Origin of the sequence: Flavobacterium quisquiliarum (assembly GCF_019308285.1) — a bacterium.
Taxonomy (GTDB): domain Bacteria; phylum Bacteroidota; class Bacteroidia; order Flavobacteriales; family Flavobacteriaceae; genus Flavobacterium; species Flavobacterium quisquiliarum.
The window spans coordinates 57,672-173,014 of the sequence record NZ_WWEM01000035.1; the positions used below are offsets into that span (position 1 = coordinate 57,672).

Sequence of the window (115,343 nt, forward strand, 5' to 3'; positions counted from 1 at the left end):
AAACCTCTATTTTTAGTGTTCCTGTACCAACGATTACTTACAATTTCAAATTTTAGAAATGGCAAAAACTTCTTTACATAAATGGTTTATTATCGTACTGACGGCGTTTATTTCTAGCTGTACAACTCCTTATAACTATACAACAAATTCTTTTGAAAATACTATTGTAATCGAGGCTACAATTACCAATCAATTAAAAAAACAAGAAATAAAATTGTCTCGTACGTATAAATTTGAAGACGAAGGTCCAGTGTCTGAAACAGGAGCAACAGTATCTGTAACTGATGATTTAGGAACTGTTTATGGCTTCGACGAAGAAAATGGTTTGTATGTTTCGGCAACACCTTTTAAAGCTGAGTCAGGAAGAACTTATCAGCTTCACGTAAAAACCAAAGATGGAAAATCGTATAGTTCTACCGCCGAAAAACTTACGACTGAAACAAATCTTAGTGAAATTGTAGCAAATGTTACATCGAAAGAAGGTGTGCGTGGTGTTGAGATTAGAGCAAAAAGTTTTGATCCGACAAACTCTTCCAAATACTATAGATATGAGTATGACGAAACCTATAAAGTAATCGCACCAAAATGGACACCATATGAAGCTATTGCTGTTCCAAAAAATACTGGAATCGCACCAGGTGATCTTATCATTCAGGAGCGAACAAAAGAGGCCAGAATTTGCTATTCTACTAAAAAATCGGATGCTATTATTTTAACCAGCACAAATGATTTGTCCGAAGATCGTGTAGATTTTCAAGTGCGCTTTATACCAAGTACAGATTATGCTATTGCCAACAGATATAGCATTCTTGTGAAACAGTTTGTTCAAAATCAAAGTGCTTTCGCTTTTTACCAGACATTGAGTAAAATATCAGGTTCTGAAAGCCTTTTGTCACAAACCCAACCCGGATTTTTAGCAGGAAATATTAAATCGGATGTGGATTCATCTGAAAAAGTAATTGGCTTTTTTGATGTTTCTTCTTATAGTGAAAAAAGAATATTCTTCAATTTTTCAGATGTATTCCCAAATGAAAAGACACCAGAATATCCCTATAATTGCCCGATGACTTTAACAGAAGCACAAGCAAAAGAACACATGCTTTTATACTGTTTTGAAACGGACAGAAATCCTCAATGTTTTGGTTTTACAGCCTATGGAGCCATTAGTATGAAGAAAAGCGTATATTTTGGAGGATATAATTTTCTTGGGCGCGTACCTGATAATGGAACAATTACGCTAGAAATATATGACACTGAGTGTGGAGATTGCACATCATTTTCGTCAAACATGAGACCCTTATTTTGGGTAGATTAAACTGAGTTTACTCTTTTAAGAATTAAAAACAATGAGCAATTGTTAATGAAAAAATTATCTACATATAAAGCACTTACACTAGTATTAACCGCAATAGTAACCAGTTGCACAACTCCATATAATTATACAACAAATGGTTTTGAAAATGCTATCGTAATCGAAGCTACTATTACAAATCAATTAAAAAAACAAGAAATTAAGTTGTCTCGTACATACAAATTTGAAGATGAAGGGCCTGTTTTTGAAACTGGCGCAACGGTAAGCGTAACCGACGATCAAGGTAACGTTTATGGATTTGATGAAGAAGCTGGAAGTTACATTTCTGCAACTGAATTCAAGGCTTCACCTGGTAGAACATATCAGCTTCATGTAAAAACTAAAGATGGAAAATCATATAGTTCTACTTCAGAAAAACTAACAACGGAAACCAATATCGAAGATGCCTACGCAAACGTAACAACAAAAGAAGGTGTTTTAGGAGTAGAGATTAGAGCCAAAAGTTACGATTCTTCGAACAGCTCCAAATATTACCGTTATGAATATGACGAGACGTATAAAGTAATAGCGCCAAAATGGTCTCCCTTTGAGGCTATTGCCGTCCCTTTTACTGGTAATACCAATAGTCCGGCCCCTGGTAATCTTGTTATTCAAATGAGAACCAAAGAAGCCAAAACCTGTTATTCCAACAAAAAATCGGATGCTATTATTTTAACCAGTACAAATGATTTATCTGAAGATCGTGTTGATTTTGCTGTACGTTTTATTCCAAGTACAGATTATATCATTGCCAATAGATATTCTATTCTTGTAAAACAGTACGTTCAAAATCTTAGCGCTTATACTTTTTACCAAACATTAAGCAAAATATCTGGCTCAGAAAGTCTTTTATCTCAAACCCAGCCTGGTTTTTTGGCAGGAAATATTAAATCAGATACAGATACAAACGAAAAAGTAATTGGCTTTTTTGATGTTTCTGCTTATAGCGATAAAAGAATTTTCTTGAATTTCTTGGATGTATTTCCAAGTGAACCAACACCAGCTTATCCTTATGATTGCCCACTTGCACTAACAACACCTGCACAAGAAAAAGAACATATTTTTTCTTATTGTTTTGATGTGAACAGCAGTTGTAACGGAAATCTTGTTTACAGTAATATCAGTCAAGGCAATAGTGTCTATTTTTCAGGTTATAATAATCTTGGCATTATACCTTTTCCTTTACAAATACCAACACCTCTTTCAATAGAAATTTATGATATCCAATGCGGAGACTGCACATCATTTTCATCAAACATAAAACCATTATTTTGGATAGACTAAGACTCTCTTTAATCGTAATAACTGCACTATCTCTTCAACAAAATAGTACAGCTCAAAGCAAAAGCTCAGAAGTTGAGTTAATGGCTGTTGACACAAAAATAAATGAATCAATTTTTGTTACTCCAAACACAAATTCTTATTTGACTGGAGAAACACTTCGTTATAATTTATTCTGTCTTAACAAACAAAACAATGCTGCTTCAATCTATAGCAAAATTGCCTATGTTGAGCTGGTTGACAGTAGTAAAAAAAGTGTTTTCAAACATAAATTGTTTTTAGAAAAAGGTACCGCAAATGGCGATTTCTTTATTCCAACAACATTAGAAACTGGGAATTACAAACTTGTCGGCTACACCAATTGGATGCTGAATAAATCAGATTCAAATTATTTTAACATTGACATTTATATTGTTAATCCATATCAAACCAATAAAAATCCGAAGCCCGAAAAGTCTTCTTTTAATCAAGATATAACAGCTTCGTCTAATGTTACAGCTTCTGGGTTAGTGTTGTCTTTAGGAAAAAAAACATACACCAACAGAGAACTTATTGATTTAAAGATTAAAACAGATTCTGAAGATTTTTCTAAAGGAAGTTATACTGTTTCGGTTAGAAAAACTGATGCTTTAGTTGCTAAAAACAAACTAAACTATACAGAATATGCAGCTGCAAATCCGAATCAAAACAGCGGTACTATTTCACCAGAAAATTTAGCAATCCCTGAATTGCGAGGCGAAATCATTTCAGGAAAAATAACTGCAAAAACAGCGGGAAATAGTCTTGCTAATAAAAATATTGCATTGTCAATTCCTGAAAAGAATTTTGAATTTAAAGTTTCAAAAACCGATCAGAATGGGCAATTTACCTTTATTTTAGACAGATCTTGCCCAAATTCGAATATTATTATACAGCTTATTGATGCTGACAAAGACAATTATGGTATTGAAATAGACAAGCAGAAAGCATTGAATTTTGAGTCTTTAAAATTCAACTCTTTAGAATTAAGTGCCAATTTTGAAAAAAACCTAAAAGAGAGAGCCATTTCTAGTCAAATTGAAAATGCCTACTACAACATAACCAAAGACAGTATCGCATTAACAAAAGACCTGAAAAAGTTTTATGATCCATTATCTAAAGAATATATTTTAGACGATTTTAACCGTTTCCCGACCCTAAAGGAAGTCGCTGTCGAAATTGTAAAAGAAATGTATTTTACGCAGACAAAAGGCAAATACGAACTCTTTCTTCATGACTATGATGTAAATTACGAATTGTCGACTCCTGCATTAGTACTTGTAGATGGTTTAATAATACAAGACATTAATGAACTTTTTGAGTATAAAATGAATAATGTTTATAAAATCAACATCATTAATGGAGGCTATTATTATGGAACAAAACTGTTTAATGGTTTAATTTCATTTACAACCAAAAACTTTGATTATGTAAGCAAACTAAATGGAAGCTTTATCATTAAACCTGAAATTTTAAGACCTTTAGCAAAAAAGAACTACTATCAGCCTGATTACAGTGACAAAATAAAAAATGCTAGAATTCCCGATTACAGACATCAGTTATTATGGCTTCCTGATTTAAAATTAAAAGGTACCGAAGAAAACATATCATTCACAACCTCTGACGTAAACGGTCAATTCGAAGTTATTGTAGAAGGATTTTCTTCTTCTGGAAAACCGGTTTATGCCAAAGAAATTATTGAAGTGAAAGATTCACAATTCAATTAATATTTAGAAAGCATTCTTTATTTAAAAAAAACTCTTCCTTCAAAAAAACTGAACGAAGAGTTTTTTTATTTTATGACGCAACCTTTTTATTTTTTTTATACTATCAATTATAACTGACAATTAATTGATTATGAAAAAGGTAATTTCGACATTCATTATCCTTTTATTTATATTTTCTTGTTGTAGTGATTCTGACCATCAACAAAACTCAGAACATGATACTCCAGATCAATATTGGAACACAGATGACAATTGTGATGATGCATTTTATGGAACATGCTGTGTAGTAAACGGGAGTATGTATGTTAAACCAAACAGTCTTTACACCTACATTTACAACGGTAATAAAAAAACATCAGAAATTCAATGGGAAGTGGTTAGCGGTTCTATAACTCTCATAAAAGGCCAGGGAACACATCGAGCTGTGTTTCTCATTGGCAAAGATTTCACAACTGGAGCAGTTCAAGCTTCTAACAATAAAGGATTGAAGTGTGGAAATAGGTTAAACATTACAAAACTTGAAAAATAAAATTTGAATCTAGATCAATTAATAAAAGGCTGCATTAAACAGAATAGGCAGGCACAAGAACAATTATACCAAGTGTATAAGAATGTTCTGTTTGCGCAGTCCCTAAAATATTGTCAAAATCGCGATGAAGCCGAGGATAATCTACACGACGCCTTTATTGAAATCTTTACCAATATCAAAAATTATAAAGGAAAAGGAAGTTTTGAAGGATGGATGAAGCGGATCACGATTAACAAAGCCATTAACAGATACAAAAAGTCATATTTTTTAACTCCAATTATAGAAGATCATCAACAGGAGGAAATTGTAACCGATAAAGAAATTGATCTTCCTCTGGATGTTATCCTTTCATTTATTCAGGATTTACCCAATCAATATCGACTCGTTTTTAATTTATATGAATTAGACGATTATTCACATCAGGAAATTGCTTCACTTTTAGGAATAAGCGAAAGTACCTCAAAATCTAATCTTCATAGGGCAAAACACCTTTTGAAAGAAAAAATAAAATCTAAAAGTACATTTTACAATCAGACGAAAAATGGAAAATAAAAGCGAAATAGGAAAAGCAATTAAAGACAAACTTACTCACTTGGACGAAGCTCCAAGAGATTTTGTATGGTCTAAAATTGAGAAGGATTTAAATAAAAAAAGACGCAGAAGGTTTTTAATTTGGTTTATTCCAAGCGTATTATTAATTGGACTTTTGTCTACAGTAGCTATTGTAAACGACAAAGATCAAAATGAAATAAATGAAACAGCAAAAGCGCCTACACATTTACTTCAAGATAAAGATAAAACCAAAAAACAAAACGTTGAACAGCCCAAAAAGACTGAAATAAAAAAATCTAATAGTAATGACACCATATTAATTAGAAAAAGTAAAGATGTTAAACTCATTAAACAATCGAGTAAACTGGTTTCGTCTACAAATGAATATGAAGAATATGAGGTTACCAAAAAATATAAAATTACGATAAGAAAGGAAAAAGTTCACATAAAAGAAACTCCCAAAACAAATCCAACCAAGACAAATAAAACAAGCAAACCATTAGCTGTCAAAAAAACATCTTATGGCAAAACTACATCGGCAAAGCCAAAATCAAAACCAAAACCAGTAAAAGGAAAAAAGAGTCTGTCACAGACTTCAAAAAAGAAAACAGAGACAAACTTGCCTAAAAAAACCGCTGCAACCACAACACCAGAAACAATAGAACCTAAAGTTGCTGAAACTACTATTCCAGTAAAAACAGAAGAAAAGAAAGACAGTATCGCTTCCGTTGACAGTATTCCAGTCAAAAAAAGAAGAACACCTAAAATTCAGGAAACCGTTCCTGAAAAAATAGTGGTTAACAATCCGCCAGAACGCAGGGTACATGTTTATTATGGACCAGCTATTTTTAGTTCGTTAAACAATCAATCCCTAATTGATCCTAGTTTATCTAAACAGCCAACAAGCAAACCTGTAAGTGCCTTTTATGGTGTTTACATTAAAATCATGTACAGAAAAACGGGATTTAGAGTTGGTTTTTCACATTTAAACTTAAAAACATCTACACTATTGGATCAGAATGAACTGATACCATCATACAGTAATATTGAATTAAAATCAGATCTTTCACCAGCAATAATCGAAAGTACTTTCGCTAATTCAAATAACACAGAATTGACGCAGACACTTTCTTATTATGAGCTTCCAATCGAATTTAATTATGCGATAAAAAAAGACAAAAGCCGATTCAATATTGAAGCTTTTGGAGGTTTAAGCACAATGCTGTTACAAACTAATAATTTGGAAATGAGATCAGATGAAATTGCATCACGTAGCATTGGTACTTCTAGAAATATTTCAAAAATCAATATTGCCTCAAATGTTGGACTAGGCTTTAGTTATGAGTTGACCAAAAAAATACAGATTGAAATAAATCCGTTATTCAAATATTATATGAATACATTTAAAGATGATAATGATGCTAAACCTTACAGTTTATCGCTTCAATCTGGTTTCTCTTATAAATTTTAAAAATATTTTTAAATAGTTGTAACTTTTTTGATACTCTTTACGTATAACCATTTGTACACTTTAAAAAAATAGGGAGACAACAACATGAGACAACTTAAAATCACCAAGCAGGTAACTAATCGTGAAACTGCATCGTTAGATAAATATCTACAAGAAATTGGAAAAGTTGACCTAATTACCGCTGATGAAGAGGTAGAATTAGCACAAAGAATAAAGGCTGGTGATCAAAGAGCTTTAGAAAAACTAACAAAAGCCAACCTACGTTTCGTAGTATCTGTGGCTAAACAATATCAAAACCAAGGATTAACTCTTCCGGATTTAATTAATGAAGGAAACTTAGGTTTAATTAAAGCGGCTCAACGTTTTGATGAAACTCGTGGTTTTAAATTCATTTCTTACGCTGTATGGTGGATTCGTCAATCGATTCTTCAAGCTTTAGCTGAACAATCTCGTATTGTACGTTTACCATTAAATAAAATTGGTTCTATCAACAAAATCAATAAAATGTACGCTTTATTAGAGCAATCTAACGAGCGTCCGCCTTCTGCTGAGGAAATTGCAAAAGAACTTGATATGACTGTTAACGACGTAAAAGAGTCTATGAAAAACTCTGGACGTCACCTATCTATGGATGCACCTCTTGTTGAAGGTGAAGATTCTAACCTTTACGACGTATTGCGTTCTGGTGAATCTCCAAATCCAGATAGAGAATTAATTCACGAATCTCTTCGTACTGAAATCGAACGTTCTTTAGAAACACTAACTCCAAGAGAGGCTGATGTTGTACGTTTGTATTTTGGTCTTGGCGATCAGCACCCAATGACTCTTGAAGAAATTGGAGAAACTTTCGACCTAACTCGTGAGCGTGTTCGTCAGATTAAAGAAAAAGCAATCCGTAGATTGAAACACACTTCTAGAAGTAAAATCCTTAAAACTTACTTAGGATAACAATATTAAATTTCAATATCTGAAATTCCAAATTCCAAACAACAATTGGAATTTGGATATTTTAAAATTGGGATTTTACCCCAAACAACAGTTTGATTGACTGTTCGTTTTTTGATTGATGATTGAAACTCCGGCTGATTACCGGAGTTTTTTATTTTTATTATTTAGCTGAAAAAGTTTTCTACCGCAAAGAGCGCAAAGAATTACGCAAAGTACGCTAAGATTATAAAAAACTTAGATTGAATGCAAAGCTTACAAAGCTTCGCGAACTTTACAACAAACACTTACATTTAGGATAAAAAAAACTTGCGACCTTTGCGTAATTCTTTGCGCACTTTGCGGTTAAATTACCACGACAGCATAAAAAAAATTATCTTTGTAAAAAAAACAACACACAACACTACAATGAAAAATACACTTATTGCTCCTTCTGTTCTTGCTGCTGATTTTGCTAATTTACAGCGTGATGTCGAAATGATTAATATCAGTCAAGCGGATTGGTTTCATATCGATATTATGGATGGAGTTTTTGTTCCTAATATCTCTTTTGGAATGCCGGTTTTAGAAGCGATTTCCAAACATGCAAAAAAATATATCGATGTTCATTTAATGATTATTGATCCTGACCGTTACATCAAAACTTTTGCTGATTTAGGCGCTAATGGACTCACTGTACATTATGAAGCCTGCACGCACTTACATAGAACACTTCAAGCCATCAAAGCGGAAGGAATGAAAGCTGGAGTAGCAATGAATCCACATACCAATGTTGATTTATTAGAAGACGTTATTAATGATATTGATGTTGTTTGTATTATGAGTGTAAATCCCGGATTTGGAGGTCAGTCATTTATCGAAAACACTTATGACAAAGTCAAAAAGCTAAAAGCTTTAATCACACGCAAAAATGCTTCAACACTTATTGAAATTGACGGTGGCGTTACCAGTAAAAACGCCAAACAATTAGTAGAAGCCGGCGCCGATGTTTTAGTTGCCGGAAGCTTTGTTTTTAAAGCCGAAAATCAAATCGAAACAATTGCTGAATTAAAAAGCCTTACTACTTTTTAAGTTTTTCAGATTTGGAAAGAAATCAATTCCGGTCATTTTCTCCAAAGTCTCAATCGGAACTACGAAATCATAAATTGATTTGTCGCTTTTTTCGTTTGGAACTAAAAAAGCAATGGTTTTGTGTTCATTTCCAGATTTAGCTACAATAATTTTATAAAAATATTTAGGAACAGCCACTTTTTCTGTTCCTATTTTTTTGTCTGAATCTTTCGGAATTCCGCCAGTAACAACATAAATATCATTGTATTTTTCAGCCCAGTAGCGAGTCTTCTGCTCTAGCCTATTCCAGATTCCTGAGTTAAATTCCTTTTTCTGTGGCGAAATATTCGAAGTATAAAAAGTATCATTATAAGCATTCTTGCTGAATTCCATATCTCCAGCTGGACAAAGATGTCCTTTATCATAACCTGAATTTTTGTAATTTCTCCAATCAGCAGAACCAGTTGTTACTTTTGGATCTTCAATAAAATAAGGTCTTTTAAAATCATTATTTTTTAAATATGCTGCCTTCAATTCATAAGCAACCCATTCCGCCTGTTCGAATTTTTCATTATAAGAAAGCGTATAATATTGATGTTTTACAATTTGTTTTGTAGTTGAAGTTGGAAGATATACAGCCGTATACAAAGAGTCAGTAGAAGTTGAATTTCCTTTAAAAGAAATTGCTTCAGAATTACTTACACTTTCTTTCCCAACCACTTCTTTTTTACAAGAAACCAATATAACACACAGAGAAATTAAACTCAAAAAGACTTTCATAAAAATATTTTTAGAAGCTAAACTTACAAAAAAAAAACGCTCCATAAATTCAAAATTTATAGAGCGTTTTTAAACAAATTAAATTCTTTTTAGAACTTAAGACTTCACAAGTTTATCCTTTTTCATTTTAGGAGAAACGTTATTATTTTTAACCAAACCTTTTGGCTGTAAATCATCCAAAACATTTAAAGCCTCTTCTACATAAACATCTTTAGATAAAGCTTGGTGCCATGCATCTCTTTTTTCTTTTAATGAAGCATCAGCTTTTGTTTCAACTTCTTCATAAGGAAGCGATTTGAAAACTAAATCATTTTTATAATCCGAGATTGGTTTGTATTTTTTACCTTCATTTTCAACCTGTTCTTGAGTTGCTTTAAAACTCTGAATATTCAAGCTGTAAGTGTTCTCTTTGTTCTTAACATCAATCCATTTTGCATTATCATCAATTAATTTGAATTGAGCATTTTGAGCAATTCTATTTTTACTATTATTAATTGCTCTAGCAAAATTTTCGTTAGAAGTCCAAGTACTATAATCTGCTGGATCAATTTTATCCCAAGGCATTGCATTGTCAATATCTCTTTCGCCCATTTTCAAATAAGCGTAACGATCCGGCATCACAACATCGCTATGAACACCTTCTAATTGAGTAGAACCACCATTGATTCTATAGAATTTTTGTCCTGTGATTTTCAAAGCTCCCAGATCTCCATAATTGGCGTTACGAACAAATTGATTCAAATCTAATACGTTTTGAACTGTTCCTTTACCGTAAGTTTGTTTACTTCCGATAATTACTCCACGTTTGTAATCCTGAATTGCAGCAGCCAAAATCTCAGATGCCGAAGCAGAAAAACTGTTTACCATAATAACCAATGGACCATCCCACTCGATTTTTTTATCTTTATCGTATAAAACTTCCTTCTTTTTACCAGCAGATTTAACCTGAACAATTGGTCCTTCTTCGATAAATAAACCAGCAATATCAACTACTGTAGAAAGAGATCCTCCACCATCATCACGAACATCTAAAACAATTCCGTTGATGTTTTCTTTTTTCAATCTCTCTACTTCAAGAGCGATGTCTTTTCCAGCATCACGTCCATCTTTGTTTTCAAAATCGATATAAAACTTAGGAAGATAAATTACTCCATATTTTAAACCATTTTTCTCAACAATACTAGATTTTGCGTATGTTTCTTCAATCTCAACCACATCTCTGATAATCGAAATCACTTTGATACTTCCATCAACTTTTTTAACTGTAAGTTTAACCTCAGTTCCTTTATGTCCTTTTATTTTCTTAACAACATCGTCTAGACGCATTCCCACAACATCAACAGGCTCTTCGTTTCCTTGAGCAACTTTCAAGATTAAATCACCTGCTTCTAATTGTTTTCCTTTCCATGCTGGACCTCCAGAAATCAACTCATCAATTTGAGTAAAATCATTTTTCTTAGTTAACCGAGCTCCAATACCTTCCAATTTACCACTGATATTTACATCAAAACGGTCTTTTTCTTCAGGAGCAAAATAACTTGTATGCGGATCAAAACGTGCCATGATAGAATTCAAGTAAACCGAAAACCAGTAATCTCTATTTAAATCTTTGATTACACTAAAATTATCATCTAAAGATTTTAAAGAACTCTCACGTGTTTCTTTTTCTAGAACATCAAAAGATTTTTCTTTATATGCAGCATCTTTTTTCTTCTTTTCTTCCTCAATTTTTTGTTTTGTTACCAAAGAAGAAAGAGTAGATAATTTAATCTGTTTTCTCCATCTTTCATTAAGTTCCGTTAAGTTTTTAGCATACGGAATATTCTCGTAATCAGCATTAAAAGTTTCATCTACGTTATAATTAAATGGCTGTGCTAAAATTGTTTTATAACGTTTTTTGCTTTCTTCCATACGTTTCATCAACCTTGTATAAGTCAAGTTGAAAAAAGTAATATCTTTATTCAAAAACTGATCGTCAAGCATTAATTCATACTGCTTAAATTCATCAATATCTGACTGAAGAAAAAATCTTTTAGAAGGATCTAATGCATCAATATAATCCTTAAAAATACCTTTTGAGAATTCATCATTTATTTCTGCTGGGCTGTAATGTCCTTTTTCAATAACAAATGCTAGTAATTCTAAAAGTGTTTTATCTCTGTTCGGATCTGGGTCGATTGTTCTATCGGCATTCATTTTAAATGCAAATAATGTAAGCGATAAGCACAATACGGCTATGAGTATCTTATAATTTCTTTTCATAAACTTTATAATAGCATTCATCAAATTTTTTAATCTAAGTTACGTTAAAAACTATGCCACGAGAGCTAACGTCACGATAATTTTTTGTTAAAGATATAAAAATGTTCAATTCGCAAAAAAGTTCTTTACCTTAGTTGACAAATTTTGTAATATTTGTGACTTATCTCAAGAAATACGCCACTAAATTTGTTTTTAAAATCTTACAATTGTTAAAATTACACATAAAATCCACAAAATGAAAATCCAAAAACCTTTAATATTGGTAACAAACGATGATGGTATTTTAGCCCCAGGAATACGAGCTCTAATCAGCGTTATGGAAACAATTGGAGACGTAATCGTTGTTGCTCCAGACAAACCTCAAAGTGCAATGGGCCACGCCATAACCATAAACAATACTTTGTTTCTAGATAAAATTTCTAAAGATGATGACGCGATTGCAGAATACAGTTGCTCTGGAACTCCCGTTGACTGCGTAAAACTGGCAGTAAACGAGATTCTGAAACGCAAACCTGATTTATGCGTTTCTGGTATCAATCACGGATCTAACTCCTCAATAAACGTAATTTATTCTGGAACAATGAGCGCAGCAGTTGAAGCTGGAATCGAAGGCATTCAGTCTATTGGTTTTTCGCTTTTAGACTTTGACTGGAATGCCGATTTTGAACCAATAAAATCTTTCGTTAAAAGAATAACTTTAGAAACTTTACAAAACAAATTGCCCCCCGGAGTTGTTTTAAATGTAAACTTTCCAAAACTGAAAGAATCTGAAATTAAAGGCATTAAAGTTTGTCGTCAAGCGAAAGCCTATTACGCGCAAAAATTTGATAAAAGACAAACTCCTTTTGGGAAAGATTATTACTGGCTTGCCGGAAAATTTATCAATGAAGATCAAGGCGAAGATACCGATGAATGGGCTCTTGCAAATGGCTATGTTTCTGTTGTTCCCGTACAATTTGATCTTACCGCACATCATTCTATTCAACAACTTAATACTTGGAAATTAAATGGCTAAAGAATTACTAATTGGTTTTTTAATCGGAATTTTTACTGCGCTTTTAGGCAGTTATTTGTTTATTGCTTTTTTTACAAATTTTGATATCTCATCTGGTCTTTATGTTATGAGAGAACAAGGTTATCTCGGAAAAATTATCACCATAGGCACGCTTTTAGACCTAGCTGTTTTTGGTATTCTTTTAAAAAGAAATAAAGAAATCATGGCTCGAGGCGTAATTTTAGCAGTGATTGTATTAGCGATTTCTACATTAGTTTTATAAATCTTATCTTTGCTTAGTGACAACTTTAGCACTATTTTCAAAAAAATCAACATGAAATATTACATAATTGCAGGTGAAGCCTCGGGAGATTTACACGGATCTAACTTAATGAAAGCATTATATGTCGAAGATCCTCAGGCAGAAATCCGATTTTGGGGAGGCGATTTAATGCAAAAAGCAGGCGGAACTCTAGTAAAACATTACCGTGATCTTGCTTTTATGGGCTTTATTGAAGTTATTTTTAATTTAAAAACTATTTTAAACAATATTAAAATCTGTAAAAAAGACATTCTGGAGTTTCAACCAGATGTCATTATTTTTATTGATTATCCAGGTTTTAATATGCGAATAGCTAAATGGGCTAAAGAATTAGGTTATAAAACTCATTATTATATTTCTCCGCAGATTTGGGCTTGGAAAGAAAACCGTATCAAAGCCATCAAACAAGATGTTGACAAGATGTATGTTATTCTTCCTTTTGAAAAAAGTTTCTACGAAGACAAACATCATTATCCCGTAGATTTTGTTGGACATCCATTAATTGATGCTATTCAAAATCAGCCTCCGTTTGATGAAGGTTTATTTAGAAAAGAAAATAATTTAGGCGAAAAACCAATTATTGCCGTTTTACCAGGAAGCCGTAAACAAGAAATTACCAAAATGCTAAGTGTAATGCTTAGCGTAGTGGATGATTTTCAGGATTACGAATTTGTAATTGCGGGGGCGCCAAGTCAGGAATACGAATTTTATCAGCAATTTCTAAAAAATAAAAACATTGCATTTGTTTCGAACAAAACGTACGATTTGCTTCGTTCTTCAAAAGCTGCTCTGGTAACTTCTGGCACTGCTACTTTAGAAACTGCTCTTTTCAAAGTTCCTGAAGTTGTTTGTTATAAAGGAAGTGAAGTTTCGTATCAAATTGCAAAACGCATTATCACTTTAAAATACATTTCGCTGGTGAATTTAATTATGGATCAGGAAGTGGTAACGGAATTAATTCAAGGCGACTGCAATAAAAAACGAATCAAAGAAGAACTGCAGAAATTATTAGACCCTGAATACCGCACTAGATTACTTCATAATTATGATATTTTAGAGCAAAAATTAGGTGGAGTTGGCGCGAGTAAAAACACAGCCAAACTTATAGTTGCCGATTTAAAAAACGCTTAAATAATTTATTTTGAAAAGAGTACTAATTTTTCTGCTTTTAGCTGTTGCTTTTACCTCGTGTAAATCAACTTCAAATGCCGTAAGCAAAAACGAATCCAAAAAAGAAAGCAGAAATCTAGTCAATAATTTAGTCGAAAAAGCAACAGACAATATTGGAGTTCGCTACAAAGCTGGTGGAACTACAAAAAGTGGTTTCGACTGCTCTGGTTTAGTTTATACCACTTTTCAAAGCGAAAATATAACATTACCAAGAGCTTCTTATGAACAGGCTAAAATAGGAAAAGTGATCCCCCTGAATGACGCGAAAAAAGGAGATTTAATCTTTTTTAAAACCAATAAAAGCAGACAAATTAATCATGTTGGACTAATCACAGAAGTCAATTCTGACGAAGTAAAATTTGTGCATTCTTCTACTTCAAAAGGCGTAATAATTTCCTCTACTAAAGAACCTTATTACAAAAACTCTTTTGAACAAGTCAACAGAATTCTAAATTAAATAATTCTTTTAAAAATTTATTATTTTTCTTACAATTATTTAATACTTTTAAGCCATGAAAGTATTAGATTTTCCATTGGTTAAAATTACTATTGCCTTTATATTAGGAGTTATTGCATCTTATTATATGCATTTCTCCATTTGGTTGACAATATATTTGCTGTGTTTGTTTTTCGTATTATTTTGTACGAATTATATCTTGAATTTAAAAAGCTCCAAAAAGTCTATGTTCTTTGGACTTTCTGTTTATGCATTATCTTTTATTCTTGGCGCTCTGACCCTTTTAAGCCATACAGAAAATCTTCAAAAAGACAACTACTCTAATTATAAAAGTGCTTTTGAAAAACCCGAAACTATCGTTTTATTGCTTCGTGAAAAATTAAAAAGCAACGATTATAGCGATCGTTATATTGCTCATATCGAAAGCATTTCAAACAAAAAATACAAAGGAAAAATAATAATCAATGTTCAAAAAGACAGTAGTAAAAGTGCGCTTATAATTGGAAATCGAATTAAAATCAAAATTACTTTACAGCGCAATAAATCGAATAAAAATCCGAATCAATTTGATTACAGCCGTTATTTAGCCAACAAACAGATTTTTGCACAAATCTATTGTCAGAAAAGCCAAATTTCGGTCAGTCAAACCATTGAAAAAGACATTTGGTATTACTGCGCCAAACTGCATTCTCGAATAATTTCGAATCTCGAGAAATCACATTTCAGCAAGTCAGAAATGAATGTTGCCCTTGCTTTAATTTTGGGACAACAGCAGGAAATTTCACAGGATATTATTCAGGATTACCAATATTCTGGAGCCACTCACATCTTATCTGTTTCTGGTTTACATGTGGGTTTTATAATGCTTTTTATCACTTTCGTTTTAAAACCAATTCCAAACACCAAAAGAGGATCATTTGTTAAACTTATCTCAATTCTTATTGCTCTAGCTGGATTTGCCATTATTTCGGGACTTTCTCCTTCTGTTCTAAGATCCGTTGTTATGTTTTCTTTTTTAGCAATTGGAAATCATCTGCGTAGAAACGGCAATATTTATCATACATTATTAGTTTCAATTCTGCTCATACTGCTTTTCGAACCTTATTTTTTATTTGATGTTGGTTTTCAATTAAGTTATTTGGCCTTGTTTTTTATTTTATGGCTTCAACCCGTATTTAAGAATATCTACAAACCAAAGAACAAATTATTCATTTACATTTGGGAAGCTCTAACGGTTTCTTTTGCTGCTCAAATAGGTACTCTACCTTTATGTTTATATTATTTTCATCAATTTCCAGGCTTGTTCTTTGTTACCAATATAATAATACTGCCTGTTTTATCTTTTATAATGATTGCGGGAATCATTATAATGATCATCGCTATTTTTACCAGCCCGCCATTATTTATAACTTTAATTTTTGAAAAGAGTATCTATCTTTTGAATTTAATGATACATGCGGTAGCTTCAATCGAATCCTTTGTTATTCGAGATATCAGCTTTAACTCTTATTATCTATTTACATTTTACCTCCTTATCATTTTTTCGATTGTATGGATTAAAAAGCCGAATTTCAGCAAACTTGTCTTCGTATTCTGTTCTATAATTTTAGTACAACTTTCATTTATTCTAACCAAACTCAAAAGTGAAAATGAAGAGGAGTTAATTGTTTACAACGAAAAAAATAATACGCTCATTTCTGAACGCACTGGAAAAACCATCACTTTATACACGAAAAACAAGCTTTTAGAGAAAAATAGAAATATAAATTCTTATCTCGTAGGAAATTCAATTTCCCTAAATAAAATTAAAAACATTCAAAATGTACTCTATTTTAAGGACAAAAAAATTCTAATAATTGACAGTACGGGAATCTGCCCTATAAATTCAAAACCAGAAATATTGATTCTCACACAAACGCCTAAGATAAATCTGGACAGATTATTGAAAGAAATAAATCCAAAAATTATAATTGCAGACGGATCAAACAACAATTCAATTCAAAAATTTTGGAAAAACAGTTGCATCAAAAAAAATATCCCTTTTCATTCTACAAACGAAAAGGGATATTATAAATTATGATTTTCTATTCTGGATTTAAAATCAAATTAGATTCAGAAATCCAAGCCCTTACACCTGAAGACACATAAGATATGAGTCCAAGTTTATTGAAATTTGTTTTTCCTTTTCTAACAGATACCGACGTAAAGCATACCTGAGGTATTTCTTCAATACCAAAAGCGTTTTTCAATCTTAAATTTTGCTCTTTTGCATCGTTTTCAATTGAAGCATCAGAGAGATCTAATTTTACCAAAATAACATTCTTTTTAGACCATTCTTCAAATTCTCGCGTAGAAAAAATTTCATTTTGAAGTTTTGGATTCGCACCTTGGCCAGTGAAAAAAATTAGCAAAGGTTTTCTTTTTTCTGCACTAACAGCGACAGCATCATTAATATCTGTTCTCCAGATAGCTTCTTGGGCATTCACAAAAAAAGAGCCCAAAAAGAGTAGTAGGATAAGTAGTTTTCGAAGCATAAAATTTGGTTTTGGCTATGTTAATAAAAACTAAAATAACATAAAAATTAAACCAAACGAATTATTTAACAAATTAATAATGGTCTTCTAAACATTAAAATCAAATTGATAATAAACGATGCTTTTTTTATTAAATCAAAAAAAAATAACATTAAAAAAAATGAAATTCTAGGCAGGAAATTTTCATCAAAAAAAAATCCCTTTCTGTAAAACAAAAAGGGATCAAAAAAAAAATTAAAATAAAAGTTGAAAGTAATCTTCCTATTCTACTGGATGCAAAATCGAATTGGACTCTGCAATCCACGCTTTAGCTCCGCCAGGTTTATAAGCTATTTTTCCTAAAGCACTGAATGTAGTTTTGTTTTTTCTGACTGATGCCATTGCGAAACACACTTCTGGAAGATCTTGAACACCAAACGCATTTTTTAACTTCACATTTTGCTCACGATCACTATCAGATGCATTCATATCTGATAAATCTAGTTTTACTAAAACCACATTATCACGCGACCAAACGGCAAAATCGGGGGTTTTAAAAATTTCATTTTGGAGATTTTCTGGTACACCTGAGGCAGTGAATAAAATCAACATTGGTTTCTTCTGGTCATTACTAATTGCAATTGCATCTGTCATGTTAGTTCTCCATGCCAAATTTTGTGACTGCATTACAAATGACCCAAAAAAAACTAGTAGGATAAGTAGTTTTTTAGTCATATTAATTGGTTTTGGTTAGATTAGCATGACGAAATTAACATAATATTTTAATTTTCCAATTTTTATTAGGTATAAAAATACATTATATGTTTTTTTAGTTGTAATAAAATATAAAATACGTAAAAACACTTATAACGATTGAAAACTTTTTCTTACTAAACAAAAAAAGCCCCTCACAAAATGTGAGGGGCTTTCTATTTATTTTACTGTTTTAATTATGATTTTTTCGGATGTACAATTCCTTCTGCAACTGTAAGCCAAGCAGACGGTCCGCCCGCAACATAACCTGTTTTTCCTAAACCTTTAAAATTTACTCTTCCGTCTTTAGATTCTGCACTTGTAAAGAAAACTGTTGGAAAACCTTGAATTCCAAAAGCCTGCTGTAACTCAAGATTTTGATTCTTAAGTTCAGGAGTCTGCGGCACAGCTCTTGGGTAATCCAATTCAACCAAAACTACATTAGTAGAAGCCCATTTTTTAAATTCTTCAGTTTTTAAAACTTCATTCTGTAAACGAATACACCAACCACACCAATCACTGCCAGTAAAAAACATCAACATAGGTTTTTGTTCTTTATTACTCACCGTAATTGCTTCTCGAACATCTGTATACCATTTTAATTCCTGTGCCTGAAGGTTCGAAGCACCAATTAAAAACAACGCAATAAGTATTATTTTTTTCATAATGGGGAAATTTTGACAAATTTACACAAAAACAGATTGCAAAAACATTGCTATTTTACTTCTTGCATTAATTTTTTAATTAATGGCGAGATCGCAATTAAAATAATACCCGCTACAAGTGAATAAATAGCCAATTGATAATAACCTTCCGTGTAAGATTGTAATTTAGATAATAATGTATCCCCCGTGTTTGATCTCGAAATTTCTGCTCCTAATTTTCCAGCTGCAAGTTGCCCAAATGCACTTGCCAAAAACCACAATCCCATCATCATTCCAAATAATCGCTTTGGAGATAACTTTGTAATAATAGACATTCCGATTGGCCCCAAACAAAGCTCACCAATAGTCGTTACCAAATAAGCAAATGTAAACACATTCAAAGAAGCAATACCTTGAGCATTCGCAAAAAATCTAGTCAAGTAAAAAATATAAAATGAAGTCGCAAGGAACAAAAATCCAATTCCGAATTTAATTAAGGTATTAGGTTCAATTTTTCTTTTTCCCATCCAAATCCACAGCAATCCAATTAACGGACTCAATACTACTACAAAGAATGTATTTGAACTATTGTTTATGATGTTCGGATCAATATTAAAAAATAATAATTTATTATCTAAATTGTCTTTTGCAAAAAGAGATAAAGATCCACCGCTCTGTTCATAAATCGCATTAAACAGAAGATAGAAAAACACAAAGAGAAATGCTGCGAAAAGTTTTTTCTGCAACTTAACATCTCCAAGTTTTATTAACTCATAAGTAAAATACAGAACAGCAATAATACCAATTGTATACATAAAATAATCAGTATAATCAGTATTTTTTACCATTATAAAAATAAATGGAATACTTAAAAGCGACAGTGCATAAACTGTAATTTCGCGAATTTTTCTTGTAGATGGTTTTAAATCTAATAACGGAGAATCTCCTATTGGCCCCAAATATTTTTTAGTAAACAAGAATGTGATCAATCCTAAAAACATTACCAATGCTGCCGATAAAAAGCACAGTTGCCATGAATAATATTTTCCCAAATAAACACATAAAGCACCTCCAAAAAGACCTCCAACATTTATTCCTGCGTAAAACATTCCGTAACCCGCATCTCTTCTTCCATCATCTTCTTTATACAGCTCTCCAACCATTGAAGAAACGTTTGGCTTAAAAAAACCTGTTCCAATAATAGAAAAAGCAATTCCGTAGTAAAACATTTCCTGAGGAGAAAAAGCAATCAAAAGATTTCCAAGAATCATTACGATAGCTCCGAAAAATAATGATTTTTTAAATCCTAAAACTTTATCAGCAAAAATACCGCCGACAAAAGTAAAAGCATATACAAAAGCCTGAATAGCTCCGTATTGTAAATTAGCATGTTCATCTTTTAGAAAAAGCTGATCTACCATAAAAATAGTCAATACACCGCGCATTCCGTAGAAACAGAAACGTTCCCACATTTCAACAAAAAACAAGTACCACAATTGCTTTGGGTACTTGCCTTCAAAATTTTGAATTTCTTCTAGAGTAATTTTCTTTTCCATTTTATCTAACGCCATGCATCATTTTTTTCAAGAATGGAGTCAAAGCAAATAATACAATTGCCGCGATACCAGTAAGTACCACAAATACCATAAAGAACTCGTATAAATTATGAATTTCGAATCCAGCAAAAAAGTGATTTGCTGCACTGATTTGATGCTTTTCTAAAAGAGCTAACTGCTCTGCAGTTGGCGTTACCGTTTTATCTAAAATAGCCTGAAGATCAATTCCCAATTCTTTTGCTTTTGCAAATTTATCTCCTGTTGCAGGTAAAATAGAACCTAAAGTTCCTCCTAATGCATAACCTGAAGCATTAGACAAGAAGAATACTCCATAAAGCAAAGAAGCAAAACGTTTTGGCGATAATTTACCTACCAATGATAATCCGATTGGAGATAAACACAATTCCGCACAAGTATTTAAGAAATATAATAAAATCAACCATTTAACCAATAACAATCCAGAAGTCCCAATGTAAGAAACCTGAGTTGCAATCATGAAGAAACTTACAGAAATTACCACTAGACCAACAGCCAATTTCACAGGAGAAATTGGTTCTTTGCCTTTTGCTCTTAAAGCATCCCATAATATACTGAATGGAACCGCTAATAAAACAACAAATAATCCGTTAAAAATCTGAACCATCGATGCCGGCATTTGAAAACCAAAAAAGTTTCTATCCGTTTGATTATCCGCAATAAAAGTCAAAGAAGAGCCTGCCTGCTCAAATGCTGCCCAAAAGAAAATAATAAAAAACGAAACAATATAGATTACAAAAATTCTATCTCTTTCGATTTTTGTTAATGACGAATCTGAAATAATTAATCCAGCCAAAGCTAATCCACTTGAATAGATCAAAGTATAAATTAAATTTTGACCAACTACATAGTGAAAAAAGAATCCTAAAGCGATAAATGCAAGTCCTGCAATTGTTAAAGCCTTAGTAGAAAAATTTGCCTGCTGTGCTTCTCCTTCTTCAAAATCAGAAGCATCATTTTTAGAAGGAAGTCCTCCTAATGGTTTTCCTTCTGGAGAAACTACATATTTATTTTTTAAGAAGTAAAAAAGAATTGTTCCCAACAACATTGCAACAGAAGCCGCCATGAATCCCCATCTAAAAGCGTGGATATCTCTAATTCCACCCGCATCTTTAACATCTCCTAATAAAGGACAGATTGACTGACCTAGAAAAGCTCCAATGTTAATTCCCATATAGAAAATAGTAAATGCACTATCTAATTTTGTTTTTTCTTGTTTTGGATACAAACTTCCAACCATACTAGAAATATTTGGTTTGAAGAATCCGTTACCAAAAACGATAACACCTAATGCCGAATACATAATGGTTTTTGCTAAGCCTAAATTAGACTCAAAAATACTTCCACTTGTAAACAAAAGCATTTGTCCTATAGCCATTAATAATCCACCTAATAAGATACAATTTCTGTTTCCTAAAAAACGATCGGCTACGAAACCACCCAACATTGGCGTTAGATAACAAAGCCCAAGAAAACCTCCGTAAATTAATGAAGCTTCCTCTTCTTTCATTAATAATGAATTTACAAGAAATAAAGTCAATAAAGCTCGCATTCCATAAAAATTGAACCGCTCCCACATCTCCGTTCCAAACAATACCCAAAGTCCTTTTGGATGCGCAGTTTTTACTTGATTTTCCCCCATAGTATTCGCTTATTTAATTAAGTTTAAAAGATTTAGATTATAGATTTTCTTTGATGAAATTGGTCATTTTGTTATACAGCTGAATTCTAGTCGCTCCACCATAAATACCATGATTTTTATCTGGATAAATTTGAGAATCAAATTGTTTGTTTGCCTGAATTAAAGCCTCCATCATTTGCATTGAATTCTGAACATGAACATTATCATCACCAGAACCATGGATCAACAAAAATTTACCTTTTAATTTGTCAACGTGATTAATTGGCGAGTTTTGATCGTATCCGCTTGCATTTTCCTGTGGCGTCTGCATATATCTTTCTGTGTAAACACTATCATAAAATCTCCAGTTTGTTACAGGAGCAACAGCGATTGCCATTTTGAAAACATCATTTCCTTGGAAAATACAGTTAGAAGCCATAAATCCACCATAACTCCATCCGAAAATTCCAATTCTAGAAGAATCAACATAAGGATAAGAACCAATTACTTTAGCCGCATCGATTTGATCTTCTACTTCGTATTTTCCTAATTCTTTTTGAGTCACTTTTTTGAAATCAGCCCCTTTGTATCCAGTTCCTCTTCCGTCAACACAAGCTACAATATAACCTTGCTGCGTAAGCGATAAGAACCAATAATCATCAGAGTTATTCCAATCGTTATTTACCTGCTGTGATCCAGGACCAGAATATTGGTACATGAAAACTGGATATTTTTTTGAAGGATCAAAATCTTTTGGTTTTAAGATCCATGCGTTTAATTCATTCCCTTTAGATGTTTTTAAAACAAAGAACTCTTTTGCAGGCAAGTTATATCCTTTCAATTTATCAGCAAGTGCTTGATTGTTTTCTATAACTTGAATTTCTTTTCCTGTTTTTGACTCATTTAGAGTATAAGTCGTAGGCACTAAATTACTTGAGAAAGTAGTAATAAAATATTGGAAGTTTGGGCTGAAAGTCGCCGCGCTTGTTCCAACTTTTGTAGTTAAACGAGTTTTGTTTTTTCCATCTAAACCAACTCTGTAAATATCTCTGTTGATAGAACCATTTTCTGTAGATTGATAGAAAATAGTTTTTGTTTTTTCGTCGAAACCATAGTATGAAACCACTTCCCAGTTTCCTTTTGTCACTTGATTTTTAAGCTTTCCTGTTTTATCATAAACATAAATATGATTAAAACCGTCTTTTTCGCTTGTCCAGATAAAACTGTTATCTTTTAAGAATGTTAAATTATCTGTTACGTCAACGTAAGCTTTGTCTTTTTCATTCAACACCACTTTTGCAGTAGCGGTCGTTCCGTCAACAAATAACAAATCAAGATTATCTTGGTGACGGTTTAATACTTGTGCCGAAAGCACATTAGCATCGTTTGTCCATTGCATTCTCGCAATGTAGAAATCATTATATTTTCCTAAATCTACTTTTTTAGTTGCTCCAGCAGCTACATCATAAATATGTAATGAAACTTCTGAATTCTTTTCTCCAGCTTTTGGATATTTAAACGTTTCAATTGTTGGATATAAGTCTTTATGAAACATTGACATTGAAAATTCAGGAACCTGACTTTCGTCAAAACGAATATAAGCTACTTTTTTACTGTCTTTGCTCCAATCGAAAGCACGAACAAAAGCAAATTCTTCTTCATAAACCCAGTCCGTAATACCATTGATTACAGCGTTCTTTTTTCCATCACTTGTAATTGGAGTAGATTTTTTTGAAGCGACATCGTATACATATAAGTTATTTTCTCTAGCATAAGCGATTTTTGTTCCATCAGGAGAAAAAGTTGGTTCTTGAATCTGAAAATCAAAAAGTTTTGTCAACGATTTTGAAGCGATATCGTATAAATAATAATCCGCAGTAAATGAGTGACGGAAAATCTGGTTGCTATTGCAGGCAATCAAGATTTTTTTCTCAGAAGCATCAAAAGTATAGCTATCAATTCCTTCTGAAAGCGCTGCATGATTTTTAGTATCAATTAAATTAGAAACCTTTTTTAAAGTTGCAAAATCATATAAATCGATCTGCATGCTTCTGCTGGCTCTGTCTACATTTAATACAGTATATTGATCTGTATTTTTTAGAGATTGCAGCTCATCCATTCCTTTTGCCCGGAATGCCCCTCCATAAATGTTTTCGATAGTGATTTTTTGTTGGCCAAAAACGGTTGCAACTAGAAATAAAAGTATTACAGTAATTTTACTTGTACTCATTACAATTAATTTAAATATAAAAAAGAGCCCAATTTTAGTAAAAAAAATAAACATAATACACATTTTAAGTGTTAAATGTTAAAAAAAATAACGATTGCGTAGAGTCCAATTTTAAAATACATTTTAAACAAAACTCTTAAAATGGTATATTTGCCGCAACATTATTATTTAATATACTGAGAATGAACAACGCTGTTGCTGGATTTTCTAAATTATCCAAAAAAGAAAAAATCAACTGGATTGCAAATGAATATTTTTCGAACCCTGATGAGGCTCAAAATATTATAAGAAATTACTGGAATTCAGACGAAAAGCTTCAGCAACTTCATGATGAATTTATCGAAAACACCATTACAAACCTTTATATCCCACTTGGAGTTGCTCCTAACTTTTTAATCAACGGAAAATACAAAACCATTCCGATGGCTATTGAAGAGAGTTCTGTCGTCGCAGCAGCTTCTAAAGCAGCGAAGTATTGGTCTACAAGAGGAGGTTTTAAAACAACAATCATTAATACAGAAAAAATTGGACAAGTTCATTTTATCTATAATGGTGATGCTGAAAAACTAAAAATCTTTTTTGATGAAGTAAAATCTAAATTCTTTTCAGAAACTCAAAACATTACTAAAAACATGCAGCAACGTGGCGGCGGTATTTTGGATATTAAGTTAAAAGACAAAAGAAGTTTATTAGAAAACTATTATCAGCTTCATGCTACTTTTGAAACTAAAGACAGCATGGGAGCAAATTTCATAAATTCTTGTTTGGAACAATTTGCTTCCACCTTAAAAGAAGAAGCTCAAAACTCTGATTTATTGAAAAATAACGAAAAGCTGGAGGTTATCATGAGCATTTTGTCTAATTATGTTCCAAACTGCCTTGTCAGAGCTGAAGTTTCTTGTCCGATTGAAGATTTAGCTGAAAAACATATTACCAATCCACAGGAATTTGCAGAACGTTTTGTGCAGGCTGTCCAGATTGCAGAGGTTGAACCTTTTAGAGCGGTTACCCATAATAAAGGTATTATGAACGGTGTTGATGCCGTTGTCTTAGCAACAGGAAACGATTTCAGGGCCATAGAAGCCGGCGTTCATGCGTATGCTTCAAAAAACGGCCAATATGCAAGTTTGTCTCATGCTAAAATCGAAAACGGAATTTTTACTTTTTGGCTTGAAATTCCATTAGCTTTAGGAACTGTTGGTGGCTTAACTTCTTTACATCCTTTAGTAAAACTGTGTTTAGATATTTTAGAAAAACCATCTGCACCAGAATTAATGGAAATTGTTGCCGTTGCTGGTTTAGCACAGAATTTTGCTGCTTTGCGTTCTTTAACGACTACAGGAATCCAAGAAGGACACATGAAAATGCACCTGAACAATATCATCAATCAATTTGAAGCTACCGAAGAAGAGCGTCATTTAATTAAAATGCATTTTAAGAAAACAGCCGTTTCTCACAGCGCTGTGGTCGATTTTATTGAAAACTTAAGGAAATAACCGAATTCAAAAATTCTAATATTTTAAATCTCAAAATTGGTGTTTGGGTTTTAAAATATTGAAATTTATATAATAAAGACAAAGTATGTCAAAAACATTTTACAGTAACGGAAAACTTTTTATCGCTGGAGAATATCTGGTTTTAGACGGAGCAGATGCTTTTGCGCTGCCAACAAAATTCGGTCAAGATCTAGTAATTGAAAATGGCAGTAACAATGAAATCGAATGGAAAAGTTACGACTATGACAAACATTTATGGTTTGAAGAAACCATTTCATTCGATGAATTTGTAAATAAACCACTAATAAAAATTGAAACCGTAAAATCTACCCTGATTGACATTCTTCATGAAGCTTACACTTTAAATCCAAAATTTATAGATAATTCTAACGGATTTAAAATAAACACGCATTTGTCTTTTCCAAGAAATTGGGGATTAGGAACTTCTTCAACTCTTATAAACAATATAGCACAGTGGGCAGATGTTAACGCTTTTACCTTATTAAACAATAGTTTTGGAGGAAGCGGTTACGATATTGCCTGTGCACAAAATAATACACCGATCTTATATCAAATTAAAAACAACGTTGTAAAATCGGTTGAATTTAATCCCGATTACAAGGAACATATTTACTTTGTTTATTTGAATAAAAAACAGAATAGCAAATCAGCTATTTATGCTTACAACAATAATAAGAATAATCATTTAGCACAGAGCGTTGCTGAAAACAACAAAATCACCAATGCCATCCTTAATGCCAAAACATTAAAAGAATTCGCGTCGGCTGTACAGAAGCATGAAATTCACTTGAGCAACATTTTAGAAATGCAGACTATAAAAGAAGCTGTATTTCCAGATTTCAACGGTGTAATTAAAAGTCTCGGGGCCTGGGGAGGCGATTTTGTAATGGTGGTTTCTCAAGAAAATCCTAAAAAATATTTTGCCCAAAAAGGTTATGAAATAATGTTGACTTACGGGGAAATGATTTTATAATGCGTAAGCAATTCAAACAAAAAGATCAATAGTTTACTTTCTTGTTATTATTCTTATCCGATTTCGTTTCTAGTCGGCGAACAGATTTGCTGTCTTGTTCGTTAGACTCGATAAGTCTATTATGCAGACGTTCAGCCATTTTCTCGATGCTGTTTGTAATCGAATCATAAACCACTTCCATTCTGCGGTGTTTTTCTTCTTTTACAGCGCGTAAGACATCCTCAACAAAGAACTTATCATATTTCTCTGCTACAGAATCGTGTGTATTTGTCAATCGGATGACATAATCGTTACTTAGGATGGTAACTTTAAAATGCTGTTCTTCGTTACTCAAATAATACTTCCCTCCCAATTCATCTACGTTGATGTCGGTGCTGGCAACTTTTAAAAGCTCCGTAATGATTCCAAAAATGTGACTTTCTATTTTGGTATAAACTCTCGGCTTCTTTTTAAAAATTTTTAAAATAAAAAACATTAAATGTTTGATGTTTAGGTATTTGATTTTGGGTCCAGTTTTTTGAATTTATTCTAACATTTTGGAAATCAGAAAGAAATGTTAAATTAAAAATTCGGACAAATTAACTGCAATATTTTGAATATCACAAATTTTTTAGATTAAATCTCTACTTTACCTACAGAGTATCAAAAAATTAACTAAAAAATATTACAAAGTGGAATTAATTATTGTAATAAAAAGAAAACCCGAAACATCAAATCATGTTTCGGGTTTTATGAGAAGAATTACTAACTCTTAGTAATTGAATTGTAATCTATTGTCTTCAATTTTCGCATTGTTTTTCAATGCTGGCAATACTCTGCTTGCATCATTTGCGCTTTGAGCTTTTACTTTCTCTACATAAGCAGCATGATTAGCAATTGCAGGAGCTTTTACAGTTTTAATGTTTTTTACCACATAAACTCCAGTATTTCCTTCAATTGGTGCAGAAACTTTGTTTCCAGCTAAAGCAAATGCATTACCTACAACTCTTGGTTCTTGTCCAACTCCACCAGGTAAAACTGGATTATCTAAAGTTACATCTGCAGCTTGTTGAACAGCAACACCAGCAGCTTTAGCAACAGCTTCTAGACTAGATCCTGTCATTTTAGCTTTTAACAATTCTGCTTTTTTCTTGTTTTTCAAGATTGGCTCAACATAAGGTCTTGCCATATCGACAGAAACTAAACCTGATTCGTTCTCTCCTTTGTATTGAGCGATAACGTGTCCGATGTTAGCGATTTCAAATCGTTTAACATCACCTTTACCTGTTTCTTTATCAAAAGCCCATCTTACGATGTTACGTTGGTTTCCTAATGGACCAAACGCTTCATCCATAGCTTTAGCATTTACAACAGGAGCAACTTTTAAGCCTAATTCTTTAGCAGCAGCTGTAAAATCTTTATCAGCAGCATCCATTTCGAATTTAGTTGCTAAAGTAAATACTTTATCAGAAGTAGCTTCAGATGGCTCGATTTTCTGAGCAATTGTAGCTAAACGAATTCCATCTTGTTTGTCAGTAACTTTAATAATGTGAAATCCAAAAGGAGTTTCTACTAAACCTATTTTTCCAATTCCATTATTGAATACAAAATCATTAAATGGTTTTACCATTTGACCTTGACCAAAATATCCTAAATCACCACCTTGCTGCGCAGATGCATCATCAGAATTTGTGAAAGCCAACATCATAAAACTATCTGGATTAGCCTGAACTTGAGCTAAAATTTCTTCAGCTTTGACTTTAGCGTCTTCTTTAGTTCTTTTTTCTTTTGGAGTTGCTTGAGCACCATCGTAAGAAATTAAAATATGACTTGCTTTTGCATTCACACCAGCTTTAAATCCTAAAGATTTAGAGATAGCATAATATCTTCCATATACGTATGGCCCGTAAATTGCTCCTGCTGGTAAACTGAATAATTTGTCAGCATCTACAGCTGGAAGGTTATTTTTAGCCACATAAGTAGAATCGTAAGGAACATCGGAATTTGCATTTACAAATTCAGCAATGTTTGTTGCGTTTTTAAAACCTGGCAATGTATCATTTTTTCCAGTTTTAGCATTGTACACAACACTTCCTGATAATAATGCAGTTAATTTAGCTTTAATTTCAGCCTCATCTTCTTTAGATGCTTTGTCTTCTACTAATACGTATTGAATTTCACGAGTTGCATCCGCTTTGAATTTTTTCTCGTTTTTCTTCATATAATCTACGATATCAGAATCAGAAATTTTTACTTCACTGTCTTTTATAGAAGAATATGGAGCTGCAGCGTAAGCAAAGCTTACTTTATTAGCTTCCATTTCATACTTTAATTTTCCTTCACTAGCAGTTGTGTAAAGTCCTGACTTAATTAAAGTATTATAGATTTGAAATTTAGCATTCAATTCAGCATCTTTCTCTTTTTGAGCGATGTATTCTTTTGCTTCTGGATTTGAGTTGAAGTAGTCGTTAAACTTAACTTCATCAAAAATTCCTGCTGCGTTTAAAAACATTGGGTTTTTACCAATATTTGGATCTGATTTTAAAACCTCTAGTAAGTGTTTTTTACCTACTCTCAATCCTAATTTTTCAAATTGAGTTGACAATAAAGCGATTGAAACTTCTTGATCCCAAACTCTGTTTGCAGCTTCAGTGGAAGTTATGCCTTGCCCACTTTTTTCAACATTACTAACTTTAATTCTAAAGTCTTCAAATGAAATATCTTTTCCGTCGATGCTTCCTACATCTTTTGAACTTTGACTAAATGTTCCTTTACCGATTAAGTCTTGTATTATAAATGCAAATAATGCAAGTGCAATAACTCCTATCAATAAAGCGGAACGCTGTCTAATTTTTGCTAAAACTGCCATTTTATTATCGTTAATTTTATATTCAGTTTGCGAAAATACAATTATCTAGTTAATAACAATACAACTAGCGTTTTATTTTACACATTTTTTTTCATTAATTTAAAAAATCAATCTTTAATTGTCAATTTGACTAGTTCTATTTTCTTATTTGACGCCTCTTTTATGAAAAAATGATACTTATCAATTACAATTCTGTCTCCTTTTTGTGGTATTTCTTTGGTATGATTTACAATAAAACCTCCTAATGTTCCGTAAGAATCACTTTCTGGAATCATCAATTTATAGACCTCATTTAAATATTCCACATCTAATCTTGTAGAAAACAAATATTTACCTTCACCTATTTCTTCTTCTATTAATTCTTCGTCAAGATCATGTTCATCTTCAATTTCCCCAAAAAGTTCTTCTACAATATCTTCAATGGTAATAATTCCAGAAGTTCCTCCATATTCATCTAAAACGACCGCAACATTCTTACGTTTTTTAATCAATAAGTTCAGCACATCTTTTATCAAAATGGTTTCTGGAACAAATTCTACTGTCATTAAAACCGATTTTATTGTCGATGGTTTTTTAAACAAATCAAACGAATGCACATAACCTACAATGTCATCTAAAGAATTTTGGCTTATAATGATTTTAGAATATCCTGTTTCAATAAACATTGCTTTAAGGTCATCTACTGTATCAAATAAATCAACATCAACAATTTCTGTTCGCGGTGTCATAATGTCTCGCGCTTTTACACCAGAGAATTCTAATGCATTTTGAAAGATCTGAATTTCAGAATCAACTTCTTCATCTTCTTCAACAGTACTCATCTGTTCGGTGATATAATTTCCAAGTTCAATCCTGCTGAACAAATGAATCTGATTTCCTTCTGATTTAAAAAATTTACTCAGCACAAAATCTGCAATCCAAATAAAGAAGGATGAGATATAATAAAACAATCTGTAAAACAGATAAGCTGGAAGCGCCAGAATTTTGATTAATGAATTGGCATAAATCTGAAAAAATACTTTTGGAAAAAATTCTGAAGTCAACAAAACAACAAGTGCTGCTACAAGCGTCTGAATTAGAACATCCCACCAATCTGGAACGAGCAAACCCAAATGAGTCATCCAATTCAAGATGAGATCGCCCATAAAAAAACCGTAAATCACCAAAGCTACATTGTTGCCAATTAACATGGCAGCAATAAATTTGGATGGATTTTCGGTAAGTTTAGTTAAAATTCGAGACAAGAAATCATCTTGTTTCTTTTCTATTTCAAGATAAATTTTGTTTGCGGAAATAAAAGCGATTTCCATTCCAGAAAAAAAGGCAGCTAGTATTAAACATGTTATTATAATACTAATTCCCATTTTTACTGATTTTTATTTCGATTATTATGTTTATTAATAAATCGTCTTCTAAAGAAAAACATAAAAGCCGACATTCCTGCAATTACAAAATAGAAAGGATAACTTTCATCGCCTTCATTCAATTTCATTATAGCATCGTAAGTAAAAAAAAGTGCTATTATGATGTAAACGTATTGTGTATATTTTAAATAACCCATAATATTATTATTCTTCATCTGATTCAATTTCACCGCTTATTCGCTGTGAATTAATCACTTTAAAATCTTTACTAAAATCTATTCCCTGACCGTGAGAAATTCCTTTTGCGTCTGTAAGTTTAAATTTTCTCTCTGTATAAAACCATTCGTTTTTCTGATCAAAGTACAGTTGCTCTGTTTCCAAAACCTGCCCAGCCTCAGAAGTAATTTTCACTTTCCCAATCAAATCTATGATTCCTGTATTTTTATACGAAACCGCATAATTCCCCTTTATAAAAGTACGTTTTTGTTTTTTATCGTATAAAGTAACATCGATTCCTTTAGGAAACTCTGTAAAAGGAAAATCGAGATTAGCATAGTCAAGCATTTTAGGACTTATCAAAACACCTGTAATACGGCCAGAATCTGTATATTTAATATTTATTGTGTCAGCATCACTTGCAGGAACAAACTCAGAGAAGTTAATTTTCTGAACTTCTTTGAAATTACTCTCGCATCCAAAAAATAGTGTCACAGCAAAAACTGTGACAACCATTAGACTATATCTCTTTGGTAAATTCATTTGCCAAATGTAGTAAATTGTAATGAGCTTAAAAAAGATAAAATATTATGTTTATTGGAATTTGCTCTTTACAAACCATTTATCGTTGAAAGAGAAACTTAAACTAAAATTCACATAGTTTTCTTGTACTAAATTTGAAGAAACCGTACCGCGTTTACCAAATTCAATTCCAAAGTTCACATTTGAAAAAGATCCCGGGATAGGAATTCCTGCTCCAAGTGTCATTCCGACATCTTTAATAGATTCGTTATTCACTATTAAACCGATTTTTTCATATTTGATACCAGCTCTATAGGTAATTCTGCTCATATAACTTGTAAAAGAGTTGTAATTAGGAAGATAATATCCTCCTAGAGCAAATTTTGAATAATTTTCATAACTCACATTATCAGCAGAATTGTAATAATTTGCTAATTGTCCGTCTCCTTGGAAAGTCATATTTGCTCCTACCAACCACTTTCTGGCTTCTCCAACTCCTAAACCAATACTCAATTTATTTGGAAGTTTTAAATTCGATGAATTAGCTGGATAAGCATAAGGATCTGGATCTCCCTGAACTGATATTACTCTTGTATTATCTGAGCTCAAGTTACTTGCAAATGAGTAGCTCAAACTAGAAAATATACTCATTTTTTTATAAATTTTTCTTTGGTACATGGTTCCAAAGCTAAAAGCCATTCCTGAAATTTCTGAAGTATTTACTTCTGCCGTACTATTTTGAACACCTGTAATACTTTCTAAACTTGTTGTAGTGATTTTTCCAAAGTTATACTGTGCATCTGCTCCAATATTCCAATGACGTGTGATTTTATATCCTAATCCAAAATACACCTTATTAACACCACCTTTTCCATCAAGCTGTGAACTTGTTGCTCCTTCTGTAGCTGTATTGTCATTAAGAATTTTATATCCTACTGAAGAAACTGGTATTAAACCAAATGAAGCTCCAAATTTCCCCATCGGAATTCCTAATGCTAAATAATCAAAAGTACTGCGCTGCGCTTTTTCTGATTGAGAACTTGTTTTTAAATTAGAAGTAGCAAAAGTTCCTCCAACTGTAAAAGTTGTTTGTATCAAGCTGGCGTAACTAGCAGGGTTTTCTATATTTAAATGAATCGTATCCTGCTCCACCGCAACTCCCGCCATTGATCTATTTTCAAGAGTACCCTTGAATCTCACATCTCCTATTCCGAAAAAAGAATATGGTGAAGCTGTACCTTGTTGCGCGAATGAAACGAACGATATAAGCAAACAAGCGCTTATTAATACTTTTTTAATCATTGTCGATTTTATATTGATATGTTTGGTTCAAACTCTCCAGAAGGAAATTTGAATTGGCAAATATGGTATTTTTTAATCGTTTAGCCAAAAAATCTGCATCGCCTCCCGTTAAAATTATGATAAAATTTGAAAAGTCCCTGCGATAATCATCGATAAAACCGTCAATCTCATAGACGAAACCGTTTACAACACCAGAGTGCATCGCTTGTGTTGTCGAGTTTCCAATATAGGATTCGGGTGCTTCTAATGTCAGCAAAGGCAGTCTGGCAGTGTAATTATGCATTGCTTCATAACGCAAACGGAGTCCTGGAGAAATCGCTCCTCCTAAATAATTATCATTTTCGTCGATAAAATCGTAGGTAATACAAGTTCCTGCATCGATAACTAATCTGTTTTGTTTTGGAAATTTTAAAGTAGCTCCTGCTGCCAGAATCATGCGGTCTATCCCTAGAGTTTTTGGAGTTGTATATTTATTATGGAATGGAAAAACATCTTCATGCGTAAAAAAATGAACTTTAAGCTGTTTTTCGAATGTTAAAAAAGCTTGTTTTTCGATATTTCCAACCGAAGCAACGACCAAATCGGAACAATTTGGAAACTTTTCCAAAATATTTTTAATTTTTTCTACAAGCTCTTTTTTCTCAAAAATAAAATTATCCAGAGCAGTACTTCCCTCAAAGACAGATGCTTTAATTCGAGTGTTTCCAATATCAACAGTTAAAACCATTTTGCATTTTTGTTTTTGCGAAGATACGAATTGATTTTTTTTCTAAAATGTTTTGGAGAAACGGAAAATGATTCTATCTTTGCACCCGCAATACGCACAAGACGGTACCTTAGCTCAGATGGTAGAGCAATGGACTGAAAATCCATGTGTCCCTGGTTCGATCCCTGGAGGTACCACAAAACCCGAATAGAAATATTCGGGTTTTTTGTTTTTTATGCTTTTTTGTTTTGTATAACCGCAAAGAGCGCAAAGAAAAAAACGCAAGGTTCGCAAAGTTTAAAAATAACTTTACGAACCTTTTGCGTAAATCTTTGCGCTCTTTGCGGTTAAAACCTCTTCAAATTTACTTTAGTTTTTAAAACCAAAATGTCAACAAATAAATAGTTTTTGTTAAAAAAGTATTGACTGAATAAAAAAATATCTTCTATATTCGTAAAACTATAATTTTATCTTTCATTTACTAATAAGATTTCAAAGCAGTTTTATGAGCAAAACTTCTACTAAAGGCATTTGGAAAGTAATTTCTGCCTCTTCTATGGGCACCATGATCGAATGGTACGATTTTTACATTTTTGGCAGTTTAGCCGTTGTTATTTCAACAAAATTTTTCCCCAGTGACAATCCCACAGCAGCATTTTTATCTACTTTAGCCACATTTGCAGCCGGATTTGTTGTTCGTCCGTTTGGCGCTTTATTTTTTGGAAGGCTTGGCGATATTATTGGCCGTAAATATACTTTTATGGCTACCTTATTATTAATGGGAGGTTCTACTTTTTTAATTGGCTGTATTCCAAGTTATGAAACTATTGGATTTCTAGCTCCTTTACTAGTTCTAATTTTACGTTTACTTCAAGGACTTGCCCTTGGCGGTGAATATGGTGGTGCAGCGACTTATGTCGCTGAACATGCTCCTGCTGGTCAAAAAGGCTATTGGACTTCTTGGATTCAAACTACTGCTACTGTTGGTTTGTTTATTTCCTTGATGGTTATTCTTGCTACTAAAAGCATACTTTCGCCTGAGGCTTTTGATTTATGGGGATGGCGTGTTCCTTTCTGGGTTTCGGTTGCCATGGTTGGAGTTTCGTATTTGATTCGAAAAAATATGGATGAATCACCTGTTTTTGCAAAAGCTAAAAAAGAGGGAACAACGAGTGCAAATCCGTTAAAAGAAAGTTTTGGAAACAGATACAATTTAAAGTTTGTTTTATTAGCTTTATTCGGTGCAACAATGGGGCAGGGAGTTGTTTGGTATACAGGACAATTTTATGCAATGAGTTTTATGAAAACGGTGATGAATGTTGATTCTTCGCAGGTAGATGAATTATTAGGAATTGCCCTTTTGATTGGAACTCCTTTTTTTATTATTTTCGGATGGCTGAGCGATAAGATTGGACGTAAATATATTATGATGTTTGGGATGCTTCTGGCTATAATATCCTACAGACCAATTTATAAGACGATGTATGATACGACCGATATCAGCAAAAAAACTGAAATCGTAGAAATACCGCAAGTTACAACAGAAAATAAGGCTGATGGAAGTTCCGTTGCTACAACGCAAAAAAAATATACAGACGGTACATCCGTAGTGGAGAAAAAAACGTACATAGACAAAAAAGATGCTCAAACTAGCATTTCAATAACAATTAATACAAGCGATAAATGGACCTTAATTTTTCTAGTTTTTATTCAAGTACTATTTGTAACAATGGTTTATGGTCCTATTGCCGCTTTCTTAGTCGAAATGTTTCCAACTAAAATCAGATATACTTCTATGTCGTTGCCTTACCACGTTGGAAATGGAATTTTTGGAGGTTTACTTCCTGCTATTTCTACTTATTTTGTCTCTCATGCCAAAACAGCTGGCAAAACAGATTTTTATCTTGACGGATTATGGTATCCTATTATTATTGCAGGAATCTGCTTTGTAATTGGAATGATATATATTGACAACAAAAACGAAACTACTCACCTTTAAAATTTAAAAAATGAACGCGATTAAACAAGTTTTAGGGGCTTTATGGATTGCTTTAGCGGTTGCAGCAGCTTATTTCTGTGTGTTTGAATTTGGCTTACCTAAACTGCTTTCTGATCAGCAGGACGATTTGGTATTTGGCGCTATAATTCTATTTATATTAACTCCTCTTATTGTTATGGGGCTGGGAACATTTGGATACTATTCTTTAATTGGAGAATATAATAAAAAGAAATAAATGAGATAGAAAACTACTTAATCAAAAAGGCTGCCTACAACAATGTAGAACAGCCTTTTCTCATTACTAACCTAACCAAACTTTTTTATCCGTTAAGATTTTATTTTTAGTTTATTTTTTAATAAACTTCATTACTTGAGTTGCATTACTTTCATCAGAAGCTTTTACGACATAGATTCCTGTTTGTAATTCGCTTACGCTGAATTGAAAATCTGCATTGCCTTTTGATGTAAAACTTTTTACTAATTGCCCTGAAACGGAATAAATTTGAACTTTCGAAAAACCTGCATTCAAAGTAAAATAATCTGCAACTGGATTGGGATATAAACTTACCGAAGTTCCTTTTTCGAAATCGTCTATAGCTAAGTTTGCAATTTTATTACCATAAATTCTATATTCTCCTGCCGGCAGATTTATTGGAGCATTTATATCTGTAACAGCAATCGTAGTATTATCCATTAGATTATACCAAGTTCCTGTATACGGAAAACCTGTTGCAACATTTTGAACTGTCGTATCGAAATTTGCTAAAATCAAAACATCTTTTAATTGTGACGAAGACAGACTTGCATTCGCTATTTTAATGTTTACAATTTTTGAATTTGCATTTGTTATAGTTGAAGTCCCTAAAAAAACTGGTTCCGCTTTTTTAAGCGCAATCATTTTTGCCCAATCATTATAAATTTTATTACGATTGGAATCTCCCAACCAGTTTTCTACCCATTGAGGCTGAGGCTTTGTATCTAACTTACAATCACCTGAAATTGTAGCAGAAGCATCATTTACAGTTCCATCATTACAAGTATAAATAGAGTCATCCATACCTAACTCGCCAAAATGCCAGATCATTTTCGGTCCGGGAACTAATAATGAAACTGCTCCAATTGCCGACATTCTCGACAAGGCTGTATTTAATGTCTTTACGTTGTAAGCTCCATTTGTTGCTCCATATTGTACATTTTTATACATCAGTCTTTCTTCATCATGACTTTCAGCATAACCAATCAAACGATTAGCTGTAAATCCTCTGCTTGAACTTGACATTCTGGTAATATTGCTAGTGTACCCCATTGACAATTCATTATAAGGATCCGTCATTTTTCCCCACATCATAATTCCTTTACTTGGAGTTTCTGAAACTCTGTAGTCTGCCCATTGTTTTTCTTCATTATCACTTCCTAAATGTTCAAAAATGGTATAATGTGTTGGATCTAAACTCCAAGAGTAATCAGCATATTTTTTCAAAATATCTACTCTATCCTGCTGATAAGCATTGGTACAAGATTCATCCGATGCTGTACAAGCTTGCGTAAATCCTTTGGTTAAATCCCAGCGGAAACCGTCAATTTTATATTCCTGAATCCACTGTTTAATTACTCTTTCTACATAATATTGTGTTTTTGCCGATTGATGATTAAAATCTTCTCCTACACTATAAGTATGTTTTGCTACTGTATTAAAATAAGGATTTTCGGTAGTCGGCGATCCAAAACCATCTCCATCAGGGTCATTCATCCACATCCTTACCATCGGATTTCTTCCAAAAGCATGATTTAATGCTACATCAAGAATTACAGCAATTCCGTTTTGATGACACAAATCAATAAATTCTTTTAACTTATCTGAAGTTCCATAAAACTTATCCAATGCCATATGAAATGAGGTATTGTAGCCCCAGCTTTCATTTCCTTCAAATTCCATAACCGGCATTAATTCGATTGCATTAATTTTTAGATTCTTAAAATAATCCATTCTATCAATTAAGTTTTGATAACTTTTGCCTGCATCAAAATCACGAACCAAAACTTCGTAAATGACCAATTTTTCTTTTTCAGGTTTTACAAAATTAGTTACCTGCCAATTATAAGGAGTCTGACCTGTTTTTAAAACAGTCACTTCAAAACTCTGTCCTGTTGGATAAACTGGCATGTTAGGATATTTTGAAGCAGGTATCCAAGGATCATCATAAGGAGACAAAACTAAGGTTGAATAAGGATCAGCCGTTTTTACCATTGCCGGTGAATTAGCAAGAGGCGTTGTATCTATAACCCAATATTGATACATATTATTTACACCCGAAACCAACCCTGTTAATTCTAGCCAGAATTTTCCTGAAACTGGATCTTTTTTCATGGCATAAGCCGATGTTGGCTGCCAATTATTAAAACTTCCTGCCACATAGACAAAGTCTTTTAAAGGGGCATCTAAAACCAGAATTGCTCTTGTGGCATCTCCCGAATTATAATTAATACCATCCACCAATCCCGCAGGCATAGTTTCTGAAACGGTATTTGGATTTACAACAACCGAGAATTTCTTAGAAATTGTAGTCGTTCCCTGCGTTGCAATTAACTCATAACTTTGATTTCCTGTAATATTTGTGTGTGTATAAGAATAATTCGAGGTACTTGCATTTGTATTGATTGTGGTACCATTTGCTTTTAAAGTATAACTCCCCGCTCCTCCTGTATTTGTTGCAGTGACAGTAAAATTTGCCCCTGAATTAATAATCGTAGTGCTATTTTCGGCCGGAGAAGTTAATGAAACTTGAAAAATTCCTACTTCAACCAAAATATCTTGCGATTTTTTATCGCCAGTTCCATCTTTAGTTTTAACCAAAAAACCAATTCTTCCTATTCCGTTCCTTGCAAAATAGACAGAAGGTGTAATCGTTTTGGTGTAAGTATCCGTTCCTGCATTATAAGTAAATTTACTAGCTTCATTTGATGAAGTCCAAGTTCCATTAGAGGGACTATCAGTTTGATTGATATCGTTTACATCATAAGACCAAGACCAAAGATATAATGCATGAGTAGCGCTGATTCCCCATGAAGTTTCATTAACACTATTCCCATTAATAGTAATAGTTATAGGCGTCGTATCTTCAAAAGTTGAGGGATTTATTGAATAAGTAACCGTTTGCTGCTGGGCAAAAACAGTTACTGCCATCAATAAAAATATTGATAGTAAAGTTTTTTTCATAATAAGCGTGGTTATCTGGTTAGTTAGTTGATTAAAAAAGGGCTATCTGGAGATAGCCCTTTTTTTGGTTATGTAAAAACATTAGTTTTTAGTAATCGTGTATTTTTTCGCAGCAAAGTCTACAATGATTGTATAGTTGCCTGCTACTGTTACAGGAATATTTGCTCCTCCAGCTTCTAATGTTAAATCATTTCCATCATCACCAAAGTTAGTATCCCATTTATCATCCAGTCTGAATTTGTATTCTCCAACTGTTAGAGGCCCTGTATAAGAGTACTTTTTAGTTGCTATATCATAGTCTAAATTCGTATCTGGATCGTTCCAGCCATTAGGTGTTGCAGAACCAATTAATCCCCAGTTATCCCAAGCTGAATATGCTGTAACTGTTATTTTAATAGCATTAGAATACTGAACAATTCCATCTTCTCCAAGATATGATTTAATACGAATATCAGCATCTTGAGGCACAAATGGTGTTAATCCGCAATTCATAGCTGCCGAATTAAGTTCGCCAACAGTCAAAGCTTTTGTAATATCTGTTGTTACAGCTACTACAGCGGCATTTTGAAAGTTTGTTCCTGATTTTGCCATTTCAATCTCGTAATTTACAACAATTGGAGCACCATCATATTGTGCAGCTTCCCATTTAAAAGTTGCCGCAACTTCAGTAGCTTCTGTTTTATCAAAAACAAAAACTGTTCCTTCTGCTGGAGTAGCCAATACAGCTGCTTTTGACGGTTTTAATACCGTAATATCATCTGAATTACATGCTCCTGCCGACATTAACAGCATCGCAAAGATGCCTAGTTTGAATATATTTTTCATGTTTCTGATATTAGTTTGAGAACCCAGGATTTTGAGTTAATTTTGGATTAGCCTGTAATGCACTTGTAGGTATTGGATACAGTTTGTAAGTATCTGGAATTGCAACTCCATCTTTTACTCCACCTTTCCATGGCCATAAATAAGATCCACCAGTAAATTTTCCAAAACGAATTAAATCTTGTCTTCTGTGTCCTTCAAGATTCAGCTCTCTAGCTCTTTCATTTAAAATGAAATCTAAATTTAATTGCCCTGCAGTAATTGCTCCTCCATGAGATCTGTTTCTAACAGCATTCACATAATCTAAAGCCAAACTTGCAGATCCGCCAGCAGCGCCTCTTAATACACATTCAGCATACATTAAATAAGCGTCTGCCAATCTGAATAATGGAAAATCTGTATTAGAGAAACTTGTTGAGTTAGATGTTCCAACGAAATTTTTATTTCTAAATTTGATACTAGGATAACCATCTACCCATTTCTTATAATCATTCATTTCGTATGAATGACCAGTTGTCCAGAATAATTTTGCTCTATCATCTGGAGACGCAGCCAAATTACCATTATTAAAAAGACCATACCAAGCTTTAGTCGCTCTGTGTCCTCCCCAACCGTCAGTAGCACCAAAATCATTAGGATTCATAGTCTCTGTACTTAGGTTTCCATTAACAATATAAGTGGTATTACCATATGCCTGACTCACAACTGCATCTGCAATTAAAGTGTAAATAATCTCTGGTGAAGTATCATTATCTCCAGAAAAAACACTCACAAAATTTGGAGCAAGCGTGTAACCGCCTTCATCGATTACTTTTTTAGTATACGTTAATGCATCATCATATCTTTGTGTTCCTGTATACACTTCTGCATTCAAATATAATTTTGCCAATAACATTCTAACAACATTTCTATCTGCTTTACCATAAGATTTTGTCGGAGTAATTACACCTTCAATATCTTTTAATTCAGATTCGATAAAATTGAAAAGCTCTACTCTTGTAGATTCGTTCTTTGGTGTTGGAGTATTAATATCATCTTCGGTTGTAATAGCACCTTTACCAAAACAATCTGTTAAATAATAATAAGCTAATGCTCGTAAAAAACGCAGCTCTGCAATATGATTTTCACGGTTTGGAATATTAGCTGATGATGTTTTTAAAACTTTAATCAAATTGCTTGACTGAGAAATAGTATAATAAGCTCTATCATATAAATATCTAAAAAACTTATTATTTGGTGTCCAGCCGCTTGTTGTAGTCAGCTGATCCAGACCATCATCTCCCCAACGGTTTTTCATACCATCAGCAGAAAAATCCTGTAGGTTTATGATTCCTCTAAGAAATGCAGCTTCTCCCGGGTCTGGCGTAACTATATCTGTAGAACCTGGTCCATCAGGTCCCGAAAGAGCAAAAGTTCCATAAATTTTAGAAACTAAACCATCTACAGCATTTGGATCTTGCTCTAAAAGCTTATCCAAGGTCAATTCAACTTTTGGTTCTGTATTCAAATCATCCACACAAGAGGCGAAAAAGAATAGAACTAAAAATGCTCCTATAATCTTAAATTTAAACTGATTCATCTTTATATTTTTTTATTAAAAATCTAAGTTCAGACCAAAACTGAAAGTTCTAGATCTTGGATAGAAATTATTATCAATTGCATTGAAATTCTCTGGATCTACTCCTGTATAATCTGTTACAATAAATACATTGTTAGCCGCTGCATATAATCTTAAAACAGCACCTTTAATAGCTTTATCGAAATTATACCCTAGAGTGATGTTTTGGCAACGTAAGAAACTAGCATCTTCTAAATAAAAATCAGAAAAAGGAACATTTCCGTTGATGGTTTTAAAATCAAATTCTGTATCCAAAACATTTGTCAAACTTATTGAGTTAGCTGGTAAAGCTTTATCAATAAAACCTGATTGTAATTTTCTTGCATTATATACTTTACCTCCAATTTGTCCATTGAAAGTTGTTGATAAGTCAAACTTTTTATAGTTCGCCGTAAGTCCAAAACCATAAGTCCAGTTTGGTCTTAAAGCAACATAAGATCTGTCGCTGTCATTAATAACACCATCTCCATTTTTGTCAACAAAAGCATTTTCAATTGGTCTGTTATTTGAATCATAAACTTGTTCAAAAACCCAAGCAGAATATGGCTGCTGTCCTACAGTATTGTAAGCAATTTTCTGACCTGTTCCAACTGGAATTGTCGATGCATTATCCACATTTGTTGTTCTATTGTTCAAGTCTGTAATTTTACCAATGTTATAAGCAATGTTTCCATTAACAGATAAATTGAAATCTTCTTTTCTTATTACCTTAACATTTAAGTTTGATTCGAAACCTCTGTTTTTCATACTTCCCACATTCGAAACAAATTCATTTGTCAATGCCTGACCTGGAGAAGCCGAAACTACAGAAAGTAAATCTTTTGTATATTTTTGATAAGCATCGATAGAACCTGTAACGATATCATTTTCAAATAATCCGAAATCAATTCCTACGTTATAAGTAGTGGTTTTTTCCCAAGTAAGATCTTCGTTGTAAGGTTTTGCATAGTATCCGTTAACTCCTGGAATGTATGTACTTGATGCACTAGTTGGTGCAAACAAAGCACTATATGGATAAGATCCTGCAACTCCAGTGATATCCTGTTGACCAGTGATACCGTAACCTAATCTTATTTTTAAATCATTAAATGTTTTTGAGTCTTTCAAGAATGTTTCATCTTTAACTCTCCATGCGAATCCAGCAGCTGGGAAATACCCCCATCTATTATCTTCTTGGAATAAAGAAGATCCGTCTGCTCTTAAAGTCAATGTAAATAGATATTTATCTAATAAGTCAAAATTACCTCTACCAAAGAATGACTGCAAGTTTCTCTCGTTATAATATCTGTTATTTGGATTAGAAGGATTTGGCGTAACCTCTCTTAAACCAGTTGAAGTATTATATCTAAAAATCTCTTTATTACCGTCTGTAACAAAGTTTTGATAAGAATAACCAGCCTGAGCATCTACTCTGGTAACAAATCCGCTTAAACTTTTGTTGTAAGCAAAATAAGCGTCTAAAGTTTTGTTATTAACTGTTTGATTTTCGGCATAATTCAATCCTGGATTAAAAACATAAGTTGGCGGATTTGTTCCTGCAGAGTTATCTATTTGATACGTCTGAATAGCATTATCACTGAAAACTTCTCTAATTTTTGATTTAGAAACTTCAAGACCTCCATTAACAACAGCTCTTAAACCGTCTACAAATGGTAGTTTATAATCTAATTCAATATTCCCTAATAATTTTTGAACTTCCTCAGGACGAGATCTCTGATTTAAAATTGCAAGTGGATTTTGTGCACCACTAATAGAATTATTAGCATTAAGCAACTGATAATACCCTCCAAATATATTGCTTGAAGCTCCTGGATTATCATAAGCTGGTTTAGTTGGATCCATTCCTAATGCGCTGCCAATAACAGCATCTGCATCAATAGCATTCTTTTTAACAGAAATACCTTTCGCATTAAAATCAATTTTTAAACTATTATTAAATAAAGTTGGTGAAAGTTTAATAGATCCTGTATATCTTTCTAAATCATTTGTTTTAACAACACCTTCATTTTTAGCATATCCAACCGAAGCTCTGAAAGGAACTTTACCAAATAAGTTAGCTCTCGCACTAAAGTTGTTGTCTGTAGAAATTGATTGTCTGTAGATTAAGTCCTGCCAATCTGTATTATACAAAGTTCTGCCTTCGATTTCAGGAGTTGCCGGATTATCAATAACAGCAGTACCGTTTGGCACTCCCAATAAACTAGTATATCCTGGGTGGTATTTTTGCATAAAAGCAGTAAATTGTGGCCCTGACATCATATCAACAGGATTATTTACTTTTCCAGTTGTAATAGTTGATGAGAAGTTGAATTTTGGAGCTCCGCTAACACCTTTTTTAGTCGTAATGATAATTACACCATTTGAAGCTCGTGAACCGTAAATAGCCGTAGCAGATGCATCTTTCAAGATAGCAAACGTATCAATATCATTTGGATTGATTAATGTTAACGGGTTAGCAATTCCCGCTGGATTAGTATTATCAATCGGCACACCATCAATAATAATCAATGGATTGTTATTTCCTGATAATGAACTTCCTCCTCTAATTCTAATGTTTGGATTAGCGTCTGGCTGACCACCATCTGTAGTGATTCTAACTCCGGCAGCTCTACCAACAAGCAGCTGATCAGCTGAACCAACAGGTCCTTTATTAAGTTGATTTGCAGATAAAACGGCTACCGCACCTGTAGCATCCTTTTTCTTAACAGTACCATAACCTACTTGTACTACAACTTCTTGTAATTGATTTGTATCTTCGCTTAAAGAGACAGCTAAGTTTTTTTGACCATTAAATGCGATAGTTTCTGTTTTGTATCCAATAAATGAAACTAAAATTTTGTCTCCATTTTTCAGATTTGGTAATTGAAATTTACCATCAAAATCAGTAGAGGTACCTCCTACAGCACCTTGTACATTTACATTTACTCCCGGAATTGGCTGACCCGTGGCACGATCAGTTACTGTTCCACTTAAAGTGCTTTGAGCTAACACAGTAAACGGAAGCAGAAGGAATAAAAATAACAACTTTTTGTAAATTGTTTTCATACTTTTTGTTTAAATTAGTTTGAGTTTGTGAATGTTAGTTAAGTTTTTAATTTTACTTCGAATTTCAAAATTATGAATTTATTAACATGCTCAACCAGAGACAATTTTTATTGCTTTACGAAAACGTGGTAGTGTTGAAAACTTTCTATTTTTTGTAATCTTTTCGTATGAAAATTGTCAATTATAAAAATTTCAGATACCTTTATTATCAATTAGATTTTTTTCAATTAACAACATGAAACGCAAAATAACCCTAAAACAGATTGCAAAGGAGCTTGACGTATCTATTTCAACTGTTTCAAAATCACTAAGAAACAGCCTTGAAATTGGAGAAGAAACCCGACTAAAAGTTCAGGCTTTTGCGAAGTTTTACAACTATAAGCCAAACAATATTGCTCTTAGTTTAAAAAACCGAAAAACCAAGAGTATTGGTATCATTATTCCTGAAATTGTACACTACTTTTTCTCTACTGTAATTAACGGAATTGAACAGGTTGCGAACGAATATGGCTATAGTGTTGTTATCTGTGTATCGGATGATTCTTTCGATAAAGAAGTCCTGAATATGGAGATGTTAGCCAATGGAAGTATCGATGGTTTTATCATGTCTCTTTCTAAAGAAACTCAATATAAAGGCGATTTTCATCATATCACAGAAGTTATAAATCAAGGAATGCCGGTTGTCATGTTTGACCGTGTTACCAATGATATATTATGCGATAAAGTAATTATCGATGATAAATCAGCAGCTTATGAAGCTGTTCAGAGTTTAATTGACAGTGGACGTAAAAAAATCGCATTAGTAACAACTGTTGACTATGTAAGTGTTGGAAAATTAAGAACTGACGGTTACGAAAAAGCTTTATTAGATAATGGATTGCCTTTTAATGAAGATTTAATCATAAAAATTGAAGATGTAGACACCTGCGAAATTACCATAAGCCAGCTTTTACATGATCGTGCTTTTGATGCCGTTTTTGCTGTAAATGAGCTTTTTGCTGTTACGATTATCAAAACAGCCAATAAAATGGGATTAAAAGTGCCTGAAGATTTAGCCGTAATTGCTTTTACTGACGGAATTATCTCTAAATATTCAACTCCAACCATTACAACTGTTAGCCAAAGTGGTGAAAAAATGGGCAATAAAGCAGCTAAAATGCTGATCGAAAGAATTGAAGCCGAGGAAGATGATGATGATGAAGAACACAATGAAAACTATATCACAGAAGTCATAGAAACACACCTTATAAAACGAGAATCTACTGACTAATTTTCTTGAAATCAACACTTTCTAAAGCCGTAAAAAATATTTATGGCTTTTTTATTAGCATATATAAAAAAATAATTTATAATTTTACGCCCGTCAAGGCTTTTACTTTTACTTCGAAAAAAACAGTAAGTTTTGATAAGCAAAGCGCTTATCGTATAATTTTTTCAAATTACGATAATGGAAAAGCGTAAATTAAGTTTCTGGGAAATTTGGAACATGAGTTTCGGTTTCTTGGGAATCCAAATGGGGTTTGCATTACAAAATGCAAATGCCAGCAGAATTCTTCAAATTTTTGGTGCCGACGTACATGAACTTTCATGGTTCTGGATTATTGCCCCTCTTATGGGATTAATAGTCCAGCCAATCATAGGTCATTACAGCGATAAAACTTGGGGAAGATTCGGCAGACGAAAACCTTTCTTTTTAGTGGGAGCCGTTTTAGCTTCGGTGGGATTAATTTTAATGCCGCAGGCTAATATTTTCATTTCTGTTTTACCTGCCTTATGGGTTGGAGCCGGAATGTTAATGATTATGGACGCTTCTTTCAACATCGCCATGGAGCCTTTTCGCGCTCTTGTTGGTGATAATTTAAGAACAGATCAGCGTACTGCAGGATTTAGTATCCAAACTTCTTTAATTGGTTTTGGAGCTGTAATTGGTTCAGCATTACCGTATATTTTAACGAAATATTTTGGAGTTCCCAATAGCACAGTTCCTGGAAGTGTTCCATTAAATCTAACTTTGTCATTCATAATTGGCGCAGCAGTTTTAATTGGTTCTATCTTAGTAACTTTATTCACTACAAAGGAATATTCACCAGAAGAATTGGCAAAATTCGAAGATCCTCAAAATGATGCGATTTCTGATTCTGAAGAAAAATCAAAAATCACAGACATTTTTACTGATTTTGCAAAAATGCCAACAACCATGCGCCAGCTGAGCTGGGTACAGTTTTTTTCTTGGTTTGGATTATTCGGAATGTGGGTTTTTACAACGCCTGCAATCGCACATCACATTTACGGATTACCTCTAGAAGACACTTCAAGCCAGCAATACCAAGATGCTGGTGACTGGGTCGGAATTCTATTTGGAGTTTACAACTTAGTTTCTGCTATTGTCGCTTTGTTTTTCTTACCATACATCGCAAAAAAAATTGGAAGAAAATCAACTCATGCCGCTTCATTAATCATTGGAGGAATAGGTTTAATCTCTATTTACTTTATGCCAAATGAAGACTGGGTTGTGCTGCCAATGATTTTAATTGGAGTTGCCTGGGCGAGTATTCTGGCAATGCCATATGCAATTCTTGCGGGATCTATTGCTCCAAAAAAGATGGGAGTTTACATGGGAATCTTCAACTTTTTTGTTGTTATTCCACAAATTGTAAACGCATTAATTGGCGGTCCAATTGTAAAATACCTTTACAATGGTGATGCAATTTATGCCTTAATTACCAGCGGAGTAAGCTTTTTAATTGCCGCTCTTTTGGTCTACAAAGTAAAAGACGTAGACGACACTATTCAAAAATCATAAAGAAGAATTTCAATTATAATGAACAAAAAAGCTTTCATATTCGATCTTGACGGCGTGATCGTTGATACCGCTAAATACCACTTTTTGGCTTGGCAGAAAATTGCCCAATCATTAAATATAAATTTTACACTTGAAGACAACGAACTTTTAAAAGGCGTTAGCCGTGTTCGTTCGCTAGACATTATACTTGGGTTAGGAAATGTTCAGGCCACTCAGGAACAGAAAGATCAATGGTTAATTCAAAAAAATGAAGATTACCTATCTTATTTAGTTGATATGGATGAAAGTGAGGTTCTTCCAGGAGTTTTAAAAATTCTAAAACTATTAAAAGATAAAAACCAAGGAATTGCACTAGGCTCTGCCAGCAAAAATGCAAGACCAATTCTAGAAAAAACAGGTGTTCTATCTTACTTCGATGTTATTGTTGACGGAAACGACGTTACCAATGCAAAACCAGACCCTGAAGTTTTCTTAAAAGCGGCTCAATTATTACATATTGATCCAAAAAATTCAATTGTTTTTGAAGATTCTGTTGCCGGAATTCAGGCAGCAAATATCGGAGAAATGGTAAGTGTGGGAATTGGTGAGGAAACAATTTTACATGAAGCTGATTATATCTTTAAAGATTTCACTTTTATAGATGAAACTTTTATCGACAAGTTAATAAATTAGAAAATGTGCCAATTTGATAAGTATCAAATTGAAACAAATTAAGAAACAGTTCCAAATCATCAATCAAAACATTACAAACAATCAGTAATTAGAAATAGCCATAAAATAATTATCAAATTGGCACATTTTCTAATTCTCTAATTAAAGAAAACAAATGAATCAAGATTATATAAAACCAGACAATTGGTCCATCATTGAAGAAGGATTTGATGCAGAGAGAGTAAAATCGTCTGAAAGTCTCTTTAGCATTGGAAACGGCGCTATGGGACAACGCGCCAATTTTGAAGAAACTTATTCGGCAGAAACTTTCCAAGGAAGTTATATTGCTGGAATTTATTATCCAGACAAAACAAAAGTGGGATGGTGGAAAAACGGTTATCCGAAATATTTTGCCAAAGTACTTAACGCTCCAAACTGGATTGGAATTGACATTGAAATCAACGAAGAAAATCTTGATTTAAATACATGTACCGAAGTTAGAAACTTCCGCAGAGAATTGAATATGAAAGAAGGTTGGTACAATCGTTCTTTTGAAGCCGTTCTTAAAAACGGAACTGAAATCGCTGTAAATGTTCGTCGTTTTCTTTCATTAGATTTAGACGAAGCCGGAATCATTAAATACGACATTACGCCTTTAAATAAAGATGCAAAAATCGTTTACAAACCTTACGTTGACGCTGGTGTAACTAATGAAGATGCGAACTGGGAAGAAAAATTCTGGGAACCGCTTGAAGTCAAAAAAGGTACAAACGAAGCTTTTGTTACAGCTCAAACGTTTAAAACGCATTTTAAAGTTACGACTTTCATGCACAATACGATTTTGGCAAACGGAGAAAACATCAACGTTTCGCCATCAACAATCGACTCAACGACAGATAAAGTTCAATATACTTACGGAACTATTATTGCAAAAGGACAAACCTCATCCATTCAAAAAATTGGTGGATATACGGTTTCTTTAAATCACGAAAATACGTTGGCTGGAGCCGAAAAAGTAATCAAATCTGCTGTTGCTTTAGGATATGATGCTTTACTTCAAAATCAAATTGATGCTTGGGCAAAAATCTGGGAAATGTCAGATATTACTATTGAAGGCGATGTAAAAGCGCAACAGGGAATTCGTTTCAACATCTTCCAATTAAACCAAACGTATTCAGGAAAAGATTCTCGTTTAAATATTGGGCCAAAAGGTTTCACCGGAGAAAAATACGGCGGATCAACTTATTGGGATACTGAAGCATATTGTATTCCGTTTTATATGGCGACAAAAGACCAGCAGGTTGCAAGAAACTTATTGACATATCGTTACAATCAATTAGACAAAGCGATTGAAAATGCTAAAGATAATTTAGGTTTCAAAAACGGCGCGGCATTGTATCCGATGGTGACCATGAATGGTGAAGAATGCCACAACGAATGGGAAATCACACACGAAGAAATTCATAGAAATGGAGCGATTGCTTTTGCAATTTACAACTATAACCGCTACACGGGAGATTACTCTTATATTCCAGAAAAAGGTTTAGAAGTTTTAATCGGAATTGCTCGTTTCTGGCACCAAAGAGCTTCTTTCTCAAAAGATAAAAACCAATATGTGATTTTGGGAGTTACGGGTCCAAACGAATACGAAAATAACATCAACAATAATTTCTACACCAATTATATCGCAAAATGGTGTATTGATTTTGCTACTGAACAAATCGAAAAAGTGGCTTCAGAATATCCTGCTGATCACAAAAGAGTTATGGATAAAATAAGTCTTTCTGCAGAAGAAATCAAAGAATGGAAAAAAGTAGCAGATAACATGTACTTCCCTATTTCTGAAGAACTTGGAATCTACTTACAACAAGATGGTTTCTTGGATAAAGATTTAGTTCCTGTAAAAGATTTAGACAAATCACAGCGTCCAATTAACCAAAAATGGTCTTGGGATCGCGTATTGCGTTCGCCATACATCAAACAGGCTGACGTTTTACAAGGTTTCTATTTCTTCGAAGATCATTTTTCTAAAGAAGAATTAAAACGCAACTTCGAATTCTATGAATCATTTACGGTTCATGAAAGTTCACTTTCGCCTTGCGTTCACTCAATTCAGGCTGCAGCTTTAGATAAAATGGACATGGCATATACATTTTATTTAAGAACTTCTCGTTTGGATTTGGACGATTATAACAAAGAAGTAGAAGAAGGTTGTCATATCACGTCAATGGCCGGTACATGGATGAGTATCGTGGAAGGCTTTGGAGGAATGCGTGTTAAAAATGACCAACTTCATTTCTCGCCAAAAATTCCAAAAGAATGGAAAGGTTATTCGTTTAAAATCAATTTCAGAAACCAAATTTTAAAAGTTTCTGTAAATCATAATGAAACCACTTTTACTGTAGATAGCGATCAAGATTTAAATATCGTAGTAAATGGAGAAACCATAACAGCTGGGAAACTCGCTCAAATTAATTAAATTACAATACTCTAAAAATCAAAAACATGAAAAACTTATTTTTCGCAAGTTTAATTTTGTTTGCGTTCAGCACCGTTGCAAAAGCGCAGCAGTTAAAATCACCCGAAGGAAAGTTCGTAATGGAATTTTCTCTTCAAAACGATGGAACTCCAACGTACAATTTAAAATACAAAAACAAAGAAGTTGTAAAAACTAGTAAATTGGGTCTTGAACTTAAAGATGATAAAAAATCTTTATTGAATGACTTTACAATCGCTGATACTAAAACTTCAACTTTTGATGAAACTTGGAAACCAGTTTGGGGAGAAGTAGATCACATCAGAAATCATTATAATGAATTAGCTGTTACCCTTAATCAAAAAGGAACAGACAGACAAATCGTAATCCGTTTTCGTTTATTCGATGATGGTTTAGGATTCAGATATGAATTTCCAGCGCAAAAGAATCTTACTTACTTTATAATTAAAGAAGAAAGATCTCAATTTGCAATGACTGGAGATCATACTGCATTCTGGATTCCGGGAGATTATGACACGCAGGAATACGATTATACCAAATCGAAATTATCTGAAATTAGAGGTTTATCTGAAAAAGCATATACAGCAAACGTTTCTCAAAAATCCTTTTCTCCAACAGGAGTTCAGACTTCTTTGATGTTAAAAACAAATGATGGAATCTACATCAACTTACACGAAGCTGCTTTGATTGACTATTCTTGTATGCACTTAAATTTAGATGATAAAAACTTAATTTTTGAATCTTGGTTAACGCCAGATGCAAAAGGAGATAAAGGCCACATGCAGGCTCCTAATCACTCTCCTTGGAGAACGATTATTGTAAGCGATGATGCAAGAGAAATTCTTTCATCAAAAATGACTTATAACTTAAACGATCCATCGAAGATTGAGGAAACTTCTTGGATCAAACCTGTAAAATATGTTGGTGTTTGGTGGGAAATGATTACAGGAAAAAGCTCTTGGTCGTACACAAATGATTATCCAACGGTTCAATTGGGTGTTACAGATTTCGCAAAAGCAAAACCAAACGGAACACACGGAGCTAACAATGCTAACGTAAAAAAATACATTGACTTCGCTGCTGCAAATGGTTTTGATGCTGTTTTGGTGGAAGGATGGAACGAAGGTTGGGAAGATTGGTTTGGACATTCAAAAGATTATGTTTTTGATTTCTTGACTCCTTACCCAGATTTCGATGTAAAAGGGCTGCATGAATATGCAAAATCTAAAGGTGTAAAAATCATCATGCACCACGAAACTTCAGGTTCTGTTCGTAACTACGAGCGTCACATGGATGCTGCTTACAAATTTATGAACGATAACGGATACAATGCTGTAAAAAGCGGTTACGTTGGAGATATTTTGCCAAGAGGCGAAAACCATTACAGCCAATGGATTGTAAACCACTATCAATACGCTATCGAAAAAGCAGCTGATTATAAAATTATGGTAAACGCTCACGAAGCGGTTCGTCCAACAGGAATTGCTAGAACGTATCCTAACTTAATTGGAAACGAAGCAGCAAGAGGAACAGAATACCAAGCTTTTGGTGGCTCTAAACCAAATCACGTTACGGTATTACCATTTACACGTTTAATTGGTGGTCCAATGGATTACACTCCGGGAATCTTCGAAATGGATATCAGTAAAATGAATCCTGAGAACAAATCGCATGTAAACAGTACATTGGCAAATCAATTAGCATTATACGTTACCATGTATAGCCCATTGCAAATGGCAGCTGATACTCCGGAAAATTACAACCGTTTTCCAGATGCATTCCAATTTATTAAAGATGTGGCTGTAGATTGGTCAGAAAGTAAATATATTGAAGCTGAACCAGGAGATTTTATCACAGTTGCCCGTAAAGCAAAAGGAACAAACAACTGGTTTGTTGGAAACGTAAACGGAGAAACTCCACGTACATCAAACATCGATTTCAGTTTCCTTGAAAAAGGCAAAAAATATACAGCAACAATTTATGCTGATGCAAAAGATGCGCATTACAAAACAAATCCGCAAGCTTATACAATTAAGAAAATTGCTGTAACAAATAAATCAAAATTATCTCAGTTTTCTGCTCCAGGCGGAGGATATGCAATAAGCATTATCGAAACTAAATAGTTTTTCAAAGACAAGTAATTTCCCCCTAGATTACTTGTCTTTTTTTTAAATTGCAAAAAGCTTATCCGAACAGGTTTTAAAAACCTGTTAGGTATTATATCAGGTCAGTCCTGCAAGGTTTCCAAAACCTTGTAGGTTTTCTAAAGTTTTACTCAATTTATACCTACAAGGTTTTGGGAACCTTGCAGGAAATCAGAACCCAAAAAAGAGAATGAATTACAGACTAACATTTTGGACAATTTTACTAATATTTTTTGGCATAAACATTTATTCTCAACAGAAAGTAGTCGCTAAATATGATTACCTATTATATCTGCCAAAAGAGTATTCAAAAGAAACTAAGAAATATCCGCTTGTAATTTATCTTCATGGAGGAGGACAAAAAGGCAATGATTTAAATAAACTCAAAACATACGGCTTGCCTTATCTGATTGAAAAAGAACAAAATTTCGATTTTATAATTGCTTCGCCTCAATGTCCAGACAATAAATATTGGTCGACTGAAAATTGGTTCGAAACATTATACGCCGATTTGGAAGCAAAATATAGAATCGATAAAAGCAGAATTTATATTACTGGAATCAGTATGGGAGGTTACGGTGCCTTTATTACCGCTTTAGATTTCCCTAATAAATTCGCAGCAGTTGTAGCCCTTTGCGGCGGTATTAACGATAGCGATTTAAAAAGAATTTGCAATCTCAGTAAAATTCCGATTTGGGCTTTTCACGGAACTGCCGATGATAAAATCCCTTTTAGTGAAACGGAGAGAATTGCAAAAGGTCTTGAATCTTGTAAAATCAAAAACAACTTCAAGTTTACCCGTTTAGAAAGTGAAGGTCATGAAATTCAGTATTTATACGAAACAAAACCTGAAATCTATAAATGGATGCTGGAACAAAAGAAATAAAAAATACAAACTATGAAAAACCAAAAAACATCACTTATCTATAAATTAATCCTATTGGTTTTGTTGTTTTCCGCTTCTGCGAAAGCACAAATCCAAAAAGTAGAACCGCCATTTTGGTACGCAGGAATGAAAAATTCGGAACTGCAGATTATGTTCTACGGAAAAAATATTGCACAATATGAAGCTTCCGTTTCTAATAATGTTGCTATTAAAAACGTCGAGAAAACAGAAAACCCAAATTACCTTTTCGTAACAATCGACACAAAAGATGTAAAAGCTTCTGAATTGATTTTCTCTTTCAAAAACAAAAATAAAGTCGCTTTTACTCAGAAATATACTCTTAAAGAAAGAAGAGCCAATTCTGCCGACAGAAAAAGCTACGATGCTTCTGATTTAATTTACTTAATCATGCCAGATCGTTTTGCAAACGGAAACCCTAAAAATGATAGCAATGCTTCCTTAACTGAAAAAGGAAACCGTCAGGATCCAAGCGGACGTCATGGAGGAGATATAGAAGGAATTATCAAAAACTTAGATTATATTTCATCTCTTGGTGCAACTACAATCTGGAGCACGCCTTTATGCGAAGACAACGACAAACAACATTCGTATCATACTTACGGACAATCGGATGTTTACAAAATTGATCCCCGTTACGGAACAAACGATGATTACGCTCGTTTATCGGCAGAAATGCATAAAAAGAATATGAAACTGGTTATGGATTATGTGACGAATCATTGGGGAATTACGCACTGGATGATGAAAGATATTCCAACCAAAACATGGTTCAATCAATTTGAGACTTTTACACAAACACACCACAGACGTGAAGTAATTACAGATATTCACGCTTCAAAAATAGATCAGGAAGTTTGCGTTGATGGATGGTTTGTACCTTCAATGCCAGATTTGAATTTAAGAAATCCTTTGGTTGCAAAATATTTAACTCAAAATGCTATTTGGTGGATCGAATTTGCCAATCTTGACGGATTCAGAGTAGATACTTATAACTATTCAGATAAAACAGCAATGGCAAATTGGGCAAAAGCCATTACAGACGAATATCCGAACTTTAATATTGTGGGCGAAATCTGGATGCACAATCAAGCAAATTTAGCATTTTGGCAGAAAGACAGCAAAATTGGCGCTATCGAAAATTACAATTCAAATCTTCCAAGTGTAATGGATTTTACGCTTCAAAGCCAGATTACTTCTGCTTTCAACGAAAACGAACCAAGCTGGGATAACGGATTGATTAAATTCTACAACAATTTTGCTATGGATTTTTTATATCCAAATACCAATAACATTTTGGTTTTTTCCGAAAATCACGATACAGATCGTATGAACGAAAAGTTCAAATATGATTTACCAAAATACAAACTAGCGATGACTTTATTGGCAACGGTTCGCGGAATTCCACAAATTTATTACGGTTCAGAAATCGGAATGGGCGGTGATAAAGGAAAAGGTGGTGATGCAGATATTCGTCAGGATTTTCCAGGCGGATGGGCTGGCGATAAAAACAACGCTTTTACCAAAGAAGGAAGAACGGCTGAACAAGCTGCTTTCTTTGATTTCTCTTCAAAATTATTCAACTGGAGAAAATCAAACGAAGCCGTTCATTTCGGAAAAATGACGCATTACATTCCAGAAAATAACACTTATGTATATTTCAGATATACTGATAATAAAACCGTAATGGTCGTTTTCAATAATAATGCAAAAGAACAGGCTATAAAAACAGCTCGTTTCAAAGAAAACATCAAAAACTATAAATCAGGAAAAGATGTTATTACAGGAAAAACATTCAATTTAGCTACTGAAATTACTTTAGAACCAAAATCAGCTTTGGTTTTAGAATTGGAATAAAAACGAAATCCGTTTAATTTTTTCCGCCACGAATTCACGAATTATTTTTTAAATCTTTGAGAATAAAATTCGTGAATTCGTGGCTATTTTTTTCAACGCAATCCATCCTAAATTATTCTAAAATAATGAAAAAATACACTTTCCTTTTTTTATCTTTAGTATACTTAACAATGAGTTGTTCTGGCTCAAAATCAGTTACAATGAATAACGAAAATACTTCGAAAATACCTTTCGTTTGGGAAGGAGCAAATGTTTATTTTTTACTTACAGATCGTTTTTACAACGGAGACACTTCAAACGACGTCAATTTCAACCGAACCAAAACTCCCGGAAAACTCCGCGGATTTGAAGGCGGTGACATCATCGGAATTACAAAAAAAATCGAATCAGGCTATTTTGAAAAATTAGGAATAAATGCCATTTGGCTTACGCCGATTGTAGAACAGATTCACGATGGTGTTGATGAAGGAACTGGATTGAGTTACGGTTTTCATGGCTATTGGGCAAAAGACTGGACGGCTTTAGATCCAAATTTCGGAACCAAAGAAGATTTAGCCAATCTGGTCAAAAAAGCGCACGAAAAAGGCATCAGAATAATTCTGGATGGTGTAATTAATCATACTGGACCCGTAACTCCAGAAGATCCCGTTTGGCCTTCAGATTGGGTAAGAACCGGCGTTGTCTGCGATTACAAATCTTTTGAAAATACTACTATGTGTACTTTGGTAGAAAATCTTCCAGATGTAAGAACAGAAAGTGTTCAGGAAGTTGCACTCCCACCTTTCTTAATCGAAAAATGGAAAAAAGAAGGACGCTACGAAAAAGAAATTGCTTCGCTTGACGAATTCTTCAAAAGAACGAATTATCCAAGAACGCCAAAATATTACATCATAAAATGGCTTACAGATTATATTACAGAGTTTGGAATTGACGGTTATCGCGCTGACACTGTAAAACATACCGAAGAAGGCGTTTGGGCCGATTTCAAAAAAGAATGCGAATACGCTTTCGAAACATGGAAAAAACACCATCCAATGCAGGTTTTAGACCAAAATCCGTTTTACACGATTGCCGAAGTTTACGGTTACGGAATCAGCGGTGGTCAGGATTATGATTTTGGAGACCGAAAAGTAAATTACTTTCAGAATGGTTTCAACAGCATGATCAATTTTGAATTCAAATGGAATGCTGGTCAAAACGATTACGAAGGTTTATTTTCGAAATATTCGAATGCTTTGAATAATGATTTAAAAGGATATTCGGTTTTAAATTATATGTCTTCTCATGACGATGGACAACCTTTTGATGCCAATCGAACAAAAAGCATTGAAACAGCAAACAAACTCTTACTTTCCCCAGGAATGTCTCAGGTTTATTACGGCGACGAATCAGCACGATCTTTGGTTATTGAAGGAACTCAGGGCGATGCCACTTTACGTTCGAATATGAATTGGGAAGATATTCAAAACAATCCTGAAACACAGAAAACACTTTTACATTGGCAAAAATTAGGACAGTTTAGACGAAATCATCCTGCTGTTGGTGCTGGTGTTCATAAACTGATTAATCCGTATCCTTACACTTTTTCAAGAACGTTTACGCAAGGTAGTTTTACAGACAAAGTCGTTATGGGATTAGATTTACCAAAAGGGAGAAAAGAACTTCCTGTCGGCGATATCTTCCCAAATGGAACTAAATTAAAAGATTCTTATTCAAATCATGAAGTCGAAGTTATTGATGGAAAAGTGATTATCGACAATGATTTTGATATTGTTTTGTTGGAGAAGATTTAACCGCTAAGAGCGCAAATTTTTTTAGCCACGAATTCACGAATTTTTATTCTCAAAGATTTTAAAAAATAATTCGTGAATTCGTGGCTATTTAATTTTCACTAATTTATTTGCGAACCTTGTGTAAAACTTTGCGACCTTTGCGGTTAAGAAAAAAAACTGCAAAATGCTCAAAATTGCACATCGAGGCGCCAAAGCCTACGAACCTGAAAATACTTTACAAGCTTTTCAAAAAGCCTTAGACTTAAATTCAGACGGAATTGAACTCGATGTTCATTTGAGTTCGGATGGACATTTAATCGTAATTCACGACGAAACCATCGACAGAACCACTAACGGAAAAGGTCTAGTAAGTAGTTTTTCTTTAGCTGAGCTAAAATCATTTTTAATTGATGAAAAATACCAAATCCCAACTTTAAACGAAGTTTTTAATTTAGTTGACAAAAAATGCCTGATCAATATCGAATTAAAAGGTTTAGGAACTGCACCAAAAGTTGTTGCTTTAATTGAGAAATATATCTCAGAAAAAAACTGGAAATACGAGCATTTTATTATTTCAAGTTTTGAATGGAATATGCTGGAAGAAACATCAAACCTAAATCCAAAAATTCCGATTGGTGTTTTAACAGAAGAAAATATAAATACCGCTTTGGCTTTCGCCGAAAAAATAAAAGCAAAAGCCATTAACCCCGATTTTAATTTATTGAATGAAGAAAATGTTCATCAAATGCAGGAAAAAGGATTTCTAGTTTTACCATGGACAGTAAACTCAGAACAAGACATTCAAAAAGTAAAAAGTTATCAAGTAAACGGAATTATCTCTGATAATCCAGATAAAATATAAAGTTTAAATAGCCACGAATTCACGAATTATTTTTTTACAATCTTTGAGAATAAAAATTCGTGAATTCGTGGCTAACAAAAAAATATGATCAAAAATTTCGACATAATAATCGTTGGCGGAGGCGCTGCAGGTTTTTTTACAGCAATTAATATTGCAGAGAAAAATCCGAAACTGAAAATTGCTATTTTAGAAAGAGGAAAAGAAGTTCTTTCTAAAGTCCGCGTTTCTGGTGGCGGACGATGCAACGTTACACACGCTTGTTTTGAACCTAACGAATTAGTTAAATTTTATCCTCGCGGAGAAAAAGAACTTCGTGGCCCTTTTCATCAATTCTGTTCTGGCGATACAATAGAATGGTTTGAAAAACACGGTGTCGAATTAAAAATTGAAGAAGACGGCAGAATGTTTCCTGTTTCCAATTCGTCACAAACCATTATAGATTGTTTCTTAAAAGCAACCGAAAAATTAGGTATAAAAGTTTTGACAGGTCAAAGCGTACAATCCATTTTCAAAAAAGAAAATCATTGGAAAATTGATACACAAACGGATAATTACGCTACAGAAAAATTAGTAATGGCAACGGGAAGTAATCCAAAAATATGGGAAATGCTTCAAGAACAAGGACACGCTGTTGTAAGCCCAGTTCCTTCCCTATTTACTTTCAATATTAAAGATTCGAGAATAAAAGAATTACCAGGCGTTGCTGCACAAGTCACTGTAAATGTAAAAGATACAAAACTAGAATCGACAGGACCTTTATTAATTACTCATTGGGGAATGAGCGGTCCAGCAATTCTGAAACTTTCAGCTTGGGGCGCACGTATTTTGCATGACAAAAATTATCAGTTTACGATTTTTGTGAATTGGCTTAATGATGTTGATTACGAAGATGCTGAAAAAATCTTAAAAGACTTAAAACAGGAACATGCTAAAAAAGCCGTTTCTAAAAAATCGCCTTTTGACTTCCCGAACCGTTTATGGGAAAGTTTAGTTCTGGCTTCAGGAATTGATTCAGAAACCAAATGGGCTGATTTATCTAAAATTCAATTGCAGAATCTAACTTCGCAATTAACCAAAGCAGAATTTAAAGTCAACGGAAAGAGTACTTTTAAAGAAGAATTTGTAACGGCTGGCGGAATCGATTTAAAGGAAATCAACTTTAAAAAAATGGAAAGTAAAATTCACGAAAACCTTTATTTTGCTGGGGAAATTGTAAACATAGACGCGATAACAGGCGGATTTAATTTTCAGAATGCCTGGACAAGCGGGTTTATTCTGGCTCAAAATATTTAATATAAAATGAAATTTAAAGGAATTATTTTTGATTTAGACGGAACGCTAGTAGATTCATTACACGATATTTCAGATGCGATGAATAAAGTACTTACCGCTCTAAGTTACCCAACACATGATTACGATACTTACCAATATTTTATCGGAAGTGGTTTGCGAAATCTGGTAAGCAAAGCATTGCCAGCCACAAACAATTCTGATGATGAAATCGAAAGTTGTTTTGAATGTATGGTTGATGAATATACTAAAATCTGTACCCTCAAAACAAAACCCTATGATGGAATTGTTGAACTGCTTGAAAAACTGACTTCACAAAACATAAAAATGGCGGTTTTCTCCAACAAAGCCGATGAATTGACTAAGAAAATAGCTTATGAATTATTTCCGAAACAATTTGATACAGCGGTTGGTTTAAGCACAGAAGAACTTAAAAAACCAAATCCGTTTGAAGCGATTGAAATCAGTAAAAAATGGAATCTAAAACCAGAAGAAATCCTTTTTGTAGGCGATTCTGATATTGATATGAAAACGGCAATAAACGCAAATATGTTTCCTGTAGGTGTTACTTGGGGTTACAGAACAGAAGATGAATTGAAATCTAGTGGAGCAAAAGTGGTTATTAATTCTGCTTCAGAATTAATCGAAATATTGTAAATCGTGAATGCTGAATTACAAAAACAAATACTATCAATCACTTCGTTTTCTCAAAATGAAATCGAAATGATTGATTCTTGTTTTGAATATGAAAATTTTACTGCCAAAGAATTTCTTTCATCAATGGGGAAAATCAGCAATAAAATTTTCTTTATTGTTGACGGATTAGCACGTGTTTATTACTTAAAAGACGGAAAAGAAATTACCACTTATTTAAGTTGTGATGAAGGCTTTATCGCTTCCTATTCTAGTTTTATAAACCAGACGTCTTCTTTTGAAAATATTCAGTGCATTGAAGACTGCGAAGTCCTTTCCATCACTTTCGAAAAAATGCAGTTTTTGTATAACGAAATTCCGAATTGGGAACGCGTTGGAAGAATTTTGGCTGAACAGAATTACCTTTGTATGGCTGATCGTGTTTTAAAACTGCAAATGATTCCCGCCAAAGAAAAATACAAGACATTTCTAGCATCGGCTCCAGCCAAAATAATACAGAGAACACCTTTAATTTATATCGCTTCTTTTCTCGGAATTACACCCGAATCACTCAGCAGAATTCGTCAGGACATTTCTTAACATTTATCAAGTGAGTTGAAAAACGGAATTCAAATCTTTGTCAAAATAAAATTTGAAAAAGATGAAGCATATTGCCAAAGACGTTTACCAAATCCCTTTACTTCTAAGAAATGCCATTAATTGTTATTTAATTGAAGATGTTTTAATTGATGCTGGAATTCGAAGTTCTGCAAATACCATTTTAAAAGATTTAAAAGACAAAACTATTACCAAACACGCTTTAACGCACGCACATGCCGATCATCAGGGAAGTAGTAAAATTATCTGCGAAACTCTGAACATTCCTCTTTTGTGCAGTGAATCCGAAAAAGAATTTGCCGAAAACGGAAACGTAATTAAAGAATACCCAAATCCAAATCACATTATTTCGAAATTTCAGAAAAACTTCTGGGCAGGAAAAGGGCATCCAGTTTCTGAAACTTTAAAAGAAGGCGATCAAATTGGCGGATTTACCGTTATTGAAACGCCAGGACATTCGAGAGGACATTTGTCTTTTTTCAGAGAAAAAGACGGCGTTTTGATTGTGGGCGATGTGATGACCAATATGAATTTGTTGACTACAAAAGTTGGTCTGCATGAACCGCCTCATTTATTTACTGCTGATCAGAAAACCAATAGAAAATCGATACTAAAATTAGCTTCATTACAACCCAAAATATTGTGTTTTGGCCACGGCCCTATTTTATTTAACAATGGAGAATTGGAGAAGTTCAAAAACTCGATTAAATTTAATTAACAAGAATTTACAGATTCTGTAAGTTTTCATTAAGACAATTCTAATAATTTTACTCTCAACTAATTAATCCTGTATGAGAGTAAAATTACTTACCACAATTTCTATTTTCACTTATCAACTTAGTATTTCTCAATCCGAAAAAGTATTAAATGGAAAAGTTCTTTCGCAGAATTTACCACTTAATAAAGTGGAAGTAATTAATAAAACTGCCAAAACAAGCACAAGAACAAATGAACTAGGCGAGTTTTCGATTCTCGTTCGCCCAAAAGATAGTCTCCTTTTTTTCTCCAGAGATTATTTCTTCAAAAGATTAAAAATTTCTCAGCAAAACATCGATCAGAATAATATTGTAGTGAATATGATTTTGAAACCAGAAGAACTCGATGAAGTGCTAATTACAGATATAAAATTTCCTAAAGTTAGCGTCGCAGATGAAAATTCTACTATAACACCAAGGCCAGCAATATCTAATCCTGGCGTCTATACCGGCGGAATTACAAACGGAGCAGATTTGCTTGCTATTTTTAGTTTGTTTACTAGAAAAGATAAAAAAGCAAAAAATAAAAGCAAAAGTCACGAATTGACTTTTAAACAATTAGTTCATTCTACAGTACCTTTAGATTTTTTCTCAAATGATTTAAACTTAAATCCTGAAGAAAAAGAACTTTTTATCGAGTTCTGTGATGCTGATCCTAATTCTCAATTCATTCTAAAACAAAAAAATCTGATTTATACACTAGACTTTTTACATACTAAAAATCAAGAATTTAAAAAACTGAATTCTGGAATTAAAAACTAAAAAGTCTTTTTTGTATGAAAGTAAAATTACTCACAACCATTTCTTTTTTCACTTATCAACTAAGTATTTCTCAAACCGAAAAATTACTTCATGGAAAAGTCATTTCTAACAATATTCCTCTGAATAAAGTTGAAGTTATAAACAAGACAGCCAAAACAAGTACTACGACAAATACTTTGGGAGAGTTTTCTATTTTGGTAAAAGCAAAAGACAGCTTGTTATTTTTTACTAAAGATTATTTTTTCACAAGAATTAAAGTTACTTCTGAAAACATACAAACCAATAATCTAGTCGTTAAAATGATTCCTAAACCTGAGGAACTAGAGGAAGTAATAATACCAGCTGAAATCAAATTTGATCCGTTGCCTCCAGATCCTGAAACTGTAGCAGAAATCGACAGAGACAAAAGAGCTAAGGACTTAAAACATTATATTCCGCAATATAATGACGGTAGCATTACAAACGGAATGCAGACTAGTTTTAAATTCAGTCTTGGGAAATCTCGTGAAAAAGACGAACCTGAAAGCGCATTCAAAAAACTTATAAGAAAAACTTGTTCTAAAGATTTCTTTACAAAAAACTTAAAAATAGCAGCTGAACAAAAAGAACTTTTTATTGATTTCTGCGATGCCGACCCAAAGTCTAAAAGCATTACTGCAAATCCAAATATTTTAACCACAATTGAATTTCTGACTGCTAAAAATGAAGAATTTAAGAAGCTGAAATAGCTTTCTACATCTGACAAACCTGAAACTAAAAAAATTTACTTATTCAACCACCAAATACTGGCATTCAAAATAGTAGCAAATCCAACCCATGCTAAATATGGGATTAATAAATAACCCGAAATTTTATTGATTTTGATGAACTTCAAATAGGTTTCATAAATCATCAGCCATAAAAGAGCAATTTCGATTAAAGCCAACATTGGATTTTTTAGTCCGAAGAATAAATAAGACCAAATCGCATTTAAAATCAATTGTATTATAAAAAACAATAATGCTTTTTTAACTTCTTCGGTCTGTTCTTTAATTTTATCCCAAACCAATGCTGCCGCAACGGCCATAAAAATGTAAAGCACTGTCCAAACTGGCATAAAAATCCAGTTCGGCGGATTAAAAACTGGTTTTTCTAAAGTTACATACCACGTCTCAATGCTTGGTCTTGTAACCAAACTTGCAGAATATCCAACTGTTAAACAAATAATTAATGCTATAGCAATTTTTACGAACTTATTCATTTTATTAAATTTTGTAGTCAAAAATAGTTAAAAGAAAGGTTTTAACCATATAAGTGATAGAAGTTCATTTTAGCAAAACCAACTTATAATTTCTTATATAACTTATATGGTGGAAAAATGAAAAAGTTATCTTTGCCAAAATTTTATATTTCATGTTTACAGCAGCCGATTTTATTCCAAATCCATATACTTCAACAATCGAAAACGGAAACTTTGAGTGGAGCGCTCCAAGTAACATTGCCTTAGTAAAATACTGGGGGAAAAAGGACAATCAGATTCCGGCAAATCCTTCGGTTAGTTTTACGCTTAACAACTGTAAAACCATTACAAAATTAGGTTTTGAAAAAAGAACAAACCAAAATTCTTTTTCTTTTGATTTACTTTTTGAAGGAAAACCAAAAGAAGATTTCAAACCAAAAATTCAGAAGTTTTTAGAAAGAGTTGAAGTTTATCTGCCGTTTTTGAAAGACTATCATTTTACGATTGATACACAAAATACTTTTCCGCATAGTTCAGGGATCGCTTCTTCTGCATCTGGAATGGCTGCGCTGGCAATGAATTTTATGAGTTTAGAAAAACTTTTAAATCCTGAAATGACTGATGAGTATTTCTATCAAAAAGCTTCGTTTCTAGCCCGTTTAGGTTCTGGAAGCGCCTGCCGAAGCGTAAAAGGAAATGTTGTTGTTTGGGGAAATCAGGCAAATATTAAAGGAAGTACAGATCTATTTGGGGTAGAATTTCCATACAATATTCATGAAAATTTCAAGAATTATCAAGATACGATTTTATTAGTTGATAAAGGAGAAAAACAAGTTTCAAGTACAGTAGGACATGATTTAATGCACAATCATCCTTATGCAGAAAGACGTTTTGCCCAAGCACACGAAAATCTGGATAAATTGATTGCTATTTTTAAAAGCGGTGACCTGCAAGAATTCATTAAAGTGGTAGAAAGTGAAGCATTGACTTTACACGCCATGATGATGACCTCAATGCCGTATTTTATTTTAATGAAGCCAAACACGCTGCAAATCATAAATGCGATTTGGAAATTCAGAAATGAAACCCAGATTCCTGTGTGTTTTACGCTTGATGCTGGTGCCAATGTACATGTGCTTTATCCCGAAAACGTTACCGAAAAAGTATTACAATTTATTCAGGACGAATTAGTTGTATTTTGTCAGAATAGTCAATACATTTGCGACAAAATTGGAGAGGGTGCAATTGCATTATAATTTTGCGTATCTTTAGTTAAATTTTTTTGGTTATGGACATTCAATTAGAAAAACGTGAGGTGATGGAGATTATAAAAGGTATAGATGACCTTTCAATCATTTTGGCTGTCAAAGAATTGTTAACCAAAAAGAAAAAAGATTGGTGGGATGATTTAACTGATGAGCAAAAAGCAGAAATTGAAGAAGGAGAAAGACAAATTGAACGTGGTGAATTTGTTGAATACGAAGAAATGATGAAAAGATTTCGTTAATGAAAAGAACAATCGTCTTTTCAAAAAATGCTGAAAAACGTTTATCTGATTTATTTGAATATTTAGAAGGTCGATGGTCGGAAAGAATAAAAAATAAGTTTATATCAAATCTCGACAAAGTAATTTATCTAATTCAGATTGAACCAGAAATTTTTCCTAAATCGGAATTAAATAAAAACTATCGAAAATGTGTCTTATCAAAACAGACCACAATTTATTATAAATTCAACACAAAAAGAGTAGAGATAATTACATTTTTCGACACCAGACAAAACCCAAATAAAATTAAGAAAGACATAAAATAAATCATGAAAGGACCATTATTTTATTCAAAAATATTACTTTTTGGAGAGTACGGAATCATCCGCGATTCAAAAGGTCTTGCTATTCCTTATAACTTTTACAATGGCGCTTTGAAAAAGTCGGAAGAACCTTCAGACGAAGCCATTGCTTCAAATAAAAGTTTGAGAAGTTTTGCTTCTTATCTTGAAGTCTTACACACACAGCAGCCGGATTTGGTTACTTTCGATTTAGAAAACCTTAAAAATGATGTCGAAACTGGAATGTATTTCGATTCTAGTATTCCGCAAGGATACGGTGTTGGAAGCAGCGGTGCACTTGTAGCGGCGATTTATGATAAATATGCTACGAACAAGATCACAGTTCTGGAAAATTTGACACGCGAAAAACTTTTACAGTTAAAAAATATATTTTCTCAAATGGAGAGTTTTTTCCACGGAAAAAGCTCTGGTCTAGATCCGTTGAACAGTTATTTGAGCATTCCAATTTTAATTAATTCTAAAGATAATATTCAGACAACTGGCATTCCGACTCAAAGTTTAGACGGAAAAGGTGCTGTGTTCTTGTTAGACTCTGGAATTATTGGAGAAACAGCTCCAATGATCAGCATTTTTATGGAAAACCTAAAAGACAAAGGTTTCCGTGCCATGCTTAAAAACCAATTCGTAAAATACACAGACATCTGTATCGACAACTTCCTGCATGGTGACATGAAGTCTTTGATTGGCAATACTAAAAAACTTTCTAAAGTTGTTTTAAATAACTTCAAACCAATGATTCCCGAACAATTTCATGCTATTTGGCAAAAAGGAATCGACACCAACGATTATTACCTAAAACTTTGCGGTTCTGGCGGAGGCGGTTATATTCTTGGTTTTACCGAAGATTTAGAACGCGCCAAAACCTCTCTGAAAGACTTCAAATTAGAAGTTGTTTATCAGTTTTAATTCCCTTAAAAGCCGAAGTTATTTGAGTAGATTTTTATAAGTTTTCATCCTAAAAAGTTATTTATTATGAAAAGTATTTTTAAAATAATCAAAGCAACTTTTTTAGGAGGAATTCTTTTTCTGGCACCTTTAGTGGTATTGCTTGTGATTCTGGAAAAAGGATACGGCATTATTCAAAAAGTCACATTGCCTCTTGTAAGCAATTTACCAAAAGTACATGTTTTAGGAGTTGCGCTTCAAGAACTTATTGGAATACTCATTATTATTCTTATATGTTTTATTGCTGGTTTACTGGCAAGAACTCCTAAAGCACAAGAACTTATCCGGAAACTAGAAGATGGAATTTTAAGTTTTGTTCCGGGATATTCATTTATGAAAAGCATGAATGAAAACATTATGGGAATTGAATCTAAAGAGGACTTAAAAGTAATTCTCGTTCCTACCGATGCAGGCTTACAGTTTGCTTTTTTAATTGAGCAAATAGATGATAATAACTTCACTGTTTTTGTTCCAGATGCTCCAAATCCGTGGAGCGGTTCTGTAGTTTTTGTGGAAAAAAAAGATATCAAAGAAATTGATATGACTCAAAAACAAGCCTTGGCCTGTATTCGAAAATTAGGCTTTGGCTCTAAAGAATTGTTAAAAAATAAACTCTAAATTTTTAAAACCAAAAATATCCTTTAACTTCCCTTATCTAAACCATCACAAACCTTATCTATGCTGAGCAGACAACATAAACTTTTAATAATGAAAATTGTCAGTTTGTTTTCTGTTGTCAGAGGTTACAATATTCCAATTATCATTTTAGCACAATATCTGTCTGCTATTTTTATTCTTGCTCCGGAAATCAGAGCGTTGGATATTCTGCTTGATTTTTATTTGTTTCTTATTGTTTTCGCTTCGGCTGTTACAATTGCTTCCGGTTATATTATCAATAATTTTTATGATAGCCAGAAAGACTTAATAAACAGACCTAACAAATCAATGCTGGATCGCTTGGTCAGTCAAAAAACAAAATTGAATGTTTATTTCAGTTTAAATTTTCTTGCTGTTTTAATGGCTTCTATAGTGTCTTGGCGCGCTTTTTTATTCTTTTCTGCCTATATTTTCATGATTTGGTTTTATTCGCATAAAATAAAAAAGTATCCAATAATCGGAAATCTAATGTCGGCATTACTTGCTGTTACGCCATTTTTTGCCATTTTATTGTATTTCTATAATAAGGTTTCATTTGAAGAAATTGAGAACCACATGAGTCATTTTGTAGTGATTTCGGCACATGCAGTTTTCTTGTTTCTACTTTTATTGATTCGTGAAATGATAAAAGATCTCGAAAATCTAAAAGGTGATTTGGTGAGCGATTATAGAACAATTCCAGTTTTGTATGGCGAAAAAATCTCCAAACAAATTATAACTGTTTTGACACTATTGACTATTTTACCTGTTTATATTTTGGTAAACATTTACGATGTGGGTTATATGGACATTTATTTTTATGTCTGTTTTGGAGTTTTACTTTTCTTCCTGATTTATTTATGGAAGTCTGATTCTAAAGAGCAATACTTAAGACTTCATAATGTTTTAAAATTCCTTATTGTCTCTGGTGTCTGCTGTATTGTCCTAATCAATCCGAGCGTTTTGTGGCATGGAAGGGAATTGATTTCTAATTACTAGTTTTTTTATACCGCGGAGATTCGCGGAGATTCGAAAAATTTTCTTTTGTCTTTTGTAGATTTTTTCTTTTGTGTAGCTCTGTTTAAATTTTGCGAATCTTTGTGAAATAACATAATATCTTTAAAAGAAGCCTTTTGTTTGAATTTAGCCCCGATTAAAGTGGAAATCTTTTTATTTTTTTTCTTTAAAAAAATAAAAAATTAGGAACGGAAAGCGGGAAACCATGCCTCAAAAAAATGCCAAATGTATTGCTCCTGAATATTTTAAAATAAAACGCTATTAATCTAAGAACATTGAACTTAAGATTATTAGCAGGAAAAAACTATCTTTGCACAAATTAATGATTTTATGAACAACAAGGAAGGCAATAATAAGAGAGGCGGATCTAGACCAAATAGCTCAAGATCAAACTCTAGTAAGCCAAAACCTCCTATGGCTAAGCGTGCGCAAGGGCCGAAAAAAGTGAAACCTGAAGTTAAGGCAGCGCAGGAAGCAGCAGCTGAAAAATTAAGAAAGCAAAATACTCCAGCAAAGAGACAAAAAGCTTCTGACGAAATTCGTCTGAATAAATACATCTCGAATTCTGGTGTTTGTTCTCGTCGCGATGCTGATATTTATATTCAGTCTGGAAACGTTAAAGTTAACGGTGTTCCTGTAACTGAAATGGGGTATTTGGTAAAATTAAATGATGTGGTAAATTTTGACGGTGTTGTTTTGACTCCTGAAAAGAAAGAATATATTTTATTGAATAAACCTAAAAACTTTACAACTGCGCTTGATGAAGGTCAGGAATATCGTAACGTTCTAGAACTTGTTCGTGGTGCAACCAATGCAAAAATTGCTCCTATTGGAAGAATGGATAAAAATACAACGGGTTTATTGGTGTTTACAAACGACAACGATATGATTCGTAAGTTTACGCTTCCAAACCAAAAGTCTCCTAAAATTTATCAGGTTTCTTTAGACAAGAATTTGAAATATGAAGATTTAGAAAAAATTGCTAAAGGTCTTGTTTTAGACGGACACCGCGTTTTTGTTGAAGAAGTAAGCTATATTGATAACGAACCTAAAAATGAGGTTGGTTTAAAATTACGTACTGCAAATGTAAAAGTGGTACGCTCTATTTTTGAGTCTTTTGACTACAATGTACTGCGTATTGACCGTGTATCATTTGCTGGTTTGACCAAAAAGAATCTTCCGAGAGGAAACTGGCGCTTTTTGACTGATCAAGAAATTATCAATTTGAAAAACATGTAATTGTTTCTCCAATTAAAATTATACTAAATCCTATTTTCTTTTGGAAATGGGATTTTTTTATTTTAGAAACTAAAGAAATTGTGTCCGAAAAGTGTAAAAATTGATCTTCCCATAGACTGGCTTTTTTCTTCGACTGTTTCGTGACATGAGAAACCAAGGATAATTTTGATTCCGGGCGGAATACTGTTTAAGATATCTCTTTTTTGATCTTCAAGAAGTAATTTTAGACTTTCTAATAATTGAAGATTATTTCTTAAGTAAGACATTACTAGAAGTGCTGAAAAGTTAAGTATTTCTCTGGCTGTTTCGCTTTTGATTCCAACTTCATTTGAAACCATTTCTGAAATTCTTCCTTTTTTATTTGTGAACAGTTCTTTTAGATAAGTGTTTCCTTCTAAACGGTAGCAGTCATCAACTGATAAGATTCTGCCTGCATTAAAATCGATTTCCTGGTAAAAAGTCGAATCTTCTTTCATCATCGAGACTATTTCGGTATAGAAATCAGCTTCTTCGGCTTTGTTGTAAAGTCCCATTAGAATTGTACCGATTGAGACATCAATTCCCTTTATTAAAAGAGCATCATTTTCAAAATAAAACTTATTTAACTTGGAGACAACATTAGATGAAATAAAACGTCTAAGTTCAATTTGTAGGTTTGGGGTCATACGTTTAACTTATTTAGGGGAAACAATTATTTAAACTTATTCAAAATAACCGACAAAGTGAGGCTTTTTATCGTTTATTGGGATAAAAATATAAAATATATTAACATTTCCAAAAAATAAGTTAATTTTTTAGATGGTCTATTTTCAAGTATTTAGCTTACAAAATTAAAGACATCAGTAAATATAAAGCTTGACGTAACGTAAAAGATAGAAAATTATTTTTAAAATTTTAAGAGTTTTTTAAAAAAATTAAAAAATATAAGAAAAAACTTAAAGTCAAATTAACTATATTAGAAAATTAATGTCCAATTTTGCCATAGAATGGTAAGAAAAATACCAAGGTAAATTATCGAAAAAAGAAAATTGACAAAACTTGATGCTAAAAACCCGAGAACAGATCCAGTTGCTGCTTTTAGAGCGCGTTTATGATTTTGAGAATCATATAATAGCTCGCCTATTAATGCTCCCAAAAATGGTCCTATTATAACTCCAAACGGAATTGGAGCTAGAATTCCGATGATTAAACCAATGTTGGTTCCCCAGACTCCATAAGAGCTTCCTCCAAATTTTTTAGTTCCTTTTGCAGGAATTATATAGTCTAAAATGGTGATAATTACCATTAGAACGAAAGTGATTCCTAAAATCCAATAATTATTTTCAACTGCTTTGGTGAGATACAAAAGCAATAAACCAACCCAACAACTTGATAAACCTGGTAATACGGGAAGAAAACTTCCAAAAACTCCCACAATGACACATATAAAACCCAACAGTACTAAAAGTAAATCCATATTATTTTCGACAAATTTGTTCTTACAAATTACTATTTTATTTTTTGCTCTACAAACCTAAAATCCGTAACTTTAAAAATATGAAGATTCTTAGTTATAGAAAGCTTCTCAAAAAAAATAATCGTATTTTTGTTGTTTCATTCAATATTAAAACTTTGAGGCAGTTTTTCCCTATTTTTATTTGTATTCTTTTTAATTCTTGTCAATATTTTGAGAAGCAGGTTCCGTCTGAAAAAGAGTTGCTTCAAAAAGAATTAAAATCAATCAACTGGAAAGAAGTTGATGAATATCCGTCTGTTCCTAACTGCGAAAAAATTACCGATAAAAAACTTCGCCAGCAGTGTTTTTTTGAGGTAATGTCAAACCTTATTGAAGAAAAATTAAATGTTGACACTTTATCTATTTTATATCCAGAATTAGATACTATTGAGGTAAAAGTAACCGTTTTTCCAAACGCTACAATTAAATTTGAACCTCAGTTTCCAAAAGATTCTGTGGCTTATGACACCATTAAAATTGACAGTATTTTACACGCTCGTTTGATTAATTTTCCAAAAATAAACCCAGCCATAAAACGCGGTATTCCTGTAAAAACTCAATTTATTCTTCCAGTTATTTTAAAAGCAAAAGACGAGAAATAATTTTTACACCATAAAGAGATGTAAGGTCATTTAAAATTTGAATGAACGCATGTCACCACAAGGGAGATTACTTAACTTAAATCTCTTCTATAACTTATATGGTTTAATTTATTTTAAAAAGCGTCGGTCTTTCCATTCATAAGAACCAAACAAACTATACAAAGCTACAATTGAACTAAAAAATGGGTAAAGTAAACTGCTTAATAACAGACTTTTTATTCGAGTTTCAGTTAAAAATTGATTGGTTAATGCTAATAAAACAAAGTCGGTTATAAACTTAAAAAAGGCAAATAATACCAAAATTGGATAGTTCAGAATTCCGAAGAGAAATAAGAAAAAACTAATCACTAAAGTTAGATTTCCAAAGAAAACAATTAAGCCTAAAAACTTTCCAAAAGGACTTTTATACGAACTGGTTTTAGCCGCCCAACGAACTCTTTGATAAAAAAGCGCCTTCCAGTTTTCGGTTGGTTTTGTGACAACAATGGCTTCCTTCGCTTTTAAATAATGAACTTCATTTGGAAATTTCTCAATTGCTTTTTGCAGTAAAAAAACGTCGTCGCCGCTGGCAATTTTATTGTTTCCTTCAAAACCGTTTAGATCTTCGAACAATGATTTTGTGTAGGCAAAATTAGCTCCATTGCACATAAAACCTTTTTTAATTCCAAAACTTCCAATTGTGGCGCCTTGCAGACTTGTTAAATCCAATTGCTGGAAATGATCTAAAAATAAATTCTTGCATTGGTATGAAACTGCTCCAGCAAGCATCGAAGCTTTATTCTGCCGCATGTAATTATCGTAAGTTAAAAGCCAGTTTTGAGGAACAATGCAATCGGCATCTGTTGTAATTACCCAATCGGTTTTTACTTGCTGCATTGCTGTTGTAATCGCATCTTTTTTAGGAGATTTTGAAACCCGAACGTTCTCAATTATCGAAACTTGAAACTTAAAACTTGAAACTTGAAACTCTTTCTTTGAAGAATCATCAACTAAAATCACTTCAAATAAATCTGTGGGATAATTGAGTTTCGAAATACTATTTAAAAGATTGGGAAGATTTTCTTTTTCATTCCGAAACGGAACTATAATCGTAAAACTCGTTTTCGGTTTTAAATCTGTTTTTTGATATTTTTTGATTTTGAAAAAACCATAAATCAGTAAACTAATACTAATTACATAAAGGATCAATATTCCAGATAAAACAAAAATCATGCTGCTGTTTTAGTTTTAAAATTCAGCACAAAATAACTTCCTAAGACTACTGGCAGCACCACATTCAAAAACCACATTAAAGTACTTATAAAAACTACTATCCATTCATTAACACCCAGAATTCCGAAGAAATACATAGCTACACTTCCTTTTACGGCAAAGTCTAAAAATTGAAATGTTGGCAATGACGAAGCCAGAAAATAAACCGATGTTACAGTTGCAATTAGAATGGAATAAGGTAAATCGACATCAAAAGCCAGAAACAAAAAGTAATACTGATGCGAAAAAACCAAATACCGTAAAATTCCTAAAACAATATTTTTTCGATGAACCGTTTTCGGAATTTCATTGATTTTATGAATTAGTTTTTCAATCGAATATCCTTTGATTTTGATTTTCTTTAAAGAGAACAAAACAATCAAAAGCAATACAAATCCGCCAAACAAGATGGCTACTGTTTTGGTCGTAATGACATTGTATTGTGCATTGAAATACATCAAACCAAATATTCCAAAAATGACAGTTAAAATCATCTGGATTCCGTTGCAGATTAAGTTCAGGAAAACTACTCTTTTCGCTTCCGATTTTGGGTAATACAATGCTTTTCCAGCGTACTCACCTACTCCATTTGGTGTAAAAATTCCAGCTGTCAATGCGGCCAAAACCTGTTTTGTGGCTTCGTAAACCGATATTTTATGAATGACCTGAGCGAGATTCTGCCACTTCAATATCTCGAAATAGCGGTTCAAAACACTTAAAAGTAATATAAACGAAACCCCTAAAACCGATTGGTTTTTACGAAATAAAACAATGAACTTCTGCCAGTCTAACTTATCGTTGTTAGCCAGCTGATTGTAAATAAAATAAAAAGCACCGCCAACGATCAAAAGTTTAGCCAGAAGAACTAGGAATTGCTTAGCTTTGTGAGGAATTGAAATCATGCCGCAAAAGTAACATAAAGTATTGTAATAATGCTATTCCACAAAGATTCTCAAAGCAAACGCAAAGACACACAGAGAAATTCAAAAAACTTTGTGAATCTCGGTGTAATCTTAGTGTAACTTGGCGTAATAACTTAAAAATTGACAAAAGAACGCATCATACTATTTTTTTCATTGCTGTTAATTTTATCATGCAAAAGAGTTGATCAAAACTCCGCAAAACTGTATGTTAGAATTATGGGCAAAGGTTCTTGGGGTTATAATGATGAAAAAGGAAATGCTGTTATTCCATTAGGAAAATATAAATTCCTAAATCCAATGGATGAGAAAGGAATGATTTATGCCAAGAAAGGAACTAAATACGGCTACATTGATATTCTTGAAAATATAATTGTTCCTTTTGAATATGACGATTTAACTGTTTTTTCTGAAGAATTAGCTTGTGCAAAAAAGAACAACAAATTTGGATTTCTCAATAGAAAAGGATCTGTTGTAATTCCTTTTCAATATGACAATGAAACTTTTTTCCGAAAAAACGGATTGGCTTTAGTAAAGAAAAACAGTCTTTATGGTTTTATCGATAAAAAAGGAAAAGAAATAATTCCAATTATATATCAAAATGCAACTCACGTTATTCTTGACAGTTTGGTTACCCTGGAAAAACAAGGAAAATGGGCTTTTTTTGATTCTTTCGGAAAACAAAAAACAGATTTTATCTATGATGAAATTACTGTGACAAGTTTCAATTATAAAGATACATTCTGGAAAAATGGTTTGATTTTGGTGCGAAAAAACAATCAAATTTCTTATTTAAATAAAAATTTAAAAGAGATAATTCCATTTGGCAAATATGACACTGGGGAAGTATTCAATCGAAATAGAATTGCGATTGTTTCTATAAACAGTAAATATGGAATCATTGATGAATTTGGAAAAGAAATTGTTAAAACCGAATATGATACTTTAGAACACCCGGAAGAATCTTATCATGAATCTGAAATCTTTGCAGCTAAAAAAAGTACTTATTTAGTTTTATTTGATAAAAATGGAAAAGAAATCTATAATAAGATTAAAGACTTTTCATTTGATCATTGTCGTATAAACAATAAAATTGAGGCTATTTACCATGTCAAGGATTTGAATGGAAAATATGGTGCAATCGACACAAAAGGAAAATTGCTAATTCCTATTGTATATGATGAATTTCAGGATTTTGGAAGCAACTATAATGCAATTGTAAAATATAAAGGAAAGTTCGGACTGATTGATTCTAACAACAAAGTAACTTATCCAATTGATAACGAAGCAATTTATGCCATTGATAGAGAAGATTTAGATTATTATATAATAAAAACAAACAACAAATCTGGCATAATAGACAAGAACCTAAAACCCATTTTTAATTTTGATTATCAGGAAATAGCTCCTTGCTTCTATGATACCAAAAATAGATTTATTGTCAAACAAAATGATAAATATGGCGTTATAGACCGAGCAGGAAGAATTATCATTCCATTTGAATATAGCGAAATGTCAAATTGGGTTGAATATGGGCCAGGCAAAAATTATCATTTTGTGACGAAAGATAACAAAAAAGGCTTAATTACTAAAGAAGGGAAAACGGTTATTGCACCAATATATGATCATCTTTTTTATCACAATGACAAAATGATTATTCTATCTAAAGATGAAAAATATGGAGTGATAACCATTCAGAATGAACAAGTAATTCCTTTTTTTTATGAAAAAATTTATATTGAATTTGGATTTTTTGGGGATAATAAGGAAGCTGAGTTTTATGTACTAAAAAACGGAAAATATTCAATCGTAAACAATAAAAATGAGATCATTAAATCAAATATTTCAGCACAAGAAGTAAAAGATAAATTCTCATACTATAATTAAGAAAATTGACAAAAGAACGCATCATATTAGGTATTGACCCAGGAACCACAATCATGGGGTTTGGATTGATCAAAGTGACCAATAAAAAAATGGAATTTCTGCAATTAAATGAATTACAGCTTTCCAAATACGATAATCATTACCAAAAATTAAAAATCATTTTTGAACGAACTATCGAATTAATCGAAACGCATTGTCCTGATGAAATTGCGATTGAAGCGCCTTTCTTTGGAAAAAACGTACAATCGATGTTAAAGCTTGGTCGTGCGCAAGGCGTTGCAATGGCAGCGGGACTCTCAAGAGGTATTCCGATTACAGAATATGAACCAAAAAAAATAAAAATGGCGATTACCGGAAACGGAAATGCCAGCAAAGAACAAGTTGCCAAAATGTTGCAACAACTTTTAGGTTTAAAAGAATTACCTAAAAACCTCGATTCAACAGATGGTTTGGCAGCAGCAGTTTGTCACCATTTTAATTCAGGAAAAGTTATCGCTGGAAAGAGTTATTCTGGTTGGGATGCTTTTGTGAAACAAAACGAGGATCGTATTAAGAAATAGTTCTCAGTCGCAGTCGCAATTTACAGCTGAGACTGAGACTGAGAACTAAAACTAAAAAAATGAGCGGCATTTACATTCACATACCATTCTGCAAACAAGCTTGCCATTATTGCGACTTTCATTTTTCGACTTCGATGAAGAAGAAAGACGAAATGGTTTTGGCTTTAGCCAAAGAAATTGCTGTACGCAAAAATGAATTTGAAAATGAGATTGTAGAAACCATCTATTTTGGTGGTGGAACTCCTTCTGTTTTATCAAATAACGAAATCAACTTTCTAATTTCTGAAGTTTATAAAAATTATAAAGTTGCAGCAAATCCTGAAATTACTCTTGAAGCCAATCCAGATGATTTATCTACGGAGCGAATTCTGGAATTATCAAAAAGCCCTATAAATCGTTTAAGCATCGGAATTCAGTCTTTTTATGAAGAGGATTTGAAGATGATGAATCGCGCTCATAATTCGGCGGAAGCCAAAAAATGCTTGGAAGAAGCAACAAAATACTTCGATAATATTTCATTGGATTTGATTTACGGAATTCCTGGATTGAGTGACGAGATGTGGCGAAAAAATATTCAAACGGCTTTGGATTTTGGGATTCCACATATTTCAAGTTATGCTTTGACGGTTGAACCGAAAACAGCTTTGAGTAAATTAATTCAAACCGGAAAAATTGCTGAACCACAAGATGAAGTAGCTTCGAATCACTTCATGATTTTGGTCGAAATGTTACAGCAAAATGGTTTTATTCATTACGAATTATCCAATTTTGGGAAAGAGAATTATTTCTCCAAAAACAATTCGGCATATTGGTTGGGTAAAAAATATATCGGAATCGGGCCTTCGGCGCATAGTTATGACGGCCTAAAAAGAGGCTGGAATATTGCCAATAATGCATTGTATCTAAAAGCAATTCAAAACGATGAACTTCCAATAGAAACCGAAACTCTAACAACTTCAGATCGTTATAATGAATATATTATGACAGGATTACGAACCATTTGGGGTGTTTCTTTGGAAAGAATTGAAAAGGAATTTGGTTCGGAATATTTGGATTATCTGAAAAAACAATCTCAAAAATTCTTAAGCGATGATTTACTTTCCATCGAAAATAACATCCTAAAACCAACTCCAAAAGGAAAATTTTTAACGGATGGAATTGCAAGTGATCTGTTTTATTTAAATTTGGAAGACTAAAAATTGGACGCTGATAAAACGGATGCAAGCAACGCTGATAAATCCGTAAAATCCGCGTTAGAATATCAGTAAAATCCGTGTCCCATTATGCTCGCACTTTTAGACAATAAATATCAAATCGACTTATCAAAACCCATTGATATCTCTATTCCATTAACTAATACTGATGAAAATCCAATTGCTTGGTATATCGAAAAACCAGTAATTGAACCAGTAGTTTTTGGTGATTGGATTGGAAAAGTTTCGGAAGGAAAATCATCCACTAATTTCAATAACATTTTCTTTAATCCGCATGGACATGGAACACATACGGAATGTTTAGGACATATTACAAATGATTTTTACAGTATTAATCAATCCCTTAAACAGTTTTTCTTTTTTGCTAAATTGATTACGATTGAACCTGAAAAGATTGGAGATGATTTTGTGATTACAAAAGAAAACATTTCGCCTTTATTAAATACAAAAGCGGAGGCTTTAATAATCCGAACAATTCCAAATCAAAAAGAAAAGAAATCAAGAAAATATTCGAATACCAATCCTCCGTATTTATCTGAAGATGCTGCGGTTTTCATCCGCGAAAGCGAGATTCAGCATTTATTGATTGATCTTCCTAGCGTTGACAAAGAACATGACGAAGGAAAATTATTGGCTCACAAAGCATTTTGGAATGTAAAAGACACACATAATGTAAATTCTGACGCAAGACTAAATGCCACAATTACAGAAATGATTTATGTCTCGGACGATATTGAAGATGGCGATTATATCCTAAATCTTCAAATTGCTTCATTTGAAAATGACGCAAGTCCATCAAAACCAATTCTATATAAGATTTAAAGTCAACCAAAAATTACACAAATTTTCACAAATTTCTTTTTCATTTTGCCACTCCCGATAGCTATCGGGATAAAATGATTATCACAGATTTAGTCATTTGTAAACTTTAATCTCTAAAAAATAATTTGCGAAAATTTGTGAAATTTGTGGCAAAAAACAACTCAAATGATAACCATTTCAACAGATAAAACTAAACTTGATGTTCCCTTTATCCAAAACTTCCTAAAAGACATTTATTGGGCTGCGGGACGAACTATAGAAGAAGTGCAAACAACCATTGATGCTTCAATTTGTTTTGGAATTTACTTGGATGAAAAACAAATTGGTTTCGCACGTGTGATAACCGATTATGTCGTTTTTGCTTATTTGATGGATGTTTTTATTGATGAGAAACATCGAGGAAAAGGCTATTCCTCTATTTTAATTGACACCATGATGAAAGAACCGCAATTGCAAGAAGTCAAAATTTGGCGATTGGCCACAACTGATGCTCACTTTTTATACGAGAAATTCGGATTCACAAAACTGAATCATCCTGAAAAGATGATGGAAAGAATAATCAAATGAAAACAGTCTTAAAACTAGAAGAAGCGGCTTTATTTATTCTCGGAATATTTCTTTTCAACCAATTAAAATATAATTGGTGGTGGTTTCTGGTTTTACTATTGGCTCCAGATCTATCTATGATTGGCTATATTTTTGGAAATAAAATTGGTGCTTTGGCTTATAATCTCTTTCATCACAAAGGAATTGCACTTTTAATTTACGCCATCGGATGTTATTTAAGTATGGAAAGCATTCAATTAACAGGAATTATTTTATTTTCGCATTCGGCAATGGATCGAATTTTCGGTTACGGATTGAAATATGAAAAAGGATTTAAATACACGCATTTAGGTGAAATTGGAAAATAAAAAGTTATGAATTTAGAAACATTTTACGAATATTGTCTATCTAAAAAAGGAGCAAGCGAGCATTTTCCTTTTGATGAAGATACTTTGGTTTTTAAAGTAGGAGGTAAAATGTTTGCTTTATCTTCTTTATCGCAATGGGAAAAGAGCGAGCAATCGGTCAATTTAAAATGCGATCCTGATCGTGCACAGGAACTCAGAGCAGAATATGACGAAATTCAACCTGGATTTCATATGAGTAAAGTGCATTGGAATACAATTGCTTTAAACGGAAATTTACCGGTAAAATTTGTCAAGGAATTAATTGATCATTCGTATGATTTGGTTTTCAAAAGTTTGACAAAGAAAATTCAGAATGAAATTATTGACTCGAGGTAAAATTTTTTACCGAACTGGCAGAGCAATTAGAAAATTAGGCATTACATTTGCATGGTAAAATCAAAACTTAAAAACCCGAATCCGTTTGCAAATTAGCAATTTATAGCATCATGAAAGAACAATTTAAAAAATTTCTGAACGAAGAACAAGATCCAAAAGCGATTGAAAAAATCACTTCTAAACTTACAGATTTATTGATGAAAGGTGAAGAAATTGGTTATATCGCAGTACAAAAAAAACCTGCAATTACTGTTTTCCCTGACAGTATTGTAGTAACAAACAAACGTATCATTATCTGTGAACCTAAAAACTTAGGTCTTTCAATGGATTTTACAGATTATGCTTGGGACGATATAGCAAGTACTTTTGTAAAAGAAAATATCTTGGGTTCTGAATTTTCATTTGGTACCAAAACAGATTTAGCGGTTACTATCGATTATATCCCGAAAATTCAAGCTAGAAAAATTTATACTTACGCTAAAGAACAATTGGATTTATTAAAAAATCCTGTTAATACTGCAACTCCTGTTCAGGAAGTTGTTGAGCCAGTATACGAAGAGGAAGAAGAAGCTGAAGAAGTTGAAGAAATAGAAACAGAAGAAGTAACAAGTTTTGCTGAAATCTTACCTGCTGCTCCTGTTGTTACAGAAACTTACGAGCCACTTCCAACACAGCCGACACAACCTGCCGGAGAACGCAGATTGAGTGATTTAACTAAAGAAGAACTTTTCGACAAATTACAGAACTACAAAAAACTTCTTGATAATGGTTTAATCATGCAGGGAGAATATGATGCTTACAAAAAAGAGATTTTAAGTTATATGTAATCTTAGTACAAAGTTCAAAGTACAGAGTACAAAGTTTTATCAGCTTTGTCTAAAATAAAAATAAGCCCGAAATAGAATATCTATTTCGGGCTTTCCATTTATAACTTTGTGCTTAAAAACTTTGCACTTTGTACTTATTTACAAAGTCGCTTTCTGTTTTTCTACAAATTTATGTGATTGCAATTCCAATAACTCTTTTGCATTTTTTCGCTGTAAATCAAATAATCCTTTATCTTCTGCAATATCAGCGTATACTCTATCATGCATTTCTGCACTGGTTTTCACTAATAATTCGCGTTGGTATTTATTTTGTTCTAAAGTCGCTTTCATTGCGGTTTCGGCTTCTTCCTGCTTGAAATCGAATTCTCCTTTTGGAGCTAATAATTTAGCGATAATCGGCGAAGTTTCTATTGCTAAAAACAACAGCATAATGAAAAATGACGGAAGCCAAGGCAGTTTGTTCAAGGCATTAATACGTGCCATTAATCCGTCGAAACCTTCAATGATGGGCTGAGTCTGCGAAACTTTTTTATCTAGATCAGCTTGAAGCTGTACGCCTGCTTTTTCTTTTTCGGCAATTTTGGCTTCGTTTGTTTTTTTCAACGTTTCGAATTCTTTTAAAGCGGCATCGTGTTTTTCACGTTTTTCTTTATAAACTGGCCCTTTTCCTAATTTCTTAGTTCCGGTAGTTCCTTCGGCTTCGGTGATATAAACCGAATACAAATCGTTTACTTCCTTTTCTTTCTTTACAATGTCAGCTTTTAGAGTAGTAATTTCGGCCTTATTTTTATCTAAATCTGTTTTGAAATAAGTCCCGATTTGTTTTTTATTGGCCAATTCCATTTCATTTTTCTCTTTCAATAAAACAGTATTGATTTCTTTTTCGAAAATTTTAATTTCCAAAGGTTTCGAAATAACAATCGCAATAATAACCGCCAATATAATACGTGGAGTCGCCTGCAGAAACTCGTCTAGAAAACGATCTCTTTTTTTGATAGTAGAAACGATGAATCGATCTAAATTGAAAATCAACAAACTCCATACAAATCCAAAAATTAAAGCGGGATAAATAGAATCGAAAACGGTAAAAAGCGCATAAGCGCTGGCTAAGAAAGCCATAACTGCTGTAAAAAATACTGTAGCGCCAATACCAACATATTTGGTTTGTTCGCCTTCTGAGCAGTCTTTCAAGAGATCACGGTCGGCTCCTGAACATAGGATAAAAAATTGTTTTAACATGATTGATGATTTTTGATTGTGATTACTTCGTCAGTTCGCCTTACGGCTCGTGTGATACGGCAAATTTAACGCCAAATTTTCAATTACAATCAAAATATCATTTTTCTTTTCGTTGGGAATCAATTATTTGGAGCTTTCATGTTATTTAAAGATTAATAAATCTTAACACAACGAGGTTAATCATAACACTATGTTAATTTTTTTTCAAGGGTTTAGTAATAATAGGGTTCTAGCTTCGCAACCAAAATAAAACCAAACACACACAATGAAAAAATTTTATCTATTAACAGCATTCTTTTTATTAGCCTTTACAGGTTTTGCTCAGAAAGCGATTATATCTGGAAAGATATTAGATGCCGATGACAAACTGCCTCTGCCTGGAGCCATGGTTCAAATTGTAGGCGAGAAAAAATACACCGTTTCAGATTATAACGGTCGTTTTGAATTATTAAATATTAACGAAGGAACTTATCAAGTTGAAGTTAAATATATTGGTTACACTACTTTATCTCAAGAAATAAAAGTAGAGCAAGGAAAAAACAATGTAATTGATTTTGCTCTTAAAGCTTCTGAAAATGAATTGAAAGAAGTTATTGTCGGAGACATTTTAAAAGGTCAGGCAAAAGCACTGAATCAGCAGAAAAACAACAAAAATATTGGTAACGTAATTTCTTCTGATCAAATGGGACGTTTCCCAGATGCTAACGTAGGAGATGCTTTGAAACGTGTTCCAGGTATCACAATGCAGAATGACCAAGGTGAAGCTCGTAATATTATTATTAGAGGTTTAGCTCCATCTTTAAACTCTGTTACTTTAAATGGTGACCGTATTCCATCTGCTGAAGGAGACAACAGAAACGTACAAATGGACTTAATCCCATCTGATATGATTTCGACTATCGAAGTAAACAAAACCCTTACTTCTGATATGGATGCAGATGCAATTGGAGGTTCTGTAAACTTAATTACAAGAGCAACTCCAAACGGAGAAAGAATCTCTGCAACTTTAGCAGGAGGTTATTTACCAATTCGTGACCACGCTTCTTACACTGCTGGTTTTGTTTATGGTAATCGTTTTATCGACAATAAATTAGGAGTTGTAGTAAGCGGTTCTTACAACAATGTTGATTATGGTTCTGACAACATCGAAAACGAATGGGTAAAAGATGATTTCGGAAATGATTATTTACAAGCTTCAGAAATTAGAAAATATGATGTACAACGTATTCGTCGTAGCGGATCTATTGCTTTAGATTATAAATTCAACGAAAACAATACCATTTTTGCTAATGCAATCTACAACTGGAGAGATGACAGAGAAAATCGTTTCAGAACGACTATCGATGATATTGAACCAATTTATAATGGTGAAGAAATCACTGGTTTCGAAGGTCGTGTAAAACGTCAGACAAAAGGTGGTTTAGACAACAGCCGTAACAAAAATAGAAGATTAGAAGATCAAAGAGTTCAAAACTACTCACTTCGTGGAGAGCATTTAATCAATTCTACATTAGATTTAGACTGGTCTGCTAACTATGCAAAAGCTAGAGAATACCGTCCAGGTGAGCGTTATATCGAATACCGTCAGAAAGGTCTTGATGTATTCGAAAACTTAACAGATCCAAGATTTCCGTTAGTTTCTACAGCGGGAGAATCTACAGACGAATTTGCATTTGATTCGGTTACTGAAAACACAGACGAAACTAGCGAAAGTGAATTTGGAGCTAAAATAAACATCCGTTTTCCATTCTCTGTAATTTCAGGAGAAAAAGGAAGATTGAGAACTGGTCTTAGACTTCGTTTAAAAGAGAAAGAAAGAAACAATATGTTCTATTCTTATACTCCATTAAATGATGATATGGAATTATTATCACAAGTTCCAACAAGTTATTATGATGGAAAAGATTTTAATCCAGGAAGTAAATATGTGCCAGGAACTTTTGCTTCTGCAAACTATTTAGGAAGTTTAGATTTAAACAATTCTACTTTATTTGAAAAAGAAACTGATCCAGCTGAATATTTAGCGGTAAACTATAACGCTAAAGAAAGAATTACTGCTGCTTACGTAAGATGGGATCAAGATTTTAATGATAAACTTTCTATGGTAATGGGAGTTCGTGTTGAAAATACTCATATTGATTACACAGGAAACCGTGTATTAGATGAAGAAGAATTAGAAAGTAAAATCAACAATACCAACTCATACACAAATGTATTGCCAAGTATTTCATTCCAATACAACGCAACAAAAGATTTAGTTTTAAGAGCTGCAGCTACAACGGCTTTAGCAAGACCAAACTACTATGCATTGGCTCCTTATGTAAATAACATTGCTGCTGATAAAGAAATTACAGCTGGTAATCCAGATCTTGACGCAACCTATTCATACAACTATGATTTCATGGCAGAGAACTATTTCAAATCAGTTGGTTTGATTTCTGGAGGTGTTTTCTACAAAAGATTAAATGATTTCATTTACAACTACAGCGACAATCAATATACTGATGCGAAATTTGCTGCAGATTTCCCTAATCAGTCAAACCCAATTCCAGCGGGAGAAAATTGGTCATTTTTACAATCAAAAAACGGAGACAAAGTGGATGTTTACGGATTTGAAGTTGCTTTCCAGCGTCAGTTAGATTTCCTTCCTGGTAAATTCTTAAAAGGATTCGGTATCTATTTGAACTATACTTATACACAGTCTAAAGCTAGAGGAATTGCTGACGAAGATGGAAACGAAAGAAACGAAATCAGTCTTCCAGGAACAACACCTCACATGTTTAACGGATCTTTATCTTGGGAAAACAAACGTTTCTCTGCAAGAATCTCAACAAACTTTACATCTGATTATTTAGATGAATTAGGTTCTGAGTCTTACAAAGACAGTTATTATGACAAGCAGTTTTTCTTAGATGCTAATGCTTCTTATAAAATTACTCCAAAACTTCGCTTTTTTGCTGAAGCTAATAACTTAACAAACCAGCCGTTACGTTACTACCAAGGAGTTGCTGCACATACAAAACAAGCGGAATACTACCAGCCTCGTTACAACTTCGGATTGAAACTAGACTTGTAATCTGTAATTTTTAAAAATTCTTAAATTAGACAGAGTTTAGCGCTCTGTCTAATTGCATTAAAATATATCACACAAAATGAAAAATAAATCTTTAGTTGCTCTTTTACTTTTAAGCATTTCATTCACAGCTTGTAAAGACGATAAATTAGCGCCAGTGCAACCAAATGCCGTAAAACCTACTGTAGTTACAGAAGCTTTACCTCACGATACAGATGATCCTTCTATTTGGATCAATCCAACAGATGCTTCAAAAAGTATTATTGTAGGAACAGATAAAGACACAGACGGAGGTTTGTACGCTTTTGATTTGAATGGAAAAATCCTTAAAAAATCAATCCCATTAAAACGTCCAAACAATGTGGATATCGCTTACGGATTGATCATTGACGGAAAAAAAGTAGACGTTGCAGTTACTACAGAACGTGAAAGCAACAAAATCAGAATTTTCAGTTTACCAGATTTAGAACCAATTGATAACGGCGGAATCGAAGTTTTTGAAGGAGAAGCACAGCGTGATCCAATGGGAATTTCTTTGTACACACGTCCAAGCGATCAAAAGATTTTTGCTATTGTAGGAAGAAAAACAGGTCCTTCTGGAACTTATTTATGGCAGTATGAGCTTTCTGGAAACGGAAAATTTGCTGCAGCAAAAGTAGTTCGTAAATTCGGAACTTACAGCGGAAAGAAAGAAATTGAAGCGATTGCCGTGGATAACGAATTAGGTTTTATTTACTACTGCGACGAACAAGTTGGAATTAGAAAATACAAAGCAGATCCAGCTTTAAATGATAATAAAGAATTGGCTTTCTTCGGTCAAAAAGATTTCAAAGCAGATCACGAAGGAATTGCGATTTACAAAAAAACAGATTCTACAGGATATATTTTGGTGTCTAACCAGCAGGCAAATTCGTTTATGGTTTATCCTAGAGAAGGCGCAAACGGAAACCCAAACAATCATCCGTTGTTAGCTGAAGTTCCAACTTCAACAATCGAGTGCGATGGTGCCGATGCTACAAGCGTAAACTTAGGGCCAAAATTCAAAAACGGACTTTTTGTAGCCATGAGCAACGGAATGACTTTCCATTATTACACTTGGGATTTGATCCAAAAACGCATCGACGAAGCAAAAAAATAAACTTTCAGGTTTTTCAGTCGCAGTTTTCAGTGTTCAATTTATTTTTTTTTCTGCGGCTGAGAACCAAAACAAAAAAAGCTGTTCTTGACGAACAGCTTTTTATAGTTTATAACTAATTGAGAACATTAAAACTCTTGGTAAAATATATGTTGATTGCTGACTAATCATATAATCAGAAAACATATAACTATTCTTTCTTTTAGCATTCAATAAATTATTACAAATCATTTCAAATCCAAATGGACTATTTTTTTTTTGATAAAGCAATGATGTATTTGTCAATTCAAAGTGATTTATTTGATTGTTAGAATTAGAATTTCTAAGATTTTGATAATTTAATCTATAAGTCCAAAAATTCATAAATGTAAATTCAAAATCACTATTGATGGCATCTGATTTATAATTTGATTTTGTCAAACCGCCAAAATGACTAAATCCTTTTTCATAACCAAGACTTAAATTAGGCCATTTTTTATGTGTTGTCTTTAATGTTAAACCTATATTTTGATTATTTCTGCTGTTTAATTTCAATTCATTATTGAGCATTTGATAATAGCTCATCCAATTTAGATTTGTATTAATTTTTAAATCAAATTGATATATTTTTTTAGTAAATGTACCATTAAAAAGCATACTGCTTTCGGGGTTGTTTGTTAAAACAGGAGTCAAATATTGATTAATTCCTTCCACTTCTATTTGATTTCTAATTGTTTCTGTCTTCTTTGTATAATTTAAAAATCCGTTCCAAAAAATTCCCTTATGTATATTCATTTTGGCATATATTAAGCTCGCCGAATGATATCTACTATTTTCAAGTAATGAATTGCCTTTATACACAAGATTATATTTTTGTAAAGTATATCTATTTGATACAAGATTAGCTTCTGGAAAACTTGTTTCTAGTTTGTAACTAAATGTTACTTTTTCAGATTGATTGAACTCAAATTCACTATTCCACTGTGGTTGCAGTAAACATTTCGAAAATATATAATCATTGTCAATTTGCTGTGTTTTCAACTCATACAAATGATAATATAAAACCGCTTTGTTTGTCCATTTTCCAATTTTAAATTTATACTCTAAACCAAGATAAATATCACTAAAATGGTATATTGTCTTATTTCCAAAACCTGCCTCAGAAAAATCATTAATTGTATTATCACTTAAAAATTGCTTCTCAGAAGTTTCAAAATTTGAGTTTTCAAATGTGCTCCCAATATTGGTGTATAAATGGTTGTGGCTATTAATTATCCAATAATGTTTAAAAACAGCATCAATAGTATTTGTCTTAAGTTTTTTTAATTGCTCTACTTCATACTGGTTATCTTCTTGAAGAGGAATAAGTCCGCTTAAAAAAGGCTTATTGGTTAACCATGTATTCTTTGGTTTACTATCTTCATAGGACTGATTAAATACAAATGTTGTAGTATGGGTCAGACTATGACTTTTATGCCACTCCAGATATTGCCTAAAAGAGACATTATCAGCATCGTTAATAGTTTTAAAGATATTCGAATTTGTACTTGTAATTGAATTTATAAGATTGTCTACATCATTAGTGGCAGCTTGAAATTGTGCATTATACAACCACTTCTGATTCTTATCAGGAGCATAGTCAATTTTAAAGTTTGTAATGTTGAGATCTGTTGAGTTGGCACCAGTTTCTATTTTATTTTCAATTGTCTCATATAAATTTTGTAAGTATTCATTTTGTGTGACATTCTTCGCTTTATTCAGTATTTTTGAAAATACTGTAAAAGCTGAAATATTGAATTTTGAAGAAAAATTATAACTAAGATTCAAAGCTTCAAATTGTGATTTGTTTTCAAGGAAATCAACATTGTCTTTAGTAAGTGCAGACAAAGCATTAGAGGTTTTTCGTTTCGATATATAATTACTTGAACCGTTTGTAAATCTCCTAAAATCAGAATAAGTAAAAGTACTTTTTCCTATATTATTTACATCTCCAATAAAACTTACGTTCATTTTTGGTGCATAATAAAATAATCCTGAATGAAGCAAGTACGATTTATCAATTCCTATACCAAGTCCTGTATAAATATCTCCAAAGACAAATTTCTTTTTATCTTCTTTGAGTTTTACATTCATTGCCAAATCTTCACTATCGGAAACTTTTTTCATGAAACCTACTTCATTAAAATTGTCAATTACTTCAATTTTATCAAGCGCATCTGCCGGAATGTTCTCAACAGCCAGCTTAGAACCTCCTCCAAAAAATGATTTCCCTTCAACAAGCATTTGAGTAACTTTTTTTCCTTGAACAGTTACAGTTCCGTTTTTATCAACTTCAACTCCTGGAAGTTTTTCAAGAACCTCCTTCATTTTACGCTCATTTCCGTTTGCAAAACTTTTTACATTGAATATTAAAGTGTCTTTTTTGATTTCAATGGCTTTGTATTCATGTTTTATAACAATTTCTCTTAGATTTTCCCCGCTTGGTTTAAGAATAAAGTTATGAGATTGGTTTCCCGTTTCTGATCGGGCTATATATAACTCATCAATAAAACCAATATAAGAAACATTGATTTCATAATCTGTACCGTTTTCTAACTCTAATTGATAACGTCCTTTATTATCGGTGATAGAAAATTTTACATTTGTTTTTTCTTTTAAAGGTTTAGCAATTACATTAGCAGATTTTAAACTAATATTTAAATTGGATGAAACTATACCGTTCACACGATATGTTTGTGAAAAGGAGGTTACTGTAAAAAAGAAAAAGAATATGATTTTTTTAAGCATTATATACTATTAAGCTTGTAATTAAAATTTATCTACAGGCTTTACAAAACCTCTTTTAAAGTTTTCTTCTACTTTTCCGCTTTTAACTATTTTGTCAAATTCTTCCTCCGTAATTATTGTATAATCTTTAGGTTTTCCTAACAAAGGAGTCTTTTTTAAATTTAAATCAATTTTTTTTACACCATATACAACATTACGCACCTGAAGTTCCAATATCAAACCCGGCAGATTTCCATAACCATTGGGACCAAACGATACGGGTATTTTGGGACAATACCATGCTATAATGGGAAACCTAAAAGTTCCTTTGTCATTAATTACTATTTTAGTAGATGTTGCTTTATAACATAAAAAACCTTCTATTTCTTTAGTTTCATTTACTAATTCCCAATCTTTTGAAATCTCTTTTTTTAATACATACTGACCATATATAGGATGGACTGCTGATAATGAAAAATCTTTATTTTGATATATTTCGTTCATATATCCAGCTGTAACTTTTGACATAAACACATCATCATTAATAGTTCCTAAACCGTCGTCGCAAGAAAAAAAAGCATTGTCTTTGTCAAAAAGTAATGTAAAATTTAAATACCTTGCATTATTCATAGACTCAGTGTAGGGCTTTTCCAAAATTGTACCTCTAAAACCATCAATCATTTCTATGGTTACTCCATATTCTATTCTACCATTTTTTATTTGAGAAAATGAATTTAAGCACAAAAGAAAAAGAATAAGTTTAACAAATTTCATATCTAAATATTTATAAAATAAATCTATTGTAATTAAGCTACATCAATATATTATCTATTAACTTTAATTAGTAAAGTTTAAAAACCAAACATGATTTTACAAAATGTTTCAGTTACAATTAAAATAGGTTCTCTTTTAGAGAACCTATTTTGTTAAATTAATTAATTTCCTCCCATGCATCTTCCCCATTCTGCAGCTCCATAAAAGTAAGCTTCAAAATCAGAACATCCCATTTCTTTGCAGAGATTGGTAGCTATCCCTTGTCTTTCTTCGCAACTACCCAAAAATGCTAGAGTCTCTTTTAATTTATTATCTAATACACAAGCTTGTCCTTGGTTATTAGCAAAACCAAAAGCACTAAATCCCACAATAGTAAAAACCGTAAATAATACTTTTTTCATGATTTTAATTTGTAATATTAATATTATATTTTATTATTGCAAATATCTATATATAAGATTTTTCTTTCTATATTGATTTTGAATATTTCTTATATGCTTTTTAACTATTTTCTAATTAAATAAATTAATTATATGCCAGTTGGATTTCAAATTAAAAGATTGAGAGAAGAAAACAGTTTATCTCAAAGTAGATTAGCAGATGAGTTAGGAATCACACAGAGTGAATTATCCAAAATTGAGAATGGCAGATCAAAAAAAATTGATATCTATTTTATGCTTAAAGTCTGTAATTATTTTAATAAAAAATTAGACTTCTTTGTCAATAAGAGAATGGAAAGAGAAAATGAAGATAATTTTGATATTGAAACCTCTTCAGAGATAATTATATATGAACTTGAAAAAATAATTCAAGAGTTTCAAAAGAAAGATAATGTATAAAAACAAAAAAAGCTGTTCTAATAAAGAACAGCTTTTTTACTTTGAATCAATTAATTCCTTTTATTCTGTAATAGGTGCACCTGCTAAGATTTCAGCATTGGCAAACTCTTCAAATTTGGCAAAATTAGCTTTGAATTTCTGAGCCAATTCAATTGCTTTTTTGTCATAAAGATCTTTGTCTTCCCAAGTATTTCTAGGATTTAGAATTTCTTCTGGAACATTAGGGCAAGATTGTGGTTTTGCTAATCCAAATACTTTGTGATTTTCATACGCTACATTGTCTAATTCTCCTTTCAAAGCAGCAGTAATCATAGCACGAGTATATTTTAGTTTCATACGGCTTCCTGTTCCGTAAGGACCACCTGTCCAACCTGTGTTGATCAACCAAACTTTTACGCCAGCATCTTTCATTTTTTTGCTCAACATTTCAGCATAACGCGTTGGATGTAAAGGCATAAATGGTGCTCCAAAACAAGCAGAGAAATTAGGCTGTGGCTCTGTTACACCTGCTTCTGTTCCGGCAACTTTCGCTGTATATCCAGAAATAAAATGATAAGCCGCCTGACCTGGAGTCAATCTTGAAATTGGAGGCAGAATTCCGAAAGAATCAGCCGTTAAGAAAAATATATTTTTTGGGTTGTGTCCAACCAAACCTGGCTGTACATTATCGATATGTGTAATTGGGTAACTTACACGAGTATTTTGTGTAATAGAAACATCGTCGTAATCTACTTCGTTTGTTCCTGCTTTGAAAACCACATTTTCTAAAAGAGCTCCTTTTTTGATTGCTCTAAAAATGTCCGGTTCATTTTCTTCTGTTAAGTTGATTACTTTAGCATAACAACCGCCTTCGAAATTAAAAACAGTATTTTCGTTTGTCCAGCCGTGTTCATCATCTCCGATTAATTTACGTTCCGGATCAGCAGATAAAGTTGTTTTACCAGTTCCTGATAATCCGAAGAAAATTGCCGTATCTCCATCTTCACCAACATTGGCGCTGCAGTGCATTGGAAGTGTATTTTTGAAAACTGGAAGGATAAAGTTTAAAGCAGAGAAAATTCCTTTTTTCATTTCTCCTGTATAACCAGTACCACCAATTAAAGCGATTTTTTTAGTAAAATCTAAAATCGCAAAATTAGACTGACGTGTTCCATCAACAGCAGGATCTGCCATAAAACTTGGAGCACATACTACCGTCCATTCTGGAGTAAAATTAGCCAGTTCTGATTCTTCTGGCCTTAAAAACATATTGTAACAGAACAAATTTGACCAAGCTGTTTCAGTAACAACACGAACATTCAGTCTGTAATTTGCATCAGAGCATACATAAGAATCACGAACAAAAACTTCTTCTTTGTTGGATAAAAATGCTGTTACTTTATTGTATAGCTTTTCAAAAGCTAGAGGATCAAACGGGATATTTACATTTCCCCACCAAACTTGATCTTTTGTAATATCGTCTTTTACGATAAAACGATCTTGTGGAGAACGGCCTGTAAATTCACCTGTATTAATTGCTAACGCTCCAGTAGAATTCTCGACACCTTGCCCTGACTGCAAAGTAATCGCATGTAATTCATCTGCAGATAGTTGGTAACGAACTTTTGCATTTTCAATTCCTAAGTCTTTTAACGAAATCGATTGCGCGAAAACTGTATTAGTGTCCATAAATTTAAGTTATGTTGTGGTTTTTTGTTTAAAGCAAAATTACAGATTAATTCTTATTCCTCTTAAAATAATTAAATTTCACTTTGATTTATATTAAAAAAGAGAAATTTCACTTTAAAATTTACAAAAAGAAAAAAATAACCGCTTTTAATTTACTTATTTACAACCTTCTGACAGAATTTGTTATATTATTTTCGTTTTATAACAGAAAATAGAAAAAATTCACATAATGAAGATTATATGTTATTTATGAGACAAAATTAAAGATTAATTCTTAGACAGAATTTTTTTTTCGGGATTTTATGATTTTCGCTTCAAAATCGTAAAGAATAATAGCGCCCAACCAATAATTAATAGAAAACCACCTATTGGAGTTGCGAATACTATAATTTTAGAATAAAACAAAGTGTAGTCTTTTGTAGCAACTAAATAGATAGAGCCACTAAAAAGAATAACTCCGGCAACTACTAAATTATAGATTGCCTTTAGTGTTTTTTCGGCAATGTCTTTTTGTGTAGATAAAAAGAAAAGAAAAAGAGCGTGGTACATTTGGTAACGAACTCCTACTTCAAAAGTATTTAATTGATCAACTGAAAGATATTTTTTTAATAAATGAGCTCCAAAAGCACCCAAAATAATAGCTAACATCCCGATAAAAGCTCCAGTAAGAACAAGTTTTCTTTTCATGATTTATATCTTTTGAAATTTGAAACAAAAATACTTCAAACAAACCAAAAAATTGCTTTCTACCAGACATTATTTAGAACAAAATCAGATTATTTTTTTCCTGAAATTGAAAAATAAATTCAATTTTATTTAATTAAAATTGTTATATTTATAACATTTAAATATATTTGTGTTAAATATTTAAGACATGAAGAACGTTTTAATAATTGGAGCAGGAAGATCTGCCTCGTCATTGATTCGATATTTATTATCCAAATCAAATGAAGAAAAACTACATATAACTGTAGCTGATCTTTCATTGGATTTAGCGAAAGTAAAAACGCAGCAGCATCCCAATGCAACTCCCCTAGCCTTAGATATTTTTAATTCCGCCGAAAGAAAAAAAGCAGTCCAAAATGCTTCGATAGTTATTTCGATGCTTCCGGCACATTTGCATATCGAAATTGCAAAAGATTGTCTCGAATTTAAAAAACATTTGGTTACTGCTTCTTACATCAGCGATGCGATGCAGGCTTTGAATGAAGAAGCCGTAAAAAAGAATCTGATTTTCATGAACGAAATTGGTCTTGATCCTGGAATCGACCACATGAGTGCCATGAAAGTGATTGATGAAATACGGGCAAAAGGCGGTAAAATGCTTTTGTTTGAATCTTTCTGTGGCGGACTTGTAGCTCCGGAATCGGATAATAATTTATGGAATTACAAATTTACCTGGGCACCAAGAAATGTAGTTCTAGCCGGACAAGGCGGAGCTGCAAAGTTTATTCAGGAAGGCACTTATAAATACATTCCGTACAGCGCTTTATTTAGAAGAACTGAATTTCTGGAAGTAGAAGGCTACGGAAAATTTGAAGCGTATTCTAACCGTGATTCCCTTAAATACAGATCGATTTACGGTTTAGATGATATTCTGACTTTATATCGAGGAACTATTCGAAGAGTTGGTTTTTCAAGAGCTTGGAACATGTTTGTACAACTCGGAATGACCGATGATAGTTATGTTATTGAAGGCTCTGAGAATATGAGTTACCGTCAGTTTATCAATTCTTTTCTTCCTTATCATCCAACAGATTCAGTAGAAATCAAAACGAGATTGATTCTAAAAATTGATCAGGACGACATTATGTGGGATAAACTTTTGGAACTGGATTTATTTAACCCAAACAAAAAAGTAAATCTTCCGAATGCCACTCCGGCCCAGATTTTACAAAAAATCTTAACCGACAGCTGGGCTTTAGAACCAGACGATAAAGATATGATCGTGATGTATCATAAATTTGGATATGAACTTAACGGCGAAAAGAAACAGATTGACTCTAAAATGGTCTGCATTGGCGAAGACCAAACTTATACTGCAATGGCGAAAACGGTGGGACTTCCGGTTGCAATTGCTACACTGTTAATCTTAAACGGAAAAATCACAACACCTGGTGTTCAGCTTCCAATAAAAAAAGAAGTTTATGAGCCGATATTAAAAGAATTAGAAGAGTACGGAGTAATTTTTAATGAACAAAAAGTGCCGTATTTTGGATATAATCCAGATTTGTTTTAGTCTGGATTCTGCATGTTTATTTTAGAATTTTTTTTTAATTAGTTTTTAATTTTATCCGCTTCTACTCACATAGAAGCGGATTTTTTTTTCAAACAATATTTTTTAATTTCCAAAAATGGTTGGTGGAAAATCCATTTTCGGATAGCTTGCCCTTATTACCTTATACTTTTTTGGTGTTTCTTCAGCTTGAATTGTTATAGGTAAACTGTACAGAACCCTAACCGGCTGACCCATTTGAGAACCTGGAGTCCATACTGGAGAAAGTTTTAAAGTTCTAATCGCTTCTTCACCTATTCCATAACCCAAATCTTTTACAATTTTAAATTCAGATAAGCTACCATCTTTTTCTACTATAAATTGTACGAATATTTTTCCGTCAATTTTATTCTTTGAAGCTTCCTCCGGCATTTTAAAATTTTTCCCAATGAATTTATAGAATTCAAGTACTCCGCCAGGAAATTCAGGTTTTATCTCTATTGGATCTACAATAATATCGGTCGTGTTTATCGCAGCATCATTTGAAGACGGCGAAGGAATAATTTTATTTTGATCTGCCATCGATTCCTTATTTTTATTTTCCGGAATCACATTTTTATTTTCATCCTTTGAAACAACAGCAGTTTTAGCACGATCCGTTTCAACAGTAACCCCAATCGATTTAACTTCTTTTTTAGATTCCTGCGCCACAGTTTTAACACATAAAAGAACTATTAAAATTGTCAGTATAGGAACAACGGCTGCTTTTTTAAGGAAAGCTCTGTTTTTTGAAGTGCTTTTTGTCATCATAATTAATCTTTTTTTAGTTACTAGATAATTTAAATTACTTGCCAGATAAATCGTCGGACTTTCATTTCCTTTTTCTAAAAGCAGTTTTTGATAAAATGGAACATTTTTATATTCTTTCACTATTTCCTGATCGGCAAGAAATTCATGATTAAGCTGGATTGCTTTTTTATAAAAGATAAAAAGCGGATTAAACCAAAAAATAACCTTTAAAAACTCAACAAACAAGATATCCAGCGTATGTTTTTGGGTTACATGAACCAATTCATGTGTGTACAATTCGGCTTCAATATTTCGGTTTTTATAATCATCGGAGTTGACAAAAATATAATTCAAAAAAGTATGAGGCAGGATTTTGTCATCAATCAAAACCAATTTTGAATTCTTAAAGTTTACTGTTGGATTTCTATTTGATTTTGATAGGATTTTCCAAATATTGCTGCCAAATCTAATCGCCATTAAAAATGTGACTAATCCATACAAACTCCATAAAAAAATCAAGGTGTAATCAATCTTCTCTTCAATTCGAATTTTAGTAACCGTAGCCTCATCCATACTGATTTGGCTTGATAAATTCACAGGAACTTCTTTAATAATTTCAAATGAAATAAAAGGAACCACGAACGAAACTATAATTGAAAAAAGTAAAAAGAATCTATTAAATTGATGCATTTTTTCCCTTTCCAATATCCAATGATAAAAAATCAGGAAAACGCTTAATGCAATCGTCGATTTTATAAAAAAGTCTATCATTTTTTCTTTTTTTGAATTTCCGAATCAATTATTCTTCTAAGATCTTCCAGTTCTGAAGCCGACAAATTAGTTTCGGTCGTAAAAAACGAAGCAAACTGTGAAGCTGAGTTATTAAAGAAGTTACTGATAAGTCCTTTCACGTGTTTGGAGAAATAATCGGTTTTCTTAACCAGCGGATAATATTCACGAGAATTTCCAAATTCGTTATAAGCTACAAATTTCTTGTCGATCATTCGTTTTAAAAGCGTTGCTACTGTTGTGGTAGCTGGTTTTGGCTCTGAATACGATTCTAGCAAATCTTTCATGAATGCCTTTTCAAGCTTCCATAAATGTTCCATCAATTGTTCTTCTGCGTTTGATAATTGCATTTTTTTTAAGGTTCTAAAGTTCTGAGATACTAAGTTTTTTTTCGCAGATTAAGTTTAATAATATGCCTCTTTATTCTTTAATATTTTCAAGTTTTTCCAATTCAGGCAATTCTTTTTTATAAGCTTCTAAATTCCAGTCAATATTCATTTTTGCAGCATATTCTTTCATTGTTCCCAATCCAACCTCAGCACGCCTTTTATCTACATTATCTGGATCAATCATGGGAGAAAAATACCATTTATTAGTTTTTCTGTTTTTTGCAGACTGGCTTCCATAAATTTGTTTTCTTCCTTCTCTTAAGGCTACTCGATCTTCTAAATAAGCCAAATTACTTATGTTGGCATTTCCTTTTTTAACCGCTTGTCGCATCATGGGCAAATATTTCTGCTGATATTTTAAAAGCGAATGCTGAATAACCAAAAACAAAGTCTGATTTCCCTGCGTTCCCACTACATCTTTTCCAACCCAGCCTTTTTCGTCCAATATTTTCATCACCTTTACGAGATTAATACTGTCTTTTTTATTCATTATTTTGCCAATACTGTCGATTTTGCTTTTACTAGAATTAGGGTCCTTATAGATTTTCATAAATTCTACTCGAATTCCTTGATCTTCGGTATAAATATCTATAAGTTCTTTTTCCAACGTTTTATCATATCTAACACCAATACTGTCCACTTTTTTCTGAAGTTTATCAATTGTCTTTTCCCATTCTTTCGTATTGCGCAAAGACTTTAAATCATTATCTATTTTGATACGATCAATATTTTCATAGCCGTTATCAATCGCTAAATCCAGCCATTTAAAGGCTTTTTTATTTTTTTCAGCCAAGGAAGCAGCACAGCCCGCATTATATAAATCTTTCGAATCCTTCTGTTCTATCTTAAAAGCTTTTGTGTAATAATTGACAGCTGTTTTATAATTAGCCGCACTATAACAAGAATCTGCTTTTTTAACCCATTCTTTATACGTTTGAGCCTGAACCAAAACACCATTCACGATAATAAAAAAGAAAGCCAGCAGTTTGTTCATCGATTTAAATTTTAAAATTTTATTCTATTTTTTGTTCTGAGAGCAGTTCTCCTTTTTCGTATTTTCTAATCTGAAATAATTTTCCTTTATCTGAGTAAAATTTCCATTCTCCAAAATAAAACCAATGTGATTCGGTTTCGTTTATTTCTAATTTGCTTTTACCTTTCGATTCCAGTTTTCCGTTTTCGTAATAACTTTTCACGATACAGATTCCGTTTTTATATTTTTCTGATTTGTATAATTTCCCGTTTATAAAAGTCTTCCATTTCTTAACAGGCAGATCGTTTTTGTAAAACTCGACAGATTTGTACTCAACACTATCCTGTACATAAACCTCAACCCATTTTCCCTCCTTCTTCTTATCAATCTTTTGATTAAGTGCCGTTTTACATCCAAAAAAAGAAAGCAGAATTATCGCAAAAAGTATTTTTCTAATCATTTTAACTCTACAATTATAGATTATATTCTACAAATGTAGAATTAATTTTCGAACGAGAAAGAAAAAACTGATTTTTTTTATTTAAGGGCCAGAGTAACAAAGGTTCAAAGAGACAAAGAGCTTTTCTTCTGCACTTAATCTTTGTCAAAATTTAAAACTTTGACAAAGAGAAAACCTTTGCAACTTTACCGCTCTGCCTCTTTGGAGCCTAAAAAGAAAGCATTCCCAAAGTCCTTTCGACCTCTTCAAAATCAATATAAAAATTGTCGTCTTTTTGGATTCCGACAACAAAGCTGTAATTGATATTTTCCATATCTGTGGTGTTTTTAATAACAGCACTAAAACGATTGGGTGGCTGAAAAATTAAAACAGAAGAACCTGCTTCAAGAGCCATGAGTCCGTGGAATAAATGACTGCCTTCGATACCGATAAGGATTTTGGCACCAGCGCAGGCCGAAAGTATTTCGGAAGCAGTATTTTGAGTAACATCGACAATTTTGAATCCGTATTTTTCTCGGAGTTTTTCGGCAATTTCGAGTTCATTCAGCATCACACGCGATATTCCTGAGTTACGACGCAGAATAAAAACTCCAGGATGAGAAGTTCCGGGAAATAATGAAAGTATTTTATTTCGGTTGGCTTCAAATCGAAGATGTTTGCTATCATTATTTCCCCAATTGTCATCAAAGAAAATGGCATTTTTCAGATAAGCCGCATTTGTCCGAAACGGATTCATTTCTAAATACGATTCGTATTCCAACATGTGAGAATAGGGAATAATGTTTGACGTTACAGGAACTCCTTCTTGAGCTGCCAAAGTATAATTGGCACAGTCATCAGTAAGCCAAAGTCCAAAATATTGATTCCCTTCAGAAGTACTGTAAATTGCTGCATTGTCGATTTCTGTATCTATGATTGCTGGCGGCAAGTAATTCATTTTTTTAGAAATCTGAAAAGAAGGATGAAGCCTGAAATTATAAAGCCCCTTATAAAGAAAACCGTTTATCATCCAGATATCTTTGAGCTTATAAGCATAAGTTGGAGCATGTTCTATCGTATTTCCTCCATGCATTGCTGCATAAGGATCATCTGTAAATGCCGTACCGGTAATACGATCCAATTGACCATCCAAAAAATAAGCTTTAGGAGAAATTGTTGTCGTACTTGGAGCAATCTGCCATGATTTTACGGCAAGCTTTTCCAAAATTCTGCCTTCTCGAAACATCGAATGGCATTTTTTCAATCCTTTAAGATATTTGGTATATCCAATTGGTGAAAATTTGACCTTTTTTTTAACTAAGTCCATTATCCCACATTAAAATCAATATTAAAATAACATTAGAAAACTTTACAAAACAGGATTATATACAATATTATACGGGGCTTGATAATAATAATTTCAAATTTAACTTAATTTATTCAACAAAACTTAAAGTCAACATTAAAAAATTCAAACTCCAAGTTTTAAAAACCCAAATTCCAAATTTTAAAAAACTGCAAACAAAAAAATCCGCTCATTTCTGAACGGATTTTTGTCTGTATTCAACTTTGTCAAAGTTTTAAACTTTGACAAAGTTCTAAAATCTTAAAAACCTTAGTGTCTTAGCGCCTTCGTGGCAAAAAACCTTATTTACTTAATTCCACAAAATATTTGTAAAACAACGGAATAGTCTCAATTCCTTTCAAGTAATTAAAGATTCCAAAATGCTCATTTGGCGAGTGAATTGCATCGCTGTCCAAACCAAATCCCATTAAGATTGTTTTGCTTTTTAATTCTTTCTCAAACAAAGCTACAATTGGAATACTTCCACCGGAACGAACCGGAATTGCGGGAACTCCAAATGTTTCGGTATACGCTTTGTTCGCTGCCTGATAACCGATGCTGTCAATTGGCGTAACATAACCCTGACCACCGTGATGAGGCGTTACTTTTACCGTAACTCCTGCAGGAGCAATACTTGTAAAATGTTTGGTAAAAAGTTCTGTAATCTCTTCCCATTCCTGATTTGGAACCAAACGCATCGAGATTTTAGCAAAAGCTTTGCTCGCAATAACCGTTTTTGCACCTTCGCCAGTATAACCGCCCCAGATTCCGTTTACGTCTAAAGTTGGACGGATGGAATTGCGTTCGTTCGTTACATAGCCTTTTTCACCATAAACATCAGCGATGTTTAAAGCATTTTTATATTTTTCTAGGCTGAAAGGCGCTTTTGCCATTTCAGCTCTTTCTTCTACAGATAATTCCTGAACTTTATCATAAAATCCCGGAATCGTGATATGATTGTTTTCGTCGTGAAGCGAAGCAATCATTTTCGCCAGAATATTAATTGGATTCGCCACAGCTCCACCGTATAAACCAGAATGCAAATCGCGGTTTGGACCTGTAACTTCTACTTCAACATAACTCAAACCTCTTAAACCTGTTGTGATTGATGGTTGTTGGTTTGAAATCATTCCAGTATCTGAAATCAAGATCACGTCGTTTTTTAGTTTTTCCTGATTGCGTTCTACGAACCAAGCCAAACTTGCCGAACCTACTTCTTCCTCGCCTTCGATCATGAATTTTACGTTGCAAGGCAAATTATTTGTTTGTACCATATATTCTAGCGCTTTTACATGCATGTACATCTGACCTTTGTCGTCACATGCTCCGCGTGCAAAAATGGCACCTTCTGGATGAATATCTGTATTTTTAATAACGGGTTCAAATGGCGGTGAAGTCCATAATTCTAATGGATCTGGCGGTTGTACGTCGTAGTGACCGTAAACTAAAACCGTTGGAAGATTTGGATCTATAATTTTCTCTCCGTAGATAATTGGATAACCTGGAGTGTCGCAAGTTTCGACATAATCGCATCCTGCTTTTGATAAACTTTCTTTTACAGCCTCTGCTGTATCAATAACATCTTGAGAATATGCAGTGTCGGCACTTACCGACGGAATCTTTAGTAATTCGATCAATTCGTTGATAAACCGATCTTTATGTTGTTGAACGTAGGACTTAATATTTTCCATTTAAATTATTTTTATAGAAAACCAAAAGTACAAAAAAGAGAATTAAAAAAAATTTTCAAAAAAGTCTTTGATAATTCAAAAGTATGCCTATCTTTGCACCCACAATTACCGCGGATATGGTGAAATTGGTAGACATGCCAGACTTAGGATCTGGTGCCGCAAGGCGTGTAGGTTCGAGTCCTATTATCCGCACTTTTAAGAAGCTTCTGAATCAATTTTCAGAAGCTTTTTTGTTTTTACTACGTTTCGCTTTTTGTTATTAAAGTTGTTGATAAGCAATTTACTACAATTACAAATCTTTGATTTCTATTTTTACTTTTGGAAAACGATTATGGTTTCCAAAATTCTTCGAGATAACCAGCAAAATATATTACTAAATAATGGATTATTTAAACTCATTTTTCCAGAATATTAAAGATAAATTAAGCAATCCATTTTTCGGAACACTTATCCTAATTCTAATTATACACCATTGGGAATTATGGTATTCATTATTTAATTTCGACAAAAATTATACTAGAAATTCAAAAGTTTCATTAATAAGAAATCTTGCAGAACACGAGTTAAGTACTAAAAACATCCTTTATGATATTCTCTATGCTCTTGCAATATCATTATTAGGTTATTTAATTATAGTGGGAACCCGAACTCTTTCAATGTTAATCGAGTTCAGAATTATGCCTTTCATAACTGGAAAAATTATCAATAAAAATGTCGTTTTAAAATCAACTCACGATGAAACAGTTTTAGAAAGAGATGAATACTCTGAAAAGTATGAAGAACAAAGAAAAAACGTCAGAATACTCTCTAAAAATTACGACGAGCAAACTGAACAAATTAAACAAAAGGATCAAGATCTTTTAAAACAAAGCGAAACGATTAGCAACACGATTAGGGAACTTGATAATATCAAAAAAAAACTAGAGAACTCTCAAGCAGAAAACAATACAAAAAAGACACAAATATCCCAGCTAAATAATTCATTAGAACAACTTAAAAATGATCTAGATATTAACTTAGAAATCAAAGAAAAGTATGAACATCTCTTTTTTAACCAAGACAACACCTTATTCTATACTTCTAGTAAAAAATTTCCACCAGAAGTAACTGATAAAGTATTTCAATTAAAAAAAGAAAATAAGTGGAAAACTTTTTTAGAAGTTGGAACTTTTTTCACACAGGGAGGAACAATGAGTGGCAGTGCCCTTACTGATATGATCGAAAAAGGGCTTGCTTTTGAAAGAGATAAAAAAGACGAATTTACACCTCTAGGAAAAATAATTTGGCGCTATCGGAAAGTGTTCGAAAACGAAGGTAATAAAACCGAAACAATACCATTTTAAAACCCTTTTTAAACCAATATTTTGATATGCCTTCAAATTCATATTTAGACTTTCTAGAACTATTACAAGATGTGGAACAGCTTCGAAATACTCATTTTGAATACAGCCAAGGAAAAAGAGGTAAAAAAAAGCTAGGGTATCTAACCAGGAGTTCAATAGTAATGCTATGCGCCGCTTGGGAGAGATATTGCGAGAATATCTTATTAGAATGCATTGATAAAATTTTAGACACTAATATTCAAGCTTCTGCATTATCAAAATACATAAAAGAGCACATAAGCGAAAAAGTAAGAAACAGTAAAAATAACATCTACCCAATTGAACTTGCAGATAACGGTTGGAAAAATCTATGGAAGGGTTATGCAATTAATGAAACAAATGCTTTAAACACACCGAACTCTGAAAATCTTAACAAACTATTCAAAAGATTTTTAGGAATAGAGGATTTCACTTCCATGTGGCATAAAAAATCAATAATTCAAATTAATGAGTTCATCAAAACAAGAGGTGAAATTGCTCACAATGGAAGCAAGGCTAGATATGTTAGATTTTCTGCACTTTTAAAAAATATTGAACTTATAACCGAAAACGCTATTCAGATTGATTATTTACTTTCCCAATATCTAAAAACAGTATATACTGTAAATCAGACTTGGGAGGAAAGTTATTATAGAAAATTAAGCTCTTATAACAAGTAAAAGTTTAACAAACAAAAATACTACAATTCACAAATATCTTCTAAAATTCCTCGTTCTAAATGAAAAACTTTATCACATTCACCTTGACGAAAGGAGCATCTCCAGCATAGCAACGATAGCTATACAATGAAAAAAAGTTGTAGGGAATTTTCAAATTTGTTGATATGCCTTTAATTTCTCCTTTCGTCGAAATGATGATGCTTTAAGCACAATTTCTTTTAATCTACACCTAAATAAGGATCTAAAACTTCTGCCAGTCTGTTGAGCCAGTAAAAATTATCATCGACATGGCACAATTCAGAATCCAAAGTTTCGCAACCTCTCATAGAACTTAACGAAAGAGCATAATTAACCTGTCGGAGCATCTTCGCCATATCTTTTACATCCACAACATCACTAAAAAAAACTTTTAGTCTAGTTTCTACTTCTTTAGAAAAACACTCTGTAGCCATTATCTTATTTTTTGTTTGGGTCAAATATAATAAATTACACCCATACTTGGGTGTAATTGAAAAATAAATCTTTCCACTTTTGAAATATGGATATTTCAGAAGCGTCTTTTATTGTTAATCTTGGAATTCACGTTAGAAAAATACGTGAAAAGAAAGGTTTATCTCAACAAGATTTGGCCGACGACTGTGGCATAACACAGAATCAAGTAGGCAGAATTGAAAGAGCTGAAATAAATACTACTGTAAAAACTCTCGTAAGAATCGCCAATGCTTTAGATATTGAACCTAAAGAATTGCTTGATTTTCCTTTGAAGTAAAAAGTCAAAAGCTAAGTCAAATGTCAAAATTCAATAAAAGATTAATAGAACCATTTATTATCATTATAATTATTAGTATTGTCTTAATCAGTTTCGTGAATTTTAAAGGTGTACAAGTAAAACTCTACAATAACACAGGGAAAGATATCGACTCGCTTATTATTGGAGAAACTTTAATTGGAAATCTCAAAAAAGGTGATACAACTGATTTTATCAAATTTAAAAAATTCAGATTTGACAGCGGTTTTCCTTATGAAGATTTAAGCGGTACTGTAAATGGCAACCGAATACATGATTTAAAATGGAGCTGGTGCGCTTCAGAAAGAAGTTACGAGTCTAACGGCGAATATATTTTTGACATGATTACAAAAGAAGACAATGAAGGAAACACCTATTTACATCTTGTAAAACATCAATAAGCTTTTATACTTCAAATTTCGGCTAAAGCCTTTTCCATTTCAATCATAAAAAAAACCTCCAGCTAAAGCAGGAGGCAATTCATTTATTATTAGATTTGTTTATACTGTAAAACTATTCGCTAAAATCTATGCTAATTTCAAAAAGAAAAATACAGGTTTTTATAATTTTATTTGTAAGCACGATTACTTTAACCAGTTTTACCAACTACAGAAGCATTCATGTCAAATTCAACAATAAAACAGGAGAAGATATTGAATCGTTGGTTATTGCAGGAACACCTATTGGAAGTCTAAAAAACGGCAGTTCTACAAAATATATTGATTTTAAGTCATTTCTTTTTGACGGAAAGGATCCTTACGAACAAATAAGCGGATTTATAAATAATCTAAAAGTGAGTCAGCTTAATTATAGCTGGTGTGGAACCGAAAGAAACAGAAAATCTAAAGGTTCTTATGTTTTTGATTTAAAGAAAGAGGTTGACGAAAACGGCACTATCTCTTTGTATCTGACAAGACATAATGAAGAAATAATTTTAAAGTAAATCAGGTTAAAGTCTTTTCCTTACATTCATAAAAAAACCTCCAGCTAAAGCAGGAGGCAATTCATTTAACTTTCTTATTCCATAAAGCATATCCGTCTAGTTTGTCATTTCGACGTAAGGAGAAATCTTCGCAAGTAACTCCGCAACGCATATCCAATCTTTGTCGAGCTTCTCGCGAAGATTTCTCCTTACGTCGAAATGACAAGATTCTGGTTACTATATGACAAAGTTTTTTTCGGCTAAAGCTTTTTCCCTTTCAATCATAAAAAAACCTCCAGCTAAAACAGGAGGCAATTCATTTATTCTTTAATGAAGTTTAAAGATTATCTTTTATGTTTTTATTTCTCTGATTTAAACAAAACCTTTCCATAAAACAATACACCAAAATAGATTAAAATACAGGAAAAGATCCATGAGCCAAAACCAATAGCAAGCGCACTACGAAAACCTTGTGCATATAATAAGGTCGTAAGATATATCATCCAGCAAATTCCAAATTTAAAAATACGTTCGGTTGCCGTCATGTTCTGCGTATAATAAAAAATGGTAAAGGGCATAAAAAAACTTAAAAGAACTGCGCCAAATTTACTGTTGGCACTAGCTTCTATAGGTGTCACCATATAACTAAAAGCAAGCGCTATGGCAAGATTTAAAAGAATCAAAAAAATCGCATTGACAACGAAAGCTCCAATTCTATTATTTTCTGATGTTTTTAAATCTTGTAATTCTCCCTTATCAATTTGAAGTACTTCACAAATTAATTCCAGCGTTTTGCCACGTGGTTCATTATTATTGTTTTCGATTCTTTGAATTGTTCTCAAATTAACTTTCGACAATTCTGCCAGTTCTTCTTGTGTAAAGCCTTTTAATTTTCTCGCTTCGCTAATTTTTTTGCCAATATAACTCATGGTTTATGTTTTTAAATTTCAATCCAAAATTATTTCGAAAAGCCTATTTTGATAACGGTTTTCTTACGGCATTTCTACGACATTTGATAATGTCGCTAATATATCATTAATTTTAATGGTGAAGAATAAGTCTTTTTATCTCAGTCATTTTTTTCTGATAAAAAACAAAAAAGCCAGAATTGCCAGTTTTTTATATTAGTTCGTATTACTAATTTTACTTTAAAAAAAATCTTCAATCGGGTTAATCGGCTTTGCTTTAAACTTATACTTATGTTCAAAAAATCAATTTTTGTTGTTATTCTTCTTTACATTTTAAACTCATGCGCTGTTCAGCAGAAAAGCTTAGAAATGAACGACTGGTATGCTTTTACAAAAGCAAATACAGCACAACAGGAACCATCAAAAGTATATGAATTTAAAGACGGAATGATTCGTATGTACGGAGAAGATCTTGGCTGCTTAATGACCAAAAAAAGCTATAAAAACTTTGAGCTTACCTTAGAATACCGATGGAATATGGAAGAACAATACAAAATGAAAGGCACAAAAAACAGTGGCGTTATGTACAATATTCCATTAGATGCATCGGATAAAATCTGGCCAAAAGGAATTCAATTTCAAATAAAAGAAAATGTTACGGGCGACTTTATATTTTTAGACCAAGTAACAGCAAAAGTAAACGGAAAACTGGTTGAAGCAGGCGCAAGCGTGGTTTCTCCAAAGTTTTTAGCCAATGAAAATCCGTATGGCGAATGGAATAATGTAGTTATTAAATCTTTTAACGGAAAAATCACGCAGTATTTAAACGGAAAATTAGTAAACGAATGTACAGAAGCTTCTACCGTTGAAGGCAAAATTTCTTTGAATTATGAGCGTTCACCAATTGATTTTAAAAACATTAGAATTAAAAGTATTTCAAAAGAATAAAGCTTAATAAATGACGGCGGAAAATCTTTTGTTATTTCACGCAACCATTCTGAAATTCAAACATCTAAATAAAAAAGATTGTTATGAAAAAACTGATTTGCTTTTTGATTCTTACTCTAGGAATTCTTGCTTGTTCTTCGGATGAAGTTAAAGCCACTAAAAATTTTGAATTCACTGCCGAATACACCACACAAATAACAGTTGGCGGTGTTGTTGGCGTAAGCGACCGAACTTTTAAGGTTGGAGAAACTTTCACAGGAACCGACAACGGAAAAGAAACCATAAAAATCAGAATCGCCGAACATTCTACATTAAATGATAATTGTCCAAGCAATACTTGCTATCAAGAATTTTTAGAAGTTCCTAGAGCGTATCTGAAATTGGCGGAATAAAATCTTGAATCACAGGAATACGTTAAGTTTACCATTTTAGGGAACGCAACTCGAGCGATAGCGAACTGACAATACCATGTGGTTACAGTATGATAAAATCCTTTTAATCTTGATAATCTGTGGCAAAAACAAAACACAACTCAGAAATTTCTTTAATTATTTTACGCTTTAATGTTTAAATATTCTTATTTTTAAATACCAAAAACCTAAATCTGCATATTTTATTTTGTTTTTAAATTTCAAAAATCATTTAGAACATGAAGAAATACAGATTATTAGTCATTTTTTTAGCAATTATTGCAGTTTTTTACTTCGCAAGAACGGTTCGAAATTTCACTGTAAAACAGGAAACCCGAACTCTTAAATCGGAACATTTTATTGTTTCCTACAGCGGCATTTATAAAAGTGAAGCCGAAAAAGTCAGCAAACATCTCGAAGATAATTATTCTGTAATACGAGAAAATTTAAAAGATGTAGAACACGACTTGATAAAGGTTTTTGTTTACGGCTCACAATTCAAGTTTAATGATGCTACAGGTTTAAAAGAAAATACGAAAGGAACGAGTCGTGGTCCAAATGAATTTCATTTTGTGTGGACGAATTGGTTTAATTCTATCTTTCCGGACGATCCGCTAAAAACGGCTCTACATGAATTTACGCATTGTGTTCAGCTCAACATATTAATATATAAAGCCAAAGACACGATTATCACCCAAGACCGACTGACTTTTGAAAGAGAATTTGATAAAAAGTTTAAAGCTGAATATCCGCGCTGGCTCTGGGAATCGATTAGTATTTTTGAAGCCAAAGAAGTCAATTCGCTGAGCGTGAAATATGCCAAAAGCAAAAACCTGACTTTAGAAGAACTCAATCAAAGCAATCAGATTTATAATATTGGCTATACCATAATCGAATATATGACCAAAAAATGGGGAAAAGATATTCTGCCCAAACTGATTGCGTCTTTCGGCAACATCGAAAAAACATTGAATGTAAGTCGTGAAGAATTTGAAAAAGGCTGGATGGCTTTTTTGGAAGAGAATTATTAAAAGTTATTTCACGCAGATTCAAAATGATTTCAGCAGATTTCAGCAGATATTATCAAATCAAATCTGCTAAAATCCGCCGAATCTGCGTGAAACAAAAACCATATAACTAAAAAACTTTGCGACTTCGCGTCTTTGCGAGAGATTCATAAGTTTAATACTTTAAAATTAATCTCGCAAAAACACAGAGTCGCAAAGTTTGGAATTTGGAATTTTAAAAATTGGAATTTATTTTCCCAATATCTCAAGAATCTTATCTACATTAACTTCACTATAATCCTTAATATAAAAATCGCAAGGCGGAAGTTCTTCTTTGGTATGCGTACTCAAAACGCCAACCACTTTCATTCCTGCATTTAATCCTGCCGTAACACCCGAAAAAGAATCTTCAAAAACCACACAATCAGATGGAGAAACTCCAACACGTTCTGCCGATTTTAGATATACTTCAGGATTTGGTTTATGAAACGTAACGTCTTCGCTGGACATCATAGAATCCATTTTTTCTCCAAGTTTCAGGAAATTAGCAATCAAATCCAGATTCGCACGAGGCGCAGAAGTTCCAACAGCAGTTTTGAATCCGCGGGATTTTAATTCGTTTAAAAAATCCATATAATGCGGAATCGTCTCGACTTTGTCTTTGTAAATCTCACGGAACATTCCTTCTTTTTCGTCTTCCAATTTTAGAAGTTCTTCTCCCGCAATTGGACGTTTGAAGAAATGCGTCATGATATAACTATTGTGTTTTCCGTACATATGCTCTTCGAATTCTTCTTGAGTATACGGAATATTATATTTTTTGAAAAACTCCTCAAAAGCGACGACATGATGTGGATTGGTGTGACAAATCACGCCATCCATATCAAAAATTACACATTGCTGGCTCATATATTTGTTTTGTTGTTTTAACGGTTGCAAGATAGCGTATAAAGCGGTTATTACACAGAGATTCACAAAGGTTTTTCGCGGAGATTCGCTAAGATTTTTTTTGAATCTCGCAATCCCGATAGCCATCGGGAGCAGAGTCGCAGGGTTTTTATTTTAAAGCCACAGATTAAGAGGATTAAAAGGATTTTTTTTACGCAGATTCTTAAGATTTTAGCAGATTTAATTTTAATTATATCTGCGTTTATCTGCTCAAATCTTTTTAAAATCTGCGTAAAACAAAAACTTTGCGTCTCTGTGACTTTGCGAGATTAAATCTACTCCTCTTTGGAATTTGGAATTTAAAAATTGGAATTTGCATTTTAGCCAATCCAAATCTTACTTTTAACCAAAGTCATTGTTTGTCTCAAATGCTGATTACAGGCAATTAGAATAATCAAAATCACTAAACCATAACCTACAATGGTGTAAATTTCCATATCAGCCAATAAAGTAGCTTGTTTGGCAACTGTTCCAAAGACTTTTTTTAACGCCAAAGTATTCGCATTATCTGCAGAATATCCTTTTGCCATAAAACTCTGTGCTGTTGAAGCAATGGTTTGTTGCGCTTCGGGATTTTCTCCAGTTACAAACTGACTTAGTTTAAAAAAGTGTTTTTTATTTAAAAATACGGTTGCATTCTGCATGACGCAAAAACCAACTGTACTTCCCCAGAAACGTCCTGAAACACCCACAATCCCCGAAGAAACCGCCATATTTGCAGGAACCGAAGAGGTGGTAAACAGAATCAACGGAACAAATAAAAACCCTACTCCGATTCCTTGCAAAATGTATGGAATAATAATATCTGATAAAGCTACATCGGGCACAAACAGAAATGTAAACCAAAAATGAAACACCGCAATCAACGTAAAACCAATCATAAAAATGATTTTTGTAGAAACCGATTTCATCAAGAAAAAAGCGGCTAAAATAAGTCCAATTACATTTCCTAGTCCGTTGATGTATTGCACGCCCGCAACGCGTGACGGATCCCAATTCCAAATGGAGAACATGGCCGAATGACAAAGACTCAGCGTTGCTCTGCTGATGTAGAAAAGGAAAAATAACAAGAACCCAATTCGCAGATTGGCGTATTTAAAAACTTCAAAATCAAAAGTGGGTCTTTTTACCAAAAGCTCTTTAAAGATGAACAGACCTCCTGTAATTAAAGCAATCATTAAGGCTAAAACCATTTGAGAAGAGTCAAACCAATATTTTTTCTCTGCATAAACAAAAAAGTAGGCACCGCAAAGAATCGCTGTTAAAACCAAAAAGTAGCTCATCCAGTCGATTTGATACAACGGAATTTTCTTTGTGATTCGGTGCCCGCGAAAAGTAACTAAGATTAAAAAGACATTCAGAACCTGCAAGCCGCCCGAAACATACAGCATGTATTTCCAATCGTAATGATCCAGAAACCAAACCGCAATATTCATAATAAAAGGCGTTGACAATAAAAGCGAACCGTAATAAAAAGAAAAACCAATGATAATGGCATTTTTAGAATTAAACTGCTCAATTAACAATTGCCTGATCGTAATTACCGGAAGCGCCATTAAAATACCTTCGGCAATTCTCATGATTAAGAAAAGAGAAAAATTGGTAATATACGCCGATGAAACAATTGTAATTCCGATTAAGGAATAAACTGCCATCAGGTAATTTTTTGCAGGGAAAAAACTCGAAAATCGGCTTTCGATCAAAATCGTTGCCAGCAAAGTTCCATACGTCACGCACATTGCAAACTGCAAATCTTCTGGCTCAATGTCCAGAAAACTCGCTGCATACGTTACGTTTGACGTATAAACTCCCAATAAAATCATGGAATGCAAAAGGCAGACAAACAAAATAATAATGATTGCCCATCTTGGAACCCAGGATTTAAAAATACTTTTATCTTCCATTTTAGTGTGCTGCGATCACAGTGATATTCATTCCCGCTCTTAAAAAATCGGTTTGTTTGTCGTTGTCTTTTAACTGAATTCGAACTGGAATTCTTTGCTCAATTTTTACGAAATTCCCTGTTGCATTATCTGGAGGAAGCAATGAAAATCTTGCCCCACTCGCAGGCGATAAAGAAGCAATTGTACCCATGAAAGTTTTATCACTTACAGCATCAGCTTTAATTTCAACATCCTGTCCAACGGTTAAATATTGTAATTGTGTTTCTTTAAAATTGGCTGTAATCCATTTTTCTTTGCTTACAATTGACAATAGAGATTGTCCTTCTTTTACCAATTGTCCAGGCTGTAAAGTTCGTTTTCCAACCCAGCCGTCATAAGGCGCTGTAATGATTGTATACGAAAGAAATAATGCCGCATTATCAGCCACAGCTTGTTTGGATGCAATATTAGTCTGCGTTGTCGGAACGTTCGCTTCAGCAACAGAAGTACTTAAAGTAGCCGAGTGAATTCTGTTTTTCATTTCCTGAAAATGTGCCTGAGCAGCTTCGTAATCGGCGCGGACTTTTTCTAACTGCTGAGAAGTTGCCGCTTCTTCACTTACCAAAGCTTTGTATCTTTCGTATTCCAGTTTGGTTTTCCAAAGATTTGATTTTGCCGCATCTAATTGTGCTTCGTTAATTGCTGTTGCACTGGCTGTGTTTATGGCATTTTTTTGAGCCACAACGCTGTTTTGCTCTGCATTTTGAACATCGGCAAGAGCCACATTCAGTTTTGATTTGTATTCACGATTGTCAATCACAACCAAAGTATCGCCTTTATGCACAAACTGGTTTTCGTTAAAACGAACTTCCTGTACATAACCAGTAATACGCGACATAATTGGCGTAACATATTGTTCTACCTGCGCGTCATTGGTTTCTTCATGGTTTCTGTTGAACACATAAAACCAAATTCCTAAAATAACACCGCTTATAACAAGCACACACGCAATAATTGTTATTAGTATATGAAACGTTTTGTTTCTTCTAGTTTCATTTTTAATCTTAACCATATCCTTTTCTCTATTCTTTTATCTATTCTCCCCCAGGATTAAAATCCTGCGCTACAACATAAATCGTTCCTCCGGAACTGAAAATCTATATTCTTTACTCTATTCTCTATATTCTATTTTCTATGCTCCGAACTAAATCTCGCTAGGCATCATCCCTGCCGTATGCAACAGCTCGTAATGTTTCAAAATCGCATCCAGTCGTGTAGAAATTTTGTTGTATTTCGCCTGAAGCAAAGCATTATCAGCATCAACCATTTCGGTAATTAAAACCAGCTGATTTAAATACTTCAGTTTTACAATTCTGTAATTTTCATTAGCTAAATCCAAAGCTTTGTCAACCACCACAAACTTTTCAAGGATTTCCTGATATTGTGTATGTTCTTTATAAAGCTTGTCCTGGATTTCCTCTTTTACAATTTCATTCTGCATTTTCTGCCATTCGATTTTGGTATTCGCCTGATCCATTTTGGTTTTGTTTTTATACAAAGAAGAAAGATCAAAAGTAGCTTCAATACCCACTTGCCCTAAAGTGTACAAATAAGGATTTGGCGGAAAGAATTTATAGTTTGGATAATAAAAACCGTAATTTCCAAAGAAGTGAACGCTTGGCAGGTAATTTCCTTTTACCATTTTCAATTCGGTTTTGCTGATATCCAATTCCTGGCTTGCAATTCGCATTTCTTCGTTTTGCAAAGCTTTAGTCATATAATAATCATACGGATCTAGGCCGTTCATTTCGTCCAAACTTGATGTTGTATCAATTGCAATTTCCTCATTTTCCGGAATCTGGATCAGCGTTTTCAGATCGTGAAGTGCGATTTTAATGTTTTTGGAGTTAGTTAACGCATTCAATTCACGATCTGAAAGCTGTAATTCGGCACGAATAACTTCGTTTTTCGTAACCGTTCCATGTTTTTGAAGCGATTGCACTTCTTTCAGTCGGCTTTTTTCTTCTTTGATGTTTTCTTCAAAAATCTTCTGAAGTTCCATCATTTTATAAATCGCCAGATAGTTGGCTACCACTTCCAGTTCGATATCATTTTCGGTTTTTTCCGTTTTTATTTTAGCGATTTCGTTTTCCTGATTCGCAATTTTGATGGCATTGTTAATCTTATTCCCAGCATAAATTGGCATTTTAAAGGTAGAATTGACCTCATAAATTTCAGGAATCGCCTTTGTAACTTCTTTACCATTTAAGAATCCGCTTCCTTTGAATTCCGTAATATTTGTAATTCTGGAATACATGCCGTTTAGTTGTACGTCTGGCAGTCGAAGTTCTTTTCTTTCTTTGATGTTTTGCTCCGAGAGCGTGACCTCCAGTTGAGATCTAAGGATTTTTTTGTTGTTTTCTTTCGCCAGTTTCAAAGCTTCTTGTAATGAAACCGAATGAACTTCCTGCGCTTGTAAGCCATTGAATGCTAATATCATTACGAATAACAGCAGGATTCTGGGAAAACAATCGTCTGTAGAATTTGTTATTTTAAGGAACATGAATACTTTAATATTTGATGGTGCAAAGTTCCTTCATTTTTCTCTTGACTGATAATTCTAAAAAGCCAACAACATATTCATTTCGGACAAACGTTAAAATTCTATTTTTCTAAAACGTTATATTAAAACACTGAAAAACAATTTATTACAAAATAGATTTGGATTATGGAATTTTCACGCAGATTTAAAAGGATTTTGGCAGATACGTGCAGATTTTTGTTTTTTTTGAAAAATCTCCCGCAGATCTCGCAGATTGTGCAGATTAATAAAGTATTAGAAAAATCTCCCAAATCCGCGAGATCTGCGGGAGAAATCCATTAACATAATCAATGAAAATTTGCTGAATCTGCTCAAATCTGCCGAATCTGCGTGAAACAAAATTTTACTTTCGTTCTAAAATCTCTTCACCATTTAAGTAATCGGAAGGTCTTTGGCCTAGAATCTTGAAGAATGTGTTGCTGAAAGTCGGAACGCTGTTGTAACCAACTTCTTCGGCTACCTCTTTTACTGAAAGTTTTCTCTCTAATAAAAGTTCGATTGCTTTTAAAATTCTACGGATGGTATAATATTGAATAAACGACATGCCAAGATCTTTTTGAAACAAGCGATACAACGAGCGTTCGCTGTAACCAAATTCATGTGCCACATCAGCAAACAGAATCGTTTCTCCAAGGTTATTTTCAACATGACGAAGGATTTTTCCCAATCGTTTGTCTTTTGGCTGTGGTAATTCTAAAGGCAGATTGTTGGTGCAAATTTGTGGAAGAATCGCTTTTATAGCCTTGGCAATTGTAAAGTTTGGAGTTCCTTTTTTAAGATCACCATTCCAACGATTGGTAAAAAGCATCATCTGCAATAACAAATTATTGACTGGATAAATTCCTTCTACTTTATAAAAGTCATCCTCGTCTTTTTCAACCGGAAAATATAGATTTCGCATCGTAACACTTTCCGATTTCGGCTCGATACTATGCTCCACTCCACTCGGAATCCAGATAAAATGTCTTGCCGGCAAAAAGTACGTTTTGGTTTCTGTAGTCACAAAAACAACATCACCTTCTGCATAAAGCAATTGTGCTTTAACGTGCCTGTGTGGCGGAATAAACAATTCCCCCATCAAATCGTGGTGGCAATAAATGCTTTTTTTATCGGCATCTACTTTCCTGATGTAGTATTTATCGAGTTTCTGACCAGAATGTTCCATTGGTGTTTAATATAGCACTTTTTGTGATATTAAAGATAAGAAGAAAATGGGATTGTAAATTTAACCGCAAAGTACGCTAAGATTTACGCAAAGATCGCAAGTTTTTTTTAAAGCAAGATTTATAAAAGTTCGCAAAGCTTTTTGGAAACAGCTTTGCGAACTTTGCGGTTATAAAAATGATCTTAAGAAAGAAACCTTGCGACCTTTGCGGTTAAGCCAAAAAAAAAGCCTTTCCGTTAAGGAAAGGCTTTTAACAACTTGGTCTCGTTCTTGAAAACGAGAGGACTCGAACCCGTCTCGTCCTTAGACGAGATGACAGACACGTATTCTAACCTACCTTACCTTTCTTATTTATGTTCTTTGATTAAAGCTTCTATCGATTTTCTATTTAATTTTTTCAATCTCAATTCTTCAATTAAAGCTTCTTTTTTAGTTTCAAATGCTTTGGAATAAACCAATTCCCATGGCCCTTTATTAGAAGTATATTGGCTTCTATTTTCATTGTGATACAATAATCTTTTAGCGATATCTTCACTAAATCCTTTGTAATAGATATCAAAAGTTTTAGAATAAATTATCTAAACGTAAAACATAAATCAAAACTTAATGGTAAAAAAAAAATACCTATCGTAATGATAGGTATTTTTAACAACTTAGGCGGTCTGGACGGGACTCGAACCCGCGACCCCATGCGTGACAGGCATGTATTCTAACCAACTGAACTACCAAACCCTGCGTTATTGCGAGTGCAAAAATACAACAGATTTTCGTTTCTGCAAGCGTTTTTTTAAATAAAATTTTGAAAAATTTTTAATGAGTTAAATTCCAATATTTTAAAAATTTACCTTAAAAGCAAAAAAGAAGAAGTTTCTTTCTTTTTCTTAACCGAAATCCCGATAGCTATCGGGAGCAAAGAGCTACGCAAAGTTCGCAAAGGTTTTCCACGTAGCATCATTTATCCCATTTTTAAACATAGCCCGTGGTTTCAACCACGGGAAACGTATTGCTATACATTGTGTCCCCGTGGTTGAAACCACGGGCTATGTTTTAATATAATGAATGGAAAATCTTTGTAGAGTTACTTGTAGCGATTGCTTCGCCAGTTCGCTTTCGCTCGTGTCTTCGTTCCTCAGAAAGACAAACTGTGCGTTAGAATAAAATTAAGCAAAAAAAAATCACAAAACTTTCTCAATCGTAAGCTTTGTGACCTTTGCATTCTTAAAAAATATCTTTGCGAACTTTGCGTAAATCTTAGCGCTCTTTGCGGTAAAATTTTCATCACGTCTAAGCAAAACCAGAAGTGTCTTAAATCAAAAAAGCCATCCACAAAAGTGGAAAGCTTTTCATTGGTCTAACTACTAAACCAGCTACGAGTTACAAAGTCGTAGCAAAACAACACAACTAATCTTAGATACCGTATTTGGGCAAAAAAGCCTTTCTGTTAAGAAAGGCTTCTCCCAATATTGCGGTCTGGACGGGACTCGAACCCGCGACCCCATGCGTGACAGGCATGTATTCTAACCAACTGAACTACCAAACCTCTGCGTTATTGCGGTTGCAAAGATATAACAGAATTTCGTTTCTGCAAGCGTTTTTATAAAAAAAATGAAATTATTTTTATAAATATTATCCAAAGTTTTGTTTTTCAACCAAATATGTAGTCAATATTTTTTCAAAATTATCGCCCACATTTACCGGAACGTACTTAATTTGGTTCTTCGCACAGGTTAAAGCCAAGTTTTTAAAATAAGCTTCTACCCTTTTTTCGTATTCCTGTTTTACATTATCAGCAAAAATAGAAACCTCTTCGCCTGATTCTAAGTCAATGAATTTTCTTGGTGCGTTGTCAAAACCAAATTTCAATTCTGTTTCATTATCCACTACATGAA

105 protein-coding genes, 4 tRNA genes and 1 pseudogene (2 of these 110 cut by a window edge) are annotated in these 115,343 nt (G+C 33.1%); 63 read left to right on the plus strand and 47 right to left on the minus strand.

Annotated elements, in window-relative coordinates; genetic code table 11:
- The 9 genes from GSY47_RS17565 to rpe all read left to right on the plus strand — a co-directional run.
- Nucleotides 1-56: the end of a TonB-dependent receptor gene (locus GSY47_RS17565; protein ID WP_179002554.1), read on the plus strand. It extends 2,713 nt beyond the left edge of the window; only the last 56 of its 2,769 coding nucleotides appear in the window; its start codon lies off the left edge, out of view; it ends in the stop codon at nucleotides 54-56.
- A gap of 2 nt (nucleotides 57-58) precedes the next feature.
- Complete coding sequence (locus GSY47_RS17570) at nucleotides 59-1,315, plus strand: DUF4249 domain-containing protein (RefSeq protein WP_179002555.1); 1,257 nt, start codon at nucleotides 59-61, stop codon at nucleotides 1,313-1,315.
- Between the two features lie 45 nt (nucleotides 1,316-1,360).
- The gene (locus GSY47_RS17575) at nucleotides 1,361-2,635 is read left to right on the plus strand and encodes a DUF4249 domain-containing protein (RefSeq protein ID WP_179002556.1); all 1,275 of its coding nucleotides are present in this window, start codon (nucleotides 1,361-1,363) and stop codon (nucleotides 2,633-2,635) included.
- Nucleotides 2,623-4,377: a hypothetical protein gene (locus GSY47_RS17580; protein WP_179002557.1), complete on the plus strand. Its 1,755-nt coding sequence runs from the start codon at nucleotides 2,623-2,625 to the stop codon at nucleotides 4,375-4,377. The genes GSY47_RS17575 and GSY47_RS17580 overlap by 13 nt, the downstream gene beginning before the upstream one ends.
- A 130-nt stretch (nucleotides 4,378-4,507) precedes the next feature.
- Nucleotides 4,508-4,906 (plus strand): hypothetical protein, encoded by a 399-nt coding sequence (locus GSY47_RS17585; protein ID WP_179002558.1) that lies wholly within the window; start codon nucleotides 4,508-4,510, stop codon nucleotides 4,904-4,906.
- A 3-nt stretch (nucleotides 4,907-4,909) separates the two neighbouring features.
- Nucleotides 4,910-5,458, plus strand: coding sequence for an RNA polymerase sigma factor (locus GSY47_RS17590; protein ID WP_179002559.1), 549 nt, complete (start codon nucleotides 4,910-4,912; stop codon nucleotides 5,456-5,458).
- A complete protein-coding gene (locus tag GSY47_RS17595) occupies nucleotides 5,448-6,929 on the plus strand; it encodes a porin family protein (protein WP_179002560.1) in 1,482 nt (493 codons plus the stop codon). Before GSY47_RS17590 ends, GSY47_RS17595 begins: the two co-directional genes overlap by 11 nt.
- A gap of 84 nt (nucleotides 6,930-7,013) precedes the next feature.
- Nucleotides 7,014-7,877 carry a sigma-70 family RNA polymerase sigma factor gene (locus GSY47_RS17600; protein WP_007804760.1) on the plus strand — a complete coding sequence of 288 codons (864 nt, stop codon included), beginning with the start codon at nucleotides 7,014-7,016 and terminating at the stop codon, nucleotides 7,875-7,877.
- A 405-nt stretch (nucleotides 7,878-8,282) separates the two neighbouring features.
- Nucleotides 8,283-8,945 (plus strand): ribulose-phosphate 3-epimerase, encoded by a 663-nt coding sequence (rpe, locus tag GSY47_RS17605; protein ID WP_179002561.1) that lies wholly within the window; start codon nucleotides 8,283-8,285, stop codon nucleotides 8,943-8,945.
- Here the strand turns inward: rpe and GSY47_RS17610 are convergent.
- Together GSY47_RS17610 and GSY47_RS17615 are read right to left on the minus strand one after the other, a co-directional pair.
- The gene (locus GSY47_RS17610; RefSeq protein WP_179002562.1) at nucleotides 8,922-9,704 is read right to left on the minus strand and encodes a DNA/RNA non-specific endonuclease; all 783 of its coding nucleotides are present in this window, start codon (nucleotides 9,702-9,704) and stop codon (nucleotides 8,922-8,924) included. The genes rpe and GSY47_RS17610 overlap by 24 nt on opposite strands.
- A 96-nt stretch (nucleotides 9,705-9,800) precedes the next feature.
- Nucleotides 9,801-11,987, minus strand: a complete 2,187-nt coding sequence (locus GSY47_RS17615) for a carboxy terminal-processing peptidase (protein WP_179002563.1) — start codon at nucleotides 11,985-11,987, stop codon at nucleotides 9,801-9,803.
- A 214-nt stretch (nucleotides 11,988-12,201) separates the two neighbouring features.
- Here GSY47_RS17615 and surE point away from each other — a divergent pair, with 214 nt between their 5' ends.
- Genes surE through GSY47_RS17640 form a run of 5 tightly spaced genes read left to right on the plus strand, consistent with a single transcriptional unit; the run spans nucleotide 12,202 to nucleotide 16,989 of the window.
- Nucleotides 12,202-12,981: a 5'/3'-nucleotidase SurE gene (gene surE / locus GSY47_RS17620; RefSeq protein ID WP_179002564.1), complete on the plus strand. Its 780-nt coding sequence runs from the start codon at nucleotides 12,202-12,204 to the stop codon at nucleotides 12,979-12,981.
- Nucleotides 12,974-13,243: a hypothetical protein gene (locus GSY47_RS17625; RefSeq protein WP_179002565.1), complete on the plus strand. Its 270-nt coding sequence runs from the start codon at nucleotides 12,974-12,976 to the stop codon at nucleotides 13,241-13,243. Before surE ends, GSY47_RS17625 begins: the two co-directional genes overlap by 8 nt.
- Nucleotides 13,244-13,294: 51 nt before the next feature.
- Nucleotides 13,295-14,413 carry a lipid-A-disaccharide synthase gene (lpxB, locus tag GSY47_RS17630; protein ID WP_179002566.1) on the plus strand — a complete coding sequence of 373 codons (1,119 nt, stop codon included), beginning with the start codon at nucleotides 13,295-13,297 and terminating at the stop codon, nucleotides 14,411-14,413.
- 10 nt (nucleotides 14,414-14,423) lie between these two features.
- A complete protein-coding gene (locus GSY47_RS17635) occupies nucleotides 14,424-14,909 on the plus strand; it encodes a C40 family peptidase (RefSeq protein WP_179002567.1) in 486 nt (161 codons plus the stop codon).
- A gap of 55 nt (nucleotides 14,910-14,964) precedes the next feature.
- Entirely contained in the window at nucleotides 14,965-16,989 is a 2,025-nt protein-coding gene (locus GSY47_RS17640; protein WP_219071495.1) for a ComEC/Rec2 family competence protein, read from the plus strand.
- A 4-nt stretch (nucleotides 16,990-16,993) separates the two neighbouring features.
- Here the strand turns inward: GSY47_RS17640 and GSY47_RS17645 are convergent, their stop codons facing one another.
- The 6 genes from GSY47_RS17645 to GSY47_RS17670 form a co-directional block, all read right to left on the minus strand.
- Nucleotides 16,994-17,443 (minus strand): thioredoxin domain-containing protein, encoded by a 450-nt coding sequence (locus GSY47_RS17645; RefSeq protein ID WP_179002569.1) that lies wholly within the window; start codon nucleotides 17,441-17,443, stop codon nucleotides 16,994-16,996.
- 261 nt (nucleotides 17,444-17,704) lie between these two features.
- Nucleotides 17,705-18,157 (minus strand): thioredoxin domain-containing protein, encoded by a 453-nt coding sequence (locus GSY47_RS17650; RefSeq protein WP_179002570.1) that lies wholly within the window; start codon nucleotides 18,155-18,157, stop codon nucleotides 17,705-17,707.
- Nucleotides 18,158-18,372: 215 nt separating this feature from the next.
- Nucleotides 18,373-18,840, minus strand: coding sequence for a thioredoxin family protein (locus GSY47_RS17655; protein WP_179002571.1), 468 nt, complete (start codon nucleotides 18,838-18,840; stop codon nucleotides 18,373-18,375).
- Between the two features lie 50 nt (nucleotides 18,841-18,890).
- Nucleotides 18,891-20,375 (minus strand): peptide MFS transporter, encoded by a 1,485-nt coding sequence (locus tag GSY47_RS17660; protein WP_179002627.1) that lies wholly within the window; start codon nucleotides 20,373-20,375, stop codon nucleotides 18,891-18,893.
- Between the two features lies 1 nt (nucleotide 20,376).
- On the minus strand, nucleotides 20,377-22,053 hold the full coding sequence (locus GSY47_RS17665; RefSeq protein WP_179002572.1) for a peptide MFS transporter: 1,677 nt from the start codon (nucleotides 22,051-22,053) through the stop codon (nucleotides 20,377-20,379).
- Between the two features lie 37 nt (nucleotides 22,054-22,090).
- Complete coding sequence (locus GSY47_RS17670) at nucleotides 22,091-24,262, minus strand: S9 family peptidase (protein ID WP_179002573.1); 2,172 nt, start codon at nucleotides 24,260-24,262, stop codon at nucleotides 22,091-22,093.
- 182 nt (nucleotides 24,263-24,444) lie between these two features.
- Between GSY47_RS17670 and GSY47_RS17675 the strand changes: the two genes are divergently transcribed.
- Both GSY47_RS17675 and GSY47_RS17680 read left to right on the plus strand, forming a co-directional pair.
- A complete protein-coding gene (locus GSY47_RS17675) occupies nucleotides 24,445-25,758 on the plus strand; it encodes a hydroxymethylglutaryl-CoA reductase, degradative (protein WP_179002574.1) in 1,314 nt (437 codons plus the stop codon).
- An 85-nt stretch (nucleotides 25,759-25,843) separates the two neighbouring features.
- Nucleotides 25,844-26,752, plus strand: coding sequence for a GYDIA family GHMP kinase (locus tag GSY47_RS17680; protein WP_179002575.1), 909 nt, complete (start codon nucleotides 25,844-25,846; stop codon nucleotides 26,750-26,752).
- Nucleotides 26,753-26,777: 25 nt separating this feature from the next.
- Here GSY47_RS17680 and GSY47_RS17685 read toward each other — a convergent pair whose 3' ends face one another.
- The 7 genes from GSY47_RS17685 to GSY47_RS17715 all read right to left on the minus strand — a co-directional run bounded on the left by GSY47_RS17685 (nucleotide 26,778) and on the right by GSY47_RS17715 (nucleotide 33,731).
- Nucleotides 26,778-27,227 (minus strand): hypothetical protein, encoded by a 450-nt coding sequence (locus GSY47_RS17685; protein WP_091494018.1) that lies wholly within the window; start codon nucleotides 27,225-27,227, stop codon nucleotides 26,778-26,780.
- Nucleotides 27,228-27,503: 276 nt separating this feature from the next.
- Entirely contained in the window at nucleotides 27,504-29,600 is a 2,097-nt protein-coding gene (locus tag GSY47_RS17690) for a peptidylprolyl isomerase (protein ID WP_179002576.1), read from the minus strand.
- Nucleotides 29,601-29,707: 107 nt separating this feature from the next.
- A complete protein-coding gene (locus tag GSY47_RS17695; protein WP_179002577.1) occupies nucleotides 29,708-30,964 on the minus strand; it encodes a hemolysin family protein in 1,257 nt (418 codons plus the stop codon).
- Between the two features lie 2 nt (nucleotides 30,965-30,966).
- Entirely contained in the window at nucleotides 30,967-31,179 is a 213-nt protein-coding gene (locus GSY47_RS17700; protein WP_246611350.1) for a hypothetical protein, read from the minus strand.
- Nucleotides 31,169-31,723 (minus strand): LPS export ABC transporter periplasmic protein LptC, encoded by a 555-nt coding sequence (lptC, locus tag GSY47_RS17705; protein ID WP_179002578.1) that lies wholly within the window; start codon nucleotides 31,721-31,723, stop codon nucleotides 31,169-31,171. The genes GSY47_RS17700 and lptC overlap by 11 nt, the downstream gene beginning before the upstream one ends.
- Before the next feature lie 51 nt (nucleotides 31,724-31,774).
- The gene (locus GSY47_RS17710) at nucleotides 31,775-33,004 is read right to left on the minus strand and encodes a hypothetical protein (protein WP_179002579.1); all 1,230 of its coding nucleotides are present in this window, start codon (nucleotides 33,002-33,004) and stop codon (nucleotides 31,775-31,777) included.
- A complete protein-coding gene (locus GSY47_RS17715; protein WP_179002580.1) occupies nucleotides 32,997-33,731 on the minus strand; it encodes a type III pantothenate kinase in 735 nt (244 codons plus the stop codon). The genes GSY47_RS17710 and GSY47_RS17715 overlap by 8 nt, the downstream gene beginning before the upstream one ends.
- 103 nt (nucleotides 33,732-33,834) lie before the next feature.
- On the opposite strand from GSY47_RS17715, the gene GSY47_RS17720 reads away from it, so the two are divergent.
- The 3 genes from GSY47_RS17720 (at nucleotide 33,835) to GSY47_RS17730 (ending at nucleotide 35,944) form a co-directional block, all read left to right on the plus strand.
- Nucleotides 33,835-33,907, plus strand: a tRNA-Phe gene (locus GSY47_RS17720).
- Between the two features lie 308 nt (nucleotides 33,908-34,215).
- Nucleotides 34,216-35,709 carry an MFS transporter gene (locus tag GSY47_RS17725; RefSeq protein ID WP_179002581.1) on the plus strand — a complete coding sequence of 498 codons (1,494 nt, stop codon included), beginning with the start codon at nucleotides 34,216-34,218 and terminating at the stop codon, nucleotides 35,707-35,709.
- A gap of 10 nt (nucleotides 35,710-35,719) precedes the next feature.
- Nucleotides 35,720-35,944, plus strand: a complete 225-nt coding sequence (locus GSY47_RS17730) for a DUF6814 family protein (RefSeq protein WP_179002582.1) — start codon at nucleotides 35,720-35,722, stop codon at nucleotides 35,942-35,944.
- A gap of 111 nt (nucleotides 35,945-36,055) precedes the next feature.
- Here the strand turns inward: GSY47_RS17730 and GSY47_RS17735 are convergent, their stop codons facing one another.
- The 4 genes from GSY47_RS17735 to GSY47_RS17750 all read right to left on the minus strand — a co-directional run bounded on the left by GSY47_RS17735 (nucleotide 36,056) and on the right by GSY47_RS17750 (nucleotide 44,411).
- The gene (locus GSY47_RS17735) at nucleotides 36,056-38,926 is read right to left on the minus strand and encodes an alpha-amylase family glycosyl hydrolase (protein ID WP_179002583.1); all 2,871 of its coding nucleotides are present in this window, start codon (nucleotides 38,924-38,926) and stop codon (nucleotides 36,056-36,058) included.
- 81 nt (nucleotides 38,927-39,007) lie between these two features.
- Nucleotides 39,008-39,751, minus strand: a complete 744-nt coding sequence (locus GSY47_RS17740; protein ID WP_179002584.1) for a SusE domain-containing protein — start codon at nucleotides 39,749-39,751, stop codon at nucleotides 39,008-39,010.
- A 10-nt stretch (nucleotides 39,752-39,761) separates the two neighbouring features.
- On the minus strand, nucleotides 39,762-41,327 hold the full coding sequence (locus GSY47_RS17745) for a RagB/SusD family nutrient uptake outer membrane protein (protein ID WP_179002585.1): 1,566 nt from the start codon (nucleotides 41,325-41,327) through the stop codon (nucleotides 39,762-39,764).
- A 15-nt stretch (nucleotides 41,328-41,342) separates the two neighbouring features.
- Nucleotides 41,343-44,411: a SusC/RagA family TonB-linked outer membrane protein gene (locus tag GSY47_RS17750; RefSeq protein WP_179002586.1), complete on the minus strand. Its 3,069-nt coding sequence runs from the start codon at nucleotides 44,409-44,411 to the stop codon at nucleotides 41,343-41,345.
- A gap of 235 nt (nucleotides 44,412-44,646) precedes the next feature.
- Between GSY47_RS17750 and GSY47_RS17755 the strand changes: the two genes are divergently transcribed.
- From GSY47_RS17755 to GSY47_RS17825, 15 genes are all read left to right on the plus strand, one after another.
- The gene (locus tag GSY47_RS17755; RefSeq protein WP_179002587.1) at nucleotides 44,647-45,681 is read left to right on the plus strand and encodes a LacI family DNA-binding transcriptional regulator; all 1,035 of its coding nucleotides are present in this window, start codon (nucleotides 44,647-44,649) and stop codon (nucleotides 45,679-45,681) included.
- Nucleotides 45,682-45,858: 177 nt separating this feature from the next.
- Nucleotides 45,859-47,214 (plus strand): MFS transporter, encoded by a 1,356-nt coding sequence (locus tag GSY47_RS17760; protein WP_179002588.1) that lies wholly within the window; start codon nucleotides 45,859-45,861, stop codon nucleotides 47,212-47,214.
- Nucleotides 47,215-47,232: 18 nt separating this feature from the next.
- Entirely contained in the window at nucleotides 47,233-47,886 is a 654-nt protein-coding gene (gene pgmB / locus GSY47_RS17765) for a beta-phosphoglucomutase (RefSeq protein WP_179002589.1), read from the plus strand.
- A 154-nt stretch (nucleotides 47,887-48,040) separates the two neighbouring features.
- A complete protein-coding gene (locus GSY47_RS17770) occupies nucleotides 48,041-50,344 on the plus strand; it encodes a glycoside hydrolase family 65 protein (protein WP_179002590.1) in 2,304 nt (767 codons plus the stop codon).
- Between the two features lie 26 nt (nucleotides 50,345-50,370).
- Nucleotides 50,371-52,485, plus strand: a complete 2,115-nt coding sequence (locus tag GSY47_RS17775) for a glycoside hydrolase family 97 protein (protein WP_179002591.1) — start codon at nucleotides 50,371-50,373, stop codon at nucleotides 52,483-52,485.
- A 211-nt stretch (nucleotides 52,486-52,696) separates the two neighbouring features.
- Nucleotides 52,697-53,392 (plus strand): carboxylesterase family protein, encoded by a 696-nt coding sequence (locus GSY47_RS17780; protein WP_179002592.1) that lies wholly within the window; start codon nucleotides 52,697-52,699, stop codon nucleotides 53,390-53,392.
- 12 nt (nucleotides 53,393-53,404) lie between these two features.
- Complete coding sequence (locus GSY47_RS17785; RefSeq protein WP_179002593.1) at nucleotides 53,405-55,267, plus strand: glycoside hydrolase family 13 protein; 1,863 nt, start codon at nucleotides 53,405-53,407, stop codon at nucleotides 55,265-55,267.
- Between the two features lie 125 nt (nucleotides 55,268-55,392).
- Entirely contained in the window at nucleotides 55,393-57,060 is a 1,668-nt protein-coding gene (locus GSY47_RS17790) for an alpha-amylase family glycosyl hydrolase (protein ID WP_179002594.1), read from the plus strand.
- Nucleotides 57,061-57,223: 163 nt separating this feature from the next.
- Complete coding sequence (locus GSY47_RS17795; protein WP_179002595.1) at nucleotides 57,224-57,901, plus strand: glycerophosphodiester phosphodiesterase; 678 nt, start codon at nucleotides 57,224-57,226, stop codon at nucleotides 57,899-57,901.
- A gap of 84 nt (nucleotides 57,902-57,985) precedes the next feature.
- Nucleotides 57,986-59,194: a BaiN/RdsA family NAD(P)/FAD-dependent oxidoreductase gene (locus tag GSY47_RS17800; RefSeq protein ID WP_179002596.1), complete on the plus strand. Its 1,209-nt coding sequence runs from the start codon at nucleotides 57,986-57,988 to the stop codon at nucleotides 59,192-59,194.
- Nucleotides 59,195-59,200: 6 nt separating this feature from the next.
- On the plus strand, nucleotides 59,201-59,848 hold the full coding sequence (locus tag GSY47_RS17805; RefSeq protein WP_179002597.1) for an HAD family hydrolase: 648 nt from the start codon (nucleotides 59,201-59,203) through the stop codon (nucleotides 59,846-59,848).
- A gap of 3 nt (nucleotides 59,849-59,851) precedes the next feature.
- On the plus strand, nucleotides 59,852-60,424 hold the full coding sequence (locus tag GSY47_RS17810) for a Crp/Fnr family transcriptional regulator (RefSeq protein WP_179002598.1): 573 nt from the start codon (nucleotides 59,852-59,854) through the stop codon (nucleotides 60,422-60,424).
- Between the two features lie 61 nt (nucleotides 60,425-60,485).
- Nucleotides 60,486-61,160, plus strand: coding sequence for an MBL fold metallo-hydrolase (locus GSY47_RS17815; protein WP_179002599.1), 675 nt, complete (start codon nucleotides 60,486-60,488; stop codon nucleotides 61,158-61,160).
- 73 nt (nucleotides 61,161-61,233) lie between these two features.
- Complete coding sequence (locus tag GSY47_RS17820; RefSeq protein ID WP_179002600.1) at nucleotides 61,234-61,959, plus strand: hypothetical protein; 726 nt, start codon at nucleotides 61,234-61,236, stop codon at nucleotides 61,957-61,959.
- Nucleotides 61,960-61,973: 14 nt separating this feature from the next.
- Nucleotides 61,974-62,687, plus strand: a complete 714-nt coding sequence (locus tag GSY47_RS17825; protein ID WP_219071496.1) for a hypothetical protein — start codon at nucleotides 61,974-61,976, stop codon at nucleotides 62,685-62,687.
- Nucleotides 62,688-62,722: 35 nt separating this feature from the next.
- On the opposite strand, the gene GSY47_RS17830 is transcribed toward GSY47_RS17825, so the two are convergent.
- Nucleotides 62,723-63,199 carry a TspO/MBR family protein gene (locus GSY47_RS17830; protein ID WP_179002601.1) on the minus strand — a complete coding sequence of 159 codons (477 nt, stop codon included), beginning with the start codon at nucleotides 63,197-63,199 and terminating at the stop codon, nucleotides 62,723-62,725.
- 152 nt (nucleotides 63,200-63,351) lie between these two features.
- Between GSY47_RS17830 and GSY47_RS17835 the strand changes: the two genes are divergently transcribed.
- From GSY47_RS17835 to GSY47_RS17865, 7 genes are all read left to right on the plus strand, one after another.
- On the plus strand, nucleotides 63,352-64,434 hold the full coding sequence (locus tag GSY47_RS17835; RefSeq protein WP_179002602.1) for a diphosphomevalonate/mevalonate 3,5-bisphosphate decarboxylase family protein: 1,083 nt from the start codon (nucleotides 63,352-63,354) through the stop codon (nucleotides 64,432-64,434).
- 32 nt (nucleotides 64,435-64,466) lie between these two features.
- Nucleotides 64,467-64,685: a hypothetical protein gene (locus tag GSY47_RS17840; RefSeq protein WP_179002603.1), complete on the plus strand. Its 219-nt coding sequence runs from the start codon at nucleotides 64,467-64,469 to the stop codon at nucleotides 64,683-64,685.
- Nucleotides 64,685-64,990 carry a type II toxin-antitoxin system RelE/ParE family toxin gene (locus tag GSY47_RS17845; RefSeq protein WP_179002604.1) on the plus strand — a complete coding sequence of 102 codons (306 nt, stop codon included), beginning with the start codon at nucleotides 64,685-64,687 and terminating at the stop codon, nucleotides 64,988-64,990. The genes GSY47_RS17840 and GSY47_RS17845 overlap by 1 nt, the downstream gene beginning before the upstream one ends.
- A gap of 3 nt (nucleotides 64,991-64,993) precedes the next feature.
- Nucleotides 64,994-65,932 carry a mevalonate kinase family protein gene (locus GSY47_RS17850; RefSeq protein ID WP_179002605.1) on the plus strand — a complete coding sequence of 313 codons (939 nt, stop codon included), beginning with the start codon at nucleotides 64,994-64,996 and terminating at the stop codon, nucleotides 65,930-65,932.
- Between the two features lie 66 nt (nucleotides 65,933-65,998).
- Complete coding sequence (locus tag GSY47_RS17855; RefSeq protein WP_179002606.1) at nucleotides 65,999-66,589, plus strand: DUF502 domain-containing protein; 591 nt, start codon at nucleotides 65,999-66,001, stop codon at nucleotides 66,587-66,589.
- 60 nt (nucleotides 66,590-66,649) lie between these two features.
- Nucleotides 66,650-67,606 (plus strand): geranylgeranylglycerol-phosphate geranylgeranyltransferase, encoded by a 957-nt coding sequence (locus GSY47_RS17860; protein ID WP_179002607.1) that lies wholly within the window; start codon nucleotides 66,650-66,652, stop codon nucleotides 67,604-67,606.
- Between the two features lie 348 nt (nucleotides 67,607-67,954).
- Nucleotides 67,955-68,863, plus strand: coding sequence for a pseudouridine synthase (locus GSY47_RS17865; protein ID WP_179002608.1), 909 nt, complete (start codon nucleotides 67,955-67,957; stop codon nucleotides 68,861-68,863).
- Between the two features lie 62 nt (nucleotides 68,864-68,925).
- Here GSY47_RS17865 and GSY47_RS17870 read toward each other — a convergent pair whose 3' ends face one another.
- Nucleotides 68,926-69,528 carry a DUF937 domain-containing protein gene (locus GSY47_RS17870; protein WP_179002609.1) on the minus strand — a complete coding sequence of 201 codons (603 nt, stop codon included), beginning with the start codon at nucleotides 69,526-69,528 and terminating at the stop codon, nucleotides 68,926-68,928.
- 290 nt (nucleotides 69,529-69,818) lie between these two features.
- Nucleotides 69,819-70,319 carry a DUF456 domain-containing protein gene (locus GSY47_RS17875; protein WP_179002610.1) on the minus strand — a complete coding sequence of 167 codons (501 nt, stop codon included), beginning with the start codon at nucleotides 70,317-70,319 and terminating at the stop codon, nucleotides 69,819-69,821.
- A 155-nt stretch (nucleotides 70,320-70,474) separates the two neighbouring features.
- Here GSY47_RS17875 and GSY47_RS17880 point away from each other — a divergent pair, with 155 nt between their 5' ends.
- The gene (locus tag GSY47_RS17880; protein WP_179002629.1) at nucleotides 70,475-70,960 is read left to right on the plus strand and encodes a hypothetical protein; all 486 of its coding nucleotides are present in this window, start codon (nucleotides 70,475-70,477) and stop codon (nucleotides 70,958-70,960) included.
- Nucleotides 70,961-71,068: 108 nt separating this feature from the next.
- Here GSY47_RS17880 and GSY47_RS17885 read toward each other — a convergent pair whose 3' ends face one another.
- Together GSY47_RS17885 and GSY47_RS17890 are read right to left on the minus strand one after the other, a co-directional pair.
- Complete coding sequence (locus GSY47_RS17885; protein WP_179002611.1) at nucleotides 71,069-72,172, minus strand: glycosyltransferase family 2 protein; 1,104 nt, start codon at nucleotides 72,170-72,172, stop codon at nucleotides 71,069-71,071.
- Nucleotides 72,169-73,113, minus strand: coding sequence for a lysylphosphatidylglycerol synthase transmembrane domain-containing protein (locus tag GSY47_RS17890; protein ID WP_179002612.1), 945 nt, complete (start codon nucleotides 73,111-73,113; stop codon nucleotides 72,169-72,171). The genes GSY47_RS17885 and GSY47_RS17890 overlap by 4 nt, the downstream gene beginning before the upstream one ends.
- 237 nt (nucleotides 73,114-73,350) lie before the next feature.
- Here GSY47_RS17890 and GSY47_RS17895 point away from each other — a divergent pair, with 237 nt between their 5' ends.
- The 8 genes from GSY47_RS17895 (at nucleotide 73,351) to GSY47_RS17930 (ending at nucleotide 79,730) form a co-directional block, all read left to right on the plus strand.
- On the plus strand, nucleotides 73,351-75,018 hold the full coding sequence (locus GSY47_RS17895) for a WG repeat-containing protein (protein ID WP_179002613.1): 1,668 nt from the start codon (nucleotides 73,351-73,353) through the stop codon (nucleotides 75,016-75,018).
- A 5-nt stretch (nucleotides 75,019-75,023) separates the two neighbouring features.
- On the plus strand, nucleotides 75,024-75,578 hold the full coding sequence (ruvC, locus tag GSY47_RS17900; RefSeq protein WP_179002614.1) for a crossover junction endodeoxyribonuclease RuvC: 555 nt from the start codon (nucleotides 75,024-75,026) through the stop codon (nucleotides 75,576-75,578).
- A 59-nt stretch (nucleotides 75,579-75,637) separates the two neighbouring features.
- Nucleotides 75,638-76,774 (plus strand): radical SAM family heme chaperone HemW, encoded by a 1,137-nt coding sequence (gene hemW / locus GSY47_RS17905; protein WP_179002615.1) that lies wholly within the window; start codon nucleotides 75,638-75,640, stop codon nucleotides 76,772-76,774.
- An 87-nt stretch (nucleotides 76,775-76,861) separates the two neighbouring features.
- On the plus strand, nucleotides 76,862-77,614 hold the full coding sequence (locus GSY47_RS17910) for a cyclase family protein (RefSeq protein ID WP_179002616.1): 753 nt from the start codon (nucleotides 76,862-76,864) through the stop codon (nucleotides 77,612-77,614).
- A 165-nt stretch (nucleotides 77,615-77,779) separates the two neighbouring features.
- Nucleotides 77,780-78,181, plus strand: a complete 402-nt coding sequence (locus tag GSY47_RS17915) for a GNAT family N-acetyltransferase (RefSeq protein WP_179002617.1) — start codon at nucleotides 77,780-77,782, stop codon at nucleotides 78,179-78,181.
- Nucleotides 78,178-78,528, plus strand: coding sequence for a DUF4260 domain-containing protein (locus GSY47_RS17920; protein ID WP_179002618.1), 351 nt, complete (start codon nucleotides 78,178-78,180; stop codon nucleotides 78,526-78,528). The genes GSY47_RS17915 and GSY47_RS17920 overlap by 4 nt, the downstream gene beginning before the upstream one ends.
- A gap of 6 nt (nucleotides 78,529-78,534) precedes the next feature.
- Nucleotides 78,535-78,903: an MmcQ/YjbR family DNA-binding protein gene (locus tag GSY47_RS17925; protein ID WP_179002619.1), complete on the plus strand. Its 369-nt coding sequence runs from the start codon at nucleotides 78,535-78,537 to the stop codon at nucleotides 78,901-78,903.
- A gap of 110 nt (nucleotides 78,904-79,013) precedes the next feature.
- Nucleotides 79,014-79,730 carry a PH domain-containing protein gene (locus GSY47_RS17930; protein ID WP_179002620.1) on the plus strand — a complete coding sequence of 239 codons (717 nt, stop codon included), beginning with the start codon at nucleotides 79,014-79,016 and terminating at the stop codon, nucleotides 79,728-79,730.
- 138 nt (nucleotides 79,731-79,868) lie between these two features.
- Here the strand turns inward: GSY47_RS17930 and GSY47_RS17935 are convergent, their stop codons facing one another.
- Nucleotides 79,869-80,969 carry a DUF4407 domain-containing protein gene (locus GSY47_RS17935; RefSeq protein WP_179002621.1) on the minus strand — a complete coding sequence of 367 codons (1,101 nt, stop codon included), beginning with the start codon at nucleotides 80,967-80,969 and terminating at the stop codon, nucleotides 79,869-79,871.
- 265 nt (nucleotides 80,970-81,234) lie between these two features.
- On the opposite strand from GSY47_RS17935, the gene GSY47_RS17940 reads away from it, so the two are divergent.
- Together GSY47_RS17940 and GSY47_RS17945 are read left to right on the plus strand one after the other, a co-directional pair.
- Complete coding sequence (locus tag GSY47_RS17940) at nucleotides 81,235-84,045, plus strand: TonB-dependent receptor (protein WP_219071497.1); 2,811 nt, start codon at nucleotides 81,235-81,237, stop codon at nucleotides 84,043-84,045.
- A gap of 76 nt (nucleotides 84,046-84,121) precedes the next feature.
- Entirely contained in the window at nucleotides 84,122-85,180 is a 1,059-nt protein-coding gene (locus GSY47_RS17945; RefSeq protein WP_179002623.1) for a phytase, read from the plus strand.
- Between the two features lie 99 nt (nucleotides 85,181-85,279).
- On the opposite strand, the gene GSY47_RS17950 is transcribed toward GSY47_RS17945, so the two are convergent.
- From GSY47_RS17950 to GSY47_RS17960, 3 genes are all read right to left on the minus strand, one after another.
- Nucleotides 85,280-87,943: a peptidase associated/transthyretin-like domain-containing protein gene (locus GSY47_RS17950; RefSeq protein ID WP_179002624.1), complete on the minus strand. Its 2,664-nt coding sequence runs from the start codon at nucleotides 87,941-87,943 to the stop codon at nucleotides 85,280-85,282.
- Between the two features lie 21 nt (nucleotides 87,944-87,964).
- Entirely contained in the window at nucleotides 87,965-88,696 is a 732-nt protein-coding gene (locus GSY47_RS17955) for a GLPGLI family protein (protein WP_179002625.1), read from the minus strand.
- Nucleotides 88,697-88,857: 161 nt separating this feature from the next.
- Nucleotides 88,858-89,097, minus strand: coding sequence for a hypothetical protein (locus GSY47_RS17960; RefSeq protein ID WP_179002626.1), 240 nt, complete (start codon nucleotides 89,095-89,097; stop codon nucleotides 88,858-88,860).
- 132 nt (nucleotides 89,098-89,229) lie between these two features.
- Here GSY47_RS17960 and GSY47_RS17965 point away from each other — a divergent pair, with 132 nt between their 5' ends.
- Nucleotides 89,230-89,535 (plus strand): helix-turn-helix domain-containing protein, encoded by a 306-nt coding sequence (locus tag GSY47_RS17965; RefSeq protein WP_179003972.1) that lies wholly within the window; start codon nucleotides 89,230-89,232, stop codon nucleotides 89,533-89,535.
- A gap of 60 nt (nucleotides 89,536-89,595) precedes the next feature.
- Here GSY47_RS17965 and pckA read toward each other — a convergent pair whose 3' ends face one another.
- Both pckA and GSY47_RS17975 read right to left on the minus strand, forming a co-directional pair.
- Nucleotides 89,596-91,203 (minus strand): phosphoenolpyruvate carboxykinase (ATP), encoded by a 1,608-nt coding sequence (gene pckA / locus GSY47_RS17970; RefSeq protein WP_179003971.1) that lies wholly within the window; start codon nucleotides 91,201-91,203, stop codon nucleotides 89,596-89,598.
- 300 nt (nucleotides 91,204-91,503) lie between these two features.
- Nucleotides 91,504-91,890: a DUF423 domain-containing protein gene (locus tag GSY47_RS17975; protein ID WP_179003970.1), complete on the minus strand. Its 387-nt coding sequence runs from the start codon at nucleotides 91,888-91,890 to the stop codon at nucleotides 91,504-91,506.
- 187 nt (nucleotides 91,891-92,077) lie between these two features.
- On the opposite strand from GSY47_RS17975, the gene GSY47_RS17980 reads away from it, so the two are divergent.
- Nucleotides 92,078-93,442: a saccharopine dehydrogenase family protein gene (locus tag GSY47_RS17980; protein WP_179003969.1), complete on the plus strand. Its 1,365-nt coding sequence runs from the start codon at nucleotides 92,078-92,080 to the stop codon at nucleotides 93,440-93,442.
- Between the two features lie 102 nt (nucleotides 93,443-93,544).
- On the opposite strand, the gene GSY47_RS17985 is transcribed toward GSY47_RS17980, so the two are convergent.
- From GSY47_RS17985 to GSY47_RS18010, 6 genes are all read right to left on the minus strand, one after another.
- Nucleotides 93,545-94,978 (minus strand): M56 family metallopeptidase, encoded by a 1,434-nt coding sequence (locus GSY47_RS17985; protein WP_179003968.1) that lies wholly within the window; start codon nucleotides 94,976-94,978, stop codon nucleotides 93,545-93,547.
- Nucleotides 94,975-95,346, minus strand: a complete 372-nt coding sequence (locus GSY47_RS17990) for a BlaI/MecI/CopY family transcriptional regulator (protein WP_091494169.1) — start codon at nucleotides 95,344-95,346, stop codon at nucleotides 94,975-94,977. The genes GSY47_RS17985 and GSY47_RS17990 overlap by 4 nt, the downstream gene beginning before the upstream one ends.
- A 70-nt stretch (nucleotides 95,347-95,416) precedes the next feature.
- Nucleotides 95,417-96,379, minus strand: a complete 963-nt coding sequence (locus GSY47_RS17995; protein WP_179003967.1) for a DUF6624 domain-containing protein — start codon at nucleotides 96,377-96,379, stop codon at nucleotides 95,417-95,419.
- A 19-nt stretch (nucleotides 96,380-96,398) separates the two neighbouring features.
- Nucleotides 96,399-96,818, minus strand: a complete 420-nt coding sequence (locus tag GSY47_RS18000; protein WP_179003966.1) for a toxin-antitoxin system YwqK family antitoxin — start codon at nucleotides 96,816-96,818, stop codon at nucleotides 96,399-96,401.
- Nucleotides 96,819-97,026: 208 nt separating this feature from the next.
- A complete protein-coding gene (locus GSY47_RS18005; protein ID WP_179003965.1) occupies nucleotides 97,027-98,124 on the minus strand; it encodes a glycosyltransferase 61 family protein in 1,098 nt (365 codons plus the stop codon).
- 320 nt (nucleotides 98,125-98,444) lie between these two features.
- Nucleotides 98,445-99,833: a dipeptidase gene (locus GSY47_RS18010; protein ID WP_179003964.1), complete on the minus strand. Its 1,389-nt coding sequence runs from the start codon at nucleotides 99,831-99,833 to the stop codon at nucleotides 98,445-98,447.
- Nucleotides 99,834-99,943: 110 nt separating this feature from the next.
- Here GSY47_RS18010 and GSY47_RS18015 point away from each other — a divergent pair.
- From GSY47_RS18015 to GSY47_RS18025, 3 genes are all read left to right on the plus strand, one after another.
- Nucleotides 99,944-100,025, plus strand: a tRNA-Leu gene (locus GSY47_RS18015).
- Nucleotides 100,026-100,213: 188 nt separating this feature from the next.
- Nucleotides 100,214-101,176, plus strand: a complete 963-nt coding sequence (locus GSY47_RS18020) for a hypothetical protein (RefSeq protein WP_179003963.1) — start codon at nucleotides 100,214-100,216, stop codon at nucleotides 101,174-101,176.
- A 26-nt stretch (nucleotides 101,177-101,202) separates the two neighbouring features.
- The gene (locus GSY47_RS18025; protein ID WP_179003962.1) at nucleotides 101,203-101,874 is read left to right on the plus strand and encodes a HEPN domain-containing protein; all 672 of its coding nucleotides are present in this window, start codon (nucleotides 101,203-101,205) and stop codon (nucleotides 101,872-101,874) included.
- Nucleotides 101,875-102,092: 218 nt separating this feature from the next.
- Here GSY47_RS18025 and GSY47_RS18030 read toward each other — a convergent pair whose 3' ends face one another.
- Nucleotides 102,093-102,326 (minus strand): hypothetical protein, encoded by a 234-nt coding sequence (locus GSY47_RS18030; protein WP_179003961.1) that lies wholly within the window; start codon nucleotides 102,324-102,326, stop codon nucleotides 102,093-102,095.
- 86 nt (nucleotides 102,327-102,412) lie between these two features.
- On the opposite strand from GSY47_RS18030, the gene GSY47_RS18035 reads away from it, so the two are divergent.
- The 3 genes from GSY47_RS18035 to GSY47_RS18045 all read left to right on the plus strand — a co-directional run bounded on the left by GSY47_RS18035 (nucleotide 102,413) and on the right by GSY47_RS18045 (nucleotide 103,604).
- On the plus strand, nucleotides 102,413-102,643 hold the full coding sequence (locus tag GSY47_RS18035; RefSeq protein WP_179003960.1) for a helix-turn-helix domain-containing protein: 231 nt from the start codon (nucleotides 102,413-102,415) through the stop codon (nucleotides 102,641-102,643).
- 20 nt (nucleotides 102,644-102,663) lie between these two features.
- Nucleotides 102,664-103,062, plus strand: coding sequence for a hypothetical protein (locus GSY47_RS18040; protein WP_179003959.1), 399 nt, complete (start codon nucleotides 102,664-102,666; stop codon nucleotides 103,060-103,062).
- Nucleotides 103,063-103,190: 128 nt separating this feature from the next.
- Nucleotides 103,191-103,604, plus strand: coding sequence for a hypothetical protein (locus GSY47_RS18045; RefSeq protein WP_179003958.1), 414 nt, complete (start codon nucleotides 103,191-103,193; stop codon nucleotides 103,602-103,604).
- Between the two features lie 338 nt (nucleotides 103,605-103,942).
- Here GSY47_RS18045 and GSY47_RS18050 read toward each other — a convergent pair whose 3' ends face one another.
- Nucleotides 103,943-104,512 (minus strand): helix-turn-helix domain-containing protein, encoded by a 570-nt coding sequence (locus tag GSY47_RS18050; protein WP_179003957.1) that lies wholly within the window; start codon nucleotides 104,510-104,512, stop codon nucleotides 103,943-103,945.
- A 270-nt stretch (nucleotides 104,513-104,782) separates the two neighbouring features.
- Here GSY47_RS18050 and GSY47_RS18055 point away from each other — a divergent pair, with 270 nt between their 5' ends.
- The 3 genes from GSY47_RS18055 to GSY47_RS18065 all read left to right on the plus strand — a co-directional run bounded on the left by GSY47_RS18055 (nucleotide 104,783) and on the right by GSY47_RS18065 (nucleotide 106,880).
- Nucleotides 104,783-105,439 carry a 3-keto-disaccharide hydrolase gene (locus GSY47_RS18055; RefSeq protein ID WP_179003956.1) on the plus strand — a complete coding sequence of 219 codons (657 nt, stop codon included), beginning with the start codon at nucleotides 104,783-104,785 and terminating at the stop codon, nucleotides 105,437-105,439.
- Nucleotides 105,440-105,522: 83 nt separating this feature from the next.
- On the plus strand, nucleotides 105,523-105,831 hold the full coding sequence (locus GSY47_RS18060; protein ID WP_179003955.1) for a hypothetical protein: 309 nt from the start codon (nucleotides 105,523-105,525) through the stop codon (nucleotides 105,829-105,831).
- 257 nt (nucleotides 105,832-106,088) lie between these two features.
- Nucleotides 106,089-106,880, plus strand: a complete 792-nt coding sequence (locus tag GSY47_RS18065; protein WP_179003954.1) for a hypothetical protein — start codon at nucleotides 106,089-106,091, stop codon at nucleotides 106,878-106,880.
- A gap of 357 nt (nucleotides 106,881-107,237) precedes the next feature.
- Here GSY47_RS18065 and GSY47_RS18070 read toward each other — a convergent pair.
- From GSY47_RS18070 to GSY47_RS18110, 9 genes and pseudogenes are all read right to left on the minus strand, one after another.
- Nucleotides 107,238-107,891 (minus strand): annotated as a pseudogene (locus GSY47_RS18070) (HAD family hydrolase); the annotation flags it as partial.
- A 233-nt stretch (nucleotides 107,892-108,124) separates the two neighbouring features.
- Nucleotides 108,125-109,708 (minus strand): efflux MFS transporter permease, encoded by a 1,584-nt coding sequence (locus GSY47_RS18075; RefSeq protein ID WP_179003952.1) that lies wholly within the window; start codon nucleotides 109,706-109,708, stop codon nucleotides 108,125-108,127.
- A 1-nt stretch (nucleotide 109,709) separates the two neighbouring features.
- Nucleotides 109,710-110,759, minus strand: coding sequence for an HlyD family secretion protein (locus GSY47_RS18080; RefSeq protein WP_179003951.1), 1,050 nt, complete (start codon nucleotides 110,757-110,759; stop codon nucleotides 109,710-109,712).
- 132 nt (nucleotides 110,760-110,891) lie between these two features.
- A complete protein-coding gene (locus tag GSY47_RS18085; protein ID WP_179003950.1) occupies nucleotides 110,892-112,250 on the minus strand; it encodes a TolC family protein in 1,359 nt (452 codons plus the stop codon).
- Nucleotides 112,251-112,632: 382 nt separating this feature from the next.
- Nucleotides 112,633-113,454: a helix-turn-helix transcriptional regulator gene (locus GSY47_RS18090; protein ID WP_179003949.1), complete on the minus strand. Its 822-nt coding sequence runs from the start codon at nucleotides 113,452-113,454 to the stop codon at nucleotides 112,633-112,635.
- Nucleotides 113,455-113,801: 347 nt separating this feature from the next.
- Nucleotides 113,802-114,032, minus strand: coding sequence for a GIY-YIG nuclease family protein (locus GSY47_RS18095; protein WP_179003978.1), 231 nt, complete (start codon nucleotides 114,030-114,032; stop codon nucleotides 113,802-113,804).
- Nucleotides 114,033-114,112: 80 nt separating this feature from the next.
- Nucleotides 114,113-114,186, minus strand: a tRNA-Asp gene (locus tag GSY47_RS18100).
- A gap of 734 nt (nucleotides 114,187-114,920) precedes the next feature.
- Nucleotides 114,921-114,994: transfer RNA gene (locus GSY47_RS18105), tRNA-Asp, on the minus strand.
- An 86-nt stretch (nucleotides 114,995-115,080) separates the two neighbouring features.
- Nucleotides 115,081-115,343, minus strand: the end of a protein-coding gene (locus GSY47_RS18110; RefSeq protein ID WP_179003948.1) for a DUF58 domain-containing protein. It continues 664 nt past the right edge of the window; the window shows 263 of its 927 coding nt (coding positions 665-927); its start codon lies beyond the right edge, outside the window — the gene reads right to left on this strand; it ends in the stop codon at nucleotides 115,081-115,083.

What these genes read in the sequence shown, in the direction of transcription:
- GSY47_RS17940 (WP_219071497.1), top strand. Translation starts at nt 81,235, where the DNA reads ATGAAAAAATTTTATCTATTAACAGCATTCTTTTTATTAGCCTTTACA.
- GSY47_RS17695 (WP_179002577.1), bottom strand. Translation starts at nt 30,964, where the DNA reads ATGGGAATTAGTATTATAATAACATGTTTAATACTAGCTGCCTTTTTT.
- GSY47_RS17980 (WP_179003969.1), top strand. Translation starts at nt 92,078, where the DNA reads ATGAAGAACGTTTTAATAATTGGAGCAGGAAGATCTGCCTCGTCATTG.
- GSY47_RS17690 (WP_179002576.1), bottom strand. Translation starts at nt 29,600, where the DNA reads ATGGCAGTTTTAGCAAAAATTAGACAGCGTTCCGCTTTATTGATAGGA.
- GSY47_RS17965 (WP_179003972.1), top strand. Translation starts at nt 89,230, where the DNA reads ATGCCAGTTGGATTTCAAATTAAAAGATTGAGAGAAGAAAACAGTTTA.
- GSY47_RS17795 (WP_179002595.1), top strand. Translation starts at nt 57,224, where the DNA reads ATGCTCAAAATTGCACATCGAGGCGCCAAAGCCTACGAACCTGAAAAT.
- GSY47_RS17785 (WP_179002593.1), top strand. Translation starts at nt 53,405, where the DNA reads ATGAAAAACCAAAAAACATCACTTATCTATAAATTAATCCTATTGGTT.
- GSY47_RS17640 (WP_219071495.1), top strand. Translation starts at nt 14,965, where the DNA reads ATGAAAGTATTAGATTTTCCATTGGTTAAAATTACTATTGCCTTTATA.
- GSY47_RS17615 (WP_179002563.1), bottom strand. Translation starts at nt 11,987, where the DNA reads ATGAATGCTATTATAAAGTTTATGAAAAGAAATTATAAGATACTCATA.
- GSY47_RS18060 (WP_179003955.1), top strand. Translation starts at nt 105,523, where the DNA reads ATGAAAAAACTGATTTGCTTTTTGATTCTTACTCTAGGAATTCTTGCT.
- GSY47_RS17800 (WP_179002596.1), top strand. Translation starts at nt 57,986, where the DNA reads ATGATCAAAAATTTCGACATAATAATCGTTGGCGGAGGCGCTGCAGGT.
- GSY47_RS17870 (WP_179002609.1), bottom strand. Translation starts at nt 69,528, where the DNA reads ATGACCCCAAACCTACAAATTGAACTTAGACGTTTTATTTCATCTAAT.
- GSY47_RS18085 (WP_179003950.1), bottom strand. Translation starts at nt 112,250, where the DNA reads ATGTTCCTTAAAATAACAAATTCTACAGACGATTGTTTTCCCAGAATC.
- GSY47_RS17805 (WP_179002597.1), top strand. Translation starts at nt 59,201, where the DNA reads ATGAAATTTAAAGGAATTATTTTTGATTTAGACGGAACGCTAGTAGAT.
- GSY47_RS17845 (WP_179002604.1), top strand. Translation starts at nt 64,685, where the DNA reads ATGAAAAGAACAATCGTCTTTTCAAAAAATGCTGAAAAACGTTTATCT.
- GSY47_RS17715 (WP_179002580.1), bottom strand. Translation starts at nt 33,731, where the DNA reads ATGGTTTTAACTGTTGATATTGGAAACACTCGAATTAAAGCATCTGTC.
- GSY47_RS17855 (WP_179002606.1), top strand. Translation starts at nt 65,999, where the DNA reads ATGAAAAGTATTTTTAAAATAATCAAAGCAACTTTTTTAGGAGGAATT.
- GSY47_RS17655 (WP_179002571.1), bottom strand. Translation starts at nt 18,840, where the DNA reads ATGAAAAAAATAATACTTATTGCGTTGTTTTTAATTGGTGCTTCGAAC.
- GSY47_RS17685 (WP_091494018.1), bottom strand. Translation starts at nt 27,227, where the DNA reads ATGTTTTTTATTTTAAAAATTTTTAAAAAGAAGCCGAGAGTTTATACC.
- GSY47_RS17890 (WP_179002612.1), bottom strand. Translation starts at nt 73,113, where the DNA reads ATGATTTCAATTCCTCACAAAGCTAAGCAATTCCTAGTTCTTCTGGCT.
- GSY47_RS18075 (WP_179003952.1), bottom strand. Translation starts at nt 109,708, where the DNA reads ATGGAAGATAAAAGTATTTTTAAATCCTGGGTTCCAAGATGGGCAATC.
- GSY47_RS17825 (WP_219071496.1), top strand. Translation starts at nt 61,974, where the DNA reads ATGAAAGTAAAATTACTCACAACCATTTCTTTTTTCACTTATCAACTA.
- GSY47_RS17570 (WP_179002555.1), top strand. Translation starts at nt 59, where the DNA reads ATGGCAAAAACTTCTTTACATAAATGGTTTATTATCGTACTGACGGCG.
- GSY47_RS18020 (WP_179003963.1), top strand. Translation starts at nt 100,214, where the DNA reads ATGGATTATTTAAACTCATTTTTCCAGAATATTAAAGATAAATTAAGC.
- GSY47_RS17945 (WP_179002623.1), top strand. Translation starts at nt 84,122, where the DNA reads ATGAAAAATAAATCTTTAGTTGCTCTTTTACTTTTAAGCATTTCATTC.
- GSY47_RS17650 (WP_179002570.1), bottom strand. Translation starts at nt 18,157, where the DNA reads ATGACTAAAAAACTACTTATCCTACTAGTTTTTTTTGGGTCATTTGTA.
- GSY47_RS17665 (WP_179002572.1), bottom strand. Translation starts at nt 22,053, where the DNA reads ATGGGGGAAAATCAAGTAAAAACTGCGCATCCAAAAGGACTTTGGGTA.
- hemW (WP_179002615.1), top strand. Translation starts at nt 75,638, where the DNA reads ATGAGCGGCATTTACATTCACATACCATTCTGCAAACAAGCTTGCCAT.
- GSY47_RS17840 (WP_179002603.1), top strand. Translation starts at nt 64,467, where the DNA reads ATGGACATTCAATTAGAAAAACGTGAGGTGATGGAGATTATAAAAGGT.
- GSY47_RS18090 (WP_179003949.1), bottom strand. Translation starts at nt 113,454, where the DNA reads ATGGAACATTCTGGTCAGAAACTCGATAAATACTACATCAGGAAAGTA.
- GSY47_RS17700 (WP_246611350.1), bottom strand. Translation starts at nt 31,179, where the DNA reads ATGAAGAATAATAATATTATGGGTTATTTAAAATATACACAATACGTT.
- GSY47_RS17585 (WP_179002558.1), top strand. Translation starts at nt 4,508, where the DNA reads ATGAAAAAGGTAATTTCGACATTCATTATCCTTTTATTTATATTTTCT.
- GSY47_RS17930 (WP_179002620.1), top strand. Translation starts at nt 79,014, where the DNA reads ATGAAAGAACAATTTAAAAAATTTCTGAACGAAGAACAAGATCCAAAA.
- GSY47_RS17625 (WP_179002565.1), top strand. Translation starts at nt 12,974, where the DNA reads ATGGCTAAAGAATTACTAATTGGTTTTTTAATCGGAATTTTTACTGCG.
- GSY47_RS17740 (WP_179002584.1), bottom strand. Translation starts at nt 39,751, where the DNA reads ATGAAAAATATATTCAAACTAGGCATCTTTGCGATGCTGTTAATGTCG.
- GSY47_RS17865 (WP_179002608.1), top strand. Translation starts at nt 67,955, where the DNA reads ATGAACAACAAGGAAGGCAATAATAAGAGAGGCGGATCTAGACCAAAT.
- GSY47_RS18045 (WP_179003958.1), top strand. Translation starts at nt 103,191, where the DNA reads ATGCTAATTTCAAAAAGAAAAATACAGGTTTTTATAATTTTATTTGTA.
- GSY47_RS17595 (WP_179002560.1), top strand. Translation starts at nt 5,448, where the DNA reads ATGGAAAATAAAAGCGAAATAGGAAAAGCAATTAAAGACAAACTTACT.
- GSY47_RS17885 (WP_179002611.1), bottom strand. Translation starts at nt 72,172, where the DNA reads ATGATTTTTGTTTTATCTGGAATATTGATCCTTTATGTAATTAGTATT.
- rpe (WP_179002561.1), top strand. Translation starts at nt 8,283, where the DNA reads ATGAAAAATACACTTATTGCTCCTTCTGTTCTTGCTGCTGATTTTGCT.
- GSY47_RS18010 (WP_179003964.1), bottom strand. Translation starts at nt 99,833, where the DNA reads ATGGAAAATATTAAGTCCTACGTTCAACAACATAAAGATCGGTTTATC.
- GSY47_RS17935 (WP_179002621.1), bottom strand. Translation starts at nt 80,969, where the DNA reads ATGTTAAAACAATTTTTTATCCTATGTTCAGGAGCCGACCGTGATCTC.
- GSY47_RS17675 (WP_179002574.1), top strand. Translation starts at nt 24,445, where the DNA reads ATGAACAACGCTGTTGCTGGATTTTCTAAATTATCCAAAAAAGAAAAA.
- GSY47_RS18050 (WP_179003957.1), bottom strand. Translation starts at nt 104,512, where the DNA reads ATGAGTTATATTGGCAAAAAAATTAGCGAAGCGAGAAAATTAAAAGGC.
- GSY47_RS17780 (WP_179002592.1), top strand. Translation starts at nt 52,697, where the DNA reads ATGAATTACAGACTAACATTTTGGACAATTTTACTAATATTTTTTGGC.
- GSY47_RS17820 (WP_179002600.1), top strand. Translation starts at nt 61,234, where the DNA reads ATGAGAGTAAAATTACTTACCACAATTTCTATTTTCACTTATCAACTT.
- GSY47_RS17790 (WP_179002594.1), top strand. Translation starts at nt 55,393, where the DNA reads ATGAAAAAATACACTTTCCTTTTTTTATCTTTAGTATACTTAACAATG.
- pckA (WP_179003971.1), bottom strand. Translation starts at nt 91,203, where the DNA reads ATGGACACTAATACAGTTTTCGCGCAATCGATTTCGTTAAAAGACTTA.
- lpxB (WP_179002566.1), top strand. Translation starts at nt 13,295, where the DNA reads ATGAAATATTACATAATTGCAGGTGAAGCCTCGGGAGATTTACACGGA.
- GSY47_RS18080 (WP_179003951.1), bottom strand. Translation starts at nt 110,759, where the DNA reads ATGGTTAAGATTAAAAATGAAACTAGAAGAAACAAAACGTTTCATATA.
- GSY47_RS17915 (WP_179002617.1), top strand. Translation starts at nt 77,780, where the DNA reads ATGATAACCATTTCAACAGATAAAACTAAACTTGATGTTCCCTTTATC.
- GSY47_RS17725 (WP_179002581.1), top strand. Translation starts at nt 34,216, where the DNA reads ATGAGCAAAACTTCTACTAAAGGCATTTGGAAAGTAATTTCTGCCTCT.
- GSY47_RS18065 (WP_179003954.1), top strand. Translation starts at nt 106,089, where the DNA reads ATGAAGAAATACAGATTATTAGTCATTTTTTTAGCAATTATTGCAGTT.
- GSY47_RS17925 (WP_179002619.1), top strand. Translation starts at nt 78,535, where the DNA reads ATGAATTTAGAAACATTTTACGAATATTGTCTATCTAAAAAAGGAGCA.
- GSY47_RS17730 (WP_179002582.1), top strand. Translation starts at nt 35,720, where the DNA reads ATGAACGCGATTAAACAAGTTTTAGGGGCTTTATGGATTGCTTTAGCG.
- GSY47_RS17775 (WP_179002591.1), top strand. Translation starts at nt 50,371, where the DNA reads ATGAAAAACTTATTTTTCGCAAGTTTAATTTTGTTTGCGTTCAGCACC.
- GSY47_RS17735 (WP_179002583.1), bottom strand. Translation starts at nt 38,926, where the DNA reads ATGAAAAAAACTTTACTATCAATATTTTTATTGATGGCAGTAACTGTT.
- GSY47_RS18030 (WP_179003961.1), bottom strand. Translation starts at nt 102,326, where the DNA reads ATGGCTACAGAGTGTTTTTCTAAAGAAGTAGAAACTAGACTAAAAGTT.
- surE (WP_179002564.1), top strand. Translation starts at nt 12,202, where the DNA reads ATGAAAATCCAAAAACCTTTAATATTGGTAACAAACGATGATGGTATT.
- lptC (WP_179002578.1), bottom strand. Translation starts at nt 31,723, where the DNA reads ATGAATTTACCAAAGAGATATAGTCTAATGGTTGTCACAGTTTTTGCT.
- GSY47_RS18040 (WP_179003959.1), top strand. Translation starts at nt 102,664, where the DNA reads ATGTCAAAATTCAATAAAAGATTAATAGAACCATTTATTATCATTATA.
- GSY47_RS17955 (WP_179002625.1), bottom strand. Translation starts at nt 88,696, where the DNA reads ATGAAATTTGTTAAACTTATTCTTTTTCTTTTGTGCTTAAATTCATTT.
- GSY47_RS17830 (WP_179002601.1), bottom strand. Translation starts at nt 63,199, where the DNA reads ATGAATAAGTTCGTAAAAATTGCTATAGCATTAATTATTTGTTTAACA.
- GSY47_RS17600 (WP_007804760.1), top strand. Translation starts at nt 7,014, where the DNA reads ATGAGACAACTTAAAATCACCAAGCAGGTAACTAATCGTGAAACTGCA.
- GSY47_RS17895 (WP_179002613.1), top strand. Translation starts at nt 73,351, where the DNA reads ATGGGCAAAGGTTCTTGGGGTTATAATGATGAAAAAGGAAATGCTGTT.
- GSY47_RS18005 (WP_179003965.1), bottom strand. Translation starts at nt 98,124, where the DNA reads ATGGACTTAGTTAAAAAAAAGGTCAAATTTTCACCAATTGGATATACC.
- GSY47_RS18055 (WP_179003956.1), top strand. Translation starts at nt 104,783, where the DNA reads ATGTTCAAAAAATCAATTTTTGTTGTTATTCTTCTTTACATTTTAAAC.
- GSY47_RS17875 (WP_179002610.1), bottom strand. Translation starts at nt 70,319, where the DNA reads ATGGATTTACTTTTAGTACTGTTGGGTTTTATATGTGTCATTGTGGGA.
- GSY47_RS17960 (WP_179002626.1), bottom strand. Translation starts at nt 89,097, where the DNA reads ATGAAAAAAGTATTATTTACGGTTTTTACTATTGTGGGATTTAGTGCT.
- GSY47_RS17755 (WP_179002587.1), top strand. Translation starts at nt 44,647, where the DNA reads ATGAAACGCAAAATAACCCTAAAACAGATTGCAAAGGAGCTTGACGTA.
- pgmB (WP_179002589.1), top strand. Translation starts at nt 47,233, where the DNA reads ATGAACAAAAAAGCTTTCATATTCGATCTTGACGGCGTGATCGTTGAT.
- GSY47_RS17745 (WP_179002585.1), bottom strand. Translation starts at nt 41,327, where the DNA reads ATGAATCAGTTTAAATTTAAGATTATAGGAGCATTTTTAGTTCTATTC.
- GSY47_RS17670 (WP_179002573.1), bottom strand. Translation starts at nt 24,262, where the DNA reads ATGAGTACAAGTAAAATTACTGTAATACTTTTATTTCTAGTTGCAACC.
- GSY47_RS17660 (WP_179002627.1), bottom strand. Translation starts at nt 20,375, where the DNA reads ATGGAAAAGAAAATTACTCTAGAAGAAATTCAAAATTTTGAAGGCAAG.
- GSY47_RS17985 (WP_179003968.1), bottom strand. Translation starts at nt 94,978, where the DNA reads ATGATAGACTTTTTTATAAAATCGACGATTGCATTAAGCGTTTTCCTG.
- GSY47_RS17850 (WP_179002605.1), top strand. Translation starts at nt 64,994, where the DNA reads ATGAAAGGACCATTATTTTATTCAAAAATATTACTTTTTGGAGAGTAC.
- GSY47_RS17990 (WP_091494169.1), bottom strand. Translation starts at nt 95,346, where the DNA reads ATGCAATTATCAAACGCAGAAGAACAATTGATGGAACATTTATGGAAG.
- GSY47_RS17680 (WP_179002575.1), top strand. Translation starts at nt 25,844, where the DNA reads ATGTCAAAAACATTTTACAGTAACGGAAAACTTTTTATCGCTGGAGAA.
- GSY47_RS17710 (WP_179002579.1), bottom strand. Translation starts at nt 33,004, where the DNA reads ATGATTAAAAAAGTATTAATAAGCGCTTGTTTGCTTATATCGTTCGTT.
- GSY47_RS17645 (WP_179002569.1), bottom strand. Translation starts at nt 17,443, where the DNA reads ATGCTTCGAAAACTACTTATCCTACTACTCTTTTTGGGCTCTTTTTTT.
- GSY47_RS17995 (WP_179003967.1), bottom strand. Translation starts at nt 96,379, where the DNA reads ATGAACAAACTGCTGGCTTTCTTTTTTATTATCGTGAATGGTGTTTTG.
- GSY47_RS17910 (WP_179002616.1), top strand. Translation starts at nt 76,862, where the DNA reads ATGCTCGCACTTTTAGACAATAAATATCAAATCGACTTATCAAAACCC.
- GSY47_RS17770 (WP_179002590.1), top strand. Translation starts at nt 48,041, where the DNA reads ATGAATCAAGATTATATAAAACCAGACAATTGGTCCATCATTGAAGAA.
- GSY47_RS17860 (WP_179002607.1), top strand. Translation starts at nt 66,650, where the DNA reads ATGCTGAGCAGACAACATAAACTTTTAATAATGAAAATTGTCAGTTTG.
- GSY47_RS17950 (WP_179002624.1), bottom strand. Translation starts at nt 87,943, where the DNA reads ATGCTTAAAAAAATCATATTCTTTTTCTTTTTTACAGTAACCTCCTTT.
- GSY47_RS17975 (WP_179003970.1), bottom strand. Translation starts at nt 91,890, where the DNA reads ATGAAAAGAAAACTTGTTCTTACTGGAGCTTTTATCGGGATGTTAGCT.
- GSY47_RS17815 (WP_179002599.1), top strand. Translation starts at nt 60,486, where the DNA reads ATGAAGCATATTGCCAAAGACGTTTACCAAATCCCTTTACTTCTAAGA.
- GSY47_RS17760 (WP_179002588.1), top strand. Translation starts at nt 45,859, where the DNA reads ATGGAAAAGCGTAAATTAAGTTTCTGGGAAATTTGGAACATGAGTTTC.
- GSY47_RS17835 (WP_179002602.1), top strand. Translation starts at nt 63,352, where the DNA reads ATGTTTACAGCAGCCGATTTTATTCCAAATCCATATACTTCAACAATC.
- GSY47_RS17750 (WP_179002586.1), bottom strand. Translation starts at nt 44,411, where the DNA reads ATGAAAACAATTTACAAAAAGTTGTTATTTTTATTCCTTCTGCTTCCG.
- GSY47_RS17575 (WP_179002556.1), top strand. Translation starts at nt 1,361, where the DNA reads ATGAAAAAATTATCTACATATAAAGCACTTACACTAGTATTAACCGCA.
- GSY47_RS18025 (WP_179003962.1), top strand. Translation starts at nt 101,203, where the DNA reads ATGCCTTCAAATTCATATTTAGACTTTCTAGAACTATTACAAGATGTG.
- GSY47_RS17920 (WP_179002618.1), top strand. Translation starts at nt 78,178, where the DNA reads ATGAAAACAGTCTTAAAACTAGAAGAAGCGGCTTTATTTATTCTCGGA.
- GSY47_RS18000 (WP_179003966.1), bottom strand. Translation starts at nt 96,818, where the DNA reads ATGATTAGAAAAATACTTTTTGCGATAATTCTGCTTTCTTTTTTTGGA.
- GSY47_RS18035 (WP_179003960.1), top strand. Translation starts at nt 102,413, where the DNA reads ATGGATATTTCAGAAGCGTCTTTTATTGTTAATCTTGGAATTCACGTT.
- GSY47_RS17610 (WP_179002562.1), bottom strand. Translation starts at nt 9,704, where the DNA reads ATGAAAGTCTTTTTGAGTTTAATTTCTCTGTGTGTTATATTGGTTTCT.